The sequence below is a fragment of the Halopseudomonas phragmitis genome (assembly GCF_002056295.1).
GTDB classification, from domain to species: Bacteria; Pseudomonadota; Gammaproteobacteria; order Pseudomonadales; family Pseudomonadaceae; genus Halopseudomonas; species Halopseudomonas phragmitis.
The window spans coordinates 1966491-2078259 of sequence record NZ_CP020100.1; the positions used below are offsets into that span (position 1 = coordinate 1966491).

Annotated in this window: 113 protein-coding genes and 1 riboswitch (2 of these 114 only partly in view); of the genes, 56 read left to right on the top strand and 57 right to left on the bottom strand. The window is 60.3% G+C overall.

Translation table 11 applies throughout. The annotated features are described in order from the left end of the window. The 11 genes from BVH74_RS08985 to dsbD form a co-directional block, all read right to left on the bottom strand. Positions 1 to 2434, bottom strand: the 5' portion of a protein-coding gene (locus BVH74_RS08985; protein ID WP_131038195.1) for a hybrid sensor histidine kinase/response regulator family protein. The gene continues 251 nt to the left of window position 1, outside the view; only the first 2434 of its 2685 coding nucleotides appear in the window; it begins with the start codon at positions 2432 to 2434; the stop codon falls past the left edge of the window. Between the two features lie 174 nt (positions 2435 to 2608). Then, a complete protein-coding gene (purD, locus tag BVH74_RS08990) occupies positions 2609 to 3886 on the bottom strand; it encodes a phosphoribosylamine--glycine ligase (RefSeq protein WP_080049727.1) in 1278 nt (425 codons plus the stop codon). 179 nt (positions 3887 to 4065) lie between these two features. Beyond that, a complete protein-coding gene (gene purH / locus BVH74_RS08995) occupies positions 4066 to 5670 on the bottom strand; it encodes a bifunctional phosphoribosylaminoimidazolecarboxamide formyltransferase/IMP cyclohydrolase (RefSeq protein ID WP_080049728.1) in 1605 nt (534 codons plus the stop codon). Positions 5671 to 5716: 46 nt separating this feature from the next. Next, complete coding sequence (fis, locus tag BVH74_RS09000; RefSeq protein WP_080049729.1) at positions 5717 to 6043, bottom strand: DNA-binding transcriptional regulator Fis; 327 nt, start codon at positions 6041 to 6043, stop codon at positions 5717 to 5719. Continuing rightward, on the bottom strand, positions 6040 to 7038 hold the full coding sequence (dusB, locus tag BVH74_RS09005) for a tRNA dihydrouridine synthase DusB (RefSeq protein ID WP_080049730.1): 999 nt from the start codon (positions 7036 to 7038) through the stop codon (positions 6040 to 6042). Before dusB ends, fis begins: the two co-directional genes overlap by 4 nt. Before the next feature lie 232 nt (positions 7039 to 7270). Continuing rightward, positions 7271 to 8383, bottom strand: a complete 1113-nt coding sequence (locus BVH74_RS09010) for a DUF3426 domain-containing protein (protein ID WP_080049731.1) — start codon at positions 8381 to 8383, stop codon at positions 7271 to 7273. A gap of 55 nt (positions 8384 to 8438) precedes the next feature. Beyond that, entirely contained in the window at positions 8439 to 9326 is an 888-nt protein-coding gene (prmA, locus tag BVH74_RS09015; RefSeq protein WP_080049732.1) for a 50S ribosomal protein L11 methyltransferase, read from the bottom strand. Positions 9327 to 9427: 101 nt separating this feature from the next. Next, positions 9428 to 10771, bottom strand: coding sequence for an acetyl-CoA carboxylase biotin carboxylase subunit (gene accC, locus BVH74_RS09020; protein ID WP_080049733.1), 1344 nt, complete (start codon positions 10769 to 10771; stop codon positions 9428 to 9430). A gap of 19 nt (positions 10772 to 10790) precedes the next feature. Beyond that, a complete protein-coding gene (gene accB / locus BVH74_RS09025; protein WP_080049734.1) occupies positions 10791 to 11249 on the bottom strand; it encodes an acetyl-CoA carboxylase biotin carboxyl carrier protein in 459 nt (152 codons plus the stop codon). 40 nt (positions 11250 to 11289) lie between these two features. Then, positions 11290 to 11736, bottom strand: coding sequence for a type II 3-dehydroquinate dehydratase (aroQ, locus tag BVH74_RS09030; protein WP_080049735.1), 447 nt, complete (start codon positions 11734 to 11736; stop codon positions 11290 to 11292). 139 nt (positions 11737 to 11875) lie between these two features. Next, positions 11876 to 13678 (bottom strand): protein-disulfide reductase DsbD, encoded by a 1803-nt coding sequence (gene dsbD, locus BVH74_RS09035; RefSeq protein ID WP_080049736.1) that lies wholly within the window; start codon positions 13676 to 13678, stop codon positions 11876 to 11878. A 166-nt stretch (positions 13679 to 13844) separates the two neighbouring features. Between dsbD and BVH74_RS09040 the strand changes: the two genes are divergently transcribed. Genes BVH74_RS09040 through BVH74_RS09055 form a run of 4 tightly spaced genes read left to right on the top strand, consistent with a single transcriptional unit; the run spans position 13845 to position 17113 of the window. After that, positions 13845 to 14837, top strand: coding sequence for a DUF2333 family protein (locus BVH74_RS09040; RefSeq protein WP_080049737.1), 993 nt, complete (start codon positions 13845 to 13847; stop codon positions 14835 to 14837). A gap of 2 nt (positions 14838 to 14839) precedes the next feature. Then, entirely contained in the window at positions 14840 to 15376 is a 537-nt protein-coding gene (gene yfcD, locus BVH74_RS09045) for an NUDIX hydrolase YfcD (RefSeq protein ID WP_231705584.1), read from the top strand. A gap of 4 nt (positions 15377 to 15380) precedes the next feature. Continuing rightward, positions 15381 to 15749: a translation initiation factor Sui1 gene (locus BVH74_RS09050; RefSeq protein WP_080049739.1), complete on the top strand. Its 369-nt coding sequence runs from the start codon at positions 15381 to 15383 to the stop codon at positions 15747 to 15749. Then, entirely contained in the window at positions 15749 to 17113 is a 1365-nt protein-coding gene (locus BVH74_RS09055; RefSeq protein WP_080049740.1) for an MATE family efflux transporter, read from the top strand. The genes BVH74_RS09050 and BVH74_RS09055 overlap by 1 nt, the downstream gene beginning before the upstream one ends. Positions 17114 to 17144: 31 nt before the next feature. Here the strand turns inward: BVH74_RS09055 and BVH74_RS09060 are convergent, their stop codons facing one another. From BVH74_RS09060 to BVH74_RS09070, 3 genes are all read right to left on the bottom strand, one after another. Further along, on the bottom strand, positions 17145 to 17909 hold the full coding sequence (locus BVH74_RS09060; RefSeq protein ID WP_080049741.1) for a methyltransferase domain-containing protein: 765 nt from the start codon (positions 17907 to 17909) through the stop codon (positions 17145 to 17147). 444 nt (positions 17910 to 18353) lie between these two features. After that, positions 18354 to 18881, bottom strand: a complete 528-nt coding sequence (gene ppa, locus BVH74_RS09065; protein ID WP_080049742.1) for an inorganic diphosphatase — start codon at positions 18879 to 18881, stop codon at positions 18354 to 18356. Between the two features lie 192 nt (positions 18882 to 19073). Then, positions 19074 to 19520 carry a GNAT family N-acetyltransferase gene (locus BVH74_RS09070; protein WP_080049743.1) on the bottom strand — a complete coding sequence of 149 codons (447 nt, stop codon included), beginning with the start codon at positions 19518 to 19520 and terminating at the stop codon, positions 19074 to 19076. Between the two features lie 258 nt (positions 19521 to 19778). On the opposite strand from BVH74_RS09070, the gene BVH74_RS09075 reads away from it, so the two are divergent. From BVH74_RS09075 to BVH74_RS09085, 3 genes are all read left to right on the top strand, one after another. Next, a complete protein-coding gene (locus tag BVH74_RS09075; RefSeq protein ID WP_080049744.1) occupies positions 19779 to 20786 on the top strand; it encodes a methionine ABC transporter ATP-binding protein in 1008 nt (335 codons plus the stop codon). Next, positions 20786 to 21451, top strand: a complete 666-nt coding sequence (locus BVH74_RS09080) for a methionine ABC transporter permease (protein WP_080049745.1) — start codon at positions 20786 to 20788, stop codon at positions 21449 to 21451. Before BVH74_RS09075 ends, BVH74_RS09080 begins: the two co-directional genes overlap by 1 nt. A gap of 77 nt (positions 21452 to 21528) precedes the next feature. After that, positions 21529 to 22314 carry a MetQ/NlpA family ABC transporter substrate-binding protein gene (locus BVH74_RS09085; RefSeq protein ID WP_080049746.1) on the top strand — a complete coding sequence of 262 codons (786 nt, stop codon included), beginning with the start codon at positions 21529 to 21531 and terminating at the stop codon, positions 22312 to 22314. A 54-nt stretch (positions 22315 to 22368) separates the two neighbouring features. On the opposite strand, the gene BVH74_RS09090 is transcribed toward BVH74_RS09085, so the two are convergent. After that, positions 22369 to 23628 (bottom strand): 6-phosphofructokinase, encoded by a 1260-nt coding sequence (locus BVH74_RS09090; RefSeq protein WP_080049747.1) that lies wholly within the window; start codon positions 23626 to 23628, stop codon positions 22369 to 22371. A gap of 265 nt (positions 23629 to 23893) precedes the next feature. Between BVH74_RS09090 and mpl the strand changes: the two genes are divergently transcribed. The 3 genes from mpl (at position 23894) to BVH74_RS09105 (ending at position 26419) form a co-directional block, all read left to right on the top strand. Then, complete coding sequence (gene mpl, locus BVH74_RS09095) at positions 23894 to 25255, top strand: UDP-N-acetylmuramate:L-alanyl-gamma-D-glutamyl-meso-diaminopimelate ligase (protein WP_080049748.1); 1362 nt, start codon at positions 23894 to 23896, stop codon at positions 25253 to 25255. Continuing rightward, positions 25248 to 25856 (top strand): flavin prenyltransferase UbiX, encoded by a 609-nt coding sequence (locus tag BVH74_RS09100; RefSeq protein ID WP_080049749.1) that lies wholly within the window; start codon positions 25248 to 25250, stop codon positions 25854 to 25856. Before mpl ends, BVH74_RS09100 begins: the two co-directional genes overlap by 8 nt. A gap of 62 nt (positions 25857 to 25918) precedes the next feature. Then, complete coding sequence (locus tag BVH74_RS09105; RefSeq protein ID WP_080049750.1) at positions 25919 to 26419, top strand: sn-glycerol-3-phosphate transporter; 501 nt, start codon at positions 25919 to 25921, stop codon at positions 26417 to 26419. 116 nt (positions 26420 to 26535) lie between these two features. Here the strand turns inward: BVH74_RS09105 and BVH74_RS09110 are convergent, their stop codons facing one another. Then, positions 26536 to 26994 carry a MaoC family dehydratase gene (locus tag BVH74_RS09110; protein ID WP_080049751.1) on the bottom strand — a complete coding sequence of 153 codons (459 nt, stop codon included), beginning with the start codon at positions 26992 to 26994 and terminating at the stop codon, positions 26536 to 26538. 172 nt (positions 26995 to 27166) lie between these two features. Between BVH74_RS09110 and BVH74_RS09115 the strand changes: the two genes are divergently transcribed. Next, positions 27167 to 27751 carry an LON peptidase substrate-binding domain-containing protein gene (locus BVH74_RS09115; protein WP_080051681.1) on the top strand — a complete coding sequence of 195 codons (585 nt, stop codon included), beginning with the start codon at positions 27167 to 27169 and terminating at the stop codon, positions 27749 to 27751. Here the strand turns inward: BVH74_RS09115 and BVH74_RS09120 are convergent. Then, positions 27737 to 28963 (bottom strand): DedA family protein, encoded by a 1227-nt coding sequence (locus tag BVH74_RS09120; protein ID WP_080049752.1) that lies wholly within the window; start codon positions 28961 to 28963, stop codon positions 27737 to 27739. The two genes, BVH74_RS09115 and BVH74_RS09120, sit on opposite strands and share 15 nt — an antisense overlap. Next, positions 28948 to 29658 (bottom strand): DNA-3-methyladenine glycosylase, encoded by a 711-nt coding sequence (locus BVH74_RS09125; RefSeq protein WP_080049753.1) that lies wholly within the window; start codon positions 29656 to 29658, stop codon positions 28948 to 28950. The genes BVH74_RS09120 and BVH74_RS09125 overlap by 16 nt, the downstream gene beginning before the upstream one ends. A 90-nt stretch (positions 29659 to 29748) precedes the next feature. Here BVH74_RS09125 and BVH74_RS09130 point away from each other — a divergent pair, with 90 nt between their 5' ends. From BVH74_RS09130 to lipB, 11 genes are all read left to right on the top strand, one after another. After that, complete coding sequence (locus BVH74_RS09130; protein ID WP_218189181.1) at positions 29749 to 31014, top strand: glutamate-5-semialdehyde dehydrogenase; 1266 nt, start codon at positions 29749 to 29751, stop codon at positions 31012 to 31014. A gap of 7 nt (positions 31015 to 31021) precedes the next feature. Continuing rightward, positions 31022 to 31666, top strand: a complete 645-nt coding sequence (nadD, locus tag BVH74_RS09135; RefSeq protein ID WP_080049755.1) for a nicotinate-nucleotide adenylyltransferase — start codon at positions 31022 to 31024, stop codon at positions 31664 to 31666. Positions 31667 to 31675: 9 nt separating this feature from the next. Then, positions 31676 to 32035 (top strand): ribosome silencing factor, encoded by a 360-nt coding sequence (gene rsfS, locus BVH74_RS09140; RefSeq protein ID WP_080049756.1) that lies wholly within the window; start codon positions 31676 to 31678, stop codon positions 32033 to 32035. 6 nt (positions 32036 to 32041) lie between these two features. After that, a complete protein-coding gene (gene rlmH / locus BVH74_RS09145; RefSeq protein ID WP_080049757.1) occupies positions 32042 to 32509 on the top strand; it encodes a 23S rRNA (pseudouridine(1915)-N(3))-methyltransferase RlmH in 468 nt (155 codons plus the stop codon). Positions 32510 to 32512: 3 nt separating this feature from the next. Further along, complete coding sequence (gene mrdA / locus BVH74_RS09150) at positions 32513 to 34384, top strand: penicillin-binding protein 2 (RefSeq protein ID WP_080049758.1); 1872 nt, start codon at positions 32513 to 32515, stop codon at positions 34382 to 34384. 38 nt (positions 34385 to 34422) lie between these two features. Beyond that, positions 34423 to 35526: a rod shape-determining protein RodA gene (rodA, locus tag BVH74_RS09155; protein WP_080051682.1), complete on the top strand. Its 1104-nt coding sequence runs from the start codon at positions 34423 to 34425 to the stop codon at positions 35524 to 35526. Between the two features lie 22 nt (positions 35527 to 35548). Further along, positions 35549 to 36556, top strand: a complete 1008-nt coding sequence (gene mltB / locus BVH74_RS09160) for a lytic murein transglycosylase B (protein WP_080051683.1) — start codon at positions 35549 to 35551, stop codon at positions 36554 to 36556. A 5-nt stretch (positions 36557 to 36561) separates the two neighbouring features. Continuing rightward, positions 36562 to 37428, top strand: coding sequence for a septal ring lytic transglycosylase RlpA family protein (locus BVH74_RS09165; protein WP_080049759.1), 867 nt, complete (start codon positions 36562 to 36564; stop codon positions 37426 to 37428). A 74-nt stretch (positions 37429 to 37502) separates the two neighbouring features. Then, on the top strand, positions 37503 to 38663 hold the full coding sequence (locus tag BVH74_RS09170; RefSeq protein ID WP_373279490.1) for a D-alanyl-D-alanine carboxypeptidase family protein: 1161 nt from the start codon (positions 37503 to 37505) through the stop codon (positions 38661 to 38663). 10 nt (positions 38664 to 38673) lie between these two features. Then, a complete protein-coding gene (locus BVH74_RS09175) occupies positions 38674 to 38949 on the top strand; it encodes an HP0495 family protein (protein WP_080049761.1) in 276 nt (91 codons plus the stop codon). Further along, the gene (lipB, locus tag BVH74_RS09180; protein WP_080049762.1) at positions 38949 to 39575 is read left to right on the top strand and encodes a lipoyl(octanoyl) transferase LipB; all 627 of its coding nucleotides are present in this window, start codon (positions 38949 to 38951) and stop codon (positions 39573 to 39575) included. The genes BVH74_RS09175 and lipB overlap by 1 nt, the downstream gene beginning before the upstream one ends. 43 nt (positions 39576 to 39618) lie before the next feature. Here the strand turns inward: lipB and lipA are convergent, their stop codons facing one another. Beyond that, positions 39619 to 40668: a lipoyl synthase gene (lipA, locus tag BVH74_RS09185; RefSeq protein ID WP_080049763.1), complete on the bottom strand. Its 1050-nt coding sequence runs from the start codon at positions 40666 to 40668 to the stop codon at positions 39619 to 39621. Between the two features lie 162 nt (positions 40669 to 40830). Beyond that, positions 40831 to 42114 (bottom strand): lytic murein transglycosylase, encoded by a 1284-nt coding sequence (locus BVH74_RS09190; protein ID WP_080049764.1) that lies wholly within the window; start codon positions 42112 to 42114, stop codon positions 40831 to 40833. 332 nt (positions 42115 to 42446) lie between these two features. Between BVH74_RS09190 and BVH74_RS09195 the strand changes: the two genes are divergently transcribed. The 5 genes from BVH74_RS09195 to BVH74_RS09215 all read left to right on the top strand — a co-directional run bounded on the left by BVH74_RS09195 (position 42447) and on the right by BVH74_RS09215 (position 49276). After that, complete coding sequence (locus BVH74_RS09195) at positions 42447 to 43760, top strand: sialidase family protein (protein ID WP_080049765.1); 1314 nt, start codon at positions 42447 to 42449, stop codon at positions 43758 to 43760. Continuing rightward, the gene (locus BVH74_RS09200; protein WP_231705586.1) at positions 43757 to 44350 is read left to right on the top strand and encodes a hypothetical protein; all 594 of its coding nucleotides are present in this window, start codon (positions 43757 to 43759) and stop codon (positions 44348 to 44350) included. Before BVH74_RS09195 ends, BVH74_RS09200 begins: the two co-directional genes overlap by 4 nt. A gap of 304 nt (positions 44351 to 44654) precedes the next feature. Beyond that, positions 44655 to 46148, top strand: coding sequence for a SulP family inorganic anion transporter (locus BVH74_RS09205; protein ID WP_080049766.1), 1494 nt, complete (start codon positions 44655 to 44657; stop codon positions 46146 to 46148). 20 nt (positions 46149 to 46168) lie between these two features. Next, positions 46169 to 47026: a universal stress protein gene (locus BVH74_RS09210; protein ID WP_231705587.1), complete on the top strand. Its 858-nt coding sequence runs from the start codon at positions 46169 to 46171 to the stop codon at positions 47024 to 47026. Between the two features lie 213 nt (positions 47027 to 47239). Continuing rightward, a complete protein-coding gene (locus BVH74_RS09215) occupies positions 47240 to 49276 on the top strand; it encodes an LTA synthase family protein (RefSeq protein WP_080049767.1) in 2037 nt (678 codons plus the stop codon). Positions 49277 to 49284: 8 nt separating this feature from the next. Here BVH74_RS09215 and holA read toward each other — a convergent pair whose 3' ends face one another. From holA to leuS, 3 genes are read right to left on the bottom strand one after another with little or no spacing between them, the layout of a single operon-like run. Beyond that, positions 49285 to 50313, bottom strand: a complete 1029-nt coding sequence (gene holA / locus BVH74_RS09220) for a DNA polymerase III subunit delta (protein WP_080049768.1) — start codon at positions 50311 to 50313, stop codon at positions 49285 to 49287. Positions 50314 to 50317: 4 nt separating this feature from the next. Further along, positions 50318 to 50872: an LPS-assembly lipoprotein LptE gene (locus tag BVH74_RS09225; RefSeq protein WP_080049769.1), complete on the bottom strand. Its 555-nt coding sequence runs from the start codon at positions 50870 to 50872 to the stop codon at positions 50318 to 50320. 16 nt (positions 50873 to 50888) lie between these two features. Then, positions 50889 to 53495, bottom strand: a complete 2607-nt coding sequence (gene leuS, locus BVH74_RS09230; RefSeq protein WP_080049770.1) for a leucine--tRNA ligase — start codon at positions 53493 to 53495, stop codon at positions 50889 to 50891. 202 nt (positions 53496 to 53697) lie between these two features. On the opposite strand from leuS, the gene BVH74_RS09235 reads away from it, so the two are divergent. Continuing rightward, entirely contained in the window at positions 53698 to 53982 is a 285-nt protein-coding gene (locus BVH74_RS09235; protein ID WP_080049771.1) for a hypothetical protein, read from the top strand. On the opposite strand, the gene lnt is transcribed toward BVH74_RS09235, so the two are convergent. The 5 genes from lnt to miaB all read right to left on the bottom strand — a co-directional run bounded on the left by lnt (position 53932) and on the right by miaB (position 59193). Next, complete coding sequence (lnt, locus tag BVH74_RS09240) at positions 53932 to 55440, bottom strand: apolipoprotein N-acyltransferase (protein WP_080049772.1); 1509 nt, start codon at positions 55438 to 55440, stop codon at positions 53932 to 53934. The two genes, BVH74_RS09235 and lnt, sit on opposite strands and share 51 nt — an antisense overlap. Before the next feature lie 18 nt (positions 55441 to 55458). Beyond that, positions 55459 to 56298, bottom strand: a complete 840-nt coding sequence (locus BVH74_RS09245; protein ID WP_080049773.1) for a CorC family transporter — start codon at positions 56296 to 56298, stop codon at positions 55459 to 55461. A gap of 5 nt (positions 56299 to 56303) precedes the next feature. Beyond that, positions 56304 to 56762 (bottom strand): rRNA maturation RNase YbeY, encoded by a 459-nt coding sequence (gene ybeY / locus BVH74_RS09250; protein WP_080049774.1) that lies wholly within the window; start codon positions 56760 to 56762, stop codon positions 56304 to 56306. Then, entirely contained in the window at positions 56752 to 57774 is a 1023-nt protein-coding gene (locus BVH74_RS09255) for a PhoH family protein (protein ID WP_080049775.1), read from the bottom strand. Before BVH74_RS09255 ends, ybeY begins: the two co-directional genes overlap by 11 nt. 102 nt (positions 57775 to 57876) lie before the next feature. Beyond that, positions 57877 to 59193 (bottom strand): tRNA (N6-isopentenyl adenosine(37)-C2)-methylthiotransferase MiaB, encoded by a 1317-nt coding sequence (gene miaB, locus BVH74_RS09260; protein ID WP_080049776.1) that lies wholly within the window; start codon positions 59191 to 59193, stop codon positions 57877 to 57879. Between the two features lie 97 nt (positions 59194 to 59290). Between miaB and BVH74_RS09265 the strand changes: the two genes are divergently transcribed. Further along, entirely contained in the window at positions 59291 to 59620 is a 330-nt protein-coding gene (locus BVH74_RS09265; protein WP_080049777.1) for a DUF1820 family protein, read from the top strand. A gap of 14 nt (positions 59621 to 59634) precedes the next feature. Here the strand turns inward: BVH74_RS09265 and BVH74_RS09270 are convergent, their stop codons facing one another. From BVH74_RS09270 to BVH74_RS09290, 5 genes are read right to left on the bottom strand one after another with little or no spacing between them, the layout of a single operon-like run. Continuing rightward, the gene (locus BVH74_RS09270) at positions 59635 to 60249 is read right to left on the bottom strand and encodes a tetratricopeptide repeat protein (protein ID WP_080049778.1); all 615 of its coding nucleotides are present in this window, start codon (positions 60247 to 60249) and stop codon (positions 59635 to 59637) included. Continuing rightward, positions 60249 to 60914: a hypothetical protein gene (locus tag BVH74_RS09275; protein ID WP_080049779.1), complete on the bottom strand. Its 666-nt coding sequence runs from the start codon at positions 60912 to 60914 to the stop codon at positions 60249 to 60251. Before BVH74_RS09275 ends, BVH74_RS09270 begins: the two co-directional genes overlap by 1 nt. Then, positions 60911 to 62191, bottom strand: a complete 1281-nt coding sequence (hemL, locus tag BVH74_RS09280; RefSeq protein WP_080049780.1) for a glutamate-1-semialdehyde 2,1-aminomutase — start codon at positions 62189 to 62191, stop codon at positions 60911 to 60913. Before hemL ends, BVH74_RS09275 begins: the two co-directional genes overlap by 4 nt. Positions 62192 to 62208: 17 nt before the next feature. Further along, a complete protein-coding gene (gene thiE / locus BVH74_RS09285; RefSeq protein ID WP_080049781.1) occupies positions 62209 to 62838 on the bottom strand; it encodes a thiamine phosphate synthase in 630 nt (209 codons plus the stop codon). Between the two features lie 13 nt (positions 62839 to 62851). Beyond that, a complete protein-coding gene (locus tag BVH74_RS09290) occupies positions 62852 to 63649 on the bottom strand; it encodes a hydroxymethylpyrimidine/phosphomethylpyrimidine kinase (RefSeq protein WP_080049782.1) in 798 nt (265 codons plus the stop codon). 139 nt (positions 63650 to 63788) lie between these two features. Here BVH74_RS09290 and BVH74_RS09295 point away from each other — a divergent pair, with 139 nt between their 5' ends. Next, entirely contained in the window at positions 63789 to 64214 is a 426-nt protein-coding gene (locus BVH74_RS09295; protein ID WP_205890064.1) for an Mpo1 family 2-hydroxy fatty acid dioxygenase, read from the top strand. Positions 64215 to 64217: 3 nt separating this feature from the next. Here BVH74_RS09295 and BVH74_RS09300 read toward each other — a convergent pair whose 3' ends face one another. From BVH74_RS09300 to BVH74_RS09340, 9 genes are all read right to left on the bottom strand, one after another. After that, on the bottom strand, positions 64218 to 64829 hold the full coding sequence (locus BVH74_RS09300; protein WP_080049783.1) for a pseudouridine synthase: 612 nt from the start codon (positions 64827 to 64829) through the stop codon (positions 64218 to 64220). Between the two features lie 71 nt (positions 64830 to 64900). Beyond that, on the bottom strand, positions 64901 to 65344 hold the full coding sequence (locus BVH74_RS09305) for a PaaI family thioesterase (protein ID WP_080049784.1): 444 nt from the start codon (positions 65342 to 65344) through the stop codon (positions 64901 to 64903). A gap of 42 nt (positions 65345 to 65386) precedes the next feature. Continuing rightward, positions 65387 to 66865 (bottom strand): class I adenylate-forming enzyme family protein, encoded by a 1479-nt coding sequence (locus BVH74_RS09310; protein ID WP_080049785.1) that lies wholly within the window; start codon positions 66863 to 66865, stop codon positions 65387 to 65389. A 93-nt stretch (positions 66866 to 66958) separates the two neighbouring features. Further along, on the bottom strand, positions 66959 to 68608 hold the full coding sequence (locus BVH74_RS09315; protein WP_080049786.1) for an acyl-CoA dehydrogenase family protein: 1650 nt from the start codon (positions 68606 to 68608) through the stop codon (positions 66959 to 66961). Further along, the gene (locus BVH74_RS09320; protein ID WP_080049787.1) at positions 68605 to 69246 is read right to left on the bottom strand and encodes a TetR/AcrR family transcriptional regulator; all 642 of its coding nucleotides are present in this window, start codon (positions 69244 to 69246) and stop codon (positions 68605 to 68607) included. Before BVH74_RS09320 ends, BVH74_RS09315 begins: the two co-directional genes overlap by 4 nt. 238 nt (positions 69247 to 69484) lie before the next feature. Beyond that, the gene (locus BVH74_RS09325) at positions 69485 to 69652 is read right to left on the bottom strand and encodes a DUF2788 domain-containing protein (protein ID WP_119700551.1); all 168 of its coding nucleotides are present in this window, start codon (positions 69650 to 69652) and stop codon (positions 69485 to 69487) included. A 111-nt stretch (positions 69653 to 69763) separates the two neighbouring features. Further along, on the bottom strand, positions 69764 to 70252 hold the full coding sequence (locus BVH74_RS09330; RefSeq protein WP_080049789.1) for an Lrp/AsnC family transcriptional regulator: 489 nt from the start codon (positions 70250 to 70252) through the stop codon (positions 69764 to 69766). Between the two features lie 317 nt (positions 70253 to 70569). Further along, positions 70570 to 71451 carry a cation diffusion facilitator family transporter gene (locus BVH74_RS09335; RefSeq protein WP_080049790.1) on the bottom strand — a complete coding sequence of 294 codons (882 nt, stop codon included), beginning with the start codon at positions 71449 to 71451 and terminating at the stop codon, positions 70570 to 70572. Next, positions 71451 to 71861 carry a polyribonucleotide nucleotidyltransferase gene (locus BVH74_RS09340; protein WP_080049791.1) on the bottom strand — a complete coding sequence of 137 codons (411 nt, stop codon included), beginning with the start codon at positions 71859 to 71861 and terminating at the stop codon, positions 71451 to 71453. Before BVH74_RS09340 ends, BVH74_RS09335 begins: the two co-directional genes overlap by 1 nt. A gap of 75 nt (positions 71862 to 71936) precedes the next feature. On the opposite strand from BVH74_RS09340, the gene hrpB reads away from it, so the two are divergent. The 3 genes from hrpB (at position 71937) to BVH74_RS09355 (ending at position 76520) form a co-directional block, all read left to right on the top strand. Next, complete coding sequence (gene hrpB / locus BVH74_RS09345; RefSeq protein ID WP_080049792.1) at positions 71937 to 74474, top strand: ATP-dependent helicase HrpB; 2538 nt, start codon at positions 71937 to 71939, stop codon at positions 74472 to 74474. A gap of 85 nt (positions 74475 to 74559) precedes the next feature. Beyond that, positions 74560 to 75579 carry a methyltransferase gene (locus tag BVH74_RS09350; protein WP_080049793.1) on the top strand — a complete coding sequence of 340 codons (1020 nt, stop codon included), beginning with the start codon at positions 74560 to 74562 and terminating at the stop codon, positions 75577 to 75579. A 36-nt stretch (positions 75580 to 75615) separates the two neighbouring features. Further along, positions 75616 to 75708: riboswitch (yybP-ykoY riboswitch) on the top strand. Between the two features lie 242 nt (positions 75709 to 75950). Continuing rightward, entirely contained in the window at positions 75951 to 76520 is a 570-nt protein-coding gene (locus BVH74_RS09355; protein WP_080049794.1) for a TMEM165/GDT1 family protein, read from the top strand. Here the strand turns inward: BVH74_RS09355 and BVH74_RS09360 are convergent. Continuing rightward, the gene (locus BVH74_RS09360; protein WP_080049795.1) at positions 76517 to 76900 is read right to left on the bottom strand and encodes a hypothetical protein; all 384 of its coding nucleotides are present in this window, start codon (positions 76898 to 76900) and stop codon (positions 76517 to 76519) included. The two genes, BVH74_RS09355 and BVH74_RS09360, sit on opposite strands and share 4 nt — an antisense overlap. Before the next feature lie 49 nt (positions 76901 to 76949). Next, positions 76950 to 77426, bottom strand: a complete 477-nt coding sequence (locus BVH74_RS09365; protein WP_080049796.1) for a hypothetical protein — start codon at positions 77424 to 77426, stop codon at positions 76950 to 76952. Positions 77427 to 77738: 312 nt separating this feature from the next. Here BVH74_RS09365 and BVH74_RS09370 point away from each other — a divergent pair, with 312 nt between their 5' ends. The 4 genes from BVH74_RS09370 to arcC are packed head-to-tail and all read left to right on the top strand — an operon-like array spanning position 77739 to position 82370. Then, positions 77739 to 79190 (top strand): YfcC family protein, encoded by a 1452-nt coding sequence (locus BVH74_RS09370; RefSeq protein WP_080049797.1) that lies wholly within the window; start codon positions 77739 to 77741, stop codon positions 79188 to 79190. Between the two features lie 24 nt (positions 79191 to 79214). Further along, positions 79215 to 80444, top strand: coding sequence for an arginine deiminase (locus BVH74_RS09375; RefSeq protein ID WP_080049798.1), 1230 nt, complete (start codon positions 79215 to 79217; stop codon positions 80442 to 80444). Between the two features lie 17 nt (positions 80445 to 80461). Then, positions 80462 to 81463: an ornithine carbamoyltransferase gene (locus BVH74_RS09380; protein ID WP_080049799.1), complete on the top strand. Its 1002-nt coding sequence runs from the start codon at positions 80462 to 80464 to the stop codon at positions 81461 to 81463. A 1-nt stretch (position 81464) separates the two neighbouring features. Next, the gene (gene arcC / locus BVH74_RS09385; protein WP_080049800.1) at positions 81465 to 82370 is read left to right on the top strand and encodes a carbamate kinase; all 906 of its coding nucleotides are present in this window, start codon (positions 81465 to 81467) and stop codon (positions 82368 to 82370) included. 73 nt (positions 82371 to 82443) lie between these two features. On the opposite strand, the gene BVH74_RS09390 is transcribed toward arcC, so the two are convergent. The 3 genes from BVH74_RS09390 to BVH74_RS09400 form a co-directional block, all read right to left on the bottom strand. Next, positions 82444 to 83076, bottom strand: a complete 633-nt coding sequence (locus tag BVH74_RS09390) for a glutathione S-transferase family protein (protein ID WP_080049801.1) — start codon at positions 83074 to 83076, stop codon at positions 82444 to 82446. A gap of 62 nt (positions 83077 to 83138) precedes the next feature. After that, positions 83139 to 83843 carry a helix-turn-helix transcriptional regulator gene (locus tag BVH74_RS09395; protein WP_080049802.1) on the bottom strand — a complete coding sequence of 235 codons (705 nt, stop codon included), beginning with the start codon at positions 83841 to 83843 and terminating at the stop codon, positions 83139 to 83141. 15 nt (positions 83844 to 83858) lie between these two features. Then, complete coding sequence (locus tag BVH74_RS09400) at positions 83859 to 84374, bottom strand: YqhA family protein (RefSeq protein WP_231705501.1); 516 nt, start codon at positions 84372 to 84374, stop codon at positions 83859 to 83861. Between the two features lie 196 nt (positions 84375 to 84570). On the opposite strand from BVH74_RS09400, the gene chrA reads away from it, so the two are divergent. The 3 genes from chrA (at position 84571) to BVH74_RS09415 (ending at position 88220) form a co-directional block, all read left to right on the top strand. Continuing rightward, on the top strand, positions 84571 to 85896 hold the full coding sequence (gene chrA / locus BVH74_RS09405) for a chromate efflux transporter (protein ID WP_373279491.1): 1326 nt from the start codon (positions 84571 to 84573) through the stop codon (positions 85894 to 85896). 103 nt (positions 85897 to 85999) lie between these two features. Beyond that, positions 86000 to 86929, top strand: a complete 930-nt coding sequence (locus BVH74_RS09410) for a sulfurtransferase (RefSeq protein WP_080049806.1) — start codon at positions 86000 to 86002, stop codon at positions 86927 to 86929. 106 nt (positions 86930 to 87035) lie between these two features. Continuing rightward, a complete protein-coding gene (locus BVH74_RS09415; protein WP_080049808.1) occupies positions 87036 to 88220 on the top strand; it encodes a YeeE/YedE family protein in 1185 nt (394 codons plus the stop codon). A gap of 65 nt (positions 88221 to 88285) precedes the next feature. Here the strand turns inward: BVH74_RS09415 and BVH74_RS09420 are convergent, their stop codons facing one another. Further along, the gene (locus tag BVH74_RS09420; protein ID WP_080049809.1) at positions 88286 to 89098 is read right to left on the bottom strand and encodes a M48 family metallopeptidase; all 813 of its coding nucleotides are present in this window, start codon (positions 89096 to 89098) and stop codon (positions 88286 to 88288) included. A gap of 288 nt (positions 89099 to 89386) precedes the next feature. On the opposite strand from BVH74_RS09420, the gene BVH74_RS09425 reads away from it, so the two are divergent. Continuing rightward, positions 89387 to 91522: a methyl-accepting chemotaxis protein gene (locus BVH74_RS09425; RefSeq protein WP_080049810.1), complete on the top strand. Its 2136-nt coding sequence runs from the start codon at positions 89387 to 89389 to the stop codon at positions 91520 to 91522. Positions 91523 to 91533: 11 nt separating this feature from the next. Here BVH74_RS09425 and BVH74_RS09430 read toward each other — a convergent pair whose 3' ends face one another. Genes BVH74_RS09430 through BVH74_RS09440 form a run of 3 tightly spaced genes read right to left on the bottom strand, consistent with a single transcriptional unit; the run spans position 91534 to position 92643 of the window. Further along, positions 91534 to 92181: an SOS response-associated peptidase gene (locus tag BVH74_RS09430; protein WP_080049812.1), complete on the bottom strand. Its 648-nt coding sequence runs from the start codon at positions 92179 to 92181 to the stop codon at positions 91534 to 91536. After that, positions 92178 to 92438: a putative signal transducing protein gene (locus BVH74_RS09435; protein ID WP_080049814.1), complete on the bottom strand. Its 261-nt coding sequence runs from the start codon at positions 92436 to 92438 to the stop codon at positions 92178 to 92180. The genes BVH74_RS09430 and BVH74_RS09435 overlap by 4 nt, the downstream gene beginning before the upstream one ends. Positions 92439 to 92448: 10 nt before the next feature. After that, the gene (locus BVH74_RS09440) at positions 92449 to 92643 is read right to left on the bottom strand and encodes a CPXCG motif-containing cysteine-rich protein (protein ID WP_080049817.1); all 195 of its coding nucleotides are present in this window, start codon (positions 92641 to 92643) and stop codon (positions 92449 to 92451) included. Positions 92644 to 92863: 220 nt separating this feature from the next. Here BVH74_RS09440 and BVH74_RS09445 point away from each other — a divergent pair, with 220 nt between their 5' ends. Continuing rightward, a complete protein-coding gene (locus BVH74_RS09445; RefSeq protein WP_080049819.1) occupies positions 92864 to 94006 on the top strand; it encodes a 1-acyl-sn-glycerol-3-phosphate acyltransferase in 1143 nt (380 codons plus the stop codon). Positions 94007 to 94106: 100 nt separating this feature from the next. Here the strand turns inward: BVH74_RS09445 and BVH74_RS09450 are convergent, their stop codons facing one another. Further along, positions 94107 to 94385: a hypothetical protein gene (locus BVH74_RS09450; protein WP_080049821.1), complete on the bottom strand. Its 279-nt coding sequence runs from the start codon at positions 94383 to 94385 to the stop codon at positions 94107 to 94109. 289 nt (positions 94386 to 94674) lie between these two features. Between BVH74_RS09450 and BVH74_RS09455 the strand changes: the two genes are divergently transcribed. The 13 genes from BVH74_RS09455 (at position 94675) to BVH74_RS09515 (ending at position 107571) form a co-directional block, all read left to right on the top strand. Further along, positions 94675 to 95136, top strand: a complete 462-nt coding sequence (locus tag BVH74_RS09455) for an outer membrane lipoprotein (RefSeq protein ID WP_080049823.1) — start codon at positions 94675 to 94677, stop codon at positions 95134 to 95136. A 349-nt stretch (positions 95137 to 95485) separates the two neighbouring features. Next, positions 95486 to 98209: a hydrogen gas-evolving membrane-bound hydrogenase subunit E gene (gene mbhE, locus BVH74_RS09460; protein ID WP_080049825.1), complete on the top strand. Its 2724-nt coding sequence runs from the start codon at positions 95486 to 95488 to the stop codon at positions 98207 to 98209. Then, positions 98209 to 98601 (top strand): sodium:proton antiporter, encoded by a 393-nt coding sequence (locus BVH74_RS09465; protein ID WP_080049827.1) that lies wholly within the window; start codon positions 98209 to 98211, stop codon positions 98599 to 98601. The genes mbhE and BVH74_RS09465 overlap by 1 nt, the downstream gene beginning before the upstream one ends. After that, positions 98598 to 100091: a proton-conducting transporter transmembrane domain-containing protein gene (locus BVH74_RS09470; protein WP_177344523.1), complete on the top strand. Its 1494-nt coding sequence runs from the start codon at positions 98598 to 98600 to the stop codon at positions 100089 to 100091. Before BVH74_RS09465 ends, BVH74_RS09470 begins: the two co-directional genes overlap by 4 nt. Continuing rightward, on the top strand, positions 100091 to 100588 hold the full coding sequence (locus tag BVH74_RS09475; RefSeq protein WP_080049829.1) for a Na+/H+ antiporter subunit E: 498 nt from the start codon (positions 100091 to 100093) through the stop codon (positions 100586 to 100588). The genes BVH74_RS09470 and BVH74_RS09475 overlap by 1 nt, the downstream gene beginning before the upstream one ends. After that, entirely contained in the window at positions 100578 to 100907 is a 330-nt protein-coding gene (locus tag BVH74_RS09480) for an MrpF/PhaF family protein (protein WP_080049831.1), read from the top strand. The genes BVH74_RS09475 and BVH74_RS09480 overlap by 11 nt, the downstream gene beginning before the upstream one ends. Then, positions 100904 to 101245, top strand: coding sequence for a monovalent cation/H(+) antiporter subunit G (gene mnhG / locus BVH74_RS09485; RefSeq protein WP_080049832.1), 342 nt, complete (start codon positions 100904 to 100906; stop codon positions 101243 to 101245). Before BVH74_RS09480 ends, mnhG begins: the two co-directional genes overlap by 4 nt. Positions 101246 to 101829: 584 nt before the next feature. Then, positions 101830 to 104631 carry a monovalent cation/H+ antiporter subunit A gene (locus BVH74_RS09490; RefSeq protein WP_080049835.1) on the top strand — a complete coding sequence of 934 codons (2802 nt, stop codon included), beginning with the start codon at positions 101830 to 101832 and terminating at the stop codon, positions 104629 to 104631. Further along, positions 104631 to 104957: a Na+/H+ antiporter subunit C gene (locus tag BVH74_RS09495; protein WP_080049836.1), complete on the top strand. Its 327-nt coding sequence runs from the start codon at positions 104631 to 104633 to the stop codon at positions 104955 to 104957. The genes BVH74_RS09490 and BVH74_RS09495 overlap by 1 nt, the downstream gene beginning before the upstream one ends. Next, entirely contained in the window at positions 104957 to 106465 is a 1509-nt protein-coding gene (locus BVH74_RS09500) for a monovalent cation/H+ antiporter subunit D (RefSeq protein ID WP_080049837.1), read from the top strand. The genes BVH74_RS09495 and BVH74_RS09500 overlap by 1 nt, the downstream gene beginning before the upstream one ends. Then, entirely contained in the window at positions 106462 to 106968 is a 507-nt protein-coding gene (locus BVH74_RS09505; protein ID WP_080049839.1) for a Na+/H+ antiporter subunit E, read from the top strand. Before BVH74_RS09500 ends, BVH74_RS09505 begins: the two co-directional genes overlap by 4 nt. Beyond that, entirely contained in the window at positions 106953 to 107222 is a 270-nt protein-coding gene (locus tag BVH74_RS09510; RefSeq protein ID WP_080049840.1) for a K+/H+ antiporter subunit F, read from the top strand. The genes BVH74_RS09505 and BVH74_RS09510 overlap by 16 nt, the downstream gene beginning before the upstream one ends. Before the next feature lie 10 nt (positions 107223 to 107232). Then, positions 107233 to 107571, top strand: a complete 339-nt coding sequence (locus BVH74_RS09515; RefSeq protein WP_080049841.1) for a Na+/H+ antiporter subunit G — start codon at positions 107233 to 107235, stop codon at positions 107569 to 107571. Between the two features lie 66 nt (positions 107572 to 107637). Here BVH74_RS09515 and BVH74_RS09520 read toward each other — a convergent pair whose 3' ends face one another. Beyond that, positions 107638 to 108186, bottom strand: a complete 549-nt coding sequence (locus BVH74_RS09520; protein ID WP_080049842.1) for an OmpA family protein — start codon at positions 108184 to 108186, stop codon at positions 107638 to 107640. 142 nt (positions 108187 to 108328) lie between these two features. On the opposite strand from BVH74_RS09520, the gene BVH74_RS09525 reads away from it, so the two are divergent. Next, complete coding sequence (locus BVH74_RS09525) at positions 108329 to 108958, top strand: hypothetical protein (protein ID WP_131038196.1); 630 nt, start codon at positions 108329 to 108331, stop codon at positions 108956 to 108958. Between the two features lie 30 nt (positions 108959 to 108988). Here the strand turns inward: BVH74_RS09525 and BVH74_RS09530 are convergent, their stop codons facing one another. The 4 genes in view from BVH74_RS09530 to livH are tightly spaced (at most 12 nt apart) and all read right to left on the bottom strand, a layout consistent with a single transcriptional unit that may run on beyond the window. Further along, entirely contained in the window at positions 108989 to 109690 is a 702-nt protein-coding gene (locus BVH74_RS09530; RefSeq protein WP_080049844.1) for an ABC transporter ATP-binding protein, read from the bottom strand. A gap of 12 nt (positions 109691 to 109702) precedes the next feature. After that, the gene (livG, locus tag BVH74_RS09535) at positions 109703 to 110470 is read right to left on the bottom strand and encodes a high-affinity branched-chain amino acid ABC transporter ATP-binding protein LivG (RefSeq protein ID WP_080049845.1); all 768 of its coding nucleotides are present in this window, start codon (positions 110468 to 110470) and stop codon (positions 109703 to 109705) included. Beyond that, positions 110467 to 111726, bottom strand: coding sequence for a high-affinity branched-chain amino acid ABC transporter permease LivM (locus BVH74_RS09540; protein ID WP_155121768.1), 1260 nt, complete (start codon positions 111724 to 111726; stop codon positions 110467 to 110469). Before BVH74_RS09540 ends, livG begins: the two co-directional genes overlap by 4 nt. Further along, a protein-coding gene (livH, locus tag BVH74_RS09545) for a high-affinity branched-chain amino acid ABC transporter permease LivH (RefSeq protein WP_080049847.1) crosses the window boundary here: on the bottom strand, positions 111726 to 111769 show its 3' end. Its footprint extends 883 nt past the window's final position; only the last 44 of its 927 coding nucleotides appear in the window; the start codon falls outside the window, past its right edge — the gene reads right to left on this strand; its stop codon occupies positions 111726 to 111728. Before livH ends, BVH74_RS09540 begins: the two co-directional genes overlap by 1 nt.

Consider the following 111769-nt stretch of genomic DNA (forward strand, 5'->3'; position numbering starts at 1 on the left):
CAAAACGTCCGCTCTTGGCCGCTTCCAGGGCCTGTTGACCATTGCTGACGGCTTCCGCATCGATCTTGAGCTTGCTCAGCATGCCGCGTATTACTTTGGTCGATATGCTGTTATCTTCGGCGATCAGTACCCGAAACGGAGTGCCGAGGCTGGCATCGGACTCCGTTGTTAGCGCTTCGGTATGGGCTTGTTCGTGATGCTGGAGCCACTCATCGATCAGGGTGGTACGCAGGGTATAGCCGGCCACCGGCTTGTTCAGCACCCGACGAATACCGGCATTGCGAGCCACCACGCGACTGGGAAGCTGATTGATGCCGGTCAGCATGATGATCAGCAGGTCGTCGGGAATGCCGGGGTCGTCCTTGAGCCGGCTGGCCAGTTCCAGGCCGCTCATGCCGGGCATCGACTGATCGACCAGCAGAATATCGAAAGGCGTGCCCAGGTTGGCTTGGCTACGCAAGAGCGCTAGTGCCTCTTTGCCGCTGGCGGCAACTTGCGGCTGCATGCCCCAGGCGCTGGTCTGCTGCTGGAGAACCTTACGGCAGGTGGCGTTGTCGTCGACGATCAGTACGCTGCGCTCCTGCAGGCAGCGACCCTCACTGTCGGGTTCAGTCTGGCTTGTGACTGCTTGAGCGGGGAGGGTGAACCAGACCGTATTGCCCTGTTCGTTGCCCTGCTTGATGCCGAGTTGGCCGTGCATCATATGGATGAGCTGACGGCTGATGGCCAGGCCAAGATACCCACTGCCGTCATATGGTCCGGCCTGACTGCGGCCCGGGTCGGCGCGCAGCAGGCAGTCACGGGCTTCACTGGGCATGCTGGTGCCACTGTCCTGAACCGCGAAGCGCAGTACCTGTTCATCGCGGGATTTCTTTTCCAGGGCTACTGCCAGCATGATCTCTCCCTGGCTGGTGTGGCGCAGGGCGTTGGTGAGCAGGTTAAGCAGAATCTGGCGCAAGCGAGTCGGATCACCCTGTAGGGTTCTGGGTACCTCTGGATGGACGAAGCTGATCAGTTCCAGACTGTGACCATCGACCCGGCTGCGGAAAATATCCAAACAGTCATTGACCAGCGCATGCAGGTCGAATTGGACGTTTTCCAGAATCAGTTGCCCTGATTCCAGGCGTGACATGTCGAGAATTTCGTTGATCAGGTTGAGCAGGTCATTGCCTGAACTGTGAATGGTCTGTACGTAATCGCGTTGCTTGGCCGACAGCGCGGTATCGAGCAGCAGCTCGCTCATGCCCAGTACCCCGTTCATAGGGGTGCGGATTTCATGACTGATGCGGGCCAGAAACTCGGCTTTGGCCCGGCGCTCGGCTTGGTGGGTGGCCTCGGCGCTGTTGCTGCGCCGCTGGTTGGCAAGCTGGCGCTGCAGGCGTTTGTGCAGGCTCCAGGCAAAACTGACGAGGGCCAGCCAGAGTACGAAATCGGCCAGATTCTGGTGGTGAACCAACTGTAATTGTTCGGTCTCCACCAGCCAACTGGCGATCATCAATAGCGCGCCAAACAGGAAAGTCCGGTCGATACCTTGTTGGCGCAGCCACAGATGACCGATCAGGGCCATGGTGAACAGTGGTACGCCCAGATGCAGCAGGCTGGACAGATGCGGCATCAGCCCCGGTTGCAGCGCGGCAAGCAAAGCACAGGCGGCGCAAAGCAGCGCCCCGGCCAGTACGGCGCGACGGGCTGGAGTGGGGTCGCGTTCGGGTAGCATGCCCAGAGTCAATAGCAGAATGATCGGCATGGCCAGCAAGTGGAGAAAATCGCTGGCCGGACCGTATAGCAGAGGAATCTGGCGGGCAGCCCAGTCTATCGTACCCAGGCTGGACAGGCTGAGAATCAGTCCGCTCAGGGCCAGCAGCAGGTGTAACAAGTCGCGACCAACCAGGCCCTGGAGTAGGCCATGGAGCATAATGGCTAGCATCAGGCCGACCAGGATTCCGCTCAGGGCCTGCCCCAGAGTGTGTTCGGCAATGGCTGTTGGGGTATCGTGCAGGTGCAGGCCGGTAGTCATGGCATAGTCGCTGTGCAGACGTAGGTAGATGACGGCCTGGCTTTCAGCCTGGGGTTCGACTGGAAAGCTGAATGCTGCATGGGGAAGTGGGCGCTGGCTGGGCGGCTGATAGGCGCCGGTGTGGAAGCGGCTGCGTGGAATACCGTCTTCGAGCAGGTAGAAGTGGATACTGGGGATAACCCGGTTGTCCAGTTCCAGCCACTTAGGGTGATTGTCGGCCAGTGGCAGCATCAGCCACAGGGCGGCACCTTGGCCGGGCAGTTGCAGAGGTCCTGGCGGAGCGGGAACGAAGCGGTTGATATAACGGTTGGAAAGCATGTCGGCCAGATCCAGCTCACCACTGGCGTCGACGAAAGTACGTAAGCCGGTTTGTGGATGGCCGCTGGCCTGACTCAGGGGGCTGAAGAGCAGAAACAAGCCAACTAGGCTGCAGACTAACAACCGATAGGCGGTCACGTTGACTGGGTCCTGTCCATGGGCATCGGGCAACTCAGGCTCGGTATATTGCCGGGAGTATAGCTGATGGCCATGGCAAGCGGTATGGATTGGTCGGCCGGGAGGTTGTCCCTGCCGGCCAATCCACTATGAACCTCAGCTCTCCCGGGCAATCGCACGGTAGCCGATGTCCTTGCGGTAGAAGCAACCGTCCCAACTGATATCTGCGGCCAACTGATAGGCGCGCTGCTGGGCTTCGCGTACGCTGCTGCCAAGAGCGGTAGCGCAGAGCACGCGGCCACCGCTGGTGACTATCTGGCCGTCCTTCAGGGCGGTTCCAGCATGGAACACCTTGGCTTCGGCACTGCCAGCGCTCAAACCGCTGATTGGCGCGCCCTTGGCGTAGTCGCCCGGGTAGCCGCCGGCGGCCAGTACTACGCCCAGGCTCGGACGCGGATCCCATTGGGCCTGAATCTGATCCAGGCGTGTATCAAGGGCGGCTTCGACCAGTTCCACTAAGCTCGACTGCAGGCGCAGCATGACAGGCTGGGTCTCCGGGTCGCCAAAACGGCAGTTGAACTCGATGACCTTAGGCGCGCCAGTGGCATCAATCATCAGGCCGGCGTAAAGGAAACCAGTATAGACATTGCCTTCAGCGGCCATGCCGCGCACGGTTGGCCAGATCACCTCATCCATGACCCGTTGGTGCACTGCGTCGGTGACCACCGGGGCCGGAGAGTAGGCGCCCATGCCGCCGGTATTCGGGCCGCTGTCGCCATCGCCGACACGCTTGTGGTCCTGGCTGGTGGCCATGGCCAGCACATGCTCGCCATCGACCATGACGATGAAGCTGGCTTCTTCACCATCAAGGAACTCCTCGATCACGACGCGTGAACCGGCCTCGCCAAAGGCATTGCCGGCCAGCATATCGCGCACGGCGGCTTCGGCTTCGTCCAGAGTCATGGCGACGATCACGCCTTTGCCGGCAGCCAGACCGTCAGCTTTGATCACGATGGGCGCGCCTTTTTCGCGCAGATAGGCCAGCGCGGGTTCGATCTCGGTGAAGTTGCAGTATTCGGCGGTGGGAATCTGGTGGCGGGCCAGGAAGTCTTTGGTGAAGGCCTTGGAGCCTTCCAGCTGAGCTGCGGCGGCGGTTGGACCAAAGCATTTCAGCCCGGCGCTGCGGAAGCGATCGACCACGCCGGCGACCAGTGGAGCCTCGGGGCCGACGATGGTCAGGGCCACGTTGTCGCGGGCGAAGGCCACCAGCGCGTCCAGATCCAGCACATCAATGGCGACATTTTCACACTTGGCTTCGGTGGCGGTACCGGCATTGCCCGGAGCGACAAACACCTTCTCGACGCGCTCATCCTGCGCCACTTTCCACGCCAGTGCGTGTTCACGCCCGCCGCTGCCGATAATCAATACGTTCATGCTGTTACCTCAAAATTCATTTGGGGTTTTCCGTTAGCAACTCGAAACAAGGTCGCGATCAAGCCAGTAGATGCAAGGCGCCGGTGACTTCGACAAGCGCAGTTGCCTGGAGGCAATGAGCATTGGCGAAGTCACCGGCAACGCAGCAGATGCGGCTTCAGCGCGGCCGTAACCCTTACTCAGTGGCGGAAATGCCGCATCCCGGTAAACACCATGGCCATGCCGGCTTCGTTGGCGGCGTCGATCACTTCCTGATCACGCATCGAGCCACCCGGCTGGATTACCGCGCTGATGCCGTTGGCGGCGGCGTTGTCGATGCCGTCGCGGAACGGGAAGAAGGCGTCTGAGGCCATGACCGCGCCGGCGACCTGCAGTCCGGCGTGCTCAGCCTTGATTGCAGCGATGCGCGCCGAGTTGACCCGGCTCATCTGGCCGGCGCCAACGCCGATGGTCTGGCGGTTCTTGGCGTAGACGATGGCGTTGGACTTGACGAACTTGGCCACTTTCCAGGCGAAGATCAGGTCGTGCATTTCCTGCTCGGTCGGGGCGCGCTGGGTCACCACCTTGAGGTCGGCTTCGGTGATCATGCCAATGTCGCGGCTCTGGATCAGCAAGCCGCCATTGACCCGCTTGAAGTCCCAGCCAGCGGCCCGTGCAGGGCCCCATTCACCGCATTCAAGCAGGCGCACATTGGCTTTTGCAGCTACTACTTCGCGGGCAGCAGCGGAGACTTTGGGGGCGATGATGACTTCGACGAACTGGCGCTCGACGATGGCCTGGGCGGTCTCGCCGTCCAGCTCGCGGTTAAAGGCGATGATGCCGCCGAAGGCCGACTCATTGTCGGTGTCCCAGGCCAGGTCATAGGCTTTGCGGATGCCGCCATCGGCCTCCGGCACTACAGCTACGCCGCAAGGGTTGGCATGCTTGACGATCACGCAGGCTGGTTTGCTGAAGCTCTTCACACACTCCAGTGCAGCGTCGGTATCGGCGACGTTGTTGAACGATAGTTCTTTGCCCTGTAGCTGCACGGCTGTGGCCACGCAGGCCTCGGCGGCATGCTCGACATAGAAGGCCGCGCTCTGGTGCGGGTTCTCGCCGTAGCGCATGTCCTGGGCCTTGATGAACTGGCTGTTGAAGGTGCGCGGGAAGGCGATGCGACCTTCGGTACTCAGGGTTTCGGCGCTCTGATCGATGCTACCCAGATAGTTGGCGATCATGCCGTCGTAGGCGGCGGTGTGTTCAAAGGCCTTGAGCGCCAGATCGAAACGCTGGGCATAGGTCAAACCGCCGGTCTTGAGATTATCGAGAATGCCTGCGTAGTCGATGGCGTTCACCACGATGGCGACATCCTTGTGGTTTTTGGCGGCGCTGCGGACCATGGTCGGGCCGCCGATGTCGATATTCTCAATCGCATCGGCCAGGCTGCAACCGGGCTTGGCCACGGTGGCAGCAAATGGGTACAGATTGACTACCACCATGTCGATTGGCTGAATGCCGTGCTGCTGCATGACCTCGCCGTCAATATCGCGGCGGCCGAGAATACCTCCATGGATTTTCGGGTGCAGGGTTTTTACCCGGCCGTCCATCATTTCCGGGAAGCCGGTGTAGTCGGCCACTTCAACGGCGTCGATAGCCTGTTCGCGCAGTAGCTTGAAAGTGCCGCCGGTGGACAGGATCTCCACGCCCAAGGCAGCCAGTTCACGGGCGAATTCAACGATCCCGGTCTTGTCAGACACGCTGATCAGCGCGCGACGTACCGGCAGGCGGGTGGTTTGGTCGGTCATCTTGGGTCCTGGGTTGCTTTCGGGTATTCAGGTAGGGCGCCGGTGTTTACAGCAGTCCGTATTGCTTGAGTTTCTTGCGCAGGGTGCCACGGTTCAGGCCCAGCACCTCTGAGGCGCGGGTCTGGTTGCCGTTGACATAATCCATAACGCACTCGAGCAGCGGCGCTTCGACCTCGGACAGGACCATGTCGTAAACGTCGGTTACGTCCTGGCCGTCAAGGTGGTCGAAGTAGTTGCGCAGGGCTTGTTCAACATTGTCGCGCAGGGTGCGGCTGCGTTCGTTGCTGTCGGGCCTGGTGTCAGTCAGGCCGGGTTCGCTGGTGTCGCTCACGGGGTGGGTTCCGTTGATCGTTGTAGTGTTGAGTAGAGTCATGCCGCCAGGTCTCCTTCCAACAAGCGGGTGAAAAACTGCTCGATCGCCTGGCGCTGCTCTGCTGGGTCGTCGATGCGATTGAATGCCCGGCGAAACTCCCCAGCGCCGGGTAACGTCTGCAAATACCAACCCACATGCTTGCGGGCGATCCGTACGCCCTGCTCGAAACCATAAAAGCCATGCAATGCATCGAGATGCTCAAGCAGGGTGGCATGTTGGTCAGGCAGTGGCAGTGGCGGGCGGTGACATCCATGACGCAGATAGTGATCTATTTCGGCAAAAATCCACGGGTGTCCCTGAGCTGCGCGGCCAATCATGACTGCGTCGGCTCCGGTGTGCTGCAGCACCCGTTGGGCTTTCTCTGGGGAATCAATATCGCCATTGGCGAAAACCGGGATGCTAATGGCTTGTTTGATGGCGGCGATGGTGTCGTACTCGGCCTCGCCGGTATACAGGTCGGCACGAGTGCGGCCATGCACGGCCAGAGCCTGGATGCCGCTTTGTTCGGCGATCCGGGCAATCCGTAGGCCGTTGCGGTTGTCCCGGTCCCAGCCGGTGCGGATTTTCAGGGTGACTGGAATTTGCACGGCACCGACTACGGCTTCGAGAATTTCGGCAACCAGGGTTTCATCGCGCAGTAGTGCCGAACCGGCAGCCTTATTGCAGACCTTCTTGGCAGGGCAGCCCATGTTGATATCGATGATCTGGGCGCCGAAGTCCTGATTCATGCGTGCGGCTTCGGCCATCATGCCGGGGTCGCCGCCGGCGATCTGAACTGAACGGGGCTCAGCTTCGCCACTATGGTCCAGACGCTGGCGTGATTTTCGGCTATGCCACAGTCGGGTATCGCTGGTGACCATTTCCGATACTACCAACCCCGCACCCAGGCGCCGGCACAGTTGCCGGAACGGGCGGTCGGTGACCCCGGCCATGGGGGCCAGGATAACGCGATTGGCTAGTTGGTAAGGTCCGATACTGATCACTGCATGGTCCATCCCTGTACTGTCCAGTCGGCGGTGGCACGTCTCCGAGGACGCCGGCCAGAAAGATTTCAGGGCGCTCAGAGGTTGATTGGTGTGTGAAAAGGCCGTCAATCATACCTGTAAAGAGTGACCATATAAAGACTGGGCTGGTCGATATTTGAACAGATTGACCAGCGGTTTTGAGCGGCCTGTCCGGTTGCGGGCTACCGAATCCTGGGGGCTGAGGTAAATGCCTGGCGCGGTATCAAGGGCTGTGAAAGTCGAGTTGGTAGTTGACCGCTTGCGGGCCTGGGTCAAGCATGTCGAGGGCAACATGAATCGGGGTCTGCGAGGGCATCAGGGTAACGCCGGCCAGCTCACCAGCCAGATACTCCTCCGGACGGAACCGGCGATTGGCCAGCTCCCGGCCCTGGCTGTCACTGAAGCTCATGCTCAGTACCGGGAAAGGTTGGGCGAAGCTGGCGCGGTTATACAGGATAACGTCGATGGCGACTGCTCGGGGAAACTCCGGGTGCGGGCGCACCAACAGGTTGCTGCTGCGGATCAGACTGATATCGACCCGAGCAGGCAACTCACAGCCGGTTAACAGGCAGGCCTGTTCGATCCAGGGACGGCTGCGGTCGTCATGAGCCAGAGCCTCGAAGTTGTAAGTGACGTACTGACCAAGCAGGCCGAGCAGAGCAAGGACGCAGAGAGCGGTCCACAAGCCATTGTGCCGGCGACGCCGCCGCGGGCGTGGCAGGTCGTCCAGCAGTAGCGGCTCGTCATCCAGATCGTCGAGTCCCAGGTGCTCACCAAACCGAGGTTCATTGCGCTGCTCGTCATCTTCCTCGGTTAAAGCAGAGGGTTTGTCGACAGCGGTTGTCCGCGCGTGTCCAGGGCGGAACACGCCGTGGTCATCGCGTTCAGCCACCAGTGGTTGGAAGCGCTGGCTTGCAGTCGGGGGCGAGCTGCGCTCAGAACCTGGTGCTGTGTATTCCGGCTCGAGCGTTGAAGGTGTCAGCGGCTGAGTTGGGGGCTCGGGTGCCAGTTCCGGTGGTGCCGAATGTGATGGATTGATCTCTTCGATGATTGACTCGTCGAGCCCCAGGGCTTCCAGGTCCAGTTCATCAAGCTCCAGATCATCATGGATCAACAGGCTGGTTTGTTGTGGCACTCTGGATGGTTGGGGCGGGGCGGCTGCGGGATGCTCGGGCTCGGGCGCCGGTTGAGCAGGTTCAGCTAGTACCTTGCGGGCATCGAACACTTTCAGGCAGGCGCCGCAGCGAACGTGTCCGGCGGCGGCATTGAGTTGCTCCTGAGACAGCCGGAAGCGGGTCTGACAATAGGGGCATTGTGTGACCAGCAACTCACTCATGGGGAACGGTGCGCCTTATCGGACAGGATTGGTAGCTATTGTGCCCTTAAGAGGTTCAAGCCGCCAAGTGGCGGGCTCCGCTGACACGTATCCAGCCGTCGCGTTCCGTGACCGGGTCGAGGTTGAACCAGGGGCGATAGGCCGCGAGTATCTCATCGGTCTGCTCGGCCAGGATGCCGGACAGGGCAATGCGTCCACCGGGCAGAACCAGGCTGGCTAGTTGCGGGGCCAGGCTGACCAGAGGTCCGGCTAGTATGTTGGCGACCAGTACTTCGGCTGGTTGGGACGGCATGGCTTCGGGCAGATAGAGGCTAAAGCGCTGATCGGCAATGCCATTGCGCTGGGCATTGTCGCGCGAGGCTTCCAGCGCCTGGGGGTCAATGTCGGTACCGATGGCCTGGCCGGCACCCAGTAGCAGGGCGGCGATGGCCAGAATGCCGGAGCCGCAACCGAAGTCGATCAGGGTTTTGCCGGTCAGAGGTTCGCTGTCGAGCCATTCCAGACACAAGGCCGTGGTCGGATGGGTGCCGGTGCCGAAAGCCAGTCCTGGGTCCAATAGCAGGTTGACGGCCTCAGGTTCAGGCGCCTGGTGCCAGCTTGGGACGATCCACAGCCGCTGGCCGAAGCGCATGGGCTGGAAGTTGTCCATCCAACTGCGTTCCCAGTCCTGGTCTTCAAGCTGCTCCAGGCTGTAATCGGGCAGTTGGCCGCCGCACAGCAGGGTCAGGTGGCTGATCAGTGCATCAGGGTCGGTATTGGCTTCGAACAGGGCCAGTAGGTGGGTGTTGGACCACAGCGGCGTGGTGCCCAGATCCGGCTCGAAAATCGGTTGATCTTCGGCATCCATGAAGGTCACGGATACTGCGCCGAGTTCAAGCAGGCGATCTTCCAGGTCGGAGGCCTGATCGGGAGAGATGGCAAGACGTAGTTGCAGCCAGGACATGGGCATTCCAAATAAAAGAAGCCCGGGCAGGCCCGGGCTTTGAGGCTTGTGACCGAAGACTGGAGCTGTTTGAGGTTCCTGTCTTCAGCGTTGGGCGGATTTTATTTCAAACCCAGTTTGTGTTCCAGATAGTGAATGTTCACGCCGCCCTTGCAGAACCCAGGGTCGCGGACCAGTTCACGGTGCAGCTCGGTGTTGGTCTTGATACCGTCCACCACCAACTCGTCGATGGCGTTGCGCATCCGGGCCAGAGCCTCGTCGCGGGTTGCACCATAGGTGATCAGCTTGCCAACCAGCGAGTCGTAGTTCGGCGGTACCTTGTAGCCGCTGTACAGGTGCGAGTCGACCCGCACGCCGTTGCCGCCTGGAGCATGGAAGAATGTCACGGTACCGGGGCTGGGCATGAAGGTTTTCGGGTCTTCAGCGTTGATCCGGCACTCGATGGCATGTCCAAAGACCTTTACCTGGTCCTGGGTGATGCTCAGCTTGTTGCCGGCGGCGACCAGGATCTGCTCCTTGACGATATCGATGCCGGTGACCATCTCCGAAACCGGGTGCTCGACCTGGACGCGGGTGTTCATCTCGATGAAGTAGAAGCGACCGTCTTCATAGAGGAACTCGAAGGTGCCGGCGCCACGGTAGCCAAGATCGATACAGGCCTTGACGCAGCGGGCCTGGACTTCGGCCCGGGCCTTCTCGTCGATGCCCGGGGCTGGGGCTTCCTCGATGATTTTCTGGTGTCGGCGTTGCAGCGAGCAGTCACGATCTCCCAGGTGAACGGCGTTGCCCTGGCCATCGGAAAGCACCTGGACTTCAACGTGACGCGGGTTGGTCAGGAACTTTTCCAGATAAACCATCGGGTTGCCGAAGGCGGCACCGGCTTCGGTCCGGGTCAGGCGGATCGATTTGAGCAGATCCTCTTCCTGGTGCACCACACGCATGCCGCGCCCGCCGCCGCCACCGGCGGCCTTGATGATCACCGGATAGCCGACCTGGCGACCGATTTCCAGGCAGCGCTGGTCATCGTCTTCCGGCAGCGGGCCATCAGAGCCCGGCACCGTAGGAACGCCGGCCTTCTTCATTGCTTCGATCGCCGAGACCTTGTCGCCCATCAGCCGAATCACCTCGGCGCTGGGGCCGATAAAGGTGAAGCCGGAGCGCTCAACCTGCTCGGCGAAGTCGGCACGTTCGGCCAGGAAACCATAGCCGGGGTGAATGCCGTCGGCGCCGGTGACTTCGGCGGCGCTGATGATCGCCGGGATGTTCAGGTAGGACTCGGTGGCATTGGCTGGGCCGATACAGACGGTTTCGTCGGCCAGTGCCAGGTGCATGAGTTCACGGTCAGCCGTGGAGTGCACGGCCACAGTTTTCAACCCCAGTTCCTTGCAGGCACGAATGACGCGCAGGGCAATTTCACCGCGGTTGGCAATCAGGACTTTTTGCATCGCAGCCTCCGGTTTGGGCTCAGGCGATGCTGAACAGGGGTTGATCGAATTCCACCGGCTGACCGTTATCGACCAGGATGGCCTGGATCACGCCGCTCTTGTCGGCCTCGATGTGGTTCATCATCTTCATGGCTTCAACGATACACAGGACATCGCCTGCCTTGACGGTCTGGCCAACTTCGGCGAAGGACGGTGCCGACGGTGAGGGCGAGCGATAGAAAGTGCCAACCATCGGCGAGCGAACCAGATGGCCGCTGGGCTCGGTAGCTGGGGCTTCTGCGGCCGGAGCAGCAGCGGCAGCTGGCGCTGCTGGCGCGGCGGCTACCGGGGCCGGCGGAGCGTAGAATTGCTGGGGGGCGGCAAGCTGCTTGCTGTGGCGGCTGATACGGACTGATTCCTCACCCTCGTGAATTTCCAGTTCGTCGATGCCGGACTCTTCCAGAAGTTCGATCAGTTTCTTGACTTTGCGGATATCCATTGGTGCTTGCACTCCAGAGCTGTAGGGTGGCGTAGATTGTTCAGTTACGTTGTTCAATGTTGTGTATTGCCGCTTCCAGGGCCAGTTCGTACCCTTGAGCGCCGAGCCCGCAAATCACGCCCTCGGCAACATCCGAGAAGTACGAGTGATGGCGGAACGCTTCGCGTTTATACACGTTGGATAAATGCACTTCGATGAATGGGATGCTCACAGCCAGCAATGCGTCACGTATTGCCACGCTGGTATGTGTAAAAGCAGCCGGATTGATGATGATGAAGTCGATGGCTTCATCGCGCGCGGCATGAATGCGTTCGATCAGTTCGTGTTCGGCGTTGCTTTGCAGGTTCAGCAAATGGTGGCCAAGTGCGGTGGCGCGTTCGCGCAGGCGCTGGTTGATCTGTTCCAGCGTGGTTGCGCCGTAGACGCCCGGTTCACGGGTGCCGAGCAAATTCAGGTTGGGGCCGTGCAGGACCAGAATGCTAGCCATTAGTTGTTGTTCCATGAATGGCGACAGTGGTGACCCATGGGTCAGTTATGGGCTGGAGTTTGCCGGAATCCTGGCGCGCTGTCCAGAATCAGTCGATTGCCACCAGATACCGGCATGATGCCCGCATGTACGCCGAAAATTATCCTTGTGGGATAGCACTCAGGCGGCTGGTGAAGGTCTCAAGATCGACCTCGCCCTGCAGGCGCAGGGCGCGCAGTTCCTGCCCTGCAGGGTCATAGAACAGAAACGCCGGCGGGCCGAACAGTTGCTGCTCGCTAAGCCATTGGCGCTGGTCGGCGCTGTTGCTGGTCAGATCGAGCTTGATGCGGGCAAAACCCTCCAGCTGCTGGCGCACCTGGGGTTGATTGAGGACCTGGCGTTCGATGATCTTGCAACTGATACACCAGTCGGCGTACAGCTCGATGACGGCTGGACGGTTCAGGGCTTTGGCCTGAGCCAGTTCACGAGCGATGCCGGCCTGATCATCGACCAGGGTAAAAAAACCGCTGTTATTGCTGCCGGCAGGAGCAATGCTGCCAGTCAGTGGCGCCAGTGGGCGCAGCGGGTCATTGCCGCCGGCCAGTGCACCGAATAGCGCAGCCGCAGCGTATACCGCCGCAAGCAGCGACAGGGTCTGGGCGATGCGCCCACCAGCGCCATGCGGCATGCGATCGAACAGGCCCAGACGCACCGCCAAGCCAGCGGCCAGAGCAGCCCACAACGCCAGGCTCAGAGGGCCAGGTATGACTCGCTCCAGTAGCCAGATGGCGACACCGAGCAAGCCGAAGCCAAAGATATGCTTGACCGTGACCAGCCAGGGGCCGGAGCGGGGTAGTAGGGCGCTGCCGAAAATCGCCACCAGCAGCAGCGGCAGGCCCATGCCCAGAGCCAAAGCGAACAAGCTGGCGGCGCCGCCCACGGCATCGCCGGTCGCGCTGATGTAGACCAGGGCGCCGGCCAGGGGCGCGGAGATGCATGGTGACACTACCAGGGTCGACAGCACGCCCAGCAGGGCTGCACCAGTCAGCGAGCCACCGCGGGTGCGGCTGCCCAGGCGCTCCAATGGTTCACGCACCATGGCTGGCAGGCGCAGCTCGAATACCCCGAACATGGCCAGCGCGAACAGGCTGAAGAACGCGGCGAAAGTACCCAGAACCCAGGCCGACTGCAATCGCGCCTGAATGTTCAGCGCCGCGCCGAACAGCCCGATCAGGGCGCCGATCAGGGCAAAGCTGATGGCCATGGCCAGTACATAACTGAGCGCCAGGGCACAGGCGCGAAACCGGTCGATATCCTGGCGGCCGAGCACCAGGCTGGACAGAATCGGCAGCATGGGCAGGACGCAGGGGGTGAAGGTCAGCCCCAGTCCGGCGAGGAAGAACAGCAGCAGCGCCCAGCCCAGTTGCTGGTTGTCGAGCAGGCCCTGAAAAACTCCGGAACCGGCGGCCGGCAGAGTGGGTTCTGCTCCTGCTCCAGGCAGATTCAGCAGCACGGTTTCCGGTGGGTAGCACAGGCCGGCGTCGGCGCAGCCCTGGAAGTCAACCCGCAGTTGCCGGCCCGGTTGGGTGCCGGCGCTCAGCCGCAGTTCGACCTGCAACTGGTTGTAGTAGACCTCGACATCACCAAAGAACTCGTCGGTCTTGTGCAGGCCGTCGGGCAGCAGGACCTGCTGGATCGACTGGCTGCCGCCCTGGAGCTGGAAATCCAGCCGGTGACGGTAGAGATAGTATTCGGGCGCGATTTCAAAGATGAGCACAATGCGCTCGGCGTCGGCTTCGACAATACCCGGGCGGAAAGCTTCATGGACTGGCAGAAAGTTGGCCTGACCGCCGCTGCCATCAAGCAGCCCGAGCGCGCCTGTACTGCTCTGGCTGAAGGGGTTGGCTTGGGCCAGACCGGCGAAGGTCAGCCAGCAAATCAGTAGAAGGCGTAACAACTGCATGGGGTATCCGAGTTTTGAGTTGTTGCCATCATATCGAGTTGCGCAGGCTCTGCCGAGAGGCAATCTGTCCCAGGCTGTTTCCGGGCGCAGCGGCAATGGGGTGCGGGACACGGCAGTAGGCCTTGGGAGATGATATCCTGTTGTCGGATAACAAGGGAGAGTGGCGATGAAATTTGCCAAGCGTTCCATGCAGGACGCCAATGAGCGTCTTGGAGACAGTCTGGAGTCAGCACGGGCCTGGCTGGGTGGGCCGTTGATCAGCAAGCTGCTGGGGCTCGTGGTACTGGCCTATGTACTACTGTGCCTGCTGCTGGGCTGGTATTGGAGTCGTGAGCCGGGCCTTGAGCCGCTGGTTACTGCGCGTGAGGCGCGAGTCGAGGGCGAGTTGACCGTGCAGACCTTGCAGGCGGTGATGACAACGCTGCTGGACAAACCTGGCGGATTCATCAGCAACGACATCATGCCGCCCGGATTGATGATGGACAACATGCCGAACTGGGAGTTTGGTGTGCTGGTGCAGGTGCGCGACATGACCCGGGCACTGCGCCGTGATATGGCCCGCTCGCAGTCACAATCGACTGAAGACCGTGATTTGGCGCGGGCCGAGCCGCGCTTTCATTTTGACAACAAGAGCTGGGCCATGCCCGCCAGTGAAAGTGAGTACCGTGACGGGCTGCGCGCGCTGGCCAGCTATGAACAGCGTCTGCAACAGGGCGATGCAGCCTTTTATCCCCGAGCCGACAGTCTGGCCAGTTGGCTGGGTGATGTCAGCACCCGGCTCGGTTCGCTGTCGCAGCGACTGTCGGCCAGTGTCGGTCGCGAACCTTTGAGCGATAGTGGGCGCGCGCGTGAACGTACACCCTGGACCCAAATCGACGATGTGTTTTATGAGGCGCGGGGCACCTCCTGGGCGTTGGTTCACCTGTTGCGGGCGGTGGAGCAGGACTATGCCGAGGTGCTGGGCAAAAAGAATGCCCAGGTCAGCCTGCAGCAGATCATTCGCGATCTGGAGGCGACTCAGGCGCCGCTATGGAGCCCTATGGTGCTCAACGGTAGCGGCTTCGGGGTGCTGGCCAATCATTCGCTGGTCATGGCCAATTACCTGTCGCGGGCCAATGCTGCGCTTATCGATCTGCGTCGTCTGCTGGAGCAGGGCTGAGCGTGGATAGTCGGAAAATCGATGCCTATCTGGCCCGCTCGGCGGCTGAGCAGGTGCTCAGTGTCGATGAGCAGGATCAGCCGCTGGCGCAGGTCAGTCGGGCGCAGGTTCAGAGCGAGCGACTGATTACCCGCTGTACCTACATCTTCGTGTTCAATGCGACCGGGCAGCTGTGCCTGCATCAGCGCACTCTGCACAAGCGGCTCTATCCGGGGTATTGGGATGTCGCCGCAGGCGGTCTGGTGGCTGCCGGGGAAAGTTATCTTGAGGGCGCCCGGCGCGAACTGGCTGAGGAGCTGGGGGTGGCCGGGGTCGATTTGCACAGCCATGGGCGGTTTTTCTACGATGCCCCGGAAAGTCGGTTGTGGGGTGCAGTATTCAGTTGTCGCTGGGATGGCCCGATTGAAATGCAGCCGGAAGAGGTGCTGGCGGTGCGCTGGATTGATCTGGACACAGACTGGCGCCAGGATGATGAACGTTATACCCCGGACTCGCTGCTGGCTCTGGAGCGTTGGCGGGCCGGGCAGTTGCTGGAATGAATAGATGAAAAAAGCCAAAGGACTCGAGGCCCTCGGTGGCCTGGTGTACTCAACCGATGCTGGGCGCATGTGTCCTGACTGTCGCCAACCGACCGAGCAGTGCTGCTGCGGCCAGGCCGAGATGCCCTCGGGAGATGGGGTGGTACGGGTTCGGCGCGAGACCAAGGGGCGTGGTGGCAAGACCGTGACCACAGTCAGTGGTGTCTTATTGGCTGGCGATGAGCTGAAGACACTGGCCAAGCGTCTGAAAAACCGCTGTGGCTGTGGCGGTGCAGTCAAGGATGGGGTGATCGAGATTCAGGGTGACAAGGCCGAGCTGGTCTGTGAGCTGCTGACAGCCGAAGGTTTCAAGGTCAAGCGCGCCGGAGGCTGATGAGCTTGACCTTGAGTCTGCGTAGCTGGCGCCAAGCCTGGCGCGATCGTGAAACCCAGCGCAAAGTCTGGGGGCTGGCCACGCCAATGATCCTGTCCAATATCAGCGTGCCGCTGGTGGGACTGGTCGATACTGCGGTAATCGGTCACCTGGACGGAGCCCATTACCTGGGTGGAGTGGCGGTTGGCACTGCCTTGATCACCTTTGTGCTGTGGGCAGCCGGTTTCCTGCGCATGGGCACCACCGGCTTCGCCGCCCAGGCCTGCGGCAGCGGCGATGGTGATGGTATTCGCCGGGTCTTGTTACAACCGCTGTGGCTGGCCGTACTGATCGCGCTGGCGGTGCTGGTCTTGCAGGCGCCGTTGATTGCCGCAGGCCTGTACTTTATCGACAGCTCGCCCGAGCTGCTGGAGCAAGCCCGCCTGTATGTGGAAATCCGCCTGTGGAGTCTGCCGGCGGCGCTGGCCAATTTCGTCCTGGTGGGCTGGTTTATTGGTATGCAGCGCGGTCGGGCACCGTTGTATCTGCTGCTGACCGTCAATCTGAGTAACGTGCTGCTGGACCTGCTGCTGGTAGTTGGCCTGGGTTGGGGCGTGGCTGGTGCAGCTCTGGCCACGGTGATCAGCGATTATCTGGGTTTGCTGCTGGGTTTGCTGTTGGTGCGCCAGTTGCTGGCCGAGCATCCGGGGCGACTGGACTGGCTGGCGGCGATCCGGCTACGCGGCGCGGCACCGTTGTTGCGGGTCAACCGCGACATTCTGATCCGTACCCTGGCACTGGAACTGGTGTTCTACTTGTTGGTGCTGCAGGGTGCGCGCCAGGGCGATGCGGTGGTGGCGGCCAATGCGGTGTTATTGAACTTTCTGTTGCTGACCTCCCATGGCCTGGATGGCTTGGCCCATGCGGTCGAGGCGCTGGGAGGGCGTGCTCTGGGGCAGCGCAATCGTGCGGCTTTCAAGCGGGTGCTGGTGGTGACTCTGGGCTGGTCGCTGCTGGTTGGCGTGGGCTTTGTGTTGGCTTTCAGTCTGTTTGGCCCATGGATCATCAATCGCCTGACCAATCTCGACGAGGTGCGTGCGGTGGCCCAGGCCTATTTGCCCTGGATGGCGTTGATGCCGCTGGTCGCGGTCTGGAGCTATCTGCTCGATGGGCTGTTTATTGGCGCGACTCGGGCTCGGGCGATGCGCAACAGCATGCTGCTGGCGGTATTCGGTCTGTATGTGCCGGTGGCCTGGCTGCTACGTGATAGCGGTAACCATGGCCTGTGGCTGGGCTTTCATCTGTTCATGCTGGCGCGTGGGGCCTTACTCGGTGGCTGGTTCGTCTATCTCTGGCGTCAGGATAGCTGGTTTCCCAAGTCGTAGGTGCTGTGGCCGGCGCTCACGCTGGCGGCGGTCACTGCGCCCGTAACCACCAATGCAGGTAGCGGCCCAGGTGCTGGTAAGCCGGGTGGCGGCTGTAGATCAGTTCTTCGCGTATCAGGTCTTCGCTGCTGGCCTGTTGTTGCCAGTGTGGCGGCATGTAGTCATAAAACACCCGGATACCACTAGCCTGCTGTTTGTGCAGGCCCGCCTGGCTAGCCCACTGCTGGACCTCGCGCGGGTCCAGCGGGTGTTGTGGGGTCAGGCCGCGCTGGCCGACGCCCGCCAACTGTTGGCGCTCAAGTTTGCGAAACTGGCCCTTGATCAGGTTGCGGTAGATCAGTGCGTCACGGTTGTAGAATGCCAGCGACAGGGCCCCTTGCGGGTTGAGCAGGGCACGTAGGTGGTGCAGGGCCTGATGTGGGGCGGCCAGCCATTCCAGTACGGCATGACAGATGACCAGGTCGAATGTTTGCCCCTGGGCCGGCAGTTCCTGCAGCGGCAATGGCCAGTAAGCCGTTGCGGGGGTGCCGGCCGCTTGCAGGCGTTGCTCAGCGGCTGTCAGCATTTCACTGGCGGGCTCGCTGACGGTGACCTGATGTCCCTGTGCGGCCAGCCAGGCACTGATGTGGCCAAGCCCGGCCCCTACGTCCAGAATCCGCAGGGGCCGTGCCGGCAGCTCTGCCAGCCACTCCTGCAGGTCGCGGGTCAGTACGGCCAGACGAATGGCACCCTTGGGGCCAGCATAGATTTTCTGCGCCAGATGACTGCTCAGTTGGTCAAAATAGCGGTCGTCCATGCTTGGCTCCTAAGAAAACACTGATTGATTACACGCAAGCTTAGTAGCCCGGTTGTCGCTGACCTGTTCTGGACTGTCGATGCCCTGGTCGAAAATTGCTCCTGCATTTTCGACACTTCCGCCATCCCTGGCGGTCGGACGGGCATCGTCAAGCCCCCCATGGGTGAGGCAAGCGTTTACGAAGCATGCTTCGTGCGCAGCCGAACGCCGACCGATCTGTGATCGGTTGGCCGGACCCGGAGGGGGTTCACGGCGTGTCCAGAACAGGTCCGCGACAATTGGGCTAACACCGAAACGATTTAATCAGTGTTCCTCTAGCAGGTCTGTTATTCAGGCATAAAAAAAGCCAGCTTGTGGCCGGCTTTTGGAGTGCCCTGTCCGCTAGGTTCGTTATCGCTTCAGAGCGGAGCTGAATGCAGCGGACAGGGCACTGGGGCCGAACGCTTATTTTTGATAAGCGTTCACAGCCTTAACGATTTCCGCACGGGCTTCATCAGCGTTGCCCCAACGGTCGATCTTGACCCATTTGCCGGCTTCCAGATCTTTGTAGTTCTCGAAGAAGTGCTGGATCTGCTGGATCAGCAGTTCAGGCAGGTCGGTGTATTCCTTGACGTCACGGTACAGCACGCTCAGCTTGTCGTGCGGTACGGCGACCAGCTTGGCATCACCGCCACCATCGTCGGTCATGTGCAGAACGCCTACCGGACGTGACCGGATTACCGAACCCGGTGCGACCGGGTAGGGCGTTACCACCAGCACGTCCAGCGGGTCGCCGTCATCGGCCAGGGTATTGGGGATATAACCGTAGTTGGCCGGATAGAACATCGGGGTGGCCATGAATCGATCGACGAACAGGGTGCTGCTGTCCTTGTCGATTTCATATTTGATCGGCGCGTGCTGAGCCGGGATTTCAATGGCGACGTAAATGTCGTTAGGGATGTCCTTGCCTGCGGGGATCTGGTCGTAGCTCATGGGATACCTGACTCGGGCATGTGAAATATTGGGGCGGGATTATAGGCGTTCAGGGCGGCGATACCAAGTAAAACCGGTAAAACTATGGTCGTATGGGCAAAAGTACTGGTTTGCCGCTGTGAAGGTGTCACCTGGGTAGCCATGCACGCACCTGGCGAGATACCGGCAGGTGCGTTGGCCCGCTAAGTGGCGTCAGAGTTTGAGGGCGAAGTAGTGGAAGTCAGCGTCGTCGGAAAAACCCAGGGAGCGATACAGGCTTTGAGCTGCACTGTTGTCTTCGCCAGTCATGACGGTCATACGCTGGATGCCGGCAGCCCGGGCCATCTCCTTGGCGCGGTTAATCATGCGATCAGCAACCAGTTGGCGGCGGGCCTCTTCAATCACATAGATACCCTTGAGAACCCAGCTGGGGTGCAAGGTCAGAGCCGAGAAGCTGGGGATGAACTGGGCAAAGCCCAATACCTTGCCGCTGGTTTCATCTTCTGCCAGTAGGATGATGGCCTGTTCGTTGACCAGTCGATCATGGAGAAAGCGGCGTGATGCTTCGGGCTTGGGCAACTGGCCGTAGAACTCTCGATACTTGATGAACAACGGGGTGATATCGTCGAGGCGATCCACGCCGGCCTGCACAATTCGCATACTCAATCCTCGATGCTGGTCAGATAGTGCCCGGTACTGTTGTGCCGGTCAGTACATCCTGCCCCAGACGCTGGAAATCTTCAATCGCCAACACTGACCGGGTAGTCGCGCTTGGCAACTGGTCCCGTTGTGCTGGGAGTTAGTTATCTTATCTAGCTATAATGCACGGTTTATGACGATTTTGCGGTCTGGGCTGTGGCGGGCCAAACATGCCGGCCGACAGCTTCTTATATCTGCATTCTGTTAAAAGGTTAATGCGTGATTGATTTTCACCAGGTCCACAAGGCCTATCGTGTTGCTGGGCAGTCGATCCCGGCGCTGCAGCCGACCGATCTGCAAATAGCTCGCGGAGAGGTATTCGGCATCATCGGTCATTCCGGGGCAGGCAAAAGCACCTTGCTGCGCCTGATCAACCGGCTCGAGGAGCCCTCGGGTGGACGGATCGTGATTGATGGCGAAGATGTCACCGGGCTACAGGCTACCGGGTTGCGGCGGTTTCGCCAGCAGGTCGGGATGATTTTCCAGCATTTCAATTTGCTGTCGTCCAAGACCGTGGCCGATAACGTGGCGCTGCCGCTCAGACTGGCGGGTGAATTGTCGCGCGCCGAGATCGCCCGGCGGGTCGACGAATTGCTGGCGCGGGTCGGGCTCAATGAGCACGCTAACAAGTATCCGGCGCAGTTGTCCGGCGGCCAGAAACAGCGGGTCGGAATTGCCCGGGCACTGGCTACCCGGCCGAAGATTCTGCTCTGCGACGAGGCCACCAGTGCCCTTGATCCGCAGACTACTGCGTCGGTGTTGCAGTTGCTGGCTCAGATTAATAGCGAGCTGAACCTGACGATCGTACTGATTACCCATGAGATGGATGTGATCCGTCGGGTTTGCGACCGGGTGGCGGTCATGGACGCTGGGCAGATTGTCGAGCTGGGGCCGGTAGCCGAGGTGTTCCTGCATCCGCAGCATTCGACCACCCGGCGTTTCGTACTGGAATCCGAGCAGGTTGATGAAAGCGAGCAGCGTGATGATTTTGCCCATGTCGAGGGCCGCATCCTGCGTCTGACCTTCCAGGGTGAGGCGACTTACGCACCGCTGCTTGGTAGCGTGGCGCGTGAGACCGGGGTGGATTACAGCATCCTGGCCGGGCGTATCGACCGGATCAAGCAAACCCCCTATGGCCAGTTGACGCTGGCGCTCACCGGTGGCGACATCGAGGCGGCGCTGGCCTGCTTTGCCCGGGCCGATGTGCATCTGGAGGTGCTGCGCTGATGGATGCTCTGCTGCCCAACGTCAACTGGCCGGAAATCTGGCAGGCCAGTCTCGATACCCTGAGCATGCTAGGCGGCTCAATGCTGTTTACTGTGTTGTTTGGCTTGCCGCTCGGGGTTTTGCTGTTTCTTACTGGTCCGCGCCAGATGTTCGAGCAGAAAGCCTTCTATGGTCTGCTGTCGCTGTTGGTGAATATTGTTCGTTCAGTGCCGTTCGTTATTTTGCTGATCGTTATGATTCCCTTTACCGTGGTGATCACCGGGACTTCGCTGGGGGTGGCTGGGGCTATTCCGCCACTGGTTGTGGGGGCCACGCCGTTTTTCGCCCGTCTGGTCGAGACTGCGCTGCGTGAAGTCGATCGCGGGATCATCGAGGCGACCCAGGCCATGGGGGCCACACCACGCCAGATCGTGATCAATGCGCTGCTGCCAGAGGCGTTGCCGGGTATCGTGGCGGCGACCACGGTTACCGCCATTACCCTGGTGTCCTACACCGCGATGTCCGGGCTGATCGGTGGCGGCGGACTGGGTGATTTGGCGGTGCGCTATGGTTATCAGCGCTATCAGCCGGATGTGATGGTGGTGACCGTGGTATTGCTGCTGGTGCTGGTGCAGGTGCTGCAAAGCGTTGGTGACCGGCTGGTGGTGCATTTTTCCCGTAAGTGATGTGCTGTTTAAATAGAAAACACAGGTGCAGGGTTATCCGCTGCGCACCTGAATCAAATCCCACAAGGAGCTTAATGATGAAAAAATTGCTGACTGCCTTTGCTGTCGCCGCCGGTCTTGGTGTGCTGCCGGCGCAGGCCGCCGACAAGATCAGTATCGCCGCTACGGCGGTGCCTCACGCGGAAATTCTCGAATTCGTCAAGCCGGCCCTGGCCAGTGAGGGCGTCGAGCTGGATATCCGGGTGTTCACCGATTATGTCCAGCCCAATGTGCAGGTGGCGGAGAAACGCCTGGACGCCAACTTCTTTCAGCACCAGCCCTATCTTGACGAGTTCAACAGCAGCCGCGGCACTGAACTGGTCAGCGTCGCTGGCGTGCATATTGAGCCGTTCGGTGCCTATTCACGCAAGGTCGAGAGCTTGGATGATCTGCCCAATGGCGCCAATGTGGTAATTCCCAACGATGCCACCAACGGTGGTCGGGCGCTGCTGTTACTGCAGAAGGCTGGGCTAATCGGGCTCAAGGATGCCGGCAATATCCTTTCTACCCCGCGCGACATCGCCGACAACCCCAAGCGCATCCGGGTTCGTGAACTGGAAGCAGCGACCCTGCCGAGGGTTCTGGGCCAGGTTGATCTGGCACTGATCAATACCAACTATGCGCTGGAGGCCGGGCTGAATCCGAGTGAAGATGCGTTGGTGATAGAGGGTTCCGACTCGCCCTACGTCAACATCCTGGTGACCCGCGTCGACAATGCCGACAACCCGGCGATCCAGAAGCTGGCTCAGGCGCTGCACAGTGCCGAGGTCAAGGCCTTTATTGAAGAGAAGTATCAGGGCGCCGTGGTGCCGGCTTTCGAGTGATACAAAAAAGGGCTGGTTGATACCAGCCCTTTTCGGTTCCGTCCCGTTTCGCGATCAGATCTTGAATTCCGGGAGCTTGCGCTCCACGGCCAGATTCTGCAGACGCACATAATCGGGCAGACCATTCTTGAATGGCGGGTAGTCTTCGCCCTGAATCAACGGCGACAGGTAGCGGCGGCAGGCCTCGGTGATGTGCAGGCCGTCTTCGCTGATGAACTCGCGGGGCATGAACTTCTCGACGTTGGCCACGTCCTTGAGCGGGGCTTCAATGATATCCCACTGGTAGGGCGCATCCTGCAGGCGGCGGATTGCCGGCATCACCGAGTTCTTGCCTTCCAAGGCGATGTTAACCGCTGCCTGACCTAGCGCATAGGCTTGCTCGACATCGACCTTGGAGGCAATGTGACGGGCGGCGCGCTGCAGGTAATCGGCCACGGCCCAGTGATACTTGTAACCCAGTTCATCCTTGACCAGCTTGGCGATGGTCGGCGCCACGCCGCCCAGCTGGGCATGGCCGAAAGCGTCGGTCAGGCCGGTTTCGGAGAGGAACTTGCCGTCGCTGTTCTTGATCCCTTCGGAAACGCCAATCACGCAATAGCCATAAGTCTTGACGCACTCATCGACCCGGGCCAGGAATTTGACCTGGTCAAACTGGACTTCGGGGAACAGCAGAATGTGTGGCGGTTGACCTTCACCTTCGCTGGCTAGGCCGCAGGCCGCAGTAATCCAGCCAGCGTGACGACCCATGACTTCGAGGATGAAGACCTTGGTCGAAGTGGCGCCCATCGAGGCAACGTCGAAACCGGCTTCGCGAATCGAGGTGGCGACATACTTGGCCACTGAGCCGAAGCCGGGGCAGCAGTCGGTGATCGGCAGGTCGTTGTCGACGGTCTTGGGTACATGGATGGCCTGAATCGGGTAGCCCATCTTTTCTGCCAGTTGCGAGACCTTCAGGCAGGTGTCGGCCGAGTCGCCACCGCCGTTATAGAAGAAGTAGCCGATGTTATGGGCCTTGAACACCTCGATCAGGCGCTCGTATTCGGCGCGGTTGGCTTCCAGGCTTTTCAGTTTGTAGCGGCAGGAGCCGAAGGCGCCGGAGGGGGTGTGACGCAGAGCGGCGATATTTTCGGGTGATTCCAGGCTGGTGTCGATCAGGTCTTCGGTCAGGGCGCCGATGATGCCGTTGCGCCCGGCATAGACCTTGCCAATTCGGTCCGGGTGCTGGCGAGCGGTTTCGATCACGCCAGCGGCGGAGGCGTTGATCACGGCGGTGACTCCGCCCGACTGGGCGTAGAAGGCGTTTTTGACGGTCATGCTGACTCCATGTGCTTGAATCGGGTGGCGGTTTTTTGGGGTTCCCGCAGGGAGCGGCGGGGCGCTACGGCCAATGGCGCGCATGATAGCCGAAAGCGGTGCGCTTTGCATGGCCGTTGGGCGGGCGTGGTAATATCTCGCGAAGCTTTAAAAAGGAAATACTGATTAATTGCACGCAAACTCAGCGCCAATTGGGCCAACACCTAGACTGATTTAATCAGTGTTTCCTTAATGCCGTTACACGACCAACACAAGGAGTCCGTCTTTGCACCTCCATATCCTCGGTATCTGCGGTACTTTCATGGGTTCGCTGGCGTTGCTGGCGCGGGAGCTGGGGCATACGGTGACGGGCTCGGATGCCAACGTCTATCCGCCAATGAGCACCCAGCTCGAAGCCCAGGGGATTACCCTGATGGAAGGCTATGAGCCGGCGCATCTGCAGCCGGCCCCGGATCTGGTGGTGATTGGCAACGCCATGTCGCGCGGCAATCCGGCGGTCGAATATGTGCTGGATCAAGGCTTGCCCTACGTGTCTGGACCGCAGTGGCTGGCCGACCATGTGTTGCAGGGGCGCTGGGTGCTGGCTGTGGCGGGTACCCACGGCAAGACCACTACCTCCAGTCTGCTGGCCTGGATTCTGGAGCACGCCGGGATGTCGCCGGGCTTTCTGATCGGTGGTGTGCCACAGAACTTCGGGATCTCGGCGCGGCTGGGTGGGACGCCGTTTTTCGTGGTCGAGGCGGATGAGTATGACAGCGCCTTCTTCGACAAACGCTCGAAGTTCGTTCATTACCGCCCACGGACGGCGATTCTCAATAATCTCGAGTTCGACCATGCAGACATTTTTCCGGACCTGGCAGCGATCGAACGACAGTTTCACCATCTGGTGCGTACCGTGCCAGGCTCCGGGCTGATTATTCACCCGCAGGCCGATGCGGCGCTCAAGCGAGTGATTGACATGGGCTGCTGGACATCCTGCCAGACCACTGGTGATGGCGGTGACTGGCAGGCGCGCCTGCTGGCGGCCGATGGTTCATGTTTCGAGGTGCTGCTCGGTGGTGTCTCGCAGGGCATAGTTGAATGGTCGCAGACCGGCGCTCACAGTGTTGCCAATGCGCTGGTGGCGTTGGCGGCGGCGCGGCATGTGGGGGTGACTCCGGCGCAGGGTATTGCCTCGCTGGGTGGTTTTGCCAGCGTCAAGCGCCGCATGGAGCTGATCGGTGAGGTTGGTGACATTCGGGTGTATGACGACTTTGCCCATCACCCGACCGCGATTGCCACCACCTTGGCCGGGTTGCGGGCACAGATTGGTGATGCGCAGCTTATTGCGGTGATCGAGCCGCGCTCCAACACCATGCGCTTGGGTAGTCATATGGCTGCTTTGCCAGGTAGTGTCAGCGATGCCAGTGAAGTGCTCTGGTATCAGCCCGAAGGGCTGGACTGGTCGCTGGATCAGGTCGTGGCTGACAGTCCGGTGCCGGCCTGTGTGTTGAGCAGTATCGAGGCGCTGATCGATGCCGTGGTGGCGCGTGCGCGACCAGGCGCACGGGTAGTGGTCATGAGCAATGGCGGTTTTGGCGGGATTCACCGCAAGCTGGTTCAGGCGCTGGAGGCTCGGCATGGCTGAACGGCGGCGGGTGACGCTGGCGCTGACCGGTGCCTCTGGTGCCCAATATGGCTTGCGCCTGCTGGAATGTCTGGTCAGGGCCGATGTCGAAGTGTCATTTCTGATCTCGCAGGCCGCGCAGTTGGTGGTGGCGACCGAGACCGATTGGCAGTTGCCGGCCAAGCCGCAGGCTCTGGAAGTTTTTTTGACGGAACGATTGGCCGCTGCCGAGGGTCAGATTCGGGTGTTCGGCAAGCAGGACTGGATGGCGCCGGTCGCTTCTGGCTCTGGCGCGCCTGGGGCCATGGTGGTGTGTCCCTGTTCGACCGGTACCCTGTCGGCTATCGCCACTGGGGCCAGTAACAACCTGATCGAGCGGGCGGCCGATGTGGCGCTCAAGGAGCGACGGCAGCTGATTCTGGTGCCGCGTGAAGCACCGTACTCGAGCATTCATCTGGAAAACATGCTGAAGTTGAGCCAGATGGGAGCGGTTATCCTGCCCGCCAGTCCCGGCTTTTATCATAAGCCGAACAGCATTGACGAACTGATAGATTTCGTCGTTGCCCGCATCCTCAACCAGTTGGGGATAGAACAGACATTGCTTGCCCGTTGGGGTGAGTGACACCTTCAGGATTATGTATGTTTTGCAGTAAAACCAGATTGCGGACGTCGCTGGCGTTCGCCATGGGGAGTTTTGTGCTGCCGGCGGTGGCCGGGCAGGCCAATGAGAGTCCTTTGCTCGAGTCGTCCCGCGAGCTGGCCGGCAAGCTGTTGGCTCCGGTCGAGGCCGAGCCCTACTGGTATGTTCAGGGTAGTGTCTGGACTGCCCATTTCAACCCCGACTCCGACCACAACAACAATCAGGATCTGATCGGTCTGGAGCGTCATCGTGCTGACAGCTATCTGTGGGGCGCTGCGACCTTTCGTCATTCGTTCGGAGATCGCTCCTACTACGCTTATGGCGGCAAACGTTTTGACTTCGAGGGTACGCCGTTCAATGTCAAGCTGACAGCAGGCTTGCTGCATGGCTATCGAGGTGAGTACCGGGACAAGATTCCGCTCAATCGCTTTGGTGTTGCGCCGGCGATTATTCCGTCGGTTGGTGTCAGTTATCAGCGGGTCGGTGCTGACCTGGTGCTGCTGGGGGCGGCTGCGGTGATGGTTAATGTTGGGATCAAGCTATAAGAGCCCGTCCATGACCTGCTGCGCGTCGGCCCTGCGTTGTTAAAAACAGGGCTCTAGCTCGCTATGCCATGAACAGACTTTGGCGTGCGCGGCCCGCTGGCGCGGGCCGAACCGGGTTACACGAAATACAGGGTCAAACCTTCCGCAATGAAGGCTGGCTTGTCCACGCCTTCGATCTCCAGAGTGGAGCGCGCCTTGACCAGCCACTGGCCAGGATTCTTCTCGGTTACATCGACTACCGTCACGTGCAGGCGTACGCGTGAGCCCACACGTACCGGCTGGATGAAACGCAGGCTGTCCAGGCCGTAGTTGACTGCCATCTTCAGACCCTGCGGGCGAACCAGCAGGCCGGCAGACAGGACCGGCAGCAGTGACAGTGAGAGGAAACCGTGGGCAATGGTGCCGCCAAACGGAGTCAGCTTGGCTTTTTCTTCGTCGATGTGAATGAACTGGTGGTCACCGGTGCACTCGGCAAATTGGTTGACACGTTCCTGATCAATGGTCAGCCAGTCTGAGTGGCCCATATCCTTGCCAATGTAGGACGTGAGTTCGGAAGCGGGTACGGCAGCTGCCATGGCGTTCTCCATGCTCTGTTATTGTGGTGGTAGCGGATAACCGCTACACGCTACGTTAATACAGACGGTCGAGCTTGTCTGCTGACATGTTTGCAATCCGCGCCGAGAGGGTCAATTGGGCGAGCTCACCATTGGTGTGCTGAATGATGGTACCAAGCTGAAAGGGGAATGCATGACTGAACGGATGGCCCTGTTTCCATTGAATACGGTGTTGCTGCCGGGGTGTGTGCTGGATCTGCAGATCTTCGAACCGCGCTATCTGGATATGGTCAGCCGCTGTTTTCGTCAAAATGCCGGATTTGTGGTGGTAACCCTGGAAGAAGGGGCTGAGGCCGGGCCGGGGGCGGTGCGGTTCAAAGCGCTGGGTTGTGAGGCCAGGATCATCGACTGGGAACGGCGTGACAATGGTCTGCTGGGGATTCGGGTCGAAGGAGGGCGGCGGGCCGAAGCGAGTGCGGTGGAGGTCGCGTCGGATGGTTTGCTCAGCGCCAGTGTCGATTGGCTGGTCGAGCAGCCAGATGCCGAATTACTGGCTAGCCATGCCGACTTGCTGGCCTTGCATACAACCTTGCTGGAGCATCCCATCGCGGCAGCGCTGAAGTTGCCTGCGGTGGCTGGCAGTCAGCAGCGTCTGGCCTGGCAACTGGCTTATCTGCTGCCGCTGGATGTTGAGGAAAAGCTGGAGTTGCTGGCTCAGGCCGATCCATTGTTGCGCCTGCAGCAGATTGAGCGCTGGTTGCGGTCAATGCAGGCCTGAGAGTATCACCAGCGGGGCCCAGGCCAGTAGCACCAGGTTACGCCAGCGCTGGCTGCGGTGCATCGGTGCGCCACGCTCAACTGCCCAGCTGGCCAGTGCACTGGCGCTCAGGGCTAGTAGCAGGGCCTGCAACATGCTGAGAATGCTGGTGTCGGTGATCACCAGGCTGGCAAATGCCAGGGGGGCTCCGAGCAGCAGGGGGTAAAGCAGCCAGAGACAACGCATCCAGAAGCCTTGGTCGCGGCCCAGGCAGATGGCGACGACAACCAGCCAGGTCCACTGGCCGGTGAGGATCAGAGCCGGTTGACTCATCTCCAGCAGCCAGCCCAGACCAAGGGCGATGACCAGTGTCAGCAGGGCGAACAGTGGCTGGCGATAGGGGCTGAGCAGGGTTAGCCAGGCCAGTCCGGGAACTAGTAGCCAGAGGGTGGTATCCAGGTCGGTCAAGGGTGTCAGCCAGGCGTGCCAGCCCAGCAGCGGGGCGCGCTGGCTTATCCAGTATTCGCTGGTGAACAGCACCACCTCCAGCCAGGGCTCGACCACTGGCAGGCTGACGGCGCCGAGCAGCAGCAGCGCGGCGCAGGCCAGGTTGCTCCAGCGGTGCTGAGCTTTGAGTAGCCATAGACAAAGTAGGCCAAGGCCGGCCAGTGCGCCGGTCAGAGCCAGGGTCTGGGGCCAGAAAAACTGTGGCACCGGCCAGGTCAGAGCATGTCCGGCAGTGTAGCCGGGTAGAGCGTAGATCGGTGCCCAGGCCAGTGCCGATAGCAGGCTGACGGCCAAAAAGCGCCAAAACGGCATGTCGAACATGCCGGCGATCATCGGGATGATCGGCCGGACCGGGCCAAAGAAACGGCCAATCAGTACGCTCATCATGCCGTAGCGGCGGAAAAAACCTTCCCCCTGATCGATCCACTGCGGATAGCGCTGAAACAGGCGCAGACGGCGAATGTCCTGGTGAAACAGGCGGCCCAGGACAAAGCTCAGCAGGTCGCCGCAGACTGCACCGGCAAAGGCCCAGCCAAGCATGACCGGGATCGACATGTCGCTGCTTCCGGCGATGGCGGTTACTGCGAACAGTAATACCACGCCTGGGACCAGCAGCCCGGCGATGGCCAGTGACTCAAGCAGGGCGATGGCGAAGATCACCGGCCCCAGCCAGCTCTGATGGCTGCTGAGCCAGGTGCTCAGGTGGTCGCTCAGCAGGCTTTCCATGGTGCGTTCAGGCGCTGGTAGTCGCGCCCCTCGATACGGTTGCGGCCCATGGGGTTGCGGGTACAGTGACGGGCGTAGCTGGCGTCGACAAAGCGATAGGGCAGGTGCTCATCGCGTCCGGCGGGAATCCCCAGGCGAGTAGTTTGCAGGATATGCTGCGGGCGATAGCTGTCATCATCGACGAACAGTTGCCCAGTGTCGAAACGTTGGGCGTTCCAGTCCGGAACCTTCAGTGCCAGCGCCTTGCACAGCAGGGTCTGCCCGGCGCAGAGCTTTTCCGCTGGTCGGTAGTCGCCGTTGGCAGCCGGGTTGAGTTGTTGCATCAGGCGCAGGCTGGCCTGATCGCTGACCGTGTCAAGCAGTGGATGGCCGGATTTGATCAGTACCCCGTTGCCTGAGCCAGCGGCGCTGAAGTTCAGCGAGTCGCCGCCGCGGGCGTAGTACATGTAGAGCGTACCGCCGTCCATGAACAGCGCCCGCCGGGCTTCGGTATAACCAAGCGAGGCATGGCTGCCTTTCTCTTCCAGCAGGTAGGCTTCGGTCTCAATGATACGGGCCGATAGCCAGCGTCCCTGATAGCGGCGGCGAATGACCTTGCCAAGCAGGGCGCAAGCCAGTTCGCGGGCATCGCGCTGGAAGAAGCTGTCAGGCAGTGGGCGAGCAGTGGCCCAGGGCAGTGTCTCAGGGTTTTGCATGTAATCGATGATAGCAGGCCTGCGCCCTGTCCAGTGTCAGGGCAGCCCGTTATAATGCACCTTTTGCAACGCAGGCAAGTGGTGGTGTCCATGGGTGGCGAACAGGTAAGCGAATACATGAAGGGGCTGGGAAACCAGGCCCGAGCGGCCTCGCGGGTTATCGCCCGGGCTTCGACGGCGGTCAAGAATCAGGCGTTGCTGGCTACCGCTGAAGCTATTGAGGCTGCTACTGCCGAGCTTGAGGCTGCCAATACCCTGGATCTGGAGGCCGGTCGAGCCAACGGGCTGGATGCTGCGATGCTTGACCGTCTGGCCCTGACCCCTGAGCGGTTGCAGGGCATGATTGAAGGCCTGCGCCAGGTTGCCGCCTTGCCGGACCCGGTGGGCGCGATTCGTGACATGAAGTTTCTTCCCTCTGGGATTCAGGTCGGACGTATGCGGGTGCCGCTGGGGGTCATCGGGATCATCTATGAGTCGCGCCCCAATGTGACCGTTGAGGCAGCCAGTCTGTGTCTCAAGGCCGGCAATGCCTGCATTCTGCGTGGTGGCTCGGAGTCGATTCACTCCAATCAGGCGATTGCCGCCTGCCTGCGCCGCGGCCTGGCCGCCGCTGGCTTGCCGGATCAGGTCGTGCAGGTGGTGGAAACCACCGACCGCGCCGCCGTTGGAGCCTTGATCACTATGCCCGAGTATGTCGATGTGATCGTACCGCGTGGCGGCAAGGGGCTGATCGAGCGTATCAGCCGCGAGGCCCGGGTGCCGGTGATCAAGCATCTGGATGGTATCTGCCATGTTTATGTCGATGATCGTGCCGATCTGGACAAGGCCGAAGCCATCTGTTTTAACGCCAAGACCCATCGCTATGGGGTCTGCAACGCCATGGAGACTCTGCTGGTACATGAGGCAGTGGCGGCTGAGTTTTTGCCGCGCATGGCCCTGCGTTATGCGCAGAAAGATGTTGAGTTGCGCGGTTGCCCGGCTACCTGTGCACTGTTGCCGCAGGCTATCGCTGCCAGCGAGCAAGACTGGAGTACTGAATACCTGGCGCCGATCCTGTCGATCCGGGTGGTCGCGGATATGGATGCCGCTATCGAGCACATCAATCGTTTCAGCTCGCAGCATACCGATGCGATGGTCAGCGAGGATTACACCCGGGCCCGGCGCTTCCTGGCCGAAGTGGATTCCAGCTCGGTGATGATCAATGCTTCGACCCGTTTCGCCGACGGCTTCGAGTATGGTCTGGGCGCCGAGATTGGCATTTCAACCGACAAGATCCATGCCCGCGGGCCGGTGGGCCTGGAAGGCCTGACCAGCGAGAAGTACGTGGTATTCGGCGACGGTCATATCCGTCAGTGATTGTCTGATGCGTATCGGCCTGCTCGGCGGGACCTTCGATCCGATCCATTTTGGCCATCTGCGCAGTGCCGTAGAGGTGCATGAGGCTTTGGCGCTGGATGAGCTGCGGCTGATCCCCAGCGCCCGGCCGCCCCATCGGGAGCAGCCCGGCTGCAGTGCCGAGCATCGCCTGAACATGGTGCGTCTGGCGGCAGGTGTGGACTCCGGGCTGCTGGTGGATGACCGTGAGCTGCGACGTGACAAGCCTTCCTGGACGGTGGATACCCTGGAATCTTTGCGTGCGGAGTTGGGGCCGGAGGTGGCGCTGTTTCTGATCGTTGGCTGGGATGCCTTCTGCGGATTGCCGAGCTGGCACCGCTGGGAGTGTTTGCTGGAGCTGGCCAATCTCGTGGTATTACAGCGTCCAGACTACGATCTGGACGTGCCTGAAGTACTCAAGGATTTGCTGGCGGCCCGCTCGGTCGCTGAACCGGCGCAAGCCAAGGCACTGCATGGGCAGATTGTCTGCCTGGCGCAGACGCCGCTGGCAATTTCGGCAACGCATATCCGGAGCTTGCTGGCCAGCCACCGGTCGCCGCGTTTTTTGTTGCCGGAGGCGGTGCTTGACTATATTGAAACCAACGGGCTGTACGGCCCTGTGACTGAGGATTGAACCCTTATTATGCAGATTGATGACCTGATCAAACTGGTTGAGCATGAGCTGGACGAGCTCAAGGCCAAGGATGTGGTCAAGATCGATGTTCGTGAGCAGACCAGCGTGACTGACTACATGATCATCGCCAGCGGTACCTCCTCCCGTCATGTGTCCTCGCTCAGTGACAACCTGGTGGAAAAGGCCAAGGCCGCCGGTCGTCAGCCGTTGGGGGTTGAGGGCCAGGATTCCGGAGAGTGGGTGCTGGTCGACCTGGGCGATGTCGTGGTGCATATCATGCAACCGGCTACCCGCCAGTTCTATGACTTGGAGCGTCTGTGGCAAAGTGCCGAGTCGCGCCGTGCCCAGCATCAACCGACCCCGGAGTAAGCAGTCTTGCGCCTGCGTCTGATCAGCGTGGCATCACGGATGCCACGCTGGGTCGAGGACGGCTATCAGGAATATGCCAAGCGTCTGCCGCCTGACCTGCCGTTGGAGTTGGTGGAAATTCCCTTGACGACCCGCGGCAAGAATGCCGATGTCGCCCGGTTGATGCGTCGTGAAGGCGAGCAGATGCTGGCCGCAACCCAGCCTGGGGAACGAATCGTGACCCTGGAGGTCAATGGCCGTGCATGGTCGACCGAGCAACTGGCCGAGCAGCTTGAGCGCTGGCGCCTGGAAGCGCGCACGGTCAACCTGATGGTGGGCGGGCCCGAAGGGCTGGCTGAAGAGGTGCAGGCGCGCAGTGAGCAGCGCTGGTCACTGTCGCCTTTGACCCTGCCGCATCCACTGGTGCGTATTCTGCTGGCCGAGCAGCTCTATAGGGCTTGGACCATTCTCAACCGCCACCCATATCACAAGTAATCGATGGCCAAGCCGATTCAGCTCAAGGATCACCTCAGCGATGCCCGTACTGTACAGCGACGGGTGGTGCTGGCGGCTGTGTTCATGCTGGCGCTGGTGGCCGGGCTGGTGGCGCGCATGTATTACCTGCAGGTGGTGCAGTACGAATACCATTCAACCCTGTCGGAAAACAACCGGGTGCATGTACAGCCGGTGCCGCCGCCCCGTGGCCGGATTTATGACCGCAACGGCATCGTGCTGGCCGAGAACCGACCCAGCTTCAGCCTCAACATCACCCGGGAGCGGGTGACTGATCTGGATACGACCTTCGCCCTGCTGCAGTCACTGCTTGAACTTTCCGACGAGGATGTCGAGCGCTCTCAACGGCGCCTGACCCAAACTCGCCGCCGGCCGTTCGAGTCGGTGCCGGTGGTGTTCGAGTTGAGCGACGAGCAGATCGCCCGGATTGCGGTCAACCAATTTCGTTTGCCTGGGGTCGAGGTGCAGGCCAGCTTCGTTCGGCACTATCCGTTCGCCGAACATTTCGCCCATGCCGTTGGTTACGTCGGCCGGATCAACGAGCAGGAAATGGCCCGGATAGATCAGGTCGCCTACGCTGGCACCCATTATATCGGCAAGACCGGGATCGAGCGTTACTACGAGGACTGGCTACATGGCACTGTTGGTTACGAGGAGGTCGAAACTAACGCACGTGGTCGGGTATTGCGGGTGCTCAAGCGGATTGATCCGGAACCTGGGCGTGACCTGACCCTGCATCTGGACAGTCGCTTGCAAGCGGTAGCCGAGCATGCGCTTGGTAATCGCCGCGGTGCGGTGATCGCCATCGAGCCGGAGACCGGCGGGGTGCTGGCTTATGTAAGCCAGCCTGGCTTTAACCCTAATCTGTTCGTCACTGGCATCAGTTACGCCGACTACGGCGCGCTACGCGACTCTCTGGATCAGCCGTTGTTCAACCGGGTTGTGCGCGGCCTCTATCCACCAGGCTCGACGATCAAGCAGATGGTCGCTCTGGCCGGTTTGGATACCGGGGTGGTGACCCGCACCAGTCGGGTTTTCGACCCTGGCTTCTACCAGTTGCCAAACCACAGCCACAAGTACCGCAACTGGAACCGTAGTGGTGATGGCTGGGTTGACATGCATCTGGCCATCGTTCGCTCTAACGACACCTATTTCTATGATCTGGCCCATAAGCTGGGCATTGATCGGCTGCATGACTACATGACCCGCTTTGGTATTGGGACTCGGGTGTCGCTGGATATGCATGAGGAAGCGGCCGGGCTGATGCCCTCGCGTGAGTGGAAGCGTAATGCCCGGCGTCAGCCCTGGTATCCGGGGGAAACCCTGATCGCCGGGATTGGCCAAGGTTACATGCTGGCCACACCTTTGCAGTTGGCGCACAGTACCGCCCTGATCGCTAATCGGGGGGTATGGAAGCGGCCGCGTCTTTTGCTGCATGCCGAGGGTATGGCGCCGGATGAAAGCGAAACCCCGGATAATGTGCATTTGCGCAATGACGGCGACTGGGATTTCATCATTGCGGCCATGGAGGCTGTGATGCATGGTGAGCGAGGCACTGCACGCAGTGCGGCACAGAATGCGCCCTACCGGATGGCGGGCAAGACCGGGACGGCTCAGGTCGTTGCCATCGCCCAAGGTGAGAAATATGACTCGGCGGCCCTGCAGGAGCGTCATCGTGATCACGCGCTGTTTGTTGGCTTTGCGCCGGTCGATGATCCGAAGATTGCCGTGGCGGTGATGGTCGAGAACGGTGAGTCCGGTGGCCGGGTTGCTGCGCCGGTCGCTCGTCAGTTGTTCGATGCCTGGCTGTTGCCTGACCAGGAACCGATGAGTTTCACTGCGGAGACCAGTCAATGAAATCTCTGGGTAGCCTGGCGTCGCCCACCGCCATGGGAATGCATCGTCGGCAGCCGTTCTGGCAACGTATTCATGTTGACCCCTGGCTGTTGCTGCTGATCCTGGTGCTGGCCACGGTTGCTGGCTTCGTTCTGTACTCGGCCAGTGGGCGCAGTACAGCGATGCTTTACCGTCAGGGTGCCGCCTTTGCTGTGGGTTTGGCCGTGATGCTGACCATCGCCCAGTTTCAGCCCCGGTTCATGCAGCGCTGGACGCCTTTGGCCTATCTTGGCGGCTTGATGCTGTTGGTAGCGGTGCTGGTTGTCGGTACTGAAGCCAAGGGGGCCCAACGCTGGCTGACGATTCCCGGCATGATGCGCTTTCAGCCCTCCGAGGTGATGAAGTTAATCATGCCCATGAGTGTGGCCTGGTACCTGGGCCGGCGTACTCTGCCGCCCAGCTTCAAGTATGTTTTCATTAGCCTGTTGATCATCGGTTTGCCGGTGTTGCTGATCCTGAAGCAGCCGGATCTGGGTACTTCATTGCTGATCGGTGCTTCGGGAGTCTTCGCCCTGCTGCTGGCCGGGTTGCGCTGGCGCTATATTCTGGGCGCTCTGGTGGCGCTGGTGCCGGCAGCGCTGGCGATGTGGTTCTTCGTCTTGCACGGTTACCAGAAGCGTCGGGTATTGACCTTTCTCAACCCTGAAAGCGATCCGCTTGGGGCAGGCTGGAACATTATTCAGTCCAAGGCCGCGATCGGTTCTGGCGGCATCTATGGCAAGGGCTGGTTGCAGGGCACTCAGTCGCACTTGGATTTTTTGCCCGAGGGGCATACTGACTTCATCATCGCGGTGTTGGCCGAAGAGTTTGGTCTGGTCGGCGTGTGCCTGCTGATCTGCGTGTATCTGCTGGTAATCGCGCGCGGGCTCTACATTACCCTGCAGGCTCAGGATAGTTTCAGCAAGTTGCTGGCCGGCAGTATTACCTTGACCTTCTTCGTTTACGTATTCGTCAATATCGGTATGGTCAGCGGACTGTTGCCGGTGGTAGGTGTGCCGTTACCATTAATCAGCTATGGCGGTACCTCGTTGGTGACATTGTTGTCCGGGTTCGGCATCCTGATGTCGATCCACACCCACCGTAAATGGATGCCACAAGGATAAAAGCTCGGAGATGCGGATTTTCATGATCAAACCTGTTTCGCGCTGGCTGCGTCTGCCGCTGGCATGTGCCCTGACGGCCGTGAGCCCCTGGCTATTGGCCGCCAACTACACCAGTGAACACCCGGGGGTCGAACCCTTCGTTGCCGAAATGAAGGCTGAGCACGGCTTCAGTGCCGAGCATGTACGCAGCCTGCTGGCTCAGGCCGAGCGCAAGGAGGCTATCCTCAACGCTATCTCGCGTCCGGCTGAGCGAGTGCGGCCCTGGCACGAGTACCGGGCGATTTTCATTACCGATCAGCGCATCCGCGAAGGGGTGGCGTTCTGGGATCAGCACCGTGATGCTTTGGAGCGGGTCGAGCAGGAGTATGGGGTTGAGCCGGAGGTGATCGTGGCGATCATCGGGGTGGAAACCTTCTATGGCCGCAACAAGGGCAGTCATCGGGTGATTGATGCCCTGACTACCCTGGGCTTCGACTATCCGCCGCGGGCCGATTTTTTCCGTCGTCAGCTCAAGTCCTATCTGGTCCTTACTCGTGAGCAGCAGATGGACCCGTTGGCATTGACCGGCTCCTACGCCGGGGCCATGGGCTATCCGCAGTTTATCCCCAGTAGCTACCAGGCCTTCGCTGTGGATTTTGACGGTGATGGCAAGGTTGATATCTGGAACAACCCGGTTGATGCGATTGGCAGTGCCGCCAACTATTTCAAGGAGCACGGCTGGCGCCATGGTGAGCGTGTGGCCATCCCGGCCAAGGTCGAGGGTGAACGCTTCAGCCAGGGGCTGAGTGTGCCCGAAGGGCTGGAAGCGCGCCGCCGGGTCGGTGAACTGCGTGCCCTGGGCTGGCAGCCCGAGCAGGCGCTGGATGACGATCTCGAGGTGATGACCTACGAGTTCGACGCCGGGGAACAGATGGAGTACTGGCTGGGTCTGAACAATCTGTATGTGATCACCCGCTATAATCGCAGCGTGATGTATGCCATGGTGGTGCACCAACTGGCCGATCTGATCCGTGACGCGAGGGAGCAATGAGTCCTATGCCGATGCCGTCTGTTCGAGTTGTCTTGCTGGGTTCCTTGTTGGGGTTGCTGACCGCCTGTTCATCATCTTCGGTCAAAACACCGGCACCGAGTCAGCCGAGTGCGCCCAGCAGCCGTCCGGCAGTGGATGGGCCGCCCAGTTATTTCATGGATGTATCGCAAATTCCCGATGCCGTGCCAACGCCGCATACCGGCGCCTATAAGGCCTCGCCCTATACCGTACTGGGCCAGTCCTATACGCCGATGCAGGATGGCCGCAATTATCGGGAAGTCGGTCTGGCGTCCTGGTACGGCACCAAGTTCCATGGCCAGAATACCGCCAATGGCGAGGTCTATGATCTGTACGGCATGACTGCTGCACACAAGACTCTGCCGCTGCCGACCTACGTCTACGTGACCAATCAGGCCAACGGTCGACGGATTATCGTGCGGGTCAATGATCGTGGGCCGTTCTACTCGGATCGAATCATCGACCTGTCCTACGCCGCGGCCAAGAAGCTCGGTTTTGCCGAGCAAGGCACGGCCCGGGTACTGGTCGAGGGGATCGACCCGGTAGCCTGGCAGCAGCAGAACAACCCGGGTTATCTGGTGCGTAACAATCCGCCTCAGGAAACCCTGCCAAGCGGCCAGGAGCTGTATCTGCAGGTTGGAGCTTTTTCTTCCAACCAGGCCGCCGAGCAACTGCGCCAACGGCTACAGGGGGTGGTCAATGCCACTGTGTTTGTCAGCCCGGTTGAGCAGAATGCCCAAACCCTGCACCGGGTGCGACTGGGTCCGGTTGCCAGCCATGCCGAGGCGCAGCAACTGATCGACGCGGTACGCCTGGCCAATCTGGGTAATCCGACCCTGGTCTCGGCCAATTGAGACTTTCAACTGAAGTTGCCCAACAACGTCCAACATCACTAGTGAGTAACATGCTGAAAAAACTGCTCAATACCCTGCTGATTACCGGTGTCGCCAGTATCGCCGGTCTGACCCAGGCCCAGGTTCCGACCCCCACCCCAAGTGCTATGCCGCAGATCGTGCCGGCCGCGCCGCAACTGGCGGCCAGCAGCTATATCCTGATGGATGCCAACAGTGGTGTGGTGCTGGTCGAGCACAATGCCGATGAGCGCCTGCCGCCGGCTAGTCTGACCAAGATGATGACCAGCTATATCGCCAGTCTTGAGTTGATCGAAGGGCGTATTGGCGAGCAGGACGAAGTGCTGATCAGCGAAACCGCCTGGCGCAAGGGTGGTTCAAAGATGTTCGTCGAAGTCGGTAACCGGGTGCCGTTCATCGACCTCAAGCGTGGCATCATCATTCAGTCAGGCAACGACGCCAGCATCGCCGTGGCCGAACATGTCGCCGGCAGCGAAGACGCCTTTGCCGATGTGATGAACACCCATGCCCGGCGTCTGGGGATGCGTAACACCAACTTCACCAACTCGACCGGATGGCCGGACGACAACCTGTATTCCAGCGCGCGCGACATGGCCATCCTGGCCCAGGCAATCATCCGTGACGATGTCGAGTACTACCCGATCTACAAGGAGAAGGAGTTTGTCTGGAACGGTATTCGCCAGGTCAACCGTAATCGTATGCTATGGCGTGACTCCAGTGTTGACGGGCTCAAGACCGGGCATACCGAAGCGGCAGGTTATTGCCTGGTGGCATCGGCCGAGCGTGACGGCATGCGCCTGATCTCGGTGGTTATGGGTACCAGCGGCGATGCGGTACGAACTGCCGAAACCCAGAAGCTGTTGACCTGGGGCTTTCGTTTCCACGAAACCCGGCGCTTCTATCAGCCGGGTCAGGTACTGTCCAGCGCCCGGGTCTGGGGTGGTGCCAACAAGCAGGTTGATGTTGGTCTGAGTGATGGTCTGATCCTGACCTTGCAACGTGGTCAGTTCGATGATCTGGAAGCCGGTATCAGCATGAATTCGGCGATCAAAGCGCCGATCAGCGCTGGCGATGTGCTTGGTACCGTTGAAGTCAAGCGTGGTGACAGTGTGGTCCACAGCGCGCCGTTGGTTGCCCTGGCCGATGTCGAGCGCGGTGGTCTGTTCTCGCGTTTGTGGGACAATATTCGCCTGTTCTTCTACGGCCTGTTCAACTGAGGAGCTGCGCATGAGCGAGACAACTCCTGAAGCCCCGCGAATCGAGTTTCCCTGCCAGTACCCGATCAAGGTGATTGGTGAGGCCGGGGAGGGGTTTACCGAATTGGTGATCAGTATCGTCGAGCGCCATGCGCCGGGAGTGGATAGCACGCTGGTCGAGGTGCGTGACAGCAAGAATGGTCGGTTCCTGTCGGTACGTCTGGAAATTACCGCGACCGGGCCGGATCAGTTGCAGGCGCTGCATGCTGAACTCAAGGCCACCGGGCGTGTGCACATGGTGTTGTGATGCCGGAACTGATCGTCCGTGATCTGGGGTTGGTTGATTACCTGCCAACCCTGGAGGCCATGCGCAAGCTGACTGCCGAGCGCGATCAACAGACAGTCGATGAGATCTGGCTGTTGCAGCATCCCAAGGTGTTCACCCAGGGACAGGCTGGCAAGGCTGAGCATGTGCTGGCGCCGGGCGATATTCCGGTGATCCAGGTCGAGCGCGGTGGTCAGGTAACCTACCATGGCCCCGGACAACTGGTCGGTTATCTGATGCTGGATCTGCGCCGGCTTGGCCTGGGGGTGCGTGAGCTGGTGACGGCCATGGAGCAAAGTCTGGTCGATGTACTGGCCGGTTATGGCATCCAGGCTGCGCCCAGGCCAGATGCGCCTGGGGTGTATGTGGATGGCGCGAAGATCGCCTCACTGGGCCTGCGGGTGCGGCGGGGTTGCTCTTTCCATGGTCTGGCCCTGAATGTCGATATGGACATGGAACCGTTTGCCCGGATCAATCCGTGTGGCTATTCCGGTCTGCGCATGACCCAGATGAGCGAGTTGCTGGGGCGGTCGGTAGCGATTGATGAAGTGGCGCTGCGATTGGAACAGGCCCTGCGCCGACGATTGGGGTATCTGCGCACCGATTGACTTGACCGGATCAACAGTCTTGTTTCGCGGCTGCGAGCCGCTTCTACTTGATATTCAGCGCCGGAATCAGATTCGGGTCGATGTCCTGACCCGGGACCGGAGCAGGGGCGGCCAGGCCCAGGTTGTTCTTCTCGAATACCCGGTCGGCCCGGTAGCTGGAGCGTACCAGCGGTCCGGCAGCGACTTCCATGAATCCTTTCTCAAGCCCCACTTCGCGGTAGCGGTTGAACTCTTCCGGGCTGACCCAGCGCTTGACCGGCAAGTGGTTGCGGGTCGGTTGCAGGTACTGGCCAAGGGTGACGATGTCCACACCGATGGCGCGCAGGTCATCGAAGGTTTGGAAAATCTCATCGTCGGTTTCACCCAGGCCAACCATCAGACTGGTCTTGGTCAGCACTTGAGGGCGATGGCGCTTGGCGTGTTCAAGAACTTTCAGGGTCTTTTCGTAGCCGGCACGCGGGTCGCGGACTTCGTAAGTCAGGCGTTTCACCGTTTCGACGTTCTGGGCGAACACTTCCAGACCGGAGTCGACCACCAGCTCAATCGCACTCAGTTCGGCATCGAAGTCTGGTGTCAGGGCTTCAACCACCACCTGAGGGGTACGCTGCTTGATCGCGCGAACACAGGCGGCATAGTGGCTGGCGCCGCCGTCGGCCAGGTCGTCACGGTCAACTGAGGTAAGCACGATGTAGCGCAGCGCCATCAGCTCGACTGACTTGGCGGTGTTTTCCGGCTCCTCATGATCGAGCCAGCCGTGCGGATTGCCGGTATCCACGGCGCAGAAGCGGCAGGCGCGAGTGCAGACCGAGCCCATCAGCATGATGGTGGCGGTGCCATTGGACCAGCACTCACCCATATTCGGGCAATGCGACTCCTGGCAGACGGTGCTCAGGCGATGTTCGGAGACGTTGCGCTTGACCGCTTCAAAACGGTCGCCGCCGGGTGCCTTGACCCGCAGCCACTTGGGTTTGGGCTCGAAAACCTGAGGCTCGGCAGAGGTACGGCGTTTCTGGCCGTCCTTGATGGCGGCAATACCCTGGGCATTGCGGAACTTTTCACCACTGGCGACAGTTTTTTGCTCGGCGTCAGACATCGGGGATCAGGGCTCCTGGTTAGAGGCTCCGGCTATGCCGTAGAAGAGGCTTGTGGCCTGGGCGCATTCTATCACAGAGTCGCCTGAGCGGCGCACGCTTCGCGGCCGCAGGCCGCTCCGCCGGAGTCGGGTTTTCGCAAGCGCGAAAGGGGGAGGGGGTCCCTAGAGTTCGCGTAATTTTTCCAGCAGCGCCGGAGATGGGTAGCCGTCGGCGGGCCATTCCAGAGTTTGCTGGAAGCGGCGAATTGCCTGGCGGGTATTGGCTCCGATGATGCCATCTACGCCGCCCGGCTCGAAACCGCCTGCGCTCAGCCGTTCCTGGAGTTCCAGACGTTCGCTACGTGACAGTGGTCGGTCGTCGGTCGGCCAGTTGCCGTTGATCTGGCCGGCATTCTGGAAGCGTTCGCTGAGCAGGCCGATGGCCAGCGCGTAGCTGGTGGAGTTGTTGTAGCGCAGGATGCTGCGAAAGTTGTTCATGACCAGAAAAGCTGGGCCGCGATGGCCGGCCGGTAACAGCAAAGAGGCGCTGTGCTCGCCAGGATTGGCTCGCAGAGCCCGGCCATTGCCATCACGTACTCCCAGCGTGCTCCAGTCGCTCAATGGCTTGCGCACATTCATGTCGGCCAGAGCGTAATCGAAGTCATTCGGCAGGGTGACTTCCAGGCCCCAGGGTTGACCGCTTTGCCAGCCTGAAGCGTTGAGGTAGTTGGCCGCAGAGGCCAGAGCATCGGCCGAAGAATTCCAGATATCACGTTTGCCATTGCCGTCGAAGTCCACCGCATAGCTGTTGTAGGTGGTGGGAATGAACTGGGTCTGGCCCATGGCGCCTGCCCAGGAGCCGAGCATCCGCTCCGGGGTGATGTCACCGCGCTGAAGAATCTCCAGGGCTGCCAACAACTGAGTGCGGGCAAACACCGGACGGCGCCCTTCATAGGCCAGGGTGGCCAGCGAGCGTACTACCTGGCGGTCGCCCATATTGTTGCCGTAGTTGCTTTCCAGCCCCCAGATGGCGACCAGAATATGGCGGTCGACCCCATAGCGCTGCTCGATGGCATTCAGTGTATCGTGTTGCTGAAGCAGCAGACGCTTGCCGCTGGCGACCCGTTGCGGTGACACTGCGCCGTCAAGGTATTCCCAGACGGGACGGGTAAACTCCGGTTGACTCTGGTCGGCGCGCAGAACCCCTGGGTCCGGTTGCAGGCCAGTGGTAACCCGGTCGAACAGGTCGGCCCTGATGCCGGCCTGGAGTGCATCCTGGCGCAATTCGCCCAGCCAATGGGCAAAGCTTTGGGCTGGGGCGCTGGGGGTAAGAGCGGCGCTGGTTGGTGAGGCGGTGCTTGCAGTCTGAATCGGGGTGTCGGCACAGGCAGCCAGGGCCAGCATGCCAACGCCGGCGATGGCCAGAAAGCGACTTGCTGTGGCGCGAAGTGTTTGGGTTTTCAGCATTCAAAGTTCCAGCAGAATCCGGGTTTCGATCATAGGCAGTCAGTAGTGTTGCCTCACTGTAGCATGCTGGTCAGGTCGAGGATATCGAACCAAACCTGTGCTTGTTGGAGTCGTGGGGATTGAGCTCGGTTCCGTCTTGCCGGGCAGGTTGCGAAAAATCGCTGTGCAATGAACTAAGTTCCTTGCCTGCGGGTCGTATTCGCAGTGCCAGGAGAGTCTTGAGAGTGCCATTGTGTCGACCCGATGTTATCGATGGGATTGACAGGTTGATCAAGGTCGAACAATTCATGCCAGTTGCCAGGGAAGGGCAAATAACAAGAGGTTTAGGAGTGATGAAGGTCTTGGGGATGCTGGGCCGGCGGGCCATGTTGGCGCCGCTGGTGGTAGTTGTGTTCGTTTCAGCTTCGCTGACCCGGCCTGATTACCAATGGTCGGGATTTCAGGTGCCGGAGGTCTCGGGCAACACTCTGGAGGCGATCAGTGAACAATTGTCTGGGCATGAGCGCAAGCCGGTCTATGAGCAGCGTTTTGCTTCATCGGATCTTGACGAGTTCGTACACTCGCCCTCGATTACCGCGTTGCCTGATGGCGGGCTGATGGCGGCCTGGTTTGCCGGCTCGCGTGAGGGCGCGGCGGATGTTGAAATACGTACATCACGCTTTGATCCGGCTACGGGCTGGTCAGACGAAGAGGCCCTGGTAACCCGGGAAATGACCCGTCAGGCGCTTGGCAAACCAATCCGCAAGCTGGGCAACCCGGTGATTGCTTTGGCCCCGGATCAACGCCTGTGGCTGTTCTATGTATCGGTATCGCTGGGCGGCTGGGCTGGCAGTGCGATCAACAGCATGGTTTCCGAGGATTTTGGCCAGAGCTGGTCTGAGCCACAGCAACTGGTGACTTCCCCTTTTATCAATATCAGTACCCTGGTGCGGGCTGCTCCGGTCTTTCATCAGGATGGCTCAATCGGTCTGCCGGTCTATCACGAGTTTCTCGGCAAGTTTCCCGAATATCTCTATCTGAGCGCCGATGGGCGGATTCAGGACAAGTTTCGGATTGCTGACGGCACCAATTCACTGCAACCAACGGTAGTGCCTCTGGATGAGCAGAGGGCAATCGCGCTGTTGCGCTATGCCGGGCGACGCGGGCATGCCCTGGCGGCAGTGACCGAGGATGGCGGGCGCACCTGGAGCGAGGAGCAGGTCATTGCACCCTGGAATCCCAACAGTTCGCTGGCGGCGGTACGCTCGCATCGCAATACCCTGCTGGTGGCGCAGAACAACCTGATCGACGGCCGCTTTCGTCTGAGCCTGGATGAGTCAACACCAAGCCTTAGCACCTGGTCGCTGGTCATGGATCTGGATTCTTCGCCCGATCCTGATGGTCAACCCTTTGCCCGGGAAGACTATGAGCCTCTGTTGGCTACCAAGTTTATTGCCTCTAGCGGAGAACGGCGGCGCTCGTTGGTAAACAAGTTTATGCAGCAACTGGATCAGCGCTTGTGCCGTGATGGTGCCTGCGTATTCGAGTATGAGTACCCCTACATGATCAATGCCGGTAATGGCGTGTTCCATCTGGTGTATGCCTGGAACAACAGCTTCATCAAGCATGTGTCTTTCAATACCGACTGGCTGGAGGTGCAACCGTGATTCTCACCACCTGGGTTGCTTATCTGGCATTTACTCTGTTGCTTTTTTTGCTTTTGCCGGTGAGCCGCTTGCCGGTTGGCTGGCGCTGGGCCGTACTCGTTGTGGCGCTTGTTCTGGGAGCACTGCCATTGATTGATGGCTTGTCGCTGGCAGGCTATCTGCGGGCTTTTACTGATGATCTGGCAATTACCAGTCTGGTCGCGCTGTCTGCCGCGACGCTGGTGCGCCTGGGATGGCTGTCATCTCCGGTGCGGCAACACAAGCTGGAGTGCTATCTGCTGTTTGCCCTGATGGGGTTGGCGCTCTACCCGGCGGCCATGGGGCTAGGCATGCTGGACCCCTATCGCTTGGGCTATAGCCCGGATGGGTTGTTGCTCGTTGTGGCGGTCCTGACGCTGCTGATGCTATGGCGGGGCAACCTGCTCGCGGTGCTGATGCTGACGCTGGCCACCCTGGGCTACGCTCTGGAGCTTAAGGCCTCCGGCAACTATTGGGATTATTTGCTGGATCCGTTTATCGTTTTGTTTGCGCTCTGGAGCTTGTGCCGTGATCTGGTGCTAGGGGTGTTCCGGCGCCTTTGGCCGGCCTGAGCTGGCGGAGCACTCAGGTCTCTAAGGAACATGCTCGGTAGCTGTTGGCTACCCAGTATGCTAAAGTCCGCCCCCTTTGATTGAACTATGGCTCTGTTCATCGTGTTGACTCTCTCCGGCGTTACGCCACCGTAGTTTTCTGCCTTCCGGCCGTCAGGCCGCGCTCCCATCCACGCTGTTGGCGGTCGGGTGGAATTTTTCGTGCCCCCTCAAACTGTCATTGTTTCGCTCGTCTGTGACAGAGCGGCTGATGTGTTGTTTTCGGGTTTCTTGCAGTTTTCTGAATCTTGTTAATGGACGTGGTATGACTCTTATCCAATCGGTAAGACAAAACTGGTTTGCCAATATTCGTGGCGATCTACTGGCCGGACTGGTTGTAGCGCTGGCGCTGATTCCTGAAGCCATTGCTTTCTCAATCATCGCTGGGGTTGACCCCAAGGTCGGGCTGTATGCGTCATTCTGTATCGCCGTGATCATTGCCTTTACCGGCGGTCGGCCGGGGATGATTTCCGCCGCTACCGGAGCCATGGCGCTGTTGATGGTCACTCTGGTGCGCGAGCACGGCCTGGAGTATCTGCTGGCCGCGACTGTTCTCTGTGGGGTTCTGCAGATTGGTGCCGGATATCTCAAGCTCGGTTCGTTGATGCGTTTTGTGTCCCGCTCGGTGGTGACTGGCTTTGTCAACGCTCTGGCGATTCTGATTTTCATGGCGCAATTGCCAGAGCTGATCGATGTCACCTGGCATGTCTATGCCATGACTGCTGGTGGGCTGGCGATCATCTACCTTTTCCCCTATGTGCCGGTGCTCGGCAAGCTGATTCCTTCTCCGCTGGTATGTATCCTGCTGTTGACAGGATTGGCCATGTACCTGGGGCTGAATATCAATACCGTATCCGGTATGGGCGAGCTGCCGGATACGCTTCCGGTATTCCTCTGGCCGCAGGTGCCACTGACTTTGGAGACGCTGTGGATCATTCTGCCGTACTCGGCGGCGTTGGCGGTGGTTGGTCTGCTGGAGTCCATGATGACTGCGACCATCGTTGACGACCTGACCGATACCAGCAGCGACAAGAACCGTGAGTGCAAAGGTCAGGGCATCGCCAACATCGGTGCTGGTCTGATGGGAGGTATGGCTGGTTGCGCGATGATTGGTCAGTCGGTGATCAACGTCAAATCGGGGGGGCGCACCCGGTTGTCCTGCCTGACCGCCGGTGTGGTGTTGTTGATCATGGTGGTGTTCCTCAGTGACTGGGTTGGGCAGATTCCGATGGCGGCTCTGGTTGCCGTGATGATCATGGTCTCGATCGGAACTTTCAGCTGGGACTCGTTGCGCAATCTGAAGAAGCACCCGTTATCAACCAATATCGTCATGCTGGCGACTGTGATCGTCACCGTTGCGACTCACAATCTGGCCTATGGTGTCTTTGTTGGTGTGCTGCTGGCGGCGTTGTTCTTCGCCAATAAAATGGGGCATTACCTGCATATCGCTAGTGAAGTGGATCCGCGTGGGCGGCAACGGACCTATCGGGTGGTTGGGCAGGTGTTCTTCAGTTCTTCCGACAAGTTCGTTACGGCCTTTGACTTCAAGGAAGCCCTTGATAAGGTGGTTATTGATCTCAGCCGTGCGCATTTCTGGGATATCACGGCGGTGGCGGCGCTGGACAAGGTCGTTCTCAAGTTCCGTCGCGAAGGTGCCGAAGTCGAGATCGTTGGCCTCAATCAGGCCAGTGCTACCATCGTAGATCGGTTTGGTGTGCACGATAAGCCTGATGCTGTCGACAAGCTGATGGGCCACTGATAAACAACAAGGAGAAATGTGTGACCACAGTGAATGTGCTTGCCTGTATCGATGCCTCCCGGTCAGCCACTGGTGTTTGCGACTATGCCGCCTGGGCCAGTCTGCGACTGGATGCGCCACTGGTGTTTCTGCATGTGCTGGATCATTCGAGTTTTCCGGTGCACGGCGACCTGTCGGGCAATATTGGCCTGGGTAGCCGTGAGCACCTGCTTGAAGAGCTGGCCAATCTCGACGAAAAGCGCGCCAGGCTGATGCGTGAGCAGGGTCAGTTGATGCTGGAGGCGGCGCTGGAGCGTGCCCGGGCTGATGGTGTCGCTGAACCTGTCAGCCGGCAACGGCATGGCGATCTGGTCGATACTTTGCAGGAGCTGGAGCCGGAAATCCGCTTGCTGGTCATGGGACGCCAGGGCGAAGAGGCAGACTCTCTGGGCCGGCATGTCGGCACCCACCTAGAAAGTGTTGTGCGTACCATGCACCGGCCGATTCTGGTGACTGCCGGGGAATTCCGTCCGCCGCGCAGCGTAATGCTGGCCTTCGACAATGGTCCGAGCACGCGCAAGGGTGTCGACATGATTGCCGATAGCCTCTTGTTCAAGGGGATGCCGATCCATCTGCTGATGGTCGGGGCTGATACCAAGGATGCATGGGAAGCCTTGAATGCGGCTAAAGCCCGACTGGAGCAGGCCGGTCATCAGGTCGAGGCAGCCATTCGTGCAGGTGAAGTGGAGGCTACGCTGCTTGACTATGAGGCGGAATACGATATCGACATGATCGTTATGGGTGCTTACGGCCACTCGCGGATTCGTCAGTTCTTCGTCGGCAGCACTACCACCAACATTCTGGCTAGAACTACCCGGCCGTTGCTGCTGCTACGCTAACCTTCCCATATGTGCAGCCTGGGGCTTGCCCCGGGGCTGTCTGCCGGCAGGCATTGCCCGGCATGGCCATCCCAGTTATTTTTTGCAACATATTGGAACAAGTTCATTGCCGTTAGGTCTGATGGCGGTATGACTGTGTGTCGGTATCTGGGGGGTGGTTGGCGCCGGCCTGCGGTTTCGTTTGATTAGTGACAATAATTCCAAGGAGCCGACATGGCCTGGCTGCAGTCCCGTCGTTTGCACTTCCTGCTGGGGGGGGTGCTGATTCTGTTTCTGGTTTTCGCCGCTCTGCGTGGCGTTTTCCTGATCGCTTTTTCTGCGGTAGAGCCTGGGGTCGATCAGCCCTGGTCGCTGGTGCTGGAAACCTTGGGGGTCGGCTTGCGCTTTGATCTGCGCCTGGCGATTCTGGTCATGTTGCCGTTCATGTTCCTGGCCTGGCTGCCGCTGTGGAACAGTGTCAGGTCCAAAGTATTGCGCCGGCTGGGACGCAGCTATCTGTTAGTGGTGCTGGCGCTGTTGTTCTTCATGTATTTTCTCGATTTTGGGCATTATGCCTACTTGGGCGTGCGGCTCAATGCCTCGGTACTCAAGTTCAGCGAAGATGCGTTGATCTCCCGGCAAATGCTGTGGGAGAGCTACCCGGTGGTATGGATTTGTCTGGGCTGGCTGGCGCTGACTCTGCTGACCTTCTGGCTGCTGGGTCTGCTTGAGCGGGTGACGCTGGATCGCCCGGCCAGGCCGATTGCGCTGTGGCCGCGGATCTGGGGCAGTGCGCTGATGACGGTAGTGGTGTTCCTGGCGATTCTTGGGCGCACCAGCAACATCAATCTGGAAAATCCGGTGCCACTGCGCTGGAATGATGCCTTTTTTGCCGGAGACAGCCAGTTGGGCGCTCTGGGGCTTAATCCGGTGATTTTCTTCTACGATACCCTCAAGGTACCGGCCGAGCGCTATGACCTGGGACAGGTGCGTGAGCATTATTCGGTGGTGAGCGAGTATCTGGGCGTGAGCCAGCCGGATATCGATCAGTTGAATTTCACTCGTCAGGTGGCGGTACAGCCACATCGGCTTGATCTCAGTGAGCGCCCGAATGTGGTGTTCATCATGCTTGAATCGCTCGGCACCACCGCGGTGGGAGCCTACGGCAATCCCTTGCAGCCGACCCCGAATATCGACCGACTGGCCCAGCAAAGCTGGTTTTTCCGGCACTTCTATGTGCCGGTGACGGGTACCGCCAAGACTGTCTGGGCCAGTATTACTGGTATTCCCGATGTGTCGCGTCAGGAAACGGCCACCCGCAACCCGTTGATCACCAATCAGCACAGTCTGATCAACGAGCTCAGGGACTACCACAAGCTCTATACCATCGGTGGCAATTCCGGTTGGGCTAACATGAATGCGCTGATCCGTCAGTCGGTTGATGATGTGCAGTTGTATGAAGAGGGCTATTGGCAGGCCAGGAATGTGGATGTCTGGGGAGTGTCTGACCTTGATCTGTTCAAGGAAACGGACAAGCTGCTGCGTGAACTGCCCAAGGACAAGCCATTCTTTGCCTATATCCAGACTGCCGGCAATCACCGGCCGTTCACTATTCCCCAGGACAATGACGGGTTCGAGGTGATCGAGCGCTCGGTGGAAGAAGTTCAGGCCGCCGGCTCACGCAGTGTTGCTCAGTACAACGCAGTGCGCCTGCTTGATTTCAACATCGGCCGGTTCATGGAAATGGCCGAGGCTAGCGGCTATCTGCATAACACCATCTTTGTGATGTTTGGTGATCACAATACCCGGATCGCCAATATCGATTATATGAAACCGGCATTCGACAAACTGGGGCTGGAAAGCAACAACGTGCCGCTGCTGATCTATGCGCCGGGCTATCTTGAACCGCGTGAGTTTGAAGAGGCGGTAGGCTTGACCGATCTGTTGCCGACTCTCGCCGGGCTGCTTGGTATCGAGTATGAAACCCGGGTCATGGGCCGTGATCTATTCACGCCCGCACCGGAAGGCGAGCGAGTGGTGCCGCTGGTGTTGCGTGAGGGCTCGTTCCCGTTGATTGGCGCGGTGAGCAAGGACTTTCTGTTGCAGATGAATCACGATGGTACTCAACCGAGTTTGCACGATCTGCATTCGGACACCCCGCTGGATAACGTGGCTGAGCAATATCCTGAGGAATATCAGCGACTGCTGCCGCTGACCCGAGGCCTGTATGAAACTTCGCGCTACATGCTGTATGACAATGTCAGGAAGTAGACACCGGCTTACAGTCTGATTCGCGCGCCGGCTGCCTGCACCAGGATTAACGCCAGGGTATCCCAGGCTGAGCCGGGCTGCAGGCCCTTGATCTGCTCGTCGGCCTGTTGAGCCTGTTGCAGCCAGCCGGTCCAACGGCTGGCCGGGTGGCGTTGCAGGGCCTGGCTCAGCACCGGCTTGCGCTTGTCCCAGACCGGTGGGCGTTGGCTGGCGAAGACCCGATCCAGAGGCACTCCGCGGCCAAGGTCCTGGGCCATGGCGGCCAGGCTGCGCAGTTCGCGACTCAGGGCCCAGAGCACCACCGGCGCTTCCACGCCTTCACCCTTGAGCCCGTGCAGGATGCGTAGGGCGTGTTCGCCCTGGCCCAGCAGCATGGCGTCGACCAGATTGAAGACATCGAAACGGGCGCTGTCGGCGACGACCTGCTGCACGGTATCCAGGTTCAGGACCCCGCCACTACAAAACAGCTTGAGCTTCTCGATCTCCTGGGCGGCGGCCAGCAGGTTACCCTCGACCCTGGCGCTCAGCAATTCCAGTGCTTCAGGGCTGGCCTGAATCCCGGCAGCGGCCAGCCGATCACGCATCCAACTGGGCAACTGGGCGCTTTCCACTGGCCAGATTTGAATGAAACGCGAGTTGGGGTGTTCGATCAGCGCCTTGGCCCATTTACTGCGTTGGGTGCTGCCGTCGAGTTTGGGCAGGCTGATCAGCAGGGTGGTGTCGGCTGGCGGTTCCTGCAGATAGGCGAGCAGGGCTTTGGCGCCTTCATCGCCGGGTTTGCCGCTGGGAATGCGCAACTCTAGCAGACGCTGGCTGGCGAACAGTGACAGGCTGTGGCTGGCCTCATACAGCTGCGCCCAGTCGAAACCGCGTTCGACCTGGAACACCTGACGTTCTTCACAGCCGGCGCTACGGCAGGCCTGGCGAATGCTGTCGGCGGCTTCGCCGGTCAGCAGCGGATCATCGCCACTGACTACCCAGACCGGCGCCAGCTCTTCCTTGAGCTGGCGTGCAAGTTGCCCGCTGTTGAGCTTCATCGGCTCAGGGGGCGGCCCGGTCGAGTTCGCGCTCGCGGGCTTGCAGTTCGCGGCTACTCAGGCTCGACAGACGCAATAGCAGCTGACGGCTGAGGTCGCGACGCATTTCTTGGCGCAGCAGTTCTTCTTCTTCACTGCCGGCGACCACGTTGTCGCGATCACGGACCAGGGCGCGCTGGGCTTCCAGGGTCTCGGGACCAACCAGGGCGCGGCCCTGGCGATCGAGAATCTGGTAGCTCAAACGGCTAGTGAGCTGAAACTCGGCCGGGCTGGCGCGAGTGGTGTAGCTGACCGCGCTGCGCTCGTTCTGCTCACCCAGCAATTGCAGGTGGTAAGGTGCACTGGCGCTGAGGCGAACTCCGCTGCTGCGCAGCATGTCGCGCACTTCCTGGTGAGTCTGGCCGAGGTTGTCGATCGCGCTGAGTCGCAGCTCTCGCAGCTCGACATTCTCCAGGGCGCCGCTACCAGTGCCGCGCAGTTGGAAGCCGCAGCCACTCAGAACCAGGGTTATACCCAGCAGGGTGGCGGTGAGTAGTCGTCGGGGGCGATTCAGGGACATCCGCTTTCTCCGTTTCTCAATTGGCGACGATATTGACCAGCTTGCCGGGGACCACGATCACCTTGCGGATAGTCAGGCCCTCGGTAAAGCGTTGTACGTTCTCGTTGTCGCGGGCGCAGGCTTCGATGGTCTCACGGCTGGCCTCCACGGCTACCTCGATATGGCCGCGCAGCTTGCCGTTGACCTGGACCACCAGTTGCAGGCTGTCCTGAACCAGTGCGGCCTCGTCGACCTGCGGCCAGCGGGCATCTATAACCGGGTCCTGATGTCCCAGGGCCTGCCACAGCGCATGACTGATGTGTGGGGTAATCGGGGCCAGCAGCAGGGCCACGGTTTCCAGCCCTTCATGCAGCAGGGCACGATCCTGATCGCTGGTCTGCCCGGCCTTTTCCAATACGTTCATCAGGGTCATCACGGCGGCGATGGCGGTGTTGAACTTGTGGTGCTGGCCGATATCCTGGCTGGCTTGCCTGATAGCCAGGTGGGTGGCCCGGCGCACGGCTTTCTGCTCATCATTGAGGTTGGCTGTGTCCAGAGCTGCTGGGGTTCCGGCAGCCACATGTTGGCTGGCCAAACGCCAGACCCGACGCAGGAAGCGCTGTGCACCTTCAACCCCTGAGTCGGACCATTCCAGGCTCATGTCCGGCGGTGAGGCGAACATCATGAACAGGCGGCAAGTGTCAGCGCCGTACTGATCGATCATCGCTTGTGGGTCGACGCCGTTGTTCTTCGACTTGGACATCTTTTCGGTGCCGCCGATTTCCACCGGCTGGCCGTCGCTCTTGAGACGTGCGCTGGTGATCTTGCCCTTGGCATCGCGTTCGACTTCAACATCGGCCGGATTGAACCAGATCTTGGCGCCATTGCTATCCAGGCGGAAATAAGTATCGGCCAGTACCATGCCCTGGGTCAGCAGGTTCTTGAACGGCTCATCGGAGCTGACCAGTCCTTCGTCACGCATCAGCTTGTGGAAGAAGCGGGCGTAGAGCAGGTGCAGGATTGCGTGTTCGATGCCGCCGATGTATTGGTCGACCGGTAGCCAATGGTTGGCAGCTTCGGGGTCGACCATGCCCTGCTCGTAGTGGGGCGAGGCGTAGCGGGCGAAATACCAGGAGCTTTCTACGAAGGTGTCCATGGTGTCAGTTTCGCGCTTGGCCGCAGCACCGCATTTGGGGCAGGTGCATTCATAGAATTCGGGCATTTTCGCCAGCGGGCTGCCGGCGCCATCGGGCACTACGTCTTCAGGCAGCACGACCGGCAACTGGTCTTCTGGTACTGGTACGTCGCCGCAGTTGTCGCAATGGATGATCGGGATCGGACAGCCCCAGTAGCGCTGACGGCTGATACCCCAGTCGCGCAGGCGGAACTGAGTTCGCGGCTGGCCCAGCCCCTTTTGCTGCAGCACTTCGCCTATGGCGGTGAAGGCGCTGTCGTAATCCAGGCCATCAAACTCGTCGGAGTTGAGCAGTTCGCCCTTTTCGCCGTAGGCGTCTTGCCAGGGGGCGGGGGTAGTGTCGCCAACTGAGGTGCGGATCACTGGTTTGATCGGCAGGTTGTACTTGCTGGCAAACTCGAAATCGCGTTCGTCATGGGCCGGCACCGCCATGACTGCGCCTTCGCCGTAGCCCATCAACACGTAGTTGGCGATCCAGACTGTCAGCTTCTCACCGGTCAGCGGATGCAGGACGTACAGGTTGGTTGGCAGACCTTTCTTTTCCTGGGTGGCGATATCAGCCTCGGCCACGCCGCCGCGCTTGCACTCGTCAACGAAGGTCTGCAGGCGGGGGTTGCCGCTGGCGGCCAGGGTAGCCAGCGGGTGTTCGGCTGCCACCGCCACGTAGGTGGCGCCCATCAGGGTATCGGGGCGGGTGGTGAAGACTTTGAGTTTGCCGTCTGCGCCGATGCTGTCGCGGTCGTAGGGGAAGTGCACTTCCATGCCCACTGACTTGCCGATCCAGTTGCGCTGCATGGTCTTGACCTGCTCCGGCCAGCCGGGCAGATCATCGAGCGAGCTGAGCAGTTCTTCGGCGTAGTCGGTGATGCGGAAATAGTACATCGGGATTTCGCGCTTCTCGATCAGCGCACCGCTGCGCCAGCCGCGACCGTCGATCACCTGCTCGTTGGCCAGTACGGTCTGGTCGATAGGGTCCCAGTTGACCGTGCCATTCTTGCGATAGATCACGCCTTTCTCGAACAGCCGGGTAAACAGCCACTGCTCCCAGCGGTAGTAATCGGGGCGGCAGGTGGTGACTTCACGGCTCCAGTCGATGGCCAGGCCCAGACTTTTGAGCTGGGTGCGCATGTAGTCGATGTTCGAATAGGTCCAGGCGGCCGGGGCTACCTTGTTGTTCATGGCTGCGTTTTCCGCCGGCATGCCGAAGGCGTCCCAGCCCATCGGCTGCAGGACATTCTTGCCCTGCATGCGCTGATAGCGGGCGATCACGTCACCGATGGTGTAGTTGCGCACATGCCCCATGTGTAGTTTGCCGCTGGGGTAAGGAAACATCGACAGGCAGTAGAAGGTGTCCTGGTCGGGGGTTTCTTCAACCTTGAACGCCTGGGTGCTGTCCCAGGCGTTCTGGGCGGCGGCTTCGATCTCACGGGGGAAATACTGTTCTTGCATAGCGTTGGGCTTCAATCTCGATGACGCGGATTCGAAAAGTAATGCGGCAGGATACACCACCGGGGGCGGCTCAGGTAGTCGTATGCCATTCGTCGCCGGGCTGCATGGCAGAGCAATGCCGGGTCTATGCTCTTGAGTAGACGCCGGTCATTGATGGAGGCCGGGGTGGCTTGGCAACTCGATATACAGAGGTAAGTGATTGATGAAAGCACCGGAGCCGGAACCACTGGCGTGTCGGAACCGGGATTCCTCCTATGATCGGTTGTTGCGGCGGCTGGATCAGGCACTGGATATGGCACGGACGCGCCAGTGGCTGGACGGACAGCCGCCGGGACTGACCGAGCTGGAAGTCAACGGATTGAGTCCGGAGGACTTGCGCTTGCTATGGCGGATTCTCGATACCATAGCTGAGCAGCGGGCCGCGTCATACCGCAGTTCAGCGCTGGCGGCGCACGACACACAACAGCAGCAGCGCCAGCACGGCTAGCCCGACAGGCCAGCCGCGCCAGCGCAAATAGGGGGTCAAACCTTCGTGGGGCTGAACCCAGCCTTTCAGGGTCAGGGGCTGGAACTGTGGAACTTGCGCGCGAATACCGCCCTGGTGGTCAATCAGGGCGGTAACGCCGTTATTGGTTCCGCGGATCATCCAGCGGCCGCTTTCCAGTGCCCGCATACGAGCCATTTGTAAGTGTTGCAGCGGACCAATCGATTCACCAAACCAGCTGTCGTTGCTGATAGTGATCAATAGTTCGCTCTGAGCCGCCAGACGGGCGGCGAAATCCGGATAGACCACTTCGTAGCAGATGAACGGTGCCAGTCGATAGCCGGCGGCGCGCAAGGGTGGCTGATCGGCTGCGCCACGCGAGAAGCTCGACATCGGCAGGTCGAAGAATGCAATCAGGCCGCGCAACCAGGCTTCCAGTGGCACATATTCGCCGAATGGCACCAGTTTGTGCTTGAGGTACTGATTGGCGTCTTCACCGGCCACCAGAATACCGTTATAGATACGCAGACTACCGGTGCTGTAGTCATCGACCGGGATGCCGGTGATCAGGGTGCTGCCGTGCTCGGCCAGATTAGCAGCGATGCCCTGGACGAACGGCTCGGCCCGGCTGCTCAGTACCGGTACTGCGGTTTCCGGCCAGATAATCAGGTCACTGCCCAGGTGCGCGTAGCTCATGTCGCGGTACAGGGTCAGGGTGTGCTCGATATGGGCCGGGTCCCACTTGCGTGATTGCGGGATGTCGGCCTGAACCAGGGCGACTGACAGCGGCTCGCCGGCCGGCTGGGTCCACTCCCGGCCGTACAGGGCCCAGCCACCGAGCCAGATCGCCAGCACCAGGCCCAGGCCAGCGAGTGCGCGTGGCAGGTGCCAGAGCCGGGTTTCGCTCAAGATGGTGGCCGTCAGTACGCTGAACAGGCTGACCAGCCAGACACCACCCAGCGGAGCCCAGCCGGCCAGCCAGGTATCGAGCAGGGCGTAGCCCTGATACAGCCAGGGAAAGCCTGTGAGGAACCAGGCGCGGAAAAACTCCTGACCAACCCACAACGCAGCAAAGCCGCTCACGCTCAGCCAGGGCCCCGTTGGGCGTAGCCAGCGGCTCCAGAGCCAGGCCATCAAGCCGTAGATCAGCGCCAGACCAGCAACAAAGCCGGCTGTCAGCAGCCCAGCCAGAGCTGGTGAGGCGTCGCCGTGTATATGAATGCTGATGTAGACCCAAGAGACCCCGCTGGCAAACAGGCCAAGCCCCCATAGCCAGCCACGCAAGAAGGCCTGGCGACCTTCAATTCGGGCCAGGCCCTGGTAGAGCAGGGCGGCCGAGAGCAGGCCCAGGGGCCAGATATCGAACGGAGTGAAGGCCAGGGTGCCCAGTGCGCCGCCAGCCAGCGCGAGCAGATGGCCGGTCCAGCCTGGGGCTTGCAGCCAGTGAAGCGGGTGTCGCACGATGCGGCGTCCTTGTCCTTATTGATCGATTACGGTGATGCGCAGCAGATGAACACGGCGGCTGTCGGCGTTGAGTACCCGGACCCGGAAGCCTTCCAGTTCAACTACTTCGTTGCGTTTGGGCAGATGACCGAAGGCATTCATGACCAGCCCGCCGACGGTATCGAACTCTTCGTCGGGGAAGTCGCTGCCGAAGTGCTCGTTGAAGTCTTCGATCGGGGTCAGGCCCTTGACCAGGAAGTCGCCGCTGGGCAATGGCTTGATCTGGCTATCTTCGTCGACATCGTGTTCATCCTCGATATCGCCAACGATCTGCTCCAGCACGTCCTCGATAGTGACCAGTCCGGAGACGCCGCCATATTCGTCGATGACGATGGCCATATGATTACGGGTCGAGCGGAATTCGCGCAGCAATACGTTGAGCCGCTTGGATTCGGGCACGAAGGTCGCTGGACGCAGCACTTCCTTGAGGTTGAAGCGTTCGCAATTGCCGTCCAGCAATAGCGGCAACAGGTCCTTGGCCAGCAGAATGCCCAGCACTTCGTCGATGCTTTCACCGATTACCGGGTAGCGCGAGTGCGCAGCCTCGATCACGGCCGGCAGGAAGTCACGTGGGGCCTGGGTGGATTTGATGGTGGTCATCTGTGAGCGCGGAACCATGATGTCCCGGACCTGCATGTCGGAAACCTGCAGAGCGCCTTCGATGATCGACAGGGCCTCGATATCCAGGACCTCGTTCTGATGCGCTTCGCGCAGCAGTTCCAATAGTTCCTGGCGATTCTTGGGTTCATGGACAAAAGCCTGGACCAGTCTGTCCAGCCAGGACTTATGTCCGTTGGTCGATCGATCTTCGCTCATGTTCCTTACTCGTTGGGGGAAATATAGGGGTCGGGAAAGCCCAGTTCGGCCAGTAGCCGGGTTTCCAGGGTTTCCATGACCTCGGCTTCGGCGTCTTCGATATGGTCGTAGCCAACCAGGTGCAGGCAGCCGTGGATAACCATATGGGCCCAGTGGGCCTCGGGTGTCTTGCTTTGTTCGGCGGCTTCGCGCAGTACCACCGGGACGCAGATCACCAGATCGCCGAGCAGCGGGATATCCAGTTCCGGCGGCAGGTCGGCCGGAAACGACAGTACATTGGTTGGATAGTCGCGCTGGCGGTATTCGCGGTTGAGTGCCTGGCTTTCTTCGGCATCGACCAGACGAATGGTCAGTTCATGGCCGGGCTTGTCGCGCAGGGCCAGCCCGGCCCAGCGTATGAAACAGTCGTCGTCAGGCTGGCCAGGCAGGTCGGTGGCGCGCTGGATGTCCAGATCAAGCGTCATCGCTTGGCTCCTGACGCTCCTTGCGGGCCTTCTCCTGAGCGTGATCGAAGCGATCATAGGCTTCGACAATGCGTTGCACCAGTGGGTGACGGACCACGTCCTTGGATTTGAAATGGGTGAAGCCGATGCCCTTGACACCGTTGAGCACGTCCATCACATGAATCAGTCCGGAACGGGTGCCGCGTGGCAGGTCGACCTGGGTGATGTCGCCGGTGATCACGGCGGTGGAGCCGAAGCCAATCCGGGTCAGGAACATCTTCATCTGCTCGACTGTGGTGTTCTGGCTCTCGTCGAGGATGATGAAGCTGTTGTTCAGGGTCCGGCCGCGCATATAGGCCAGCGGCGCGACTTCAATAACCTGGCGCTCGATCAGCTTGGCGACCTGATCGAAACCGAGCATCTCGTACAGGGCGTCGTACAGCGGGCGCAGATAAGGGTCGATTTTCTGAGCCAGGTCGCCAGGCAAAAAGCCCAGTTTCTCACCGGCCTCTACTGCCGGACGGACCAGCAGTATGCGGCGAATCTGATCGCGCTCAAGGGCGTCGACCGCGCAGGCTACGGCGAGGTAGGTCTTGCCGGTACCGGCCGGGCCGATACCAAAGTTGATGTCATGTTCCTGAATCGAGCGTACATAGCTTTGCTGGTTCGGTCCGCGTGGCTGAATCGTCATACGCTTGGTGCGCAGCAGCACCGGCTGGTGCCCGTCGACGTCATTGAGCGTTTCGCTGAGGTTTTCCAGGCCAGATTCCTGCAGGTACAGGTGTACGGTGTCCGGGGTCAGCTCCTGCTTGCCGCGGGTTTCGCGGTACAGTTGGCGCAGTACGGCTTCGGCCGAGCGGGTGATGGCCGGATCGCCGATAAGCTCGAAGTGATTGCCGCGGTTGCGCACCTCAATGCCGAGACGTTGCTCGATCAGGTGCAAATGTTCGTCGAACTGCCCGCAAAGACTGGCGAAACGCCGGGAATCCACGGGTTCGATGCTGAAGCGATGTATATGCAAGGGAGCGTTCAAAGTGGTCTATGGGGCGCCATGTGGCTCAAGTTGAATACAGCATAACGCTCAGACGGCGTCATGCAAAGTAGACTGGAAGCAGGTCGCTCCCAGCCTGGGTTGTCAGTGACTTTTCAATTGTCCGCGCAGCGAGTGCGGCAGCGCCTCGATAATCTCGACTTCGGCGAACTGGCCGATCAGGGCCGGGTTGTCGCAGCGGAAGTTGACTACCCGATTGTGCTCGGTGCGGCCCTGGAGCATGCCTGGGTCCTTTTTCGAGAAGTCGCTGACCAGAATGCGTTGAGTGCTACCGACCATGCGCCGGCTGTTCTCGAAGCCCTGCTGGTTGAGGCGTGCCTGGAGGATTTGCAGGCGCTGCTTCTTAACCTCGGTTGGGGTGTCGTCCTTGAGGTCGGAAGCAGGGGTGCCGGGGCGGGCACTGTAGATGAACGAATAGGAGAAGTCGAAACCGACCTCTTCCACCAGTTTCATGGTCTGCTCGAAGTCACGGTCGGTCTCGCCGGGAAAGCCGACGATGAAATCCGAACTGAGGATAATGTCCGGCACGGCGGCCTTGAGCTTGCGAATCCGTGACTTGTATTCCAGGGCGGTATGATTGCGTTTCATCGCCGCCAGCACCCGGTCGGAGCCGGACTGTACCGGCAGGTGCAGGTACTTCACCAGTTTAGGAAGCTCGGCATGGGCCTGAATGATCGCATCGGAAAACTCCAGCGGGTGGCTGGTGGTGTAGCGGATGCGCTCGATGCCGTCGATCGCCGCCACTGCGTGCAGCAGGTCAGCGAAGTCCGTGCCGTCAAACCGGTAGCCGTTGACGTTCTGGCCAAGCAAGGTGACTTCCTTGACTCCGTTCTCGGCCAGGTGAATGATTTCGGCCAATACGTCGGCCAGTGGCCGACTGACTTCTTCGCCGCGAGTGTACGGCACTACACAGAAGCTGCAGTACTTGCTGCAACCTTCCATAATTGAGACGAAGGCGGTCGGGCCATCGACCCGGGGTTCGGGCAGACGGTCGAACTTTTCGATTTCCGGGAAGGAGACGTCGACCTGGGCGGTTTTGGTACTGCGTGCGGCGTCGATCATTTCCGGTAGGCGGTGCAGGGTCTGCGGACCAAATACCACATCCACATAGGACGCGCGGTCACGGATCGCGGTGCCTTCCTGGCTGGCGACGCAGCCACCGACACCGATGATCAGTTCCGGGTTCTTTTCCTTGAGTGGCCGCCAGCGCCCCAGCTCGGAAAACACTTTTTCCTGGGCCTTCTCGCGGATCGAGCAGGTGTTGAGCAGGATGACATCCGCGTCTTCGGGGTTGTCGGTCAGCTCCATTGCCTGATGTTCGCCGAGCAGGTCCGCCATGCGCGAGCTGTCATACTCGTTCATCTGGCAGCCGTGGGTCTGGATAAAGAGTTTCTTGGCCATGGGGTCTACGAAAGAATGCTCTCGGAAAAAAGCGCGATTATACACGGTATGCTATGATCCGCGCCCGCACTTCATCATTAGCGTGTCCGCAATCCTCATGAGCAAAGACAAACAGCCGATCTTTCGGGTGATTTTCAATAATCAGGGCCAGGTTTTCGAACTCTATGCCCGGCAAATCTTCCAGAGCGAGCTCTGGGGTTTCATGGAGATCGAGGAACTGGTGTTCGGTGAGCGCTCTGGCGTGCTGGTCGATCCCGGCGAAGAGAAGCTCAAGACCCAGTTCGAAGGCGTCAAGCGCAGCTTCATCCCGGTTCAGGCGATCGTGCGCATCGACGAAGTCGAGCGTGTCGGTCAGGCCAAGATCAGTGAAGCCAAGGGCGGCAACGTTATGCCGTTTCCGCTGCCGCCAGGCCCGACCCAGGGCTGAGCGCTCTTCTCCGTCTATTCCAGCGGTTCGGGGTCGGCCGGTGTTACCGGCGTTTCCGGGCCCAGGGCCGGGCTGGGCTCGGGTACCAGTGCGCGATTGAGTTGCTCTTCACGCAATTGGGCCAGGTAGTTTCGAAACAGAGTGCTGAGTACCTGATTGGCTACCGCCAGCTCTTCCGGTCCCATCTCTTCGGCAATCCGGTCGCTGGCATCCATTGCAGTATCTTCGCCGTTGACTGCCGCCATTTTCAGAATGATGAAGGCCTGGGGCAGGTTGCGCGGTACCCCCTCGCCCTGATAGTGCATCAGGCCAAGTCGATACTGGGCTGTGGGATGGCCTTGGATCGAGGCTTCTTCATACCATTCCAGCGCCATTTCCACGTCGCGCTCCAGACGTTCGCCGCTGTTGTACAACTCGCCCATCTCGAATTGGGCCTGGGCGTCGCCGGCTTTGGCCAGCGCCGTGCACTGCTCAATCGCCAGCGGCAGACTGTCATCGTCCACCCGATTGAGCGCGCAGCGCTCTTCGGTGCTGATCAGTAGTGGATTGCCGGATTCGGCCAGAGCCAGGGCTGGCAGCAGCAGACCGAAACCAAGGGGGATTAGCAGGGGGCGTATGGAAGCTGTCATCACCGAGGTGCCGTTGTCGAGTCGTTGCTGGGACACGCGTTGTCGCTATTGTGCGCCTGTTCGGCCAGCAGGCCAACCGCCAGTGCGGCAGCGACGAAGCCTGGCAGCAGCCAACTGGCGCTGGCCTCGGCGCTGAGCAGGGCGGTCAATGGCAATTGCTGGCTGAGTAGGGCAGGAGCGATCAGGCTGACCGGAGCGATCAGGCAGAGTCCGGCGATACGCTTGTCGCGGCCCAGGTACAGTACCGCGCTGGCCAGCAGGCCGGCAGCACCGAGCAGGTTGACCAGCCAGTGGTAGCCGGGTTGCCAGCCGAGATAGCGCGACAGCTCGAAGCAGGCCATCAGGCCCAGAATGACCTGGCCCCAGATCATCGGCTTCCAGCGTAGTCCCCGAGCCAGATAGACACTGACCAGTCCCAGTAGCGGCAGGCTGAGGTGCTGCGCGGCCAGGCCGAAGATCCGCTGGGCGTCGGCCATTGCCGTGCCACTGGCTCCCCACTGGCCGAGCGTCAGCAGCAGGCTGCTGAGCGCCGCCAGCAGCAATGCGACCAGGCCGGCGTTCAATGCACCCCGTGCACCGGTATGCCGTCCGACCCGGCGTGGCCAGAGCCACAGGCTAAGGCCGGCGAGGAACAGGGTCAGGAGCAGATAGCTGATAGCGATCATAGGGCGGCGAAGGCCTTCTCGGCGGCGTCCAGGGTCAATTTGAGCTCGGTATCGCCATGGGCGATCGAGGTAAAGCCGGCTTCGAAGGCGCTAGGCGCCAGGTATACGCCAGCGTCCAGCATCAGATGGAAGAAGCGTTTGAAGCGTTCGGCGTCACTGGCCATCACATCAGCGAAGGTGACGATATCGTCGGCACCGCTGAAGTACAGGCCGAACATGCCGCCGGCCTGGGTGGTGACGAACGGGATGCCGGCGGCATCGGCGCGCTGTTGCAGGCCGTCGAGCAGGCGCGTGGTGTAGTCGGCAAGCTCGCTGTGAAAGCCCGGGCGGCTGATCAGCTTGAGGGTGGTCAGGCCGGCAGCCATGGCCAGCGGATTGCCCGACAGGGTGCCGGCCTGATAGACCGGGCCGAGCGGAGCGATATGTTCCATTATTGCGCGCTTGCCACCGAAACAGCCGACCGGCATGCCGCCGCCGATGATCTTGCCGAAGGTGGTCAGGTCCGGGGTGACCTCATAGTGTGCCTGAGCGCCACCCAGGGCTACGCGGAAACCGGTCATTACTTCGTCGAAAATCAGCACTACGCCATGCTTGTCGCACAGTTCGCGCAGGCCTTCCAGGAAACCGGGTGCTGGTGGTACGCAGTTCATGTTGCCGGCCACCGGCTCGACGATGATGCAGGCGACCTCGTTACCAACTTGGGTCAGGCACTCAGCCACTGCATTGATATCGTTGAATGGCAGGGTCAGGGTGTGTTTGGCGAAGGCTGCCGGCACGCCAGCAGAGTTCGGCACGCCCTGGGTCAGGGCGCCAGAGCCGGCCTTGACCAGCAGGCTGTCGGAGTGGCCGTGGTAGCAGCCCTCGAACTTGATGATGCTGTCGCGACCGGTGTAGCCGCGGGCCAGGCGGATTGCGCTCATGGTGGCCTCGGTGCCGGAGCTGACCATGCGGACCATATCCATCGACGGCACCAGCGAGCAGACCAGTTCGGCCATCTCGGTTTCCAGTGCGGTCGGTGCGCCATAGGACAGGCCGTGATCAAGCTGGCGGCGCACGGCGTCGAGTACGTCCGGATGGCTGTGGCCGAGGATCATCGGGCCCCAGGAGCCGACGTAGTCAACGTAGCGCTTGTCGTCTTCGTCGATCACATAGGCGCCTTGGGCATGTTTGAAGAACAGCGGGGTACCGCCGACGCTCTTGAACGCGCGAACCGGCGAATTGACGCCGCCGGGGATGTGTTTCTGGGCGTTGGCAAAGAGGATTTCGGAACGGGACATGAGTACTCTCTCAGGATTCAAAGACTGGAAAATAATTCGGTAAAGCCGCGCGCGCGACGCTCGACTTCAGCGGTGGTATCGGCGCCGAACAGGCCGTTGACCACCGCCAGCAGGTCGGCACCGGCGCTGATCAGTTGTGGGCCATTGTGCAAAGTCACGCCGCCAATGGCGACCAGTGGCAGGCTATAGCGCTTGCGTGCCTGCTCCAGCAGCACCGGGGTGGCCGCCGGAGCACCGGGCTTGGTCACTGATTGGAAAAAACGCCCGAAGGCCAGGTAGCTGGCGCCGGCTGCGGCCGCTTGTTCTGCAAAGTCGAGGCTGGCGTGGCAGGTGGCGCCAATGATCGCGTCACGTCCCAACTGCTGACGAGCCTCGCGCAGTGAACCGTCGTCGCGGCCAAGGTGCAGGCCGACGCCCAGTTCGGTCGCCAGGGCCAGGTCATCGTTGATGATCAGCTCAGCACCGTAATAGCTGCACAGGCTTTTCAGTTGAGTGGCTTCGTCGAGTCGGCGGGCACTGTCGGTGGATTTGTCGCGATACTGTAGCAGTCGGGCGCCGCCGGCCAGGGCTGCGTCAACCCAGGGCAGCAGCTTGCCGTCGGCCAGCAATTTGCTGTCGGTGATGGCGTACAGGCCGCGCAGGCTCATTGCTGGTTCTCCATCAGCAGGCATCCAGTGGCAGGCGGCGTGGCACATACTGGCCGTGGCCGGGTTGCTCGGCATCGCGCAGGGTGCGCCAGGTGTAGTCGAGCGCCGAACGGACCGCGCTGACCAGTCCTTCACCCAGGGCCAGGCGGCCGGCCAGGGCGCTGGCCAGGGTGCAGCCGGAGCCATGGTAGTTGCCGGGCAGGCGCTGGCAGGTGAAATCATGGTGGCTACCGTCGGCACAGTAGAGCCGGTTATGTACTTCGCTTTCGTCGCCATGCCCGCCGGTGATCAGCAGATGGCCGATATGCGGCAGCAGCCGTTCGGCGCACTCCTCAGCGCTGCCTTCCGGCAATTCGGCAAGAATGCGTGCTTCGGGCAGGTTGGGAGTGGCAATGGCGGCTATCGGGAACAGCCGTTCGCGCAGTGCATAGCCGACATCATCCTTGCCTAGCGAGCCGCCGCCACCGGCACGCAGTACCGGATCGCAGACCAGAGGCACTCCCGGTAGTTGCTGCATCAACTCGAGTACGGTCTCGACCATTTCGACCGAGCCGAGCATGCCAAGCTTGACTGCCGCAATCGGCAGGTCGGCGATCACCTTGCGAGCCTGGGCCAACACCCATTCGCGGTCCAGCACCCGGAAGTCACTGACATCGACGGTATCCTGCACGGTCAGCGCGGTCACAGTCGGGGCGGCATGGCAACCCTGGGCCAGCAACGCTTCGATATCGGCCTGCAGGCCGGCACCGCCGCTGGGGTCGTGGCCGGACAGGCAGAGAACAACTGGTCGGGAGGGCATTGGTGTGGTCATGGGCTAAGCTTATCATCAAGGTGGATAGAACTGCAGGTCAGTCGCCTGGCTGTCAGGGCCATTGGCGCTGATGGGCTATATGGCAGGATTGTCGCTTTATTACAGCCACAATAACAATGCTCAGGACAGGTGCAGGCCGATGATGAAACCTATCGATCAATGGTTCGACGAATATGCGGAAAGTCACCAGAACCCGGTCAACAAGCTGTTTCACTGGATTTGCGTACCGCTGATTACTTTCAGCGTGCTGGGCATGTTGTGGGCGATTCATCCCTGGGTCTCGATGCTGGTGGTGGGCGTGGCGCTGGTGTTCTATGTGATGCTGTCCTGGCGCATTGCTCTGGTGATGCTGGTGCTCAGTCTGGTCATGTTGCTGATTCTGAGCATGATGACCTACGTGTTCTGGCCGTGTCTGGCAATCTTCGTGCTGGCCTGGGTGGGCCAGTTCATTGGTCACCATATCGAAGGCAAGAAACCGTCGTTCTTCAAGGATGTGCAGTTTCTGCTGATCGGTCCGATCTGGCTGTTGGGCTTTGTGTTCCGCCGACTGGGGATAGACTACTAACGCTCAGCCAATCTCGCGCCATTCTCCCGGCTGCAGTCCGCCCAGCTCCCATTCGCCGATCTTCACTCTGACCAGCCGCAGAGTCGGCAGCCCAACAGCGGCGGTCATGCGCCGCACCTGGCGGTTGCGTCCCTCACGGATGGTGATCGCCAGCCAACTGGTCGGCACTGTCTTGCGAAAACGTACCGGCGGGTTGCGCGGCCAAAGTACTGGCTCGGCGATCAGTTCCACTTCGGCCGGGCGGGTCGGGCCGTCGTTGAGTAGCGGACCAGCACGCAGTTGAGCCAATTGCTCGGTACTGGGCAGGCCCTCGACCTGGACCCAGTAGGTCTTGGCCAGTTTGTGTTTGGGGTCTGTGATCCGGGCCTGCAGGCGACCATCGTTGGTCAGCAGCAACAACCCTTCGCTATCGCGATCCAGGCGTCCGGCGGCGTACACGCCGGGAATGTCAATGAAGTCTTTGAGGGTGGCGCGGCCCTGGCCATCAGTGAACTGGGTCAGCACATCGAATGGTTTGTTCAGCGCGATCAAACGTGGCTGGTCCGGTGCTGGCGTGCGCTGACGGCGCGGGTGTGATGGACGGCGCGATGCTGCCGGGGCGGGCTTTCTGGGCATGTAAGGGCCTGCAGACGAGGGATGGCTGTTTATGCTAGTGCCCGTGTCCGCTCGCGGCAACCCGCCGTGTCTCAGGTGGGAATTTCCACCACCGCCATGGTCACCGTGGCCTTACTGAACAGGCGTTTCTCGCCGCCGATCATGGCGAATACTTCTGCCTCGACAACACTGACCTGCCGGCCCGCCTTGAGTACCTCGGCACGGCATAGCAACCTGTCACACAGGGCCGGGCGCAGCAGATTCACTTTGAACTCCAGTGTCAGCACGGTGTGGCCCTCAGGGGCCAGCATACCGGCAGCAGCGCCGGCGCTGTGGTCGGCTAGCGTCGTTTGCAATCCGGCGTGAACGAAACCATTTTGCTGGGCGTGCCGTGGCAGAATATCGACTGCCGCTTCCACCCAGCCCACGCCGCAGTCAGTCATGCGAATCCCCAGGTCACCGATGAAGTTGGCCCTGGCGAAGCCGGCTTCAACGATGGCGCGCTGGCGTGCGCTGGGCTGTTGATGTTCATTCATTTTTAGTTCCTCTTGTGCTGGTAGCTGGCTCGCCAGGTGCGTTCAACTGAGCTTGTGTTTCATGACCTTGCCATTGGCGTTGCGTGGCAAGGCTTCACACAGTTGGTAAAGGCGCGGGATCTTGTAGTCGGCAAGGCGCGACTCAAGGTAGTGGCGCAGTTCGCCGGCCAGGTTTGTCAGCGGCTGGCGCAGTACTACACAGGCCTTGACGGTCTCACCCCATTGCTCGTGAGGAACGCCGATCACCGCCACTTCCACTATCGCGGGGTGCTGCTCAAGCAGTGCCTCAATCTCTCGCGGGTAGATGTTCACACCGCCTGATATGATCAGGTCTTTCTTGCGTCCGACGACCCAAAGATAGCCCTCGGCATCACGCCGGGCCAGATCGCCACTGTGCAGCCAGCCATCCTCGGTCAGGCAGTCGGCTGTCGCCTGTGGGTTGTTCCAGTAGCCCTGCATCATGGCTTCACTGCGGATGAGAATTTCGCCAACCCTGTCGTCGGTTATATCTTTCAACTGTTCATCGACCAGACGGATCTCGGTGTGCAGGGCGCCACGCTTGCCAATCGATCCGGCTTTTTCACTGTGTTCCATGGGGTCGAGCAAGGTACCGCTGGGGCCGGCTTCAGTCAGGCCATAGACACAGTAGAACTGATTGGAACCAAAAGCCTGGCTGACCTTGCCGATCTGTTCGCTGGAGAGTGGCGCGCCCCCATAAATCCAGGCCTGCATGGAGCTCAGGTCACGTTGACCTATATCCGGTTGTGCGGCGGTCAGCAGAAAAGCTACCGGGGCGCCAAAGAAGTGGGTGGTGCGCTCACGTTCAACCCAATCCAGCAGCAGGTCAGGGCGAAATTCACTGAGAACGACGTGACAGGCGCCGACCAGAGTACCGCCAAGCAGGAACACATGCACCGGAGCCGAATGGGTCAGCGGCATCATATGCAGTAGCCGGCTGTTGTGATTTACCCCCATTTCCACCGCAGTGGTGGTCGCCACAGTCAATATGTTGAGGTGGTTAAACAGTACGCCTTTGGGGCGACCGGTGGTTCCTGATGTGTAGAGCAAGGTACAAGCGTCCTGGGGCTGTATCGCTGGCGGCTTAAAATCGTCGCGGGTCGAGCTCAGCATACTGTCCGCCGTATCCAGCAGCAGGGTGGGGCAGCGAGCGGTGCTGCTGGCCAGGATTGACGCCTGTTGTTCACTGCTCAGCAGCAGTCTGGCCTGGCAGTCACCGAGAATGTATCCGAGTTCTTCGCCACTCAGCCGCGCGTTGATCGGGACCAGGATGGCGCCGAGGTTGATCACCGCGAAATAGCTCAATACCCATGGGTAACTGTTGGTCATGAACAGAGCGACTCTGTCGCCTGGGTTAATGTTGTAATGCTGCCGCAGGTAGCCTGCCAGTTTCAGGCTCTGTTGATGCAATTGCCGCCAGGTATGTCGGCTGTCAGGGGTGATGATGGCTTCATGGTCAGGATATTTGCGGGCGTTGACGGCCAGCAGTTCAGCGATCTGCATGGAGGGGCATACCTCATTGTTTTTGTAGTTTGGTGTTGCTGGGTGCTTGTCGATTGCTGTGGGCCGGCCCTGGTACAGCCAGGGCCGGTTGCTTCATCCTGCATTGGGCGTTGCGCGAGCCACCAAAGCCTCCACATCAAGGCCGCGGGGCAGGGTGCCGTAGACCCTGCCGTGGCCATCCAGGCGACTGGCGATGAAGGCGTCGGAGACCGTGGTGTTGCCAGCCTCCAACAGCAGCTTGGCCTGCAACGCTACGGCCACGTCCTCGGTCAACTGGCGGGCGCGGTACTGGATGTCATCGGTATTGCGGAAGTCGGTTTGCAGGCGCTGGATATGCGCTGCCAGGCGGGCGTCACCATGGCCTTCGCCCAGTTCGGCGAATAGAGCATCAAGTACGCCGGCCTCCTTGGACAGCGCGCGCAGCACATCCAGGCACTGGACGTTGCCCGAGCCTTCCCAGATCGAGTTGACTGGCGCTTCGCGGTACAGCCTGGGCAGTATGGTGTCTTCCACGTAACCGGCGCCGCCCAGGCATTCCTGAGCCTCGTTGATCATGGCCGGGGCCCGCTTACAGATCCAGTACTTGCCGATAGCGGTGACCAGCCGGGCGAACTTGTCTTCCTGCTCGTCATGGGCGTTGTCCAGCGCCTTGCCCATGCGCAGGGTCAGGGCTAGCGCTGCCTCGCTTTCCAGCGCCAGATCGGCCAGTACGTTCTGCATTAACGGCTGCTCGGCCAGCACCCGGCCGCCGACCTTGCGGTGGGCGCAGTGGTGGGTGGCTTGGGTCAGGGCTTGGCGCATCAGCGAGCTGGAACCGATCATGCAGTCAAAGCGAGTCAACGAGACCATTTCGATGATAGTTGGTACCCCGCGACCTTCCTCACCGATCATCCAGGCCAGGGCACCACGGTATTCGATTTCGCTGGAGGCATTGGCCCAATTGCCCAGCTTGTTCTTCAGGCGCTGGATATAGAACTGGTTGCGGCTGCCATCCGGGCGGTGGCGTGGCAGCAGGAAGCAGGATAGTCCCTTGTCGGTATAGGCCAGAGTCAGGAAGGCATCACACATCGGCGCCGAGCAGAACCATTTGTGCCCGACCAGTTCGTAGGACTGGCCAGGGCCGCCGACGCCAACCGGGTAGGCCCGGGTAGTGTTGGCACGTACATCGGTACCGCCCTGTTTCTCGGTCATGGCCATGCCGATAGTGGCGCCGGTTTTCTGCTCAATCGGCAGGTTGCGTGGGTCGTATTGGCGCGACAGGATCTTCGGCAGCCATTGCTCGGCAACGTCCGGCTGTAGTTTGATGGCCGGGACGCAGGCGTAGGTCATGGTCAGCGGGCAACTGGTGCCGGATTCCGCCTGATTGTGCAGGTACATGGTTGCTGCCCGGGCCACCTGAGCGCCAGCGCGCGGGTCGGTCCAGGGCGCCGAGGGGATGCCGGCGGCAATCGCCGCGCCCATCAGTTCATGATAAGCCGGATGAAACTCGACCAGATCAATGCGGTGACCATAGCGGTCGTGGCTCTTGAACTGCGGTTTGTTTTCGTTGGCCAGGAATCCGGCCTGCATCAAGGGACCGCCGGCCAACTCGCCATAGGCGCTGAGTTCGGCATCGGCCCAGTCGCCCTTATAGCGTCGTACCCACTCCTGCAAGGGCAGGTCGCTGCGATAGAGGTTGATGCCATCCAGCGGCGGCACCTGGTTGGTGACTTCATGGGTTTCGGCATAGGCGTGCAGGTTCATGCGTTGATCTCCTTGGCGCCCAGGGCGCGCAGACTGAAACGTATGATGGCCCGGGTGACGCTTTCCAGGCTTTCGCTGGGGAGGCCACTGGCGCGGGCTGCGCGTGCCTGGGGCGAGAGGGGGCCGACCAGGGCTTCGGCCACGGCACCGACCAGGCAGGCGGCGGTCAGGGGAATGTTGTCGACCTGAAAGCTGCCGTCGGCACTGCCTTCACGGATTAGCTTGCAGTAGATCTCGGCATAGGCTTCGCGAAAGCGCAGGCGCTGGGTGTCCACTTCCGCTTCGACCGGTTCGGCAATCAGGGCAAAGGCCAGTTGGCGGCTGTGCCAGGCACGGGCAGCAAACTGGGCCAGTCCTCGACGCAACCGTTGTTCGGCGCTGCCGGTACCCATGAACTGACTTTTCAGGGTTTCAAACTCAATACGGGTAGCGCGGGTAAATACTTCTGCAGCCAGTGCACCCTTGCCGGAAAAATGCCGGTACAGACTACCGGTGGCGATACCAGCAGCGCTGGCCAGACCGGTCATGCTCAGACTGGCGAAGCCGCCCTCGGCGACCTGCTGGAGTGCGCAATCGAGTATGTGCTCACGCTGAGCCTGGTCTCGCTCCAGGCGGGCTTCGGTCACTCGGTAGGCCATAGTCTGAATCCTGGTTCATATTATGGGTGTAGTGAATCAGGATTCAGACTTTGATGCAGGAGGGATTTCGGTCAGAGTGCTGGTCGAACTGGCCAGTTCAGTCCTTAAGGAACCGCTGAAAAAACGTAGGCGAGGCAGGCAAGACAAGGCAAAAACAGCCGAAAAAGCGCAGTTTACATAGTGTAAATGAGCATTTTGAGGCTGTTTTTAACGCCGTATTGCCAACGCAGGTAGTTTTTCAGCCGATAACGGCAATAACCACTTCTTTGATCACAAAGGCGGCTACGCCCAGGCCCAGGGCAAAGAACAGCACCATGGTGCCGTAACGTCCAGCCTTGGACTGCTTGGCCAGATCCCAGACGATAAACCCCATGAAGGCTACCAGGCCGAAGATCATCACGGGCATGGCGATGGCTTCAAACTGTTCGTAATCCAAGCGATGACTCCAGAAAGATTGACTGCGCGGCCATTATACAGGTGCGTGGACCGACTGAGCGCGACAGGTCGTCGCAGCGACTCAGTGTCGCCCAAGATGTTTGAGGGGCAGCTCGGTAGAGGCCACCACCTGATTGAGGACAAAACTCGAGCGCACGCTGGATACCCCTTCGATACGGGTCAGCTTGCCGAGCAGAAACTGCTGGTAATGCTCCATGTCAGGCACTACTACCCGCAGGTGGTAGTCGGCTTCCATCCCGGTGACGAGGCAGCAGTCCAGCACCTCCGGGCAGTCCTTGATCACCTGCTCGAAGCCGGCAAAGCGCTCCGGAGTATGCCGGTCCATGCCGATCATCACGAAGGCGGTCAGGGTCAGGCCCAGCTTGCGCGGGTCGAGCAAGGCGACCTGGCGGTTGATATAACCGGCGTCTTCCAGTTGTTTGACCCGGCGTGAGCAGGGCGAGGGTGACAGGCCGATGCGCTCGGCCAGCTCTTGATTGCTGATTCGGGCATCGTGTTGCAGTTCGGCTAGGATCTTCAGATCGTAGCGATCCAGCGTGTGTTCAGTCATTGCTGCGCCTTGATTGCTTAAAATGTGTATTTTGTAGTCGAGTATTGCTGAATGATAGTGGTTTCGTGCAATTTTAGGCAAGAAATGTCGGAGCGATCGCCGTAGCATAAACACATCGATTGAACGCCGAGACCGGTCGTCCAGCCGGCCCACTCACAAGGTGGTCCGGGGTGAAACACCTTACCAGGTGCAGCACCAGCCGGTTACCCCGCTCACAAGGCTCGGGAGTCAGGCACTAGCCGATCAGGATAGCTGAGGACACCCCCGAAAAAGGCCGATTCTTGCGAGTCGGCCTTTTTCGTGCAGCCCTGTAAAGACTAGACCGGGTCCTTGTGCACTAGTACTTCGGCCTGGGGAAAGCGCTTTGTGATTGTCAGCCGTACCTGCTCGCCCAACTCATGGGCCTGGGCCAGGCTAAGGTTGGAGGGCAACTCGACATGCATCTGCATGAACCACTGCTGGCCAGATTGGCGAGTGCGCAGGTCGTGCACATCAACCACCCCGGGAATCGCACGGGCAAGTGCCAGGGCTTCGTTGCGCACGGAATCCGGTAGTTCGTGGTCCATCAAAATCTGGATTGCATCCCAGCCGATACGCAGCGCGCCGTATCCGATATATAACGCGATCACCAGCCCGAACAGAGCGTCGGCCCGGGCGATCCCATAATGGGCCAGCAGTAGTGCGACGATGATGCTGGCATTGAGCAGCAGGTCTGAACGGTAGTGCAGGGCATCGGCCTTGATCGCGGTGGAGCCGGTACGGCGGATCACATGGCGCTGGATCAGTAGCAGCCCCATGGTTGCGGCGATCGAAAACAGCATTACTGCCACGCCCAGCCAGGCTGCTTCCAGCCCCCTGGGGTTGAGCAGCCGATCAATTCCTTGCAGCATTACCAATACTGCCGAGCCGGTGATGAATGCCGCTTGCGCCAGGGCCGCCAGTGCCTCTGCCTTGCCGTGGCCGAACCGGTGATCATGATCGGCTGGCTTGAGCGCGTAGCGCACGGCAAACAGGTTGATCAGCGAGGCGCCGGCATCCATCAGCGAGTCGATCAGCGAGGCCAGCAGACTCACCGAGCCCGACATCAGCCAGACCGAGGTCTTGAGCAGGATCAGCAGCAAGGCCACCGACACTGACGCGTAAGTGGCTAGTTTGAGTAACCGGGCGCGTTGCTCGGTAGTTAGATGCCGGTTGTTCATCAGGCCCTGGGCGGCAAACCGAGGAGTGCCAACTGCTGGGTGCTGGGAGCGCTCAGGCGCTGGGCCTGTTCCAACGGCAGTTCAATGCCCAAATCCTGGTACAAAATCGCCTGCAGCTTTTGTGCGTCGACCTGGCCGTGCTCATCAACGGCCTGGTTCAGCCGCTCCGGAGCCAGCGAGTAGCGGGCGTCGGGCAGGTAAATCGCACCGGTGGCGAAATCCACGGCGAAGGCGATCAGTCCGGGAATGATATAGAACAGCAGGCCAATGCCGTTGAGAATGGCGACGCCGCTATCGATCTCACCACTGATCTGGCCACGGCGTTCGGGGTAGAACACGGTGCCGCAGGCAGCCAGTTGGCTGGTCAGGGTAGCGGTCAGGATGATGCTGGCGAGGGGTTTCAAATTCATGATGACTTCCGTTGAACAAGGCTGGATCGATGGTCAGTATAATGCCTGACTTTGTCCAACAGATGGCAGTAGCGCATGCATGATCTCCCTGTCAGCGCCGTGATACCCGAGTTGAAGCAGACCTTGGCTGCTGCGCCCTGTGCTGTGCTGCAAGCGCCACCCGGGGCTGGCAAAACTACTCTGGTGCCATTGGCTTTGCTGGACGCTGACTGGTTGGCCGGGCAGAAAATCATTCTGCTTGAGCCCCGGCGCCTGGCCGCGCGGGCCGCGGCCGAACGGCTGGCGCAATTGCTTGGCGAGCCGGTCGGGCAGACCGTGGGTTACCGCATCCGTCTGGAAACACGGGTCAGTCAGGCGACCCGCATCGAGGTGGTGACCGAGGGAATTCTGCAACGGCTGTTGCAGGCCGATCCGGAGCTGCCCGGTGTTGGGCTGGTGATTTTCGATGAATTCCATGAGCGCAGTCTGGATGCCGATCTGGGTCTGGCGCTGTGTCGCCAGACCCAGCAATACCTGCGTGATCAGCCGCCGCTGAAACTGCTGGTGATGTCCGCAACGCTGGATGCCGAGGCGATTTGTGCGTTGCTCGATCAGGCGCCGCTGGTGCGCAGCGAGGGCCGTCAGTATCCGGTTGAGGTGCGTTATGGCGCCGCCTTCCGGCCCAGCGAGTTCATTGAGCCGCGGGTGGTGCAAACGGTGTTACAGGCGTTGGCTGATGAGTCTGGCAGCTTGCTGGTTTTTCTGCCCGGCACGGCGGAAATCCGCCGGGTTCAGGCGCAACTGAGTGAGGCGTTGCAGGGGCGTGACGACATTCAGCTAACGCCGCTGTATGGCGAGCTGGATTTTACCGAGCAGCGTCGGGCCATCAGCCCGGCCGAGTCCGGTCAGCGCAAGGTGGTGTTGGCGACCCGGATTGCCGAAACCAGTCTGACCATTGAGGGCATTCGGGTGGTGGTGGATGCTGGCCTGTCACGTGAGGCCGCCTTTGACCCGGTTAGCGGCATGACCCGACTGCACACCCGGCGGGTCTCACGGGCTGCGGCCGAGCAGCGTGCCGGGCGCGCCGGGCGTTTGCAGCCGGGGGTATGTTACCGGCTGTGGTCAGCCACCCAGCATGAGCAACTGGCGGCCCAGACCGAGCCGGAAATGCGCCAGGCCGATCTGGCGCCGCTGGCCCTGCAACTGGCGCAGTGGGGTGTGCAGCAAGCCGATGACCTGGACTGGCTGGACCCACCGCCAGTGGCCGCATTGCAGCAGGGCCGCGAACTGTTGCAGCGCCTCGGTGCCTTGAGCCGGGATGAGCGCGGCTGGCAGTTGAGCGAGCATGGCCGGGCGATGGCCGAACTGCCGATGCATCCACGTCTGGCGCACATGCTACTGCGTGGTCAGGCTCTGGGGCTTGGGCGTCTGGCCTGTCGGTTGGCGGCATTGATTGGTGAACGTGATCTGTTACGCGGGGTTGAGGATGCCGATATTGCCCGGCGCCTGATGCTGTTTGATGATCCCAAAGCCGAGCCCTCGGTTGATCGTGGTGCACTGCAACGGGCCCGGCAACTGGCCGAGCAATGGCAGCGGCTGATTGAGCGTCAGCCCAGTGCGGAAGTGGTCAGCGAGCCAGAGCATGAACATTGGCAGGGGCTGTTGCTGGCGCTGGCCTATCCTGACCGGATCGCCCAGCGTCGTGGGGAGTCCGGCAGCGACTATCGGCTGGCCAACGGCCGTTCCGCCGCCTTTGCTCAGGTCGACTCGCTGCAACAGCAACGCTGGCTGGTGGTGGCCAGCCTGGGCGGACATGCCAGTCAGCGCAGTGCGCGGATTTTCCTAGCCGCTGCGCTGGATGAGGTGCTGATCCACAGCCATCTGGCCGAGCTGCTTGACAGCGAAGATACCCTGGCCTGGGATGCTCGCACTGAAACGCTGGTTGCCGAGCGCCAATGCAAACTGGGTGCCCTGGTGGTTAGTCGCGAGCCGCTCACCAGTATCGATCCGGCCCAGCGCAACCGTGCCCTGTGCGCGGTGGTGCGCAAGCAGGGCCTGGTGCTGCTGCCCTGGACCCCGGCACTGCGCCAATGGCAGGCGCGCATTGCCCTGCTGCGCCAGCTGGATCTGGAGGCGGGGCAGTCGAGTGACTGGCCTGACCTGTCCGACCAGGCCCTGCTCGACAGTCTGGAAGACTGGCTGGCGCCGTATCTGGACAGGGTTAGCCGACTCAGCCACTTCGCCAATCTGGATCTGCACAACATTCTCGCCACGCTGCTGCCCTGGCCATTGCCGCAGCGACTGGAGGAGCAAGCGCCGACCCACTGGACCGTGCCGACCGGCTCGCGAATCCGTATCGATTACAGTGAACATCCACCAGTGCTGGCGGTGCGTTTGCAGGAGTTGTTCGGCAGCGCCGATACGCCGCGTATTGCCGCCGGGCGGCTGGCGCTCAAGCTGCATCTACTGTCGCCGGCGCAACGGCCGGTGCAGGTAACCCAGGATCTGGCCGGATTCTGGCGTGGCAGCTATGCCGAGGTGAAGAAGGACATGAAGGGCCGCTACCCCAAACACTACTGGCCCGATGATCCGCTGCAGGCCGAACCGACCCGGCGGGCCAAGCCCAGGGTGTAAACCTTGGGTGTAAGCCGCCGCAAACTGGCACCCCCAGGCCCGAATCCGTACAATCGCCAGCCCACCCCGCTGCCAGGAGCTGTGCATGGACAACACCAGTCAGATCATCGAACGCAGTGCCGAGCTGTTTGCCGGCAAGCGGGTGTTGCTGGTCAATCCGCAGGCTGACGGTCTGACCGCCAGCCTGGAAGCTGACTGGCAGGTCTGGACCTGGGATTATGCCGCTTGGCTGGGGCTCAAGGGGCGCCTGGATGAGGCCTGCTTAAGCTTTAGTCATCTATGTCCAGAGGTCGGACAGCTCGACGCTGCCATTTTGGTTATGCCCAAGGCTATTGAGCGCGCGGAGTACGCTCTTGCCCAGATCGCTCCGTTGCTGGCTTCCGGTCAGCCGCTGTATCTGGTTGGGGAGAAAAAGGGCGGAGTCAGCCGTGCGGATAAACTGCTTGGCCAGTTTGGCAGCCAACCGGAAAAGCTCGACTCAGCCCGGCACTGCCAGCTCTGGCGGGTGCAGCTGGACGCACCGGCGGCGCCCTTTGCTCTGGCCGACTGGCAGCAGTCGTTCACGGTCGAGCTGGCGGACCAGCAGATTGAGCTGCTGAGCCTGCCCGGTGTGTTCAGTCACGGTCGGCTGGACGAGGGCAGTGAATTGCTGCTGGAGGAGCCCGCCCCGTTGCCGGTCGGTAAGGTGCTGGATTTTGGCTGCGGCAGTGGTGTGCTGTCGATCGCCCTGGCGCGGCGCAACCCTGAGTGCCGGTTTGAACTGGTAGATACCGATGCCCTGGCCCTGTACTGCGCCGCTCAGAGTTTGGCGCGCAACGGCGTCGAGGCCGAGGTATACCCCTCCGATGGGCTCAGTGAGGTGCACGGGCGCTATCATGCAGTGATCAGCAATCCGCCGTTCCATACCGGGATCCGTCAGGATACCGGGATTGCCGAGCGCTTCTTCAATCAGGTGACCCGCCATCTGCTGCCTGGCGGTGAGCTGCGCATCGTTGCCAATGGCTTTTTGCGTTATCCTCCGCAGATCGAGTCGCATATTGGCCCGTGCCGGGTGTTGCGCGAGAACAGCCGCTTCAAAGTGTATTCTGCTGTGGCGCCGGGTTGAGCCCAGTTGCAGCTACTGCAATGACTTGCTAAAGTTGCGCCCGTCTTAGGGGAGTAGTCTCTCTCATGAGGCAGGTGTCAACATAATTGATCCGCAGATCATGGCACCTGCGACCCGCCGTCACCGCGTGTGACTGGGTAGCTCTGAAAACGTAGGCGAGGCAGCCACAGCAAGGAAAAAACAGGCGAAAAAGCGCAGTTTACAGACTGTAAATGAGCATTTTGAGCCTGTTTTTAACGCCGCTGAGGCAACGCAGGTAGTTTTCAGAGGTTCCCAGGGGTTTGACGAGACCTTTGACACATGACCACCAGCCGAGGGCGGGGGTAGTCGTGTGTCAATGGAATCGTAACCCCGCCCTCTCTGGAAATTCCGTGGAAGCCTTCTTCGTTTCAACCGGTATTGTCACGCTGGCAGAGATCGGCGACAAAACCCAACTGCTGGCGCTGCTGCTGGCTGCCCGTTTTCGTCGGCCCTGGCCGATTGTCTGGGGCATTCTGATTGCCACTGTTCTCAACCACGCACTGGCCGGCGCCGTTGGCCAATGGGTCAGCGTGTTGCTGAGTGACTTCTGGCTGCACTTGATCCTGGCTGTGAGTTTCATCGCCGTGGCTGGCTGGACCCTGATTCCTGATAAGCTCGATGACGAAGATACCCCGCCGATCAGTCGCTATGGCGCGTTCATGGCAACCCTGGTGGCGTTCTTTCTGGCCGAAATGGGTGACAAGACCCAGGTGGCTACTGTGGTGCTGGCGGCGCAGTTCGATGCCTATGTCTGGGTGGTGCTGGGTACCACGCTGGGCATGCTGCTGGCTAACGTGCCGGTAGTATTCATGGGTAATGTGATGGCCGGGCGCCTGCCGTTCAAGCTGATTCGGATCGTTGCAGCCAGCGCCTTCCTGGTGATGGGCCTGTATGCTGGCTGGCTGGCATTCAGCGGTTAGACGGTTCCAATTTTCAGTAATTGTTCAATGGTTATAGCCACCACCAGTGCACAGGTTGCCAACAGCAGGTGTTTAACGAGCAAGGCACTGATGCTGTTGGCATTGTGGCCGTCGGTGACCTGGTTGATGAAGCGTTCGGTCTGGAATACCGCATACAGAAAGCACAATGCTGCCAGAACCAGTCCGAGATAACCCGCTGCTTTGCCATAAAGAACGAAGGATGCCGGATAAATGCAGGTTGGCAAGAACGGCAGGATGATAATCCGGTTGCCTAGCGGTTCCTGAGCCAGCTTGAGAGCGAGACTCTCCAGCAGGTTGCGTGGAATGCGTGGTGTCGATGCGCGCCGGGATGCTTTGCGCGGATTCTTGGGTTTGGCCATGGATGCGACTAGAGGCGGGCACTGATATTTCAGTGCCCGCAGGATGGCGTTATGGAGTTTGCTGCGACGGCTCTGGGGCCGCGACAGCGGCTGGAGCCTGGGCTGCAGACTTGTTTGCCAGTTTCTCGACGTTCATGGCGATTGCCAGCAGCAGGATCAGACTTTCCTTGAAGAACGACATCAGGATCACGGCGAAGTAGAAATACACCACTACCCCGATGGCGCTGCCGATGCCGCTGAAGAAGCCAACCCGGAACATCACGCCGAACAGGGTAATCACTGCAACTACTGCGCCGACGAACCAGGATAGGAAGATCAGACCATCCCAGGCTGCGCGAATCCAGTCAAATACCGGAAATTCCGATTTACTGCTGGCGTCGTCCGGGTTGCCGGCTGCCTGGCGGCGTTCAGCCAGACGCAGGGCGGCGCCTTTCCAGATTGACCAGGGAATGGTGAAAAAGCGCACGACGCAGACAATCAGGGCTTGAATGACGGCGGGGCCGAGTTTTTCTTGCAGTTGGGACATGACAGCTCCTTGCTTGGGGTTATGGTCTTCAATGGGTCAACGCCCAGCATTATGCCAGCATTGAGTGAGCACCGGTGATATTGGTGATGAAGCTGGTTGCGCCGATCACAGGGCTAAAACGACTGTTTTCTGGTGCCGGTTAAGTACTGCCCTTAAGGTGGGTTGGAATTGACTCAGATCAGTTGCTAGCTGTCGGAGCTGTTCTATGCTGAGACAGTGCGCCCAGCTCTGGCTTGCCTTCTCACGGCGCACCGCAGGCTTGGCAGTCCCAGGAGTAGCCTTCGCTGAGGCACCATGGATAGGAGAGTCCTTATGGCGGATGACAACGCACCCGCGCAAAACCAAAATCTTGAAGAAGATCTGGCCAGCCGTTTCCCTACGGCTTACAGCATTCTGTTTTTGCTGATCATTCTGGTCGCTGGGCTTACCTGGATCATTCCCGCCGGGCAGTATGAACGGGTTATGAATGAGGAAATTGGCCGGGAGGTTGCCTTGCCCGGCACCTTTGAGGTGGTCGAGCCCAATCCGCAGGGTTTTGTCGAGGTGCTGATGGCGCCGACGGCAGGGTTCTATGATCCGGACAGTTATGCCGCCAACGCCATCGATGTGGCCTTGTTCGTACTGTTTCTCGGCGGTTTTCTCGGGGTGGTGAATGCCACCGGGGCGATCGATACAGCAATCCGCAGTGCCATGCACAAGCTGGAAGGCCGAGAGATCTGGATGATCCCGATCCTGATGATCCTGTTCGCCCTGGGGGGGACGACCTATGGCATGGCCGAAGAAACCCTGGCGTTTTATGCCATTCTGATCCCGATCATCATTGCTGCCGGCTATGACGCGGTTACCGGGGTTGCGATCATCCTGATTGGTGCCGGCATTGGCGTGCTGGGCTCGACCATCAACCCCTTCGCGACTGTGATCGCATCCAACGCTGCCGGCATTCCCTTCACCGAGGGCATGGTGATGCGCCTGGTGCTGTTGATCGGCGGCTTGCTGATCTGCTGTGCCTATGTGATGCGCTATGCCCAGAGGGTCAAGAACGATCCGTCAAAATCCATCGTGGCGCGCCAGCGCGAAGCTCACCGCAAGCTGTTTTTGCAGGGGCATGATGAGATCGACGATTTCACTCTGAGCCTCACCCAGAAACTGGTGCTGGTGATCTTCGTCCTGACCTTTGTGGCGATGGTCTGGGGCGTGTCATCCCAGGACTGGTGGATGGCCAATATGGGCGCGTTGTTCCTAGGTGCGGCAATAGTCGTTGGTCTGGTGGCCCGGCTGGGAGAAAAACGTCTGACCAGTTGTTTTGTCGATGGCGCCCGCGATTTGCTCGGGGTGGCCTTGGTGGTTGGTCTGGCCCGGGGCATTGTGGTGATCATGGAGCAGGGCATGATCGCTGACTCGATTCTGCACAGCGCCGAAACCACGCTGGGTGGCATGTCGGCTCTGGGTTTCATCAATCTGATCTTCTGGATCGAAGTGGGCATGAGCTTCTTCGTGCCGTCCTCGTCCGGTCTTGCCGTACTGTCGATGCCGATCCTGGCGCCGTTGGCGGATTTTGCCAACGTCAGCCGCGACCTGGTGGTGACAGCCTATCAATCGGCCAATGGCCTGGTGAACCTGATCAATCCGACGTTCGCGGTGGTGATCGGTGGCCTGGCGATAGGGCGGGTGTCCTATGACAAGTGGCTGGTGTTCATCTGGCCGCTGCTGCTGATTCTGACCATCTTCATCAGCGTGGTAATCAGCATCGGCGCCTTCCTGTAATTCACTGGAAAAAGGAATTTTCACATGACAGAACCTACTCTTGGTGTCCATTCGGAAACCGGTGTGCTGCGGCAGGTCATCGTTTGCCGCCCGGGGCTGGCCCATCGCCGACTGACGCCCAGCAATTGTGATGCGCTGCTGTTTGACGACGTTTTCTGGGTCAAACAGGCGCAGAAGGACCATGATGTTTTCGCCAGCCTGATGCGAGCCCGAGGTGTCGAAGTGCTCGACGTCAACGAACTGCTGGGCGAAACCCTAGATATCGAAGAGGCTCGAGCCTGGATTCTTGATAATCGAATCAACTGGAATCATGTTGGCGTCGGCATGGTCTCCGACCTGCGCGCCTGGATGGACGAATTGCCAGGCCAACGGCTGGCCGAGTTTCTGATTGGTGGCCTACAGGTCAACGATCTGCCGTTCGACCCGACGGGGCTGTTCGGCAACCATCTGGGGCCCTATGGTTTTGTACTGCCGCCGCTGCCGAACTTTCTGTTCACCCGCGACAACAGCGCCTGGATCTACGGTGGTGTGACCCTGAACCCGATGTATTGGGCGGCCCGCAAGCCGGAAACCCTGCTGATGGCGGCGATCTACCAGTTCCATCCCAAGTTTGCCGGCAAGGTCGAGGTACTGTGGGGCGATCCGCTCAAGGACCACGCCCTGGCCACCCTGGAAGGGGGCGACATCATGCCGGTCGGCAATGGCGCGGTGCTGGTGGGTATGGGTGAGCGCACCTCGCCACAGGCGATTGGTCAGTTGGCCAGCGCGCTGTTTGCCAAGGGGACGGTCAACCGGGTGGTTGCCTGTCAGATCCCCAAGACCCGCTCGGCGATGCATCTGGATACGGTATTTACCTTCTGCGGTGGCAATGTGGTTACCAGCTTCAAGGAAATGGCCGATCAGATGGTCTGCTATGACCTGCGCCCGGGCGCAGGCGGCAAGCATCTGTCATTCAGCCAGGATCCGCGGCCGATGTTCGATGTTGTGGCCGATGTGCTCGGTTATGACTCGTTGGTGGTAGTGCCGACCGGGGGCGACAATCCCGCCGAGCGTGAACGCGAACAATGGAACGATGGCAACAATGTTCTGGCGCTGAGCCCGGGCGTGGTGATTGGTTATGACCGTAATGACGACACCAACGCTGCGCTGGAGGCAGCAGGCATCGAAGTATTGAGCATTCCTGGTGCGGAGTTGGGCCGGGGTAGGGGTGGTGGCCGCTGCATGAGCTGCCCAACCATTCGCGACGCTATCTGACAGCAAGGAGCACCACGATGGCTTTCAATCTGAAAAATCGGCATTTTCTCACCCTGCGTGACTTTAGCCCGCGGGAAATTGCCTTTCTGCTCAAGCTGGCCGCCGACCTGAAAGCGGCCAAGTATGCTGGTACCGAAATGCCGCTGCTGCAGGGCAAGGACATTGCTCTGATCTTCGAGAAGGATTCGACCCGGACTCGGGTCGGCTTCGAGGTGGCGGCGTTTGACCAGGGTGCCAGGGTGACCTACCTGGGGCCCACCGGTACTCATATCGGTCACAAGGAGTCGGTCAAGGATACCGCCAGAGTGCTTGGGCGTGTGTATGACGCCATTGAGTACCGTGGCTTTGGTCAGAATATCGTCGAAGAGCTGGCACAGTACGCTGGGGTACCGGTTTACAACGGCCTGACCAATGAGTTCCACCCGACCCAGATTCTTGCGGACTTCCTGACTATGCAGGAAAACATCGAAAAGCCGCTGCGCGAGGTCTCTTATGTGTTTATCGGTGATGCTGCCAACAACATGGGGGACAGCCTGTTGATTGGTGGCGCCAAGATGGGGATGGATGTGCGTCTGTGTGCACCTAGAGCCTGCTGGCCACATGCTGATATCCAGCAGGAGGCGCAGGAAATTGCTCGCACCACTGGTGCACGGATCACCATTACCGAGGATATCGACAGCGCCGTGGCCGGGGTCGATTTTGTCTATACCGATGTCTGGGTTTCGATGGGGGAGCCAGCGGAAAAATGGGCCGAGCGGATCAAGTTGCTGCTGCCCTACCAGGTCAACGCCGAACTAATGGCCAAAACCGGCAACCCGCAGGTGCGCTTCATGCACTGTCTGCCGGCCTTCCACAATACCGAAACCGCAGTTGGTAAAGATATCCAGGAGAAGTTCGGTCTCGACGCCATGGAAGTGACTGAGGAGGTATTCGAAAGTCCCGCTTCGATCGTGTTCGACCAGGCGGAAAATCGCATGCACACGATCAAGGCGGTGCTAGTCGCCACCTTGGGGGCCTGACGTGCTGGTCGTCGCCGCCTTGGGCGGCAATGCCCTGCTAAAACGTGGTGAACCGCTGACCGCCAGTACCCAGCGGGCCAACGTCCAGATCGCCGCCAAGTCATTGGCGGCGATCGTGCGGGCCGGGCATGATCTGGTTGTGACCCATGGCAATGGCCCGCAGGTTGGTCTGTTGGCCCTACAGGGGGCAGCCTACAAGCCGGATGAGGCTTATCCCCTGGATGTGCTGGGGGCGGAAACCGAGGGGATGATCGGCTATATCATCGAGCAGGAGCTGGAAAACGCCCTGAACCACGATCGCCCGGTCGCTACCCTGTTGACTCAGGTTGTGGTGGATCAAGATGACCCGGCGTTCGAAAAGCCGACCAAGTTCGTTGGTCCGGTGTATGAGCGCGAGGAGGCCGAGACCCGGGCCAAGGCTGCAGGCTGGCATATCGCCCAGGATGGAGATAAGTGGCGCCGGGTCGTGCCGTCACCCAAGCCGCTGGAAATCCCCGATATGCGGGTCATTCGCCTGTTGCTGGACAAGGGCGTAGTGGTGATCTGTGCCGGTGGCGGCGGGATTCCGGTGTTGCGTCGTGATGACGGTAGCACCGTGGGGGTGGAGGCTGTTATCGACAAAGATGCCGCCAGCGCCTTGCTGGCCCAGCAGCTTGAGGCCGATGCGTTGTTGCTGCTGACCGATGTCGATGCCATTTACCGGGGCTTCGGTACTCCCAGCGCGGCCGCGATTGACTGCCTGAGCGTTGAGCAGGCCCGCACCCTGGAGCTGCCGGCCGGCTCGATGGGGCCGAAACTGACGGCGGCTGCCGACTTCGCTGCCAGGGGCGGTCTCAGTGGCATTGGCCGCCTGGAAGATGCTTTGGCGATTCTCGACGGTCAGGCTGGCACCCGCATCCTCGACTGAATGACCCATACAGCGCGAGCATTCGCTCGCGCTGTATGGCGATCTTCTTGCCCAGATTCTGGTGCAGCTGCCCCTAGGTCCCGGGAAACGGAAAACGGGCCATGGCCGCTTCAATCTGTTCCATGCTGCGTCGATGGGCTGGGCGCTGTTCAAGACCTTGCCAGTAAGTCACGAACTCCGGGCGTTTATCGATGGTGCCGAACTGCATGCCCCAGCCGATATGCGAACCGACATACACATCCGCCGCCGAAAACCGCTCGCCGGCAATGTACTGGCGCCCGCGCACGGCATCGGCCAGCACATCCAGCACCTGCTCTGGTCGGCCACAACCCAGTTGCATTTGCTGTTCGGGGGTCATCTCGATGCCGCAGGTGCGCAGTCCGAAGCTAGCCTCAAGCGGTCCGGCGACGAAGAACAGCCAGCGGTAATAATCGCCGCGCTCGGACAGTGCCGGTGCCAGATGCGCCTCAGGGAAAGCATCGGCCAGATAGGCGCAGATTGCCGCGGCTTCGGTCATCACCACCTCACCGTGCTTGATCGCCGGGACCTTGCCCATTGGGTTGATGGCCAGATATTCCGGGGCCTTCATCGATTTGCCGTATTCCAGATATTCGATCTGATATGGCATGCCCAGTTCTTCCAGCATCCAGTGCACGATGCCGCCACGCGAGTAGGGGTTGGTGTAAAAAATGATGTCCTGTTCCATGTTGCACTCCTGAGTTCCGTTGAAAGAAGGCCCAGCTTAGTGCGAGGTGCTGACAGATTTTGTCAGCAGTGTGCTTCGGGGCAGGAGTCATTATGGTCCAGAGTCGTCAACCATGCCTGGCGCAGGGCATGGCGGCGGCGCGGATAGTGTTCCGGCAGAAGCCTGGCAGCCTCGATCCGGTCGGTCCGGAAGTGACGAAAGCCTTGTCGCAGCTCGCACCAGGCCGCCAATACCCGGCTCGATTCAAAGAACACCAGGCTGATCGGCCAGATCAGCCGTTGCGAGGGGTTGCCGGCCTCGTCGCGGTAGTGGAGCTGTAGCTTGCGTTCTTCACTGATGGCCTGACGCAGGACCGTAAGCGCCACGGTCTGCGGTCTGTCCCAACCTGGTCCTACCAACAGTGCGTCATCATCAAGCCGGGCATTCAACGCGCGTGGCAACACTGCCGACACCTTGGCCAATACTTCAGTTGCGGCGCTGGCCAGTTGTTCATCAGCCCGCTGCTCGACCCACTTAAGGCCCAGCGTCAGCGCTTCGACCTCCTCGCCGGAGAACATCAGTGGCGGCAACATGAAATCCGGTTTGAGTACATACCCCAGCCCCGGCTCGCCGTCGATCTGTGCCCCAATGGCTTTCAACTCGGCGATGTCGCGGTACAGGGTGCGCAGCGATACTTGCAGTTCACTGGCCAGCGCCTGGCCGCTGACTGGTCGGCGATGGCGGCGCAGCAACTGCATCAGTTCAAACAGGCGGGTTGTGCGGGACATGTGTGCGGCCCTGATTCATTCCATGTTTTTCGAGGCATAAATGGCGGCGAAGATCACCAGTGCCACAGCTGCGCCGAAGTACAGAGTCATTAGTGTGGCGCCGTGTTCTACGGCCTGCTCAAGGAACAGAATCACCATGATGACTACGGAAACCTGGATGATGGTGGTTTTCAGGTCGTGAAAGTTCTTGATGTTCAGAGCACTGAGAAAGGCGCTTTGCTCCTTGTGGACCGGCGTGATGAAGAGCCGGTAGAGACCAACGGCAATAATCTGGAATGAAATGGCAATCAGCAGCAGATCCAGCACTTTAAGCAGCTTTACCGCCAGTATCTTGCCGTCGTCAGAGCTTCTTGGCATGTCCTGGAACAGCTCGATGAATATATGCGCCAAAGCGCTCAGGCTGGCAAAGTACAGCAGCACTGCAGAAAGCGCCGCTGCGGCGACGGCGACCAGGACCAGAAGGCGGCTTTTATGAAAGGCGTGCTCTATCATTTGCTTGTCCTTGTTGTTTTGAAGGCATTCCAATTCCACAACGTTAGTCTAGGCCCACGGCCGCCTACTACCATCCGGACAACGACTTGTGGTTACCAGTGTGCCGCGACTTTGGTGATTGACCAAGTGTCAGCCACAAGCGCGTAGCAGTTGTGTGGCATAGTTAGCCCCGGTTCAATGGTCTGGAGTAAGGCAAGTGACGGCAGAGCATGATGCAGCTGTTGGGGGGCGGGCAGTGGTGCCGGTGAGTTTTTATCAGGCTTTTGTGTTCTGGTTGAAGTTGGGTTTCATCAGCTTCGGTGGCCCTGCCGGCCAGATCGCGATCATGCACGAAGAGCTGGTGGAGAAGCGCCGCTGGCTGTCGGAGCGGCGTTTTCTCCATGCCCTGAACTATTGCATGTTGCTGCCGGGCCCTGAGGCACAGCAACTGGCGATCTATATCGGCTGGCTGTTGCATCGGACCTGGGGTGGGATTGTTGCCGGTGTGCTGTTCGTGCTGCCGTCGTTGTTCATTCTGATTACGTTGGGTTGGGTTTATCTGGCGTTCGGCGATGTGCCGCTGGTGGCCGGGATTTTCTATGGCATCAAGCCAGCGGTAACGGCTGTCGTGTTTCAGGCCGCCTGGCGGATTGGTGGACGGGCGTTGAAGAATCGTTGGTTGTGGGCGATTGCCGCAGCGGCCTTTGTGGCGATCTTTTTCCTCCGGCTGCCATTTCCGCTGATCGTGATCGGTGCCGGGGTATTGGGGGCTCTGGGTGGCTGGCTGGCACCACGCTACTTCCAACTGGGTGGCGGTCATGGGGCCGCGGACAAACACTATGGCCCGGCCTTGATCGATGATGACACGCCGCCGCCAGAGCATGCGCGCTTTAGCTGGTGGCGGTTGACGCGTCTGTTGCTGGTAGGCGGGGTGTTGTGGCTGCTGCCGATGGCGTTGCTGGTGGCACTGTATGGCTGGCAGGGTCACTTGACCCAGATGGGCTGGTTCTTCACCAAGGCGGCACTGTTGACCTTTGGTGGCGCCTATGCGGTGTTGCCCTATGTCTATCAGGGGGCGGTGACCGGTCATGGCTGGGTCACCCCAACCCAGATGATCGATGGTCTGGCGCTGGGTGAAAGCACCCCTGGGCCGCTGATCATGGTGGTGGCTTTTGTCGCTTTTGTCGGTGGCTATGTTCTGGAGTTGTTCGGCCCGGAGCAGGCGTTTCTTGCCGGTGCCCTGGCGGCGACCTTGGTTACCTGGTTCACTTTCCTGCCGTCTTTCCTGTTCATTCTAGGCGGCGGACCGCTGGTCGAGTCGACTCATAACGAGCTGAAGTTTACGGCACCGCTGACCGGGATTACGGCTGCGGTGGTTGGGGTGATTCTCAATCTGGCGCTGTTCTTCGGTTACCACGTGCTCTGGCCGCAGGGTTTTGACGGGCGCTTCGATTGGGCTTCGGCCGTGATTGCGGCTCTGGCGGCCCTGGCGCTTTTGCACTTCAAGCGCGGGGTGATGGAAACTCTGACCGGTGCGGCGCTGCTGGGCTTGCTGGTGTTCTGGTTGGGGTTGGCTTCCTGATCTGCGGTTATATGCTTATCGGTAAATAATCTGGGGTCGGCGCCACGTGGGGCCTGGGACAGGCTAGGCTTGAATATGCCAAGGTCCACGTGGAGGCCATGTCATGCGTTGCAAATCCCTGTTTGCCGTCCTGTTGGGGACGGTGTTTGTGGTGTTTCAGGCCAGCCGGGTTTTGGCCGGAGCGGCGGATGTGCTGGTCAGCACCGCCTGGCTGGAGGAAAACCTCGATAATCCTGACCTCCGAATCGTGGAGGTCAGCGTCAACCCCGGCCAGTTCGAGCGAGCCCATATTCCTGGTGCGGTGAACTTCGTCTGGCATACCGATCTGGTTGATCCGGTTCAGCGTGATATTGCATCGGCGGAAAATTTTCAGAAGCTGCTGCGTGAGGCCGGCATTTCCGATGGCACCACAGTGATTCTCTATGGTGACACCAACAACTGGTTTGCGGCCTGGGGTGCCTGGATCTTCGACGTATACGCCGTGCCGAACGTCAAGCTGCTCGATGGTGGCCGGGCGAAATGGGAGGATGAGAGCCGGCCCATGACCAACCGGGTGGCCAGTTATGCTCCGGGCAATATCACCCTGGGTGAGCGCAATGAAATGATTCGTGCGCGGCTCAGTGATGTGATGGCGGTGGTCGATGGTAGTGATCAGGCCAAACTGGTGGATATTCGTTCGCCCGACGAGTACAGCGGCCGGATTTTCGCTCCGCCGGGTGTCCAGGAACTGGCGGTGCGCGCCGGGCATATTCCCGGGGCAGTGAATGTGCCTTGGGGTGAGGCGGTGGCCGCCGATGGCACCTTCAAATCTGCCGATGAGCTGCGCAAGGTCTATGCCGCGGTGGGTATCGATGGCAGCGAGCCGGTCATCACCTACTGCCGGATTGGTGAGCGTTCCAGTCATACCTGGTTTGCCCTGAGCAAGATCCTCGGCTATGAGGTACGTAACTACGATGGTTCCTGGACCGAGTATGGAAACACCGTAGGGGTGCCGGTGGTGAATCTGGCCGGTACCGTCTGGGGCGGCAAATAGCCCCTGCCGAGGCTGTGGCGGTGGGCGTTGATTCCCACCGCCCGCTAAAAGGTTCCAAAGGTTCGCCGTAGCTCCTCCTGGCTGCGGCCTGGGGCGGGGGATGCCTATGCTGCGGACGGAGGCGGTGCAGCGGTCGTCATGGTTGTCACTGGTGGCGGCTGCGCTGGTGGTCTTTGGGGTATTGCTCTGGGCCTGGCTGCTGGCCACTCCGACTCCAGCTGGGCGGGCATTGAGTTTCTCGCTGCTGAGCGGGGCGTTGTTCGGGGTCTTGTTACAGCGCTCGCGATTCTGCTTTTTCTGTATTACCCGTGACTTCTTCGAACAGGGCGATGCCCGTGGCCTGCTGGGGCTGGTGACTGCGTTGGTAGTTGGTACGCTCGGTTATCACGCGCTGTTCGGCACTTTTGTACCTGATCCTCTATCCGGTCGCTTGCCGCCGGATGCCCATATCGGTCCCTTGAGCTGGGTACTGGCGCTGGGTGCGCTGGTGTTCGGCCTGGGTATGGCTGTGTCTGGTTCGTGCATTAGCGCCCATCTGTATCGTTTGGGTGAGGGTTCGCCGGTGGCGCCCTTTGCCCTGTTCGGTGCGTTGCTGGGGTTTGCTCTGGGGTTTATGAGCTGGAACCGGTTGTATCTGCTGGCTATTGAGCAGGGGCCGGTCATCTGGCTGCCTGGGCGGCTGGGGTATGGCGGTTCATTGCTGCTGCAGTTGAGTTTGCTCGCGGCCCTGGCCTGGCTGCTGGCACGCTTGGGGCGCCCCGCCGAGCCTGAGCCGCCAGTGAGTCTGGGGCAGGCGCTATGGCGTCGGCGTTGGCCTGTGCATATCGGCGGCATTCTGATTGGCATGCTGGCGGTGGTCAGTTACCTGCGGGTGGCGCCGTTGGGGGTGACGGCCGAGTTGGGCAGTTTGTCGCGCACGGCGGCCAGCGGGCTGGGCCTGCTGCCGGAGCGGCTATTGGGATTGGACGGGTTTGCCGGATGCGCGACAGTGGTCAAGCAGGCGCTGCTGTCCAATAACGGGGTGTTTGTGGCTGGGCTGGTGTTGGGTGCCTGGGTCGTGGCACTGCTCAGTGGCGATTGGCAGCCCCGCTGGCCACGATTGGGAGAAGCGCTACGCGGGCTCTTGGGTGGGGTCATGCTGGGGTATGGGGCAATGCTGGCGTTGGGCTGTACGGTCGGCACGCTGCTGTCCGGCATCATGGCTGGCGCCGTGTCCGGTTGGGTGTTTGCGTTGTTCTGCGTGCTGGGAGTATGGCTGGGGTTGCAGCTCAGGCGTTGGGGCGGTTGGTAAGGCAGGAGGTTTGCTTGGTTGCCACGACACCGCGAGAAAGTGTTGTGGCAACCAAGGAGGGTGCCTTAGCGCTTGGCGGCTTCGTACAACGGCTGCACTCGTGGAATCGCGTTCTGCAGGTTCTGAATCCGCCCCGAGTGTGACGGGTGAGTGCTGAGGAAGGCCGGTGGCTGGCCTTGTGAGGCGCTGGCCATCTTCTGCCACAGAGTGACTGCGGCTTGCGGGTTGTAGCCAGCCCGGGCGGCCAGTTCCAGGCCGATCAGGTCGGCTTCGGTTTCGTTGCCGCGGCTGTTGGGCAGGGTCAGGCCATATTGTACGGCGGCGTCGGCGGCCTGGCGGCTGACTTCGCCCAGCCCCAGCAGGGCAGTAGCGACCTGGGTGCCAGTCTGAGTTACGTAGGCGCGGGAGATGGCTTCGCGGCCATGTTCACGCAGGGCGTGGGCAATTTCGTGGCCCATGATCTGGGCAATTTCATCGTCGGTCAGGTTCAGCTTCTCAACGATACCGGTATAGAAGATGATCTTGCCGCCGGGCATGCAGCTGGCGTTGAGCTGGTCGTTCTTGATCAGGTTGACCTCCCAGTTCCAGCTCGGCGCATCGGCGCGGAAATGCCGGGTTTGCGGAATCAGGTCGTTGGAAATGCGGCGTAGCCGGTTGAGCATGGCGGTGTCGGTATTGAGGACTTTCTTTTCCCTGGCCTCTTCGAGCATCTTGGCATAGGACTCGGCCGCCATCTGGTCGACCTGAGCGCTCGACAAGGCGCTGAACATATACTGCTGGCGCTGTACGCCAACGGCACCGCCATCGGTGGTTTGTACGGTTTCACAGCCGGCCAGCCAGATCAGCGGCAGGCCCAGAATTAGTGCACGGATACTCATGGGTGGATTCCTTTCATGAATTTCGGAACATCTGAAAAACTACCTGCGTTGGCCATACTGCGTTAAAAATGGCCTCAAGATGCTCATTTACAGCACGTAAACTGCGCTCTTTCGGCTATTTTTGCCTTGTCTTGCCTGCCTCGGCTACGTTTTTCAAAGATTCCTTAACTGAATTTTATCCTTTGACATGTCGCCTGGCCAAAGTATTCCTGACGGTGGGGAAAATCCTGAAGATTTTTTGCGCCCCGCCGATAAGCCCTGTATGGGGTGAAATATTGAGGGTCGACGATGAAGTTCAAGTCCATTCAGCTGTCCATTGCGGTGCTGGCCGGTGCCAGTCTGTTTGTCGCCGTGGGTGCCATGACGCTGTACACATTGTATGCCTCCGACCGCAGCCAGGAATTTGTCCAGGCGCGTAGCCAGCAGTTGCTGGAAGGATTGGTCGAAGAGCGTTTGGCAGGGATAGCCGAAGGGGAGAGTGAGCGCATTCGCCGGCGTCTGGAGTATCCGCTGGTGGTTACCGGGCAGTTGGCGACGCTCAACCAGATGCTGGGTGAAGTTCAGGATGACGCCCTGCCCAGTCTGATGATGAGTCGCGAGGAAATGAATCGGGTCACGCGTAAGCTGCTCGAAGTCAACTCTGACCTGCTGAGTCTGTATGTAGCCTGGGAACCGAACTCGCTGGATGACCTGGACGAATACTATGAAGGGGTCACGACGGGTGGGTATGAGGGTTCAGGGCGATTCATGCCCTGGTGGTACCGTGATGACAGCGGCAACCTGGTGCTGGAAGCATTGACCGAACTGGAAAGCACTAACCTGCTGCCAACCGGGGTCAGGGAAGGTGAATATTACCTGTGCCCGAAGGAAACCTTGCGTCCCTGCGTGATTGATCCGGCCGCTTATGAAATGTCTGGGCAGATGCAGCTGTTGTCATCGTTCAATGTGCCGATCATGGTCGATGGCGAGTTCATGGGAATTGTTGGTGCTGACTTGTCGCTGAACTTTATTCAGAGGATGCTCGAGCAAAGCAATGCCAGCCTCTACAACGGTAGCGGTAAACAGGCATTGATCAGCACTAATCAGCGCCTTGTAGCCTATACCGGCAATGATGCACAGCCGGGTGACCCGGCCGAACGCATTCTCGATGCCAATGAGCTTGCCAACCTGGCTCGTCTCGGCGACAGCCTGATTTATGAGGTTGATGAAGCGGGAGGGCATATCGAGCTGATCATGCCGATCCGTTTTGCTGGTACGGATGCGCGTTGGGTCTATCTGATTACCCTGCCGCTGGATGCGGTGATGAGTGATTTGCTGAGTCTGCAGGGTGAGCTGGAACGCCAGCAGGCCAGTGACTCCATGACCATGGTGATCATCGGTCTTTTGGTGTCGCTGGCCGGGGTCGGAGTGATGGCGCTGGTGGGCTACAGCCTGGCACGCCCGGCCCGGCAGTTGTCGAGCATGCTGGAAGGTATCGCCCAGGGTGAAGGGGATTTGACCCGGCGTCTGGAGATCGACCGTGCTGATGAACTTGGCGCTATTGCCCGTGGCTTCAATGCTTTCCTCGACAAGTTGCAGGCCATGATGCGTGAGGTGGTTGGCTCGGTGCAGCAGGTGACCGATGCCTCGGAAACTACCGCCGATATCGCCATGCGCACCAACGACGGGGTGCAGCGGCAGCTCAGCGAGATCGATCTGGTCGCTACGGCGGTAACGGAAATGACTGCTACTGCCCAGGATGTGGCGCGCAATGCGACCCAGGCGGCCGAGGCAGCCAGCAATGCCGATGGCTCGGCCAACCATGGTCGGGAAGTGGTGCGGGCGACCTCGCAGACCATTCAGCATCTGGCTGAGGATATCCAGCGCGCGGTGCTCAGCGTGCAGGATCTGGCCCGCGACAGTGAGAATATCACTGGTATTTTGCACACCATTCGCGGTATCGCCGAGCAGACCAATCTGCTGGCGCTCAATGCTGCGATTGAGGCGGCCCGGGCAGGTGAGCAAGGACGCGGCTTTGCGGTAGTGGCTGACGAGGTGCGCAATCTGGCGCAGAAGACTCAGGCCTCGACCGAAGAAATTCAGCAAATGATCGAGCAGCTCCAGCAAGGCACCCGGGAAACCGTCAAGGTCATGGAGCAGAGTCGGGCTCAGACCGAGCAAAGTGTGCTGCAGGCTGAGGAGGCCGATGCCGCCCTGACCTCGATCACTCAGGCGGTGTCGGTCATCAATGAGATGAACACCCAGATCGCCAGTGCCGCCGAGGAGCAGAGTGCGGTAGCCGAGGATATCAATCGCAATGTGGCGACCATTGACCAGGTCGCCAAGTCGGTAGCCGAGGGGGCTCAGGAGGCTTCTGAGGCCAGCGCCGGGTTGACCAAGCTGGCCGAGCACCAGCGCCGCCTGATCAACCAGTTCCGGGTTTGATCAGGGGTTGATCAGGGCTGGATCAGGGGCCCGGTGGGCGTGCAGCAGATCGGCCCCTGGGTTTGTGGACTGCTCATTGCCGGGGTTACCGGGTGCATCAGGTCTACCCGTGAGTCGGCATTGAGCAGTAGTGGTTGCAGGGCCTGCGTCGCGGTGGCGTTGGCCAGCCACAGGCTTTGCTCGGCCTGATTGAGGCTGACCGGCATACGCTCGGCCAGGCGACTGCTCAGGCCCTTGGCGGGCACTGTGATCAGCGCACAACTGTCCCAATAGCTGCCGTCATCCAGACTGTAGCGCTCCCATAACCCGGCCAGGGCCAGGCCACCTTCCCGACGGCGCAGATACCAGGGCTGCTTGCGTCCGCCCTGGCTGTGCCAGAGAAAGTAGCCATCCACCGGAATAAGACAGCGACGCTGGGCAAGGGCCTGGCGGAACATCGGTTTGTCGTGCAGGTATTCGGCCTGGGCGCTGAATGGCGCCCGACTCAGGTCGCGCAGCCAGCCGGGCGTCAAATTCCACAGAGTCTGGACACACTCCAGGCGATTGTCAGCCTTGCGCAGGATCAGCAGCCGCTGGCCTGGCGCCAGATTCCAGCTGGGCTGCCAGCCGGCAGGGGTGTCGCGGTGTGGGGCATTGAACTGGGCCAGGCGTCCGCTCATGTCAGGGCTGGCTCACTTTCGGGGTCATCAAACTCATCATCCAGTGGGGTGGCGTGTTGCCAGTCGTTGATCAACTCGCGGGCCAGTCCCAGGTCCGCAGGCTCGACCCAGAGTCCCAGCAAGTCATGAGCTGGCAATTCTCCTACCGCACCTTGCAGGTACTGGCCGGTAAGATGGCAACGGATATGGTGGCTGCTCAGCAACTGTTTTAGCAGCTCGGCTTCGATCAGATCACGGGGGTTATAGGCACACAGCATGGCGTAGTGGTCAGTCCTGCTCGCGGCGCAGGTCGATATGATAACCGTCCTGGTCGGGATCGATCCACAGGTTGACATGGATCGCCTGGCAGCAGACCTGACAGTCCTCAATGTAAGACTGGCTGCCGCCGGTGAGATCCAGCAACAAGGTAATCGCCTCGCCGCAGTGGGGGCATTGCAGCATGGCTTCTTCGAGCGCTTGCATGGGCATGACCTCCGGCAGTGATTGACCTATCCTAGGCTGTGACATTCAGTGTAGTCCGATCGTCAACCGGGCGAAACCGACCAGAGCAATTGAGACTCTGGAACGGGCCGCGCATAATGCGCGGCCCAGGGAAATCCTGAAGACAGGCAGTGAGTACGGGTTGGGCCGGCGCTGCTGTTTGTCAGGATATCCCCAACACCCACGTGTGACGAGGAGCCCCATGGCCGAGTTCGATGCCATAAGACCCTACAATGATGACGAAGTCCCGGCGGTGATGCAGCGTCTGTTGCGTGACCCTGAGTTGCTGCAGATGTTTGCCCGCTACCGGTTTCCCAGTCTGTCCCGTTGGCTGATGGGGCCGCTGGTGGCTCTGATTGGTGGTCGTCTGCGCCGCCAGGCGCGCAATATCCATACAGTCAGCGAACTGCAACAGCGGCTGGAACCCTATCTGAACCGGTTGATCGAGAGCAGTACGCTGGAAGTGACCTACAGCGGTCTGGAACATCTGGCCAAGGATCGACCGTATCTGTTTCTGGCCAATCACCGCGATATCGTCATGGATCCGGCGTTCGTCAATTACGCGCTTTACCATGCCGGCCACCCGACGCCACGGATCGCCATTGGCGACAATTTGCTGCAACGGCCCTTTGTCAGTGATCTGATGCGGCTGAACAAGAGCTTCATTGTCCACCGGTCGCTGACCGGGCGCCGCGAGAAACTGGCGGCCTACCAAACTCTGTCGGCCTATATCTGCCATTCGATTGCCTCGGGGGAGTCGGTCTGGATCGCCCAGGCCGAAGGCCGAGCAAAGGATGGCAAGGACGAGACCGACTCGGCAATCATCAAGATGTTCTGTATGAGCCGCAAGGACGAGCCGTTCCCAGAGGTGATCCGCTCGCTGGGCATCGTCCCGGTGTCCATCGCCTATGAGTGGGACCCCTGTGATCTGATGAAGGCGCGTGAGCTGGAACAGCGCGAGCGGACTGGTGGTTACGTCAAACAGCCGGGCGAGGATGATCGCTCAATAGCTCAGGGGCTGACCGGTTACAAGGGCCGGGTGCATGTGGCCTTTGGTGAGCCGCTCCAGGCCGAGTATGCCGATGCCAAGCTGGTGGCGCGTGAGTGCGACCGGCAGATTCTCGGGTCCTACCGCTTGTATGTCAGCAATTATCTTGCCTTTGAGCGGCTGCCCGACGCACCTCAGATTGAGCTGGGTGACTGGCGTGCGCAGTTTGATACCGTGACCCTGAAGGTCGAACAGGAGCGTTTCGAGCAGCGTCTGGCCGCCTGCCCGGTTGAGCAGCAGCCGTTCTGGTTGTTGCAGTATGCCAATCCTGTGATCAGTCGCGCTAAGGTTGGCTAGGGTCTGCGGCTGTGATGGGCTGCAAACAGGTGTTCGCGCTCGCGGAGCGCCCCTGCCCTGAAATTGCCGGGGCAGGAGCGGCCGCGGCCGCGAAAACATTCTACAACTGGGTGCTGATCAGACTCAGGACCACAGCCAGTACCAAGCACACCGTACCTACTGCATAAAACATGCGGTTGACCCGCACACTGGCGTTGTCAAGGCTCATGTCGCCAGCACTGGCTGGGCTGGTGGCCAGACGGGCGTTGGCGCGGGCACTACGTACTTGCGTGGCAATCCATAGCCAACTGCCGCAAACGGCGTAAAACAGCGCCAGTCCATTGAGAACCAGAGCCGGATGACTCAGATAATACATCCAGGCAGCCTGAAACACGGGCATGCGTGACCTCCGGACATGCTCGGCAACCTGCTCGTTTTCTTGTTGTTATGGCTGGGTTACAACGAAGCGTTAAAAAGTGAATGACAGGATATCGGCATATACCGATTCCGACTTAAAATCGCTCGAATTTTAACCTAAAGCGTGTCCGGCATTCGACCATGACCTACCAAAAACCGATCAAAGGCACATGCGTTCAAAACGTGGCGTTGTAACCTGAAGTGAAAAACCGCAACATTTGAATGTTGATGCAGTCAAAATCATCAAGTCCTCCATATTTAGGGATATACCCATGAAAAAGCCTTTACTTCTCAGTGCCCTGCTCAGCAGCTTGCTGGTGGTCGGTGGGTGCGCCTCGCAACTGACCGGTGATGTCTATAGCCGTGATCAGGCCCGCGCTCCACAAACCGTGCGTCTGGGCACCGTCGAGTCTGTCCGCCTGGTACAGATCGAAGGCACCAAGACTGTGATTGGCCCGGCCGCAGGTGCCGCAGTGGGCGGTATTGCCGGTAGTGGTGTCGGTGGTGGTCGTGGCAGCGCCATCGCCACCGTGGTGGGTGCGGTTGCCGGTGGTATGGTCGGCGCTGCTGCCGAGGAAGGCATTACCCGTAGCCAGGGTGTGGAAATCACCGTACGTGAAGACGACGGCCAGACTCGCGCCTATGTGCAGCAGGTGTCCAACAACATCAGCTTCGCTCCGGGTGACCGGGTGCGGATTCTGACTGTGAATGGCGAGTCTCGGGTTACCAAGTAACCTGTGCAAGTCGGCACTCCCGGTTGTCATCACGGGCGGCGCAGCCGCGTGGTGATCCATGGCTACTGATGGATTACCACGCTGCTGTGTAACTCATCAAAATCAAGTTCTCCCCGCAATAATCACACCCCCAAGCCTGTTCCCGGGCTAGTAATTTGCTTCAAATTGCTACAAGCGTAGTGGCTTCCCCTTCTTATTTATATTGCTATCCCGATAGTTCTCGTCTATGGGTTTAACCGGGGCTGTCAAGATGTTGTCTGATTGGCAACCTATGGTAAGTAAATGATTTACCAAGCCGTAACGGAGATATCCGGCCCATGTTGAGTTCCATCCGTACAGGATTGTGGATATGCATGTCAGTTTGCTAGCCATTGCTCTCAATGCCTTGTTGGCGCCCTGGATCTGGCGCATGGCACCGCGTCATGCCGGCTGGTTGCTGGCGCTGGTGCCGGCGGCCTGTTTTGCCTGGTTCGTAGCGGCTATCCCTACCGTGGCTGCGGGCGAGGTGCTGACCGCCAGCATTGCCTGGGTGCCGGCCCTGGATGTGGCCTTGACCCTGCGTCTGGACGGTCTGTCGCTGCTGTTCGCTTTGCTGATCACCGGTATCGGTGCGCTGATCGTGCTCTATTCGGCGGGCTATCTGCACGACCATCATCATCTCGGGCGATTTTACGCCTACCTGCTGACCTTCATGATGGCCATGCTCGGTCTGGTGTTGGCCGATGACCTGATCGCCATGTTCGTGTTCTGGGAGCTGACCAGCGTGGCTTCCTATCTGTTGATCAGTTACCAGCACGAGAAGGGCGAGTCGCGCCGGGCTGCGTTGCAGGCACTATTGATCACTGGCGGCGGTGGCCTGGCACTGTTGGCTGGCTTGGTGTTGCTGGGGATTGCCGGTGAAGCCTGGCAGTTCTCGGCGCTGGAGAAGGCGGTCGTCCAAGCCCACACGCTGTTCCCGGCGATCATGCTGCTGGTGCTGGTGGGCTGCTTCACCAAGTCGGCGCAGTTCCCGTTCCACCTGTGGCTACCCAATGCGATGAATGCGCCGACCCCGGTATCGGCCTACCTGCACTCGGCGACCATGGTCAAGGCCGGTATCTATCTGCTGGCGCGGTTGAATCCGGTACTCGGTGGCGGCACTGGCTGGAGCACTATCCTGATCGGGCTGGGCGCGCTGACTGCGGTGCTAGGTGCGGTGCTGGCGATCCGGCAATACGACCTCAAGCGCATGCTGGCCTATACCACGGTAACCGTGCTGGGTCAGTTGACCATGCTGATCGGCACCAACACCACTTATGGTTTGCAGGCTTTTGTGTTGTATCTGGTAGCACACTCGTTCTACAAAGGCGCGTTGTTCATGGCAGTCGGTGCGATTGACCATTCCACCGGTACACGAGACCTGCGCCATTTGGGTGGCTTGATCAAGCTGATGCCGGTAACCGGCTTTGCTGTTGGACTGGCGGCGTTCTCCAATGCTGGTCTGCCACCGTTCTTCGGTTTTATCGCTAAAGAGTTCAAGTACACCGGTCTGATGCAAATGGGCAGTATCGGCTGGACTGTGACTTTGGTGATGATTCTGACCAATGCCTTGTTGGTAGCGGCTGCGGCGCTGATCTTCTTCCGCACCTTTCTGGGCAAGCGTGGTGATTGGCCGGGGCATCCGCACGAGGTGTCACCGTTCATGTGGCTGGGGCCGCTGCTGCTGGCGATTGGTGGCTTTAGCCTGGGGGCCTGGAATCACTGGCCGGAAACCTGGTTGGTCAACACAGCGGTGCAGAGCGTGGCTACCGGCCCGGTCGAGGTCAGCCTGTATCTGTGGGGCGGCATAACCCCGGCGGTGTTCGCCAGTGTCCTGACGTTGGGGCTGGGGGCCTGGTTCTACTTCCATGCCGATCAGGTCCGCTATCTGGCAACTCAGCTTGGCAAAGCCTGGAACTACAGCGGCGACCTGCTCTGGGATCTGCTGCTCAACCGGGTATTTCAGGTGGCCGGTTGGGTGGCACGACAGTTCCAGCATGGTTCGTTGCGTCTGCATATGGCGCTGATGACGCTGATGATCAGCATCAGTGTTTTGGGTTGGGCGCTGGTGGTCGGCGTGCAGCCATTGCAGGCTGAAAACCTCTCGGCCATTACCGTGCCGGGCGTGATTGGTTGTCTGCTGGCTCTGGGTGGGGCCGCCGGTGCCGCTTTTATGCCTGGTCGCTTGGCGCTGGTGGCCTCGCTGGGGGCTAGTGGTCTGGGGCTGGCCTTGTTCTTTGTGTCTATCAATGCGCCGGACGTGGCTCTGACCCAATTGATGGTCGAAACCCTGACTGTGGTGTTCCTGGCCATGGTACTGCGGCGCTTGCCGATGGTTCCGGCCAGTGGCTCGCGCTATCGCCGAGTCAATATCTGGCATGGCGTAGTTGCCGTGGTGTTGGGGCTGACCGTGACGCTGATGATCATGACTGCGGTCAGTCAGCCGTTACCGGGAGATCTGGCCGAGTGGTTCCTGGCCAACAGCCTGCCGGGTGGCTTTGGCAGCAACGTGGTCAATGTGATTCTGGTTGACTTCCGCGCCGTGGATACCTTGGGTGAGATCGTTGTGGTGGCTATTGCCGCGCTCGGGGCTTCGACTCTGCTGGGTGCCGGGCAGGTGGCCGATCCCAAGCCCAAGGGCATGCCGGAATTTGGCTCGGTGCTGCTGCGTCAGGGCATGCGGCCGTTGGCGGCGATTTTGTTGATAGTGTCCTTGGTGATTCTCTGGCGCGGCCATAACTTGCCGGGCGGTGGCTTTATCGGCGGGCTGGTAGCGGCGACCGGCTTCACTCTGTTGGTGGTGACCTTTGGTCGCGGTATTCAGCGTGGGTTGGAGCGGGTAACCCCACCCACCCTGATTGGTTTGGGGTTGGCCTGTGCGGTTGGTGCCGGGTTCTTCGGGTTGGCCAGCGGCCAGCCTTATATGAGCGGGCACTGGATTGACGTGGCCGGGATCAAGTTGGGTACACCGCTGTTGTTCGACATTGGCGTGTTCCTCACCGTGTTCGGTTCGGTGATGCACATGCTGCGTAATCTGATCGGGAGGGCTGGCTGATGGAATGGATTGCCGCCATTACCGCCGGCATCATGGCCGCGCTGGGCGTGTGGATGATGCTGGACCGCCACTTGATGCGAGTGGTACTGGGTATTGCCGTGCTGGGCAATGCGATCAATCTCGGGGTATTGACTACCGGACGTTTCGCCGGTGAGCGGGCGGCCTTCGTGTTCGGCAACGAGGTGGTAACCGATGCGGCCAACCCGCTGCCCCAGGCACTGGTGTTGACCGCGATTGTCATTGGCTTTGCGCTGTTTGTATTCGCTCTTGCGGTGCTCAAGCGGACCCATGAACTGCATGGGGACAAGGATACCGACAAGGTCAGTGCGTCTACCGAGCAGCCGGCTCCAGACCATAACGAGGATCACCATGAGCCGGAGGGCCGGGCATGATGAATATCTTGTTGGTCCTGCCGGTGGTCATTCCGTTGACCACGTTGTTGCTGGGCCTGTTGGTCAAGCGCCACCACGCCTGGGTGTCGTTCATCAGCCTGGCCGGCAGCCTGGCACTGTTGGCGGCCGGGGTCTGGCTGGTGATGCTGGCTGCCCAGGGCGTGGTGCTTAGCGGTCAGATGGCCAACTGGGCGGCGCCCTATGGCATCAGTCTGGTGATTGACCGGCTGTCTGCGGTGATGGTGGCGATTACCGGGGTGATTGGTCTGGCAACCCTGGTATATGCCCATCGCCAGCCTATGCCGGCCGATTTTCTGCGCGATGTGCACCTGTTTGTTCAGGGCCTGCTGGCCGGTATCTGTGGAGCCTTCATCACCGCTGACGTGTTCAACCTGTATGTCTGGTTTGAGGTGCTGTTGATCGGCTCGTTTGCCCTGATTGCGCTGGGCGGTGGTGAGCGTCGGCTGGCTGGGGCCATGACTTATCTGGTGCTGAACATGCTGGCGACCCTGATGTTCCTGCTGGCGGCCGGTCTTGTCTATGGCTCCACGGGAACGCTAAACATGGGCGAACTGGCGCTGATCTTCCGTGCCGATCAGGCCACTTCCGGAGCCTGGCTGGGTGTCATGCTAATGCTGATGTCGTTCGCGGTGAAGGCGGCGCTGTTCCCGTTGTTTGGCTGGCTACCGGCCAGTTACCACGTGGCCTGGACCCCTGTGTCGGCGCTGTTCGCTGGGTTGCTGACCAAAGTTGGGGTGTATGCCCTGATCCGGATGGTGACCTTGCTCTGGCCTGAGCCGGGGATGGTGCATACGGTACTTCTGTGGGTGGCCTGCGCGACCATGATCATCGGGGTGCTGGGGGCGGCGGCGCAGACCGAGGTACGGCGGATTCTGTCGTTCCATATCGTCAGCCAGGTCGGCTACATGGTACTGGGGCTGGCGCTGGCGACGCCGCTGGCTCTGGCTGGCGCAGTGTTCTATCTGATTCATCATATTGTAGTGAAGGCCAACCTGTTCTTCGTCGGTGGCGTGGCCGCGCGGCTGACCGGTTCGGAGCGTTTGGCAGCGATGGGCGGGTTGTATGCCAGCAAGCCACTGCTGGCGGTGCTGTTTGCGATTCCGGCGCTGTCGCTGGCCGGGATTCCGCCGCTGTCCGGTTTCTGGGCCAAGTTCGTGCTGGTCAAGGCCAGTCTCGATGCAGGGGTTTGGATCGCGACGTTCTTCGCCCTGCTCACTGGGATCTTTACCCTGCTGTCGATGAGCAAAATTTGGAACGAAAGCTTCCTCAAAGCTCACCCGCAGCCCGAACAACTGGGTGTTGCCGGTGATGGGCCGAGGGGGGCCTGGCTGACCATGATCGTGCTGGCAGCGATTACTGTGCTGATCGGCTTTGGCGCTGGGCCGGTGATGGAGTATGCGGTGGCCTCGGCCGAGCAACTGGTCGAGGCGCCAGCCTATCTGCAACTGATCGAACGGGGAGGTGAGTGATGGTTTTTGTCCATCTGTTGCTGACCAGTTTGCTCAGCCTCTGGTATGACGGCGCAACGCTGGCCAGCTGGCTGCTGGCGTTCGTGCTGGTCTATGGGCTGTTGAAACTATTGGGCCTGCTGCTGCCGGTATGTCGAGTCTATGCCATGCGGGTCGAGGCCGGGGCGCGCTTCGTGCCCTGGTTTACCTGGAAAGTGTTCAGTGCCTCGCTGGATGTGGCGCTGATCGTGATCAACCCGCGCCGACAGGTCAATTCGGCGGTGGTTCAGGTCCATCTGGATACTCAGGACCGTCGGCTGGTCACGGTTATTGCCTGTTTGCTGACGCTGACACCGGGTACCCTGGCGCTATCCTACCGGCCTGGTGAACTATTCGTGCACGTACTGGATACAGCCTCGGCCGACCCGGTACAGCAGGCGATTCATGAAATCGAGTTGCGCTTGATGGCTTGGGTCTATCCCATGGGAGACAAACTGGGAGGCAAACATGACGGTTGAACTGGCGGGTGCCTATTGGGTGCTGCCGTTGGCTGGTGCCATGTTGGTGAGCAGCGCGGTATTGATCATGTGGCGGTTGCTGGCAGGGCCGAGTCGTCCGGATCGGGCGGTGGCGGTGGATGCCATGACTCTGATCGGAGTGGCCGGGGTTGGAGTGGTCGCCCTGGTCCGTGAGCAGGCGGTATTGCTGGATGTGGCTATTGTGCTGGCGATCGTCAGTTTCCTGGGTAGCGTGGCTTTCGCACTGCTGTTCAAGGGTACCCACCACAGTGATGACCCGCATGATCAGCCGCCTGAGCGCGGGGAGGCGGGGCTATGACGTTCTGGTCGGTGGGAGCCTCGGTGCTGGTGTTGCTCGGGGCGTTGCTGAGTCTGCTTGGGGCTTTGGGGGTGTGGCGTCTGCCAGATGCTTATACCCGCATGCACTCGGCCAGCAAGGCCGGAGCCCTGGGCGCTATTCTGGTACTGCTCGGGGTGCTGTGTGCTACTGGGGGACAAAGCTGGTTTGCGGTGTTGCTGGCAATTGCCGTGCTGCTGATGACCGCGCCGCTAGCGGCTCATGCGATTTCCCGCGCTGCCCACCGGGCTGGTGTTAAACCTTTGGTCGGGCCCTTGGGGGATGCGCTGGAGCGGGCAGGTGGGGATCAGGATCACTGATTTGGTGTACCAGGGAAACACTGATTAAGTCTAGGTCGGGGCCTACCCGATTGGTGCTGATTCTGTTCCGATGTGCTGTGAACCCTGAAGCAAAGCAGTGCCGCCAAATACGCCAACGGCTGGTTAGGGCGAGCCGCAGCGATCAGTGTTCGCTGCCGTGTAGTTGCAGCACAACTGCACCGAGCTGTGGCGGACTCCGTATGGATTGCTTCAGGCCTTCGGCCGTTCGCAATGACGGTGGAGTGGATTTTGGCGTTCGTGTGTACAGGACTGCTGCGTATCTGCTCCACCGTCATTGCGAGCCGCGTAGCGGCGTGGCAATCCAGGTGCGTGGGTGTAATGACTCGGTGTACAACTGCAGATTGTCTGCCTGCTTGATCAATGCTGGCATGACCTTATTTGGCCGGTGTTTTCTCAGGCGGCTTCTCAATCATTCCTATCAAATCGATAGTCTGTTTTCATGACAGCGCCTGGCTCTGTGTGGATAATGGTGGGCTTTCCCGGCCATGACAGGGCCGGAATGTCGCTGTCGCCATAGTGAAATCGAAGAAGCCCCACCGGCCATTATATAGAGAGAGTTCTGCATGACCTTGGCGCTAATCGTCTTGCTTCCCTTGTTGGGAACCCTGTTGCCGTTGCTGACCGACCGCTATGGGCGCTCACTGTGCGCTCTGGCAACCATGGTCGCGCCGGTGCTTGGTCTGATCCTGATGTGGCGTCATGTGCCGGCGGTATTCGCCGGTGAGGCGGTAGTTCAGACACTGCCGTGGATCGAACGGCTTGGGCTGAACCTGAGCTTTCGGCTTGATGGCCTGGGCTTTCTGTTTGCCCTGCTGATCCAGGGGATCGGCATTCTGGTCATTCTGTATGCCCGCTATTACCTGTCGAAGAAGGACCCCATGGGGCGCTTCTTCTCCTATCTGCTGCTGTTCATGGCCGCCATGCTTGGCGTCGTGCTGAGCGAAAACCTGCTGCTGATGATGTTCTTCTGGGAGCTGACCAGTCTGTCGTCGTTCCTGCTGATTGGTTACTGGTCACACTCCAGCGACGCCCGCAAGGGCGCGCGTATGGCGCTGGCGGTGACTGGTGGGGGTGGCCTGGCGTTGTTGGCCGGGGTTTTGCTGCTGGGGCATATCGTTGGTAGTTATGAGTTGAGTGCGGTGCTGGCGGCGGGTGAGCAGATCCGTGCCCATGCGCTATATCCGGTGGTGCTGGTGCTGGTGCTGCTTGGGGTGTTCACCAAGTCGGCGCAGTTCCCGTTCCACTTCTGGCTGCCGCATGCGATGGCGGCGCCGACCCCAGTGTCGGCCTATCTGCACTCGGCCACCATGGTCAAGGCCGGGGTTTTCCTGCTGGCACGGCTGTATCCGGCGCTGGCCGAAACTGATCTGTGGTTCTGGCTGGTCAGTCTGACGGGTATGGCCACTCTGTTGTTGGGCGCGGTAACCGCGCTGTTCAAGCATGACCTTAAAGGCCTGCTGGCTTACTCGACCATCAGCCATCTGGGGCTGATTACCCTGCTGTTTGGTCTGGATACCCAGTTGGCGGCAGTGGCAGCGGTATTCCATATCATCAACCACGCGACCTTCAAGGCGTCGTTGTTCATGGCCGCAGGGATCATCGACCATGAAACCGGTACCCGTGACATGCGCCGGATCAACGGCTTGTGGTCCTATATGCCGCACACGGCGACCCTGGCGATGGTCGCTGCGGCGTCGATGGCCGGTGTGCCCTTGCTTAACGGCTTCCTGTCCAAGGAAATGTTCTTTACCGAAACCCTGCAGCAGCACCAGTTCGGCAACTTCAGTTGGGTGATTCCGCTGGTGGCGACCCTGGCCGGGGTGTTCTCGGTGGCCTATTCACTGCGTTTTATCCACGACGTGTTCTTCAACGGCAAGCCGGTCAACTTGCCCAAGTATCCGCCACATGAACCGCCGCGCTACATGAAGGTGCCGGTGGAAATCCTGGTGGCCTTGTGTCTGCTGGTCGGGTTGTTGCCGGCCTTTACCGTAGCCAGCCTGCTCGAGGTGGCGGCCAGCGCCACAGTGGGGGGCGACCTGCCCGAGTACAGTCTGGCGATCTGGCATGGCTTCAACCTGCCGCTGATTATGAGCTTTGTGGCCCTGCTGGTAGGGGTGCTGGTTTACGCCAAGCGCAAACCGCTGTTTGACTGGTACGCTGATTCGCGCTTTGAAAGCCTGGATGCCAAGCTGGTGTTCGAGCGCCTGGTCCAGAGTGCGGTTCGGCGCTGCGGTCAGTTTACGCTGCGTCTGGAGAATGCATCGTTGCAGCGCTATCTGGCCTGTATGCTGATTGCCGCGCTGGTGGTCAGTGGCTACTGGCTGGTGCAACTGCCGGCCCTGCGCGGGGCGCTGGCCCTGGCTCCGATAGACGGTGTAACCCTGGTCGGCACTTTGATTCTGATGATCTCGGCCCTGGCCACGGTGTACTGGCATCGTCAGCGCCTGGTCGCGCTGGTGATGCTCAGCGTGGTGGGCCTGATGGTGGCGCTGGCTTTCGCTCGCTTCTCGGCCCCGGATTTGGCGTTGACCCAGTTGTCGGTCGAGGTGGTGACCATTGTCCTGCTGATGCTCGCGCTGTTCTTCCTGCCGCGCCTGACCCCGGCCGAGTCGAGCAAGCTGCGGCGGGGCCGCGATATCGCTCTGGCGTTGCTGGCCGGCTCGCTGGTGACGATTCTGGCGTTGGCAGTAATGACCCGTCCGTATGACAGCATCGCTGGTTATTTCCTGGCCAACAGTGTCTCGGGCGGTGGCGGCACCAACGTGGTCAACGTGATTTTGGTCGACTTCCGCGGTTTCGATACCCTGGGTGAAGTCACTGTGCTAGCGATTGCCGGGGTGGCGATCTATGCCCTGATTGATGGTCTGCGCCTGCGTATTCCACAAACCGATGCACTGGGGCGGGTCTGGGCTCGCGATGCCCACCCACTGATGCTGGTCAACTTGTCGCGGGTGATCCTGCCGCTGGCGCTGATGGTCTCGGCGTACATCTTCCTGCGTGGTCACAACCTGCCAGGTGGCGGTTTCATTGCCGGTCTGATCACGGCTGTGGCGCTGATCCTGCAATACGTGGGCAGCGGTGAGCAGTGGACCAGTGAGCGCTGGGGTGTGAACTATCACCATATGGCGGGCTGGGGGGTAATCATCGCCGGGGCTACCGGTCTGGTCAGTTGGTTGTTCGGTTATCCGTTCCTGACCAGCGCCTTCGATCACTTCCATATTCCGCTGGTGGGTGAGGTCGAGCTGGCCAGTGCGCTGGTCTTCGATCTGGGGGTTTATCTGACCGTGGTGGGCGCCACCTTGCTGATTCTGGCCAACCTGGGCAAGTTGTCCACGGGCCGGGCCGTGACTGGGGAGAATCTCTGATGGAGCTGCTGTTTGCCCTGACCCTGGGGCTGTTGACCGCCTGCGGCGTATATCTGCTGTTGCGGGCCCGGACCTTTCCGGTTGTGGTGGGCCTTACCCTGATCGGCTACGCCGTCAACCTGTTCCTGTTCGCCATGGGCCGCTTGAACACCGGGATGCCGGCGGTGATCGGCCGGGCCGAGAATTATGCCGACCCTTTGCCCCAGGCACTGGTGCTGACTGCGATCGTGATCGGTTTCGCCATGACTGCCTTTGCTCTGGTGCTGGCGCTACGGGCCCAGGGCGAACTGGACAGTGATCACGTTGATGGGAAGGGGGATCGTTGATGAGTCACTTGCCGATCCTGCCGGTGTTGTTGCCCATGTTCGTGGGCGCGTTGTTGCTGTTGATCGCCCGCAGCAAGATGGTGGTCAAGCGCAGTCTGTCGCTGCTGGCGACCCTGCTGCAGATTCCCCTGGCTTGGGCGCTGATGGGCCAGGCTGGTGAAGGCATCAGTGTTTATGCCTTGGGTAACTGGATGCCGCCGTTTGGCATAGTGCTGGTACTTGATCATCTCTCGGCCCTGCTGCTGATGGTCACGGCGGTGCTGGCCAGTTGCGCGGTATTGTATGCGCTGCGCGGAGATGATGGTCTGGGCCGCAACTTTCATGCGCTGTTCCAGTTCCAGTTGATGGGGATCAATGGTGCGTTTCTGACCGGTGACCTGTTCAACCTGTTCGTGTTCTTCGAGATTCTGCTGATTGCTTCCTATGCCCTGCTGCTGCATGGTGCGGGTTCGGCGCGGGTGCGGGCTGGCCTGCATTATGTGTTGCTCAACCTGTTCGGATCGGCGCTGTTTTTGATTGCGGTGGGCACCTTGTATGGCCTGCTCGGAACCCTGAACATGGCCGACATGGCGGTGCGGGTAGCGGCGCTTGAGCCGGTGGATGCGCCGCTGGTAGGGGCGGCCGGGTTGTTGCTGCTGGTGGTGTTTGGCCTCAAGGCAGCGGTGTTCCCGCTGTATTTTTGGTTACCTCGAGCCTACGCTGCTGCGAGTGCGCCGGTTGCCGCGCTGTTTGCGATCATGACCAAAGTGGGCATCTACTCGATCATCCGGGTTTATAGCTTGATCTTTGGTGAGGCGGCCGGGCCGTTGGCCAATCTGGCCGAAACCTGGTTATGGCCGCTGGCGTTGCTGACTCTGGCTCTGGGGGCGATTGGAGCGCTGGCAGCCAGTACCCTCAATGGTCTGATCGCCTATCTGGTGGTGGTGTCGGTCGGCACGCTGCTGGCCGGTGTGGCGTTGGGCTCTGAAGATGCGCTGGTCGCCACCCTGTATTACCTGATTCACTCGACCTGGATCAGTGGCGCGCTGTTCCTGTTTGCCGGCCTGCTCAGTCGCGCGCGTGGTCCGCGTCATGCCGGACGGCTGGTGCCGGGGCCTACAGTGCCGCATGCGTTGTTGCTCAGCGGACTGTTCTTTATCGCGGCGATTTCTGTAGTTGGTATGCCGCCGCTGTCCGGGTTCGTCGGCAAGCTGCTGTTGCTGCAGGCGGCGGGAGTCGGGTTGGCCGCGTTCTGGCTGTATCTGGTGGTATTGATGGGTGGCTTGCTGGCCCTGATCGGTCTGAGCCGAGCCGGGAGTACCCTGTTCTGGCGTCAGGAGCCGGAACCGGCGACCGGCGAGCCGCTGGATGCCTGGCGCATGCTGGCAGTGCTGCTGTTGCTGGTCAGCAGTCCACTGTTGGTGATCATGGCCGGGCCGCTGCTGGACTATCTGCAGGCCACCGCAGCGCAGGTGTTGGCTCCGACACACTATATCGAGGCGGTGATGAGCATGGGAGGTGAGGCATGATGAGTGCCAAGCGCTGGCTGCCACACCCGTGGCTGAGTCTGTTCCTGGTCATCGTCTGGCAACTGATCATGAATGATCTGTCGGCCGGTACCCTGATCATGGGCTTTATTCTGGCCTGGGGCATTCCGATGCTGACGGACGTGTTCTGGCCGCATCCGCCTACCCTGCATCGCCCCGGCGTGCTGCTGCGTTTTACCCTGCGGGTATTGTGGGACATCGTGGTGGCCAATCTTGATGTCGCCCGACTGATCCTGGGGCCGAGCAAAAATCTTCGCCCGGCCTTTGTCGAGTACCCGCTGGAGCTGACCCACGACTTTGCCATCAGCCTGCTGGCCAGCACTATTTCTCTAACGCCGGGTACGGTGTCGGCCGATATCAGTGCGGACAAGCGCAGGCTGCTGATCCATGGTCTGGACGTGGCCGATGAGCAGGAGCTGATCGCCACCATCAAACAGCGTTACGAACAGCCGCTCAAGGAGGTCTTCGAATGCTCCAATTCGTGATCCTGCTGTGCCTGGGCATCATGTCGGTAGCTGTCCTGCTCAATCTGCTGCGCCTGCTCAAAGGGCCAGACCTGCCGGACCGGATCCTGGCGCTGGATACCCTGTATATCAACGCCATCGCCCTGATCATGCTGCTGGGGCTGTATCTGGCGTCCGATCTGTTCTTCGAGGCTGCGCTGCTAATTGCGGTGATGGGCTTTGTCGGTACCGTGGCAATCGCCAAGCACCTGTTGCGCGGCGACATCATCGAGTAAGGGGACGAAAATGCTCGAAGCGACCTGGATTGAATGGCTGGTAGCGGCGCTGATTCTGCTTGGCAGCCTGTTTGCCCTGATCGGCTCGATTGGTCTGTGGAAACTGCCGGATTTTTTCATGCGTCTGCACGGACCGACCAAAGCCACCACCTTGGGGGTGGGGGCGCTGGTAATCGGTTCACTGCTGTATTTCAGTACCCGTGGCGAGGGCCTTAGCCTGCACGAGCTGCTGATCACTATCTTCCTGTTCATGACTGCGCCGGTCAGTGCCCATATGCTGGCCAAAGCGGCGATGCATGAAAAGCTCAAGCGCGTTGAACGGACTCGGGGCGAGCCTTGGGATCAGTGATGGCTAAAGCGATTGCAGACGCCCCTCTCCGCTAGCGGGAGAGGGGCTGGGGAAGGGGGGGAAACCTCAGTCGGCCATGGCTACCCGGGTGGGGTAGGGCAGCATGACGATTTCCACCCGACGGTTCAGAGCGCGACCGGTAGCGGTGCTGTTGTCGGCGCGGGGCTGATCTTCACCCATGCTGCGCAATTGCATGCGCTGGCTACTGACACCACCTAGCATCAGGACGCTGGCTACGGCCTGGGCGCGTTCCAGGCTCAAGCGCTGGTTCAGTTCCCCGTCACCTACGCTATCGGCATGTCCGACGACATGGAACTGAGTTTCGTCATCGTGTCTAAGTGCCTGAGCCACTTTGCTCAAGGGAACCAGACCTGAAGGCAGAAGTAGAGTGCGCTTGGGGTGGAAGTTGCCGTCAACCGGAATGATAAGGCGGATCTGCTCACCTTCGTGCTCGACTTCGTAACCTTCGCGCTGGGCAAGTTCGGTCAGGCTGGCAACCCGCGATTCGGCCCAGGAAGGCTGAACTGCGGCGCTTTGCTGTACCGGTTGTTTGGCAGAGCAGGCGGTCAGGGCCACGAACAAGGAAGACAGCAGGAGGATTTTTGTGCTTTTCATGGAAGTTCCGATGTTGGTAGAAGGCCGTTCAATGGTGGTGGCTGCTTTATCCACGCAAGGTTACCATCAGAGCCGGCTTTTGTGATCTGCTCAAACATGCAATCTGTCGGTTGAGTCCCGTCAACGCCAAGGAGTTCACAGTATGAGTTCTTGCCTGTCATGGATGCGCGGCGCGCTGGTTGCAGCGGCTGGTTTGGTGCTGAGTGGTTGTGCGCTGTTCGCCACCAGTCCTGAGCAGGGGCCCGAACAGCGTGTCATGGGGCTGCTGGAGCACAGCGGTGGGAATTCCTGGCAGCTGCAGCCCTGCTCGGGCCGAGAGGCTCTGGTAGTAGAGGACGGGGCCGGGCTGGAGGAGTTGTTTGCAGAGCTGGCGCAGCCTGGGCAGAGTGCGATCTTTGTCGATGTCAGTGGTCGGCTGGTGGGGCAGGGCGTGTTGCAGGTCAGTCAGGTGTGGCGCATGCAATCGGTCGGGCGTGGCTGTGCCGATCAGGTTGGGGCCATTGCCCGCTGGGTGGCGCTGGGAGATGACCCGCTTTGGCAGGCTGAGTTGGGTGAACAGGGCATGCGCCTGAACACGCGCGAGTGGGTGCCGGTGATCGATGAGCAGTTGCCCGGTGTTGCCTTGAACTTCCGTACACTGCGTGGTGAGGCGGCGGAGCTGTGGATTTATCCTCAGGGCTGCCGGGCGATTCCAGGTAGTTTCTTCCATCAGCGTGCAGTACTGGAGCATGATGGCCTGCGTCAGGAAGGCTGCGCCTACCGCGGTTGGTAGCAACCTGGGCAGGCGCAACAGGAGGGGGGGTTACCCCCCGAGATAGGCGTCGCGCACCTGTGGATTGGCCAGCAGTGCAGCGCCGCTGTCCTGCATGACAATATGCCCGTGCTCCATCACATAACCACGATCGGCGAGCTTGAGTGCCTGGTTGGCGTTCTGCTCGACCAGAAAGATAGTTACTCCCTGCCTGCGCAGCTCCTCAATGATCTCGAAAATCTGCTGGATGATGATCGGTGCCAGCCCCAGTGATGGCTCGTCGAGCAGCAGCAGGCGTGGCTTGCTCATCAGGGCACGGCCGATGGCCAGCATCTGTTGTTCACCGCCGGACATGGTGCCAGCGCGCTGCTGATAGCGCTCCTTCAGGCGTGGGAACAGTACCAGTGTGGCGTCCAGTTGCTGCTGGAAGGCTTCCTTGCTGGTGAAGAAACCGCCCATCGCCAGGTTTTCCTCGACGGTCAAGCGCGAGAACACGCGCCGGCCCTCCGGCACGATGGCAATATCCTTGCGCATGATTTCGGCTGTACTCAGTCCGGTCAGATCTTCGCCTTCGTAACGAATGCTGCCGCTACTGGGGCGCGGGTCGCCGCACAGGGTCATCAGTAATGTGGTCTTGCCGGCACCATTGGCACCGATCAGGGTAACGATCTCGCCACGCTGGACTTCCAGGCTAACGTCGTGCAGTGCCTGGATCTTGCCGTAGTGGGTCGAGACATTTTTCATGTACAGCATCAGCTCTTGCCCTCAGGTTTCGCCCAGGTAGGCCTTGATCACGTCAGGGTTGCTGCGCACCTGGTCCGGTGTGCCGTTTGCCAGTGGGCAACCCTGGTTGATCACCACGATATGGTCGGAAATGCTCATGACCAGTTTCATGTCATGTTCGATCAGCAGCACGGTGATGCCGTGGGCATCGCGCAGTTCGCTGATCAGCGCCTTGAGATCATCGGTTTCCCTGGGGTTGAGGCCGGCGGCCGGTTCGTCAAGCATCAGCAGTGATGGCTGAGTCACCATACAGCGGGCGATTTCCAGGCGTCGTTGCTGACCATAGGCCAGGCTGTTGGCCGGGCGGTTGGCAAACTCCAGCAAGTCGACCCGCTCCAGCCAGTAGGCGGCCCGCTCCAGCGCCTGCTTCTCGCTGCGGCGGTAGTTCGGGGTTTTGAACAGGCCCGCCAGCAGGCTGGTATTCAGGTGTTGGTGCTGAGCCACCAGCAGGTTTTCCAGCAGAGTCATTTCCTTGAACAGGCGCACATGCTGGAAGGTACGGATCATGCCCTTGCGGGCAACCTTGAAACCGGGCAGGCCCTGAATTTCCTCACCACGAAAGATGATCTTGCCGTCGGTGGGTTTGTAAAAACCGGTCAGACAGTTGAACACCGTGGTCTTGCCGGCCCCGTTGGGGCCGATCATCGATACGATCTGTTTTTCCTGTACGGTCAGGGCAACGCCGTTGACCGCCAGCAGCCCGCCAAAACGCATGGTCAGGCCAGAGACTTCAAGCATGGGCATGGTCATTGGGTGCGTAGCTCCATATGCGGGCGTTTCATTGGCAGCAGCCCCTGCGGGCGCCAGATCATCATCAGCACCATCATCAGACCGAATAGCAGCATGCGGTATTCATTGAATTCGCGTGCCATCTCGGGAAGGATGGTCATGATGATTGCTGCCAGAATTACTCCAACCTGCGAGCCCATTCCACCGAGCACTACAATGGCGAGGATGATTGCCGACTCGATGAAAGTGAACGACTCCGGGCTGATAAAGCCCTGGCGGGCGGCGAAGAAGCAGCCGGCGAACCCTGCAAAGGTAGAGCCGATGGTGAAGGCGCTGAGCTTGACCGCTGTGGGGTTGATACCCAGCGAACGGCAGGCGATCTCGTCTTCACGCAGTGCTTCCCAGGCGCGGCCTATGGGCATGCGCAACAGGCGGTTGATCACATACAGGGTGATCAACACCAGCATCAACGCCAGCAGGTAAAGGAAGATCACCCGGTGGTTGGAGTTGAAGGCAATGCCGAAGAACTCGTGAAAGGTCTGCATGCCTTCGCTGGCGCGGCGGTTGAACTCCAGACCGAACAGCGTTGGTTTGGGGATGCCGCCGATCCCGTTGGGACCATTGGTCAGCCAGGTCATGTTGTTGAGCAGAATGCGGATAATCTCGCCAAAGCCCAGGGTCACGATCGCAAGGTAGTCACCTCGCAGGCGTAGCACCGGGAAGCCGAGAATGAAGCCGAAGAAGGCGCCGAGCAGCCCGGCGACCAGCAGCCCGGTCCAGAAACCCATGCCGAAATACATCGCCAGCAAGGCATAGCTGTAGGCTCCGACCGCATAGAAGCCGACATAGCCCAGATCCAGCAGACCGGCCAGGCCAACCACGATGTTCAGCCCCAGGCCGAGCATTACGTAGATCAACACCAGGGTAGCCAGATCGATGTTGCCGCGGTTGCTGAAGAACGGAAAGACCAGTGCGGCTGCGATCAGAAAACACCAGAACAGGCGCTGGATAACAGGCTTGTCTGTGGTCTCAACCAGCCTGGTCGGGGGCTTGGGCAGGCCGGGTACGGCTTGCCAGGCTTTGCCCAAGTGGTCGCGGAACAGATTGAACAGGAAGATGAACAAGGCTGCGCCGGCAATTTTCCACAGGACATCGGCACCTGCGCCGCTGATGGTCAGACCGGTACCGGACGGGGTCAGGCGCACACCCATCAGCATGGCGGTGAGAACTACCACCACCGCAGCGGAAATAAGCGCGGGTTTCAGGTTGTTACGGATCATACCTTCTCAACCTCCGGGCGACCGAGAATGCCGCTGGGGC

Coding starts and splice junctions, on each gene's coding strand:
- BVH74_RS09380 (WP_080049799.1), top strand. CDS start 80,462: ATGGCTTTCAATCTGAAAAATCGGCATTTTCTCACCCTGCGTGACTTT.
- rodA (WP_080051682.1), top strand. CDS start 34,423: ATGCATCGTCGGCAGCCGTTCTGGCAACGTATTCATGTTGACCCCTGG.
- BVH74_RS09330 (WP_080049789.1), bottom strand. CDS start 70,252: ATGACTGAACACACGCTGGATCGCTACGATCTGAAGATCCTAGCCGAA.
- BVH74_RS09410 (WP_080049806.1), top strand. CDS start 86,000: ATGCGTTGCAAATCCCTGTTTGCCGTCCTGTTGGGGACGGTGTTTGTG.
- BVH74_RS09195 (WP_080049765.1), top strand. CDS start 42,447: ATGAAGGTCTTGGGGATGCTGGGCCGGCGGGCCATGTTGGCGCCGCTG.
- BVH74_RS09445 (WP_080049819.1), top strand. CDS start 92,864: ATGGCCGAGTTCGATGCCATAAGACCCTACAATGATGACGAAGTCCCG.
- BVH74_RS09505 (WP_080049839.1), top strand. CDS start 106,462: ATGATGAGTGCCAAGCGCTGGCTGCCACACCCGTGGCTGAGTCTGTTC.
- BVH74_RS09525 (WP_131038196.1), top strand. CDS start 108,329: ATGAGTTCTTGCCTGTCATGGATGCGCGGCGCGCTGGTTGCAGCGGCT.
- BVH74_RS09120 (WP_080049752.1), bottom strand. CDS start 28,963: ATGGAAAGCCTGCTGAGCGACCACCTGAGCACCTGGCTCAGCAGCCAT.
- BVH74_RS09165 (WP_080049759.1), top strand. CDS start 36,562: ATGCCGATGCCGTCTGTTCGAGTTGTCTTGCTGGGTTCCTTGTTGGGG.
- BVH74_RS09050 (WP_080049739.1), top strand. CDS start 15,381: ATGAAAAAAGCCAAAGGACTCGAGGCCCTCGGTGGCCTGGTGTACTCA.
- BVH74_RS09475 (WP_080049829.1), top strand. CDS start 100,091: ATGGTTTTTGTCCATCTGTTGCTGACCAGTTTGCTCAGCCTCTGGTAT.
- BVH74_RS09350 (WP_080049793.1), top strand. CDS start 74,560: ATGGACAACACCAGTCAGATCATCGAACGCAGTGCCGAGCTGTTTGCC.
- BVH74_RS09205 (WP_080049766.1), top strand. CDS start 44,655: ATGACTCTTATCCAATCGGTAAGACAAAACTGGTTTGCCAATATTCGT.
- thiE (WP_080049781.1), bottom strand. CDS start 62,838: ATGAGCCTGCGCGGCCTGTACGCCATCACCGACAGCAAATTGCTGGCC.
- holA (WP_080049768.1), bottom strand. CDS start 50,313: ATGAAGCTCAACAGCGGGCAACTTGCACGCCAGCTCAAGGAAGAGCTG.
- dusB (WP_080049730.1), bottom strand. CDS start 7,038: ATGGACCATGCAGTGATCAGTATCGGACCTTACCAACTAGCCAATCGC.
- BVH74_RS09520 (WP_080049842.1), bottom strand. CDS start 108,186: ATGAAAAGCACAAAAATCCTCCTGCTGTCTTCCTTGTTCGTGGCCCTG.
- mbhE (WP_080049825.1), top strand. CDS start 95,486: ATGCATGTCAGTTTGCTAGCCATTGCTCTCAATGCCTTGTTGGCGCCC.
- BVH74_RS09425 (WP_080049810.1), top strand. CDS start 89,387: ATGAAGTTCAAGTCCATTCAGCTGTCCATTGCGGTGCTGGCCGGTGCC.
- BVH74_RS09495 (WP_080049836.1), top strand. CDS start 104,631: ATGGAGCTGCTGTTTGCCCTGACCCTGGGGCTGTTGACCGCCTGCGGC.
- lipB (WP_080049762.1), top strand. CDS start 38,949: ATGCCGGAACTGATCGTCCGTGATCTGGGGTTGGTTGATTACCTGCCA.
- BVH74_RS09270 (WP_080049778.1), bottom strand. CDS start 60,249: ATGACAGCTTCCATACGCCCCCTGCTAATCCCCCTTGGTTTCGGTCTG.
- hrpB (WP_080049792.1), top strand. CDS start 71,937: ATGCATGATCTCCCTGTCAGCGCCGTGATACCCGAGTTGAAGCAGACC.
- BVH74_RS09470 (WP_177344523.1), top strand. CDS start 98,598: ATGATGAATATCTTGTTGGTCCTGCCGGTGGTCATTCCGTTGACCACG.
- BVH74_RS09040 (WP_080049737.1), top strand. CDS start 13,845: ATGAAATTTGCCAAGCGTTCCATGCAGGACGCCAATGAGCGTCTTGGA.
- BVH74_RS09130 (WP_218189181.1), top strand. CDS start 29,749: ATGGGTGGCGAACAGGTAAGCGAATACATGAAGGGGCTGGGAAACCAG.
- BVH74_RS09465 (WP_080049827.1), top strand. CDS start 98,209: ATGGAATGGATTGCCGCCATTACCGCCGGCATCATGGCCGCGCTGGGC.
- purD (WP_080049727.1), bottom strand. CDS start 3,886: ATGAACGTATTGATTATCGGCAGCGGCGGGCGTGAACACGCACTGGCG.
- mnhG (WP_080049832.1), top strand. CDS start 100,904: ATGACGTTCTGGTCGGTGGGAGCCTCGGTGCTGGTGTTGCTCGGGGCG.
- BVH74_RS09080 (WP_080049745.1), top strand. CDS start 20,786: ATGGATGCTCTGCTGCCCAACGTCAACTGGCCGGAAATCTGGCAGGCC.
- BVH74_RS09395 (WP_080049802.1), bottom strand. CDS start 83,843: ATGTCCCGCACAACCCGCCTGTTTGAACTGATGCAGTTGCTGCGCCGC.
- BVH74_RS09190 (WP_080049764.1), bottom strand. CDS start 42,114: ATGCTGAAAACCCAAACACTTCGCGCCACAGCAAGTCGCTTTCTGGCC.
- aroQ (WP_080049735.1), bottom strand. CDS start 11,736: ATGGCTAGCATTCTGGTCCTGCACGGCCCCAACCTGAATTTGCTCGGC.
- BVH74_RS09360 (WP_080049795.1), bottom strand. CDS start 76,900: ATGGCCAAACCCAAGAATCCGCGCAAAGCATCCCGGCGCGCATCGACA.
- mltB (WP_080051683.1), top strand. CDS start 35,549: ATGATCAAACCTGTTTCGCGCTGGCTGCGTCTGCCGCTGGCATGTGCC.
- BVH74_RS09105 (WP_080049750.1), top strand. CDS start 25,919: ATGGGGAGTTTTGTGCTGCCGGCGGTGGCCGGGCAGGCCAATGAGAGT.
- BVH74_RS09515 (WP_080049841.1), top strand. CDS start 107,233: ATGCTCGAAGCGACCTGGATTGAATGGCTGGTAGCGGCGCTGATTCTG.
- BVH74_RS09300 (WP_080049783.1), bottom strand. CDS start 64,829: ATGCCCAGAAAGCCCGCCCCGGCAGCATCGCGCCGTCCATCACACCCG.
- BVH74_RS09290 (WP_080049782.1), bottom strand. CDS start 63,649: ATGACCACACCAATGCCCTCCCGACCAGTTGTTCTCTGCCTGTCCGGC.
- prmA (WP_080049732.1), bottom strand. CDS start 9,326: ATGTCCTGGCTGCAACTACGTCTTGCCATCTCTCCCGATCAGGCCTCC.
- BVH74_RS09420 (WP_080049809.1), bottom strand. CDS start 89,098: ATGAGTATCCGTGCACTAATTCTGGGCCTGCCGCTGATCTGGCTGGCC.
- BVH74_RS09430 (WP_080049812.1), bottom strand. CDS start 92,181: ATGAGCGGACGCCTGGCCCAGTTCAATGCCCCACACCGCGACACCCCT.
- BVH74_RS09215 (WP_080049767.1), top strand. CDS start 47,240: ATGGCCTGGCTGCAGTCCCGTCGTTTGCACTTCCTGCTGGGGGGGGTG.
- BVH74_RS09265 (WP_080049777.1), top strand. CDS start 59,291: ATGAGCAAAGACAAACAGCCGATCTTTCGGGTGATTTTCAATAATCAG.
- mrdA (WP_080049758.1), top strand. CDS start 32,513: ATGGCCAAGCCGATTCAGCTCAAGGATCACCTCAGCGATGCCCGTACT.
- BVH74_RS09070 (WP_080049743.1), bottom strand. CDS start 19,520: ATGCGAATTGTGCAGGCCGGCGTGGATCGCCTCGACGATATCACCCCG.
- hemL (WP_080049780.1), bottom strand. CDS start 62,191: ATGTCCCGTTCCGAAATCCTCTTTGCCAACGCCCAGAAACACATCCCC.
- BVH74_RS09245 (WP_080049773.1), bottom strand. CDS start 56,298: ATGAGCGAAGATCGATCGACCAACGGACATAAGTCCTGGCTGGACAGA.
- nadD (WP_080049755.1), top strand. CDS start 31,022: ATGCGTATCGGCCTGCTCGGCGGGACCTTCGATCCGATCCATTTTGGC.
- BVH74_RS09415 (WP_080049808.1), top strand. CDS start 87,036: ATGCTGCGGACGGAGGCGGTGCAGCGGTCGTCATGGTTGTCACTGGTG.
- leuS (WP_080049770.1), bottom strand. CDS start 53,495: ATGCAAGAACAGTATTTCCCCCGTGAGATCGAAGCCGCCGCCCAGAAC.
- BVH74_RS09235 (WP_080049771.1), top strand. CDS start 53,698: ATGAAAGCACCGGAGCCGGAACCACTGGCGTGTCGGAACCGGGATTCC.
- dsbD (WP_080049736.1), bottom strand. CDS start 13,678: ATGCAGTTGTTACGCCTTCTACTGATTTGCTGGCTGACCTTCGCCGGT.
- miaB (WP_080049776.1), bottom strand. CDS start 59,193: ATGGCCAAGAAACTCTTTATCCAGACCCACGGCTGCCAGATGAACGAG.
- livG (WP_080049845.1), bottom strand. CDS start 110,470: ATGACCATGCCCATGCTTGAAGTCTCTGGCCTGACCATGCGTTTTGGC.
- BVH74_RS09305 (WP_080049784.1), bottom strand. CDS start 65,344: ATGAATGAACATCAACAGCCCAGCGCACGCCAGCGCGCCATCGTTGAA.
- BVH74_RS09480 (WP_080049831.1), top strand. CDS start 100,578: ATGACGGTTGAACTGGCGGGTGCCTATTGGGTGCTGCCGTTGGCTGGT.
- fis (WP_080049729.1), bottom strand. CDS start 6,043: ATGACTCTACTCAACACTACAACGATCAACGGAACCCACCCCGTGAGC.
- purH (WP_080049728.1), bottom strand. CDS start 5,670: ATGACCGACCAAACCACCCGCCTGCCGGTACGTCGCGCGCTGATCAGC.
- BVH74_RS09275 (WP_080049779.1), bottom strand. CDS start 60,914: ATGATCGCTATCAGCTATCTGCTCCTGACCCTGTTCCTCGCCGGCCTT.
- BVH74_RS09310 (WP_080049785.1), bottom strand. CDS start 66,865: ATGCAGATCGCTGAACTGCTGGCCGTCAACGCCCGCAAATATCCTGAC.
- BVH74_RS09435 (WP_080049814.1), bottom strand. CDS start 92,438: ATGCTGTGTGCCTATAACCCCCGTGATCTGATCGAAGCCGAGCTGCTA.
- BVH74_RS09500 (WP_080049837.1), top strand. CDS start 104,957: ATGAGTCACTTGCCGATCCTGCCGGTGTTGTTGCCCATGTTCGTGGGC.
- BVH74_RS09085 (WP_080049746.1), top strand. CDS start 21,529: ATGAAAAAATTGCTGACTGCCTTTGCTGTCGCCGCCGGTCTTGGTGTG.
- BVH74_RS09450 (WP_080049821.1), bottom strand. CDS start 94,385: ATGCCCGTGTTTCAGGCTGCCTGGATGTATTATCTGAGTCATCCGGCT.
- BVH74_RS09375 (WP_080049798.1), top strand. CDS start 79,215: ATGACAGAACCTACTCTTGGTGTCCATTCGGAAACCGGTGTGCTGCGG.
- BVH74_RS09060 (WP_080049741.1), bottom strand. CDS start 17,909: ATGGACGACCGCTATTTTGACCAACTGAGCAGTCATCTGGCGCAGAAA.
- BVH74_RS09440 (WP_080049817.1), bottom strand. CDS start 92,643: ATGCAAGCGCTCGAAGAAGCCATGCTGCAATGCCCCCACTGCGGCGAG.
- BVH74_RS09055 (WP_080049740.1), top strand. CDS start 15,749: ATGAGCTTGACCTTGAGTCTGCGTAGCTGGCGCCAAGCCTGGCGCGAT.
- BVH74_RS09010 (WP_080049731.1), bottom strand. CDS start 8,383: ATGAGTGAGTTGCTGGTCACACAATGCCCCTATTGTCAGACCCGCTTC.
- ppa (WP_080049742.1), bottom strand. CDS start 18,881: ATGAGCTACGACCAGATCCCCGCAGGCAAGGACATCCCTAACGACATT.
- BVH74_RS09100 (WP_080049749.1), top strand. CDS start 25,248: ATGGCTGAACGGCGGCGGGTGACGCTGGCGCTGACCGGTGCCTCTGGT.
- BVH74_RS09295 (WP_205890064.1), top strand. CDS start 63,789: ATGATGAAACCTATCGATCAATGGTTCGACGAATATGCGGAAAGTCAC.
- BVH74_RS09320 (WP_080049787.1), bottom strand. CDS start 69,246: ATGGCCTACCGAGTGACCGAAGCCCGCCTGGAGCGAGACCAGGCTCAG.
- BVH74_RS09225 (WP_080049769.1), bottom strand. CDS start 50,872: ATGTCCCTGAATCGCCCCCGACGACTACTCACCGCCACCCTGCTGGGT.
- BVH74_RS09340 (WP_080049791.1), bottom strand. CDS start 71,861: ATGAATTTGAAACCCCTCGCCAGCATCATCCTGACCGCTACCCTGACC.
- accC (WP_080049733.1), bottom strand. CDS start 10,771: ATGCAAAAAGTCCTGATTGCCAACCGCGGTGAAATTGCCCTGCGCGTC.
- BVH74_RS09335 (WP_080049790.1), bottom strand. CDS start 71,451: ATGAACAACCGGCATCTAACTACCGAGCAACGCGCCCGGTTACTCAAA.
- BVH74_RS09175 (WP_080049761.1), top strand. CDS start 38,674: ATGAGCGAGACAACTCCTGAAGCCCCGCGAATCGAGTTTCCCTGCCAG.
- BVH74_RS09315 (WP_080049786.1), bottom strand. CDS start 68,608: ATGAACCTGCACGCCTATGCCGAAACCCATGAAGTCACCAACCAGGTG.
- BVH74_RS09530 (WP_080049844.1), bottom strand. CDS start 109,690: ATGCTGTACATGAAAAATGTCTCGACCCACTACGGCAAGATCCAGGCA.
- accB (WP_080049734.1), bottom strand. CDS start 11,249: ATGGATATCCGCAAAGTCAAGAAACTGATCGAACTTCTGGAAGAGTCC.
- ybeY (WP_080049774.1), bottom strand. CDS start 56,762: ATGACGCTTGATCTGGACATCCAGCGCGCCACCGACCTGCCTGGCCAG.
- lipA (WP_080049763.1), bottom strand. CDS start 40,668: ATGTCTGACGCCGAGCAAAAAACTGTCGCCAGTGGTGAAAAGTTCCGC.
- BVH74_RS09370 (WP_080049797.1), top strand. CDS start 77,739: ATGGCGGATGACAACGCACCCGCGCAAAACCAAAATCTTGAAGAAGAT.
- BVH74_RS09455 (WP_080049823.1), top strand. CDS start 94,675: ATGAAAAAGCCTTTACTTCTCAGTGCCCTGCTCAGCAGCTTGCTGGTG.
- BVH74_RS09365 (WP_080049796.1), bottom strand. CDS start 77,426: ATGTCCCAACTGCAAGAAAAACTCGGCCCCGCCGTCATTCAAGCCCTG.
- BVH74_RS09090 (WP_080049747.1), bottom strand. CDS start 23,628: ATGACCGTCAAAAACGCCTTCTACGCCCAGTCGGGCGGAGTCACCGCC.
- BVH74_RS09510 (WP_080049840.1), top strand. CDS start 106,953: ATGCTCCAATTCGTGATCCTGCTGTGCCTGGGCATCATGTCGGTAGCT.
- BVH74_RS09390 (WP_080049801.1), bottom strand. CDS start 83,076: ATGGAACAGGACATCATTTTTTACACCAACCCCTACTCGCGTGGCGGC.
- BVH74_RS09125 (WP_080049753.1), bottom strand. CDS start 29,658: ATGCAAAACCCTGAGACACTGCCCTGGGCCACTGCTCGCCCACTGCCT.
- BVH74_RS09490 (WP_080049835.1), top strand. CDS start 101,830: ATGACCTTGGCGCTAATCGTCTTGCTTCCCTTGTTGGGAACCCTGTTG.
- BVH74_RS09110 (WP_080049751.1), bottom strand. CDS start 26,994: ATGGCAGCTGCCGTACCCGCTTCCGAACTCACGTCCTACATTGGCAAG.
- BVH74_RS09325 (WP_119700551.1), bottom strand. CDS start 69,652: ATGCCCGTGATGATCTTCGGCCTGGTAGCCTTCATGGGGTTTATCGTC.
- rsfS (WP_080049756.1), top strand. CDS start 31,676: ATGCAGATTGATGACCTGATCAAACTGGTTGAGCATGAGCTGGACGAG.
- BVH74_RS09115 (WP_080051681.1), top strand. CDS start 27,167: ATGACTGAACGGATGGCCCTGTTTCCATTGAATACGGTGTTGCTGCCG.